The sequence below is a fragment of the Streptomyces sp. BL1 genome (genome assembly GCF_057628045.1).
The window spans coordinates 5,701,628-5,814,788 of sequence record NZ_JBXYWZ010000002.1 but is presented as its reverse complement, the minus strand read 5'-3'; the positions used below and the strand labels follow the sequence as shown (position 1 = coordinate 5,814,788).

Here is a 113,161-nt window from a genome sequence, read left to right as displayed (position 1 = left end):
GGTGCCGGGCTCCGGCTGGGGCGCCGGCACATGGTCGAAGTAGCCGTCGTTCTCGTCGTACATGAGCAGGAAGACGGTGTGCCGCCACACGTCCGGGTTGGCCATCACCGCCTGGAGGGCCCGGTTCACCCAGTGCGCCCCGTAGTTGGGCCCGGCGTCCGGGTGTTCGCAGTAGTTGTACGGCGCGACCAGCCAGGAGACCGTGGGCAGTGTGCCGTCCTGGCAGTCCTCGGCGAAGGCGTCCAGGTCGTGCTTCGTCATGGCGTTGACGTAACGCGGGTCGTCCTTCGCGAACTTGTGGAACTGGGCGAAGTAGGACAGCGCGTTGTCGTCGTAGTCGCCGTACTCCTCGTCGTCGCCGTCCGGGTTGTGGTAGACGCGCCAGCTGACGCCGGCGTCGTGCAGCCGTTCCGCGTACGTCGTCCAGTCGGCGACAGGGTTGTCGGTGACCGGTGTGTTGTCCGTCCAGGGGCCCGTCTTGCCGTCCTTGCCGGGGCCCGCGCAACCGGACCACAGGTAGAGCCGGTTGGGGTCGGTGGGCCCGGCCATCGACGAGAAGTAGTGGTCGCAGGTGGTGAAGGCGTCGGACAACGCGTACTGGAACGGGATGTCGTCGCGCGTGAAGTACCCCATGGTGTGCCGCCCCTTGGCGGGCACCCAGCGGTTCCAGGCGCCCTCGTTCGCGGCGACGTGCATGGTGTCGTAGTCGTGCGGGAGCCCGGCGGCGTTCTGCGCGTTGTACTTGGTGCTGTCCATGCGGAACGGCAGCAGCTCCTGGCCGTCCGGCCGGAAGACGGCCGGCTGGTGGAAGACGCTCTTGCCGCCGGGCAGCCGCAGGCCCCGCTTGTCGTCGAAGCCGCGGACGCCGCCCAGCGTGCCGAGGTAGTGGTCGAAGCTGCGGTTCTCCTGCATGAGGACGACCACGTGCTTGACCGTGTCCAGGCCCCCTTCCGGGCCGTCCTGGCCGGTGTGGTCCTGCGGCCGGTCGGCTGCCTGGGCGGCTTCGGCGTTGGCGGCCAGCACGCCGGCCGTGGCGGTGGCGGCGGTGGCACCGAGCAGCCGACGCCGGGAAAGGGGAGTCATACGGGGGGATCCTCCGAGGTGGTCAGGTCACAGAGATGCCGTCGGCAGACATGCCGTCAGCTTCGGCAGCATCTCCCCCGGAGTGCGCAGGTTCAACCTACACACGATGAACACCGGTGCGGCGCAGCCGTCTGACCTGACCCCAGGATGACCCGAAAACCCGCTGGTAGCAGCGTTGTTGAGATCTTCGGGCCATCAAACAAGCGACGGCGTGACCTTGGTCACGCCGCCCCACTTGTTCATACATGCGCGCCCGGAACGAGGGTGCCGGACACCCCCGCCGGGGCCGCGTTCAGAGCGCGGCCGTACCGATCAGCCCCTCCCGGGTCACGAGTCCGGCGAGCTCCTCCTCGGGCATCCCCTCGGTGCCCTCGGGCCGCCGGGGCAGCACCATGTAGCGGCTCTCCGCGCTGGAGTCCCACACGGTGATCCGTACGGAACCGGGCAGCGAGAGCCCGAACTCCTCCAGTACGGCCCGGGGTTCACGCACCACGCGGGAGCGGTAGGCCTCGCTCTTGTACCAGGAGGGGGAAGGACCGAGCAGGCCGATCGGATAGCAGGAGCACAGGGTGCACACCAGCACGTGGTGCTCGTCCGCCGTGTTGGCGACGACCTTGAGCCGCTGCTCCTGGATGCCGCCGGCCATGGAGAGGCCCACCTCCGGCAGCGCCGTGTTGGCGTCGGCCAGCAGCCGTTCGCGGAAGCCCCCGTCCGTCCAGGCGCGGGCCACGATGCGGGCCCCGTTCAGCGGCGAGGCGCCGTCCAGCAACGTGCCGAGCACCCGGTCCAGTTCGCCGTCCGTCACCGCGCCGGCCGACACGAGGCGCTCCTCCAGATGCCGGACCCGCGCCGCCACGGGCGCGCTCTCATGTGTACCGCTCATGCCTCACCCTTCCGCACCGGCTCCAGATACGACTGCCACAGATCGACCGTCACTTCGTCCCCGCGCGCCCCGGAATCCACGCGCTCCTCCGTATCGGCCCACAGTTCGGCCGCCGAGAAGGCCACCGTGTAGACCGGTTCGACGCGTGGCGCCGCACTGCGCGCCGCCACGTCGTCGGCCAGCGGCCAGCTTCCGGTGACCTCCACGACGCGCCCGGTGTGCCCGCGGACGTAGCGCGGCAGCCTGGTGTGCCCCACGGGGTCGGCCGCGCGCGTACGCACCAGATCGCCCGGTGCGAAGCGGGGGCCCGCTTCCGGCGTTCCGTCAGTCATCCGCGACGACCCCCTTCTCACGGGTCAGCCGCTCGATCGCGGACAGCCACCGCTCGTAGTACGAGGCCGCCAAGTAGTCCTGCGGGGGCATCCGTTCGACGGCGTCCCGGAACTCGTCGAGGGTGTACACGCCGCGCCGCACCAGCGCCGTGTTCAGCGCGTACACCCGCGCCTCCCAGTCGGCGTGGAACGCCGGCTCGTCCTTCTCCCGCTGAACGGGCCCGAAGCCCGTCTGCCCGCCCACATCGTTGACCCGGCTCATGGGACCGCAGCCTACGGACCGGCCAGGACACTCGCGACACCCCGTCCGAGTGGGCAGGTCCGGAGCGTTGACAGTCCTATTGTGCAAATGTCACTGTCCGCCTCGGTAGTCAGTGATGCCCTGGTAGTACCCGGAAGAGCGCGCCCTGACGGAAAGCGGTGTCTCATGCACTTCACTGAACGGTCCGGTGTGTCCCGCAGACAGGTCCTCGGTACGGCCGTCGCCGGCACGGCCCTCGCCCTCGGCGGCAGCGGAGCCCCCTCCGCTGCCGCCGATTCATTGCGGCAGCGGGCACGGAACATGGTCCGCGGCATGACGCTGGAACAGAAAGTGGGCCAGCTGTTCGTCGTCGAGGTGTACGGGCAGGAAGCCGACACCGTGCACGCCGGCAACCGCAAGCTGTACGGGGTGGACACCCCCGCGCAGGTGCTGGCCAAGTACCGGCCGGGCGGCGTCATCTACTTCGACGCGCGGCGCGGCCCGGACAATCTCCGCGAGCCCCGCCAGATCGCCCGGCTCTCCAACGGGCTGCAGCGCGGCTCCCCCGTTCCGCTGCTGGTCTCCGTCGACCAGGAGGGCGGCAGCGTGGTGTTCCGGCTGACCGCCCCGGTGACGGCGCTGCCCGGCAACATGGCGCTGGGTGCGGCCCGTTCGCCGCGGGACGCCCGCCGCTCCGCGGAGATCATCGGCCGGGAGCTGTCCTCCCTGGGCATCAACCAGAACTACGGCCCCGTCGCCGACGTGAACATCAACCCGGACAACCCGGTGATCGGGGTGCGCTCCTTCGGCTCGGACACCGCGCTGGTCTCCGAGCTCACGGCCGCCGCCGTACGGGGCTACCACCAGGGCGACGTCGCCTCCGCCGCCAAGCACTTCCCCGGCCACGGGGACACGGAGACCGACAGCCACTACGGGCTGCCCCAGATCAACCACACCCGTGCCGAACTGGACCGGATCGATCTGCCGCCGTTCCGCTCCGCGATCGCCCGCGGCGTCGACACCGTCATGACGGCGCACATCGTCGTGCCGGCCCTCGACGACAGCGGCGTACCGGCCACCATGTCGCACAAGATCGTGACGGGGCTGCTCCGCGAGGAGCTCGGCTTCGAGGGGCTGATCGTCACCGACGCGCTGGACATGCAGGGCGCGGCGGGCCAGTTCCCGCCGGACGTGGCCCCCGTACGGGCGCTGCAGGCCGGCGCCGACATGCTGGTGCTGGCGACGAAGATGGACACCGCGTTCCCCGCGGTGCTGGACGCCGTGCGCGGCGGGAAGGTGAGCGAGCGCCGGGTCGACGAGTCGGTGGTGCGCATCCTCGAACGCAAGCTGCGCCAGGGCCTGTTCAAGGACCGCTACGTGGACGAGAACCGGGCCGTCCGCGTCGTCGGCAGCGCCGGGCACACCGCGAAGGCGGCGGCCATCACGGACCGCACGGTCACCCTCATCAAGAACGCGAAGGCCGACAACGCGAAGGCCGGGAACGCGGAGGCCGAGAAGGCGGGCGGGCTGCTGCCCCTCTCCCCCGGCACCGCGCGCCGCGTCCTCGTCACCGGCTGGGACACCACGGCCACCGGCGCGCTGGCCCGCGCCGTCGGCACCCGTACGGGCCAGACGGCGACGGCGCTGGCGACCGGCAACGCGCCCACGCAGCAGCAGATCGACGAGGCGGTGTCCCGCGCGCGGGAGGCCGATCTGGTGCTGGTGAGCTCCAACGCGGCGGCGGCCGGCACCGAGAAGGGCGTGGCCCAGGCCAAGTTGGTGAAGGCGCTGCTGGAGGTGGGCAAGCCGGTCGTGGTGGCCGCGCTGCGCAACCCGTACGACATCAAACGCTTCCCCGGCGTACCGGCCTACCTCGCCACCTACTCGTACGGGGCGCCGTCCCTGGCCTCCCTCGTGAAGGTGCTGTACGGCGAGGTCTCTCCGGGCGGACGGCTGCCGGTGAGCATCACGGCGCTGGACGACCCGGACACCACGCTCTACCCGTTCGGGCACGGCCTCACGTACTGACGCACAGCTGCGGGCGGTTGACGGGCACGGGCCACGCGGCCCGTGCCGTCGCCGTCTCCCGCTGCGTCCCCGGCTACGGCTGCGTCACCAGCGCACCGGCAGTTCGCGTACGCCGCGGATCAGCAGTCCCGGGATCCGCGGCAGCGCGGCCTCGTCGGCGTCGGGCTCCATGCCCGGGCAGCGCTCCAGCAGCGTACGGAGGGCGATTCTGCCCTCCAGCCGGGCGAGCGGCGCACCGAGGCAGAAGTGCAGCCCGTGCCCGAAGGCGATGTGGCCGCGCGCGTCGCGGCGGATGTCGAACCGGTCCGGTTCGGCGAACCGGGCCGGGTCCCGGTCGGCGTCGGCCATGGTGATGAGTACGACGGAGCCGGCCGGGATCACCGTGCCGTCGTCGAACTCCACGTCCTCCAGGGCCACTCGGGGCGTGGACGTCTCGACGGGCCCGTCCCAGCGCAGCATCTCCTCGACCGCGCCGTCCACCAGCGAATGATCGCCGCGCAGCAGGTCGTACTGGTCGGGGTGGGCGAAGAGCGCCCGCATGCCGTTGCCGATCAGGTTGACCGTGGTCTCGTGGCCGGCGACGAGCAACAGCACGGACATGCCGATGAGTTCGTCGGGGGACAGCCGGTCGCCGCCCTCGTCCACCGTGTGGATCATCGCGCTGAGCAGGTCGTCGCCGGGGTCCGCGCGCTTGGCGGCGATGAGCCCGGTGAGATACGCGGTCATGTCGCGGTTCGCCGCGTACTCCGCTTCGGGGCTCGTGGGGGCGACCATCTCGTTGGACCAGGCCCGGAAGTCCTTCCGCTCCAGCCCCGGCACGCCGAGCAGTTCACAGATGACGGTGATGGGCAGCGGGAACGCGAGCGCGTCGATCAGGTCGGCGCGCCCGGCGCCGTCCGCGAGCATGGCGTCCAGCAGCCCGTCGGTGATCTCCTGGACGCGCGGGGCGAGTTCCTCGACGCGGCGGGGCGTGAAGCTGCGGGCGACGAGCCGGCGCAGCCGCGTGTGGTCGGGCGGGTCGCGCATCAGCATGTGCGCCAGGGCAGGGCTGTCCTGGTCGACGTTCCTGATCTGGCTGACTCCGCCCACCTTCCGCCAGTCGCGGCTGAGCCGCGGGTCGGTGTAGGCGGCCCGGCAGGCCTCGTACCCGACGACGATCCACAGTCCGTCGCCGTTGGCCGTACGGACGGGGTGGGCGGGACCCTGCTCGCGCAGTTTCGCGTAGACGGGATAGGGATCGCGGACGAAGTCGGCCCCGAGCTCTTCGAGATCGACGACGGGTACGGCGGTCATGTGTTCCCCCTAGCTGGACACCGCGGGCCACGCTAGGCCCCCACGACCCCCGACCGCCGCTGTTTTTCGGGCAGTTGAGGGTCGCGTGGAACGACGCACCACAAGGGGCGCGGGAAACAGCGCACCACAAGGGGCGCGGGGAACGGCGCGAAAAAGGGGCGCGGGGAACTGCGCAAACCCCAGCGAAACCGCACCCGCCCAACACACGCTCAGGTCACACGAAGCGGCGCACGCGAAGCGCCTACCGCACCGGCTGCCCCGCCTCCCGCAACGTGTCCTTGACCTCACCGATGCGAAGATCGCCGAAGTGGAAGACGGAGGCGGCAAGCACCGCGTCGGCCCCCGCCTCGACCGCGGGCGCGAAGTGCCCGAGCGACCCCGCGCCGCCGCTGGCGATGACGGGAATCCCGACCCTCCCCCGCACCGCCGCGATCATGGACGTGTCGTACCCGTCCTTCGTGCCGTCCGCATCCATGGAGTTGAGCAGGATCTCGCCCGCGCCCAGCTCCGCGGCGCGGTGCGCCCATTCGACGGCGTCGATGCCCGTGCCGCGCCGTCCGCCGTGCGTGGTCACCTCGTAGCCGGACTCCGTCTCCGTGCCCTCGGCGCAGCGCCGCGCGTCGACGGACAGCACCAGCACCTGGCTGCCGAACCGTTCGGCGATCTCGCGGATCAGCTCGGGGCGGTCGATGGCCGCGGTGTTCACACCGACCTTGTCGGCACCCGCGCGCAGCAGCTTGTCGACGTCCTCGGTGGAGCGCACGCCGCCGCCGACGGTGAGCGGGATGAACACCTGCTCGGCGGTGCGGCGCACCACGTCGTACGTCGTCTCGCGGTCGGAGGAGGACGCGGTGATGTCGAGGAAGGTCAGCTCGTCGGCGCCCTCCGCGTCGTACACCTTGGCCATCTCGACGGGGTCGCCCGCGTCGCGCAGGTTCTTGAAGTTGACGCCCTTGACGACGCGTCCGGCGTCCACGTCGAGGCAGGGGATGACTCGTACGGCCAGGGTCATGCGGATGCTCCTCGGTACGCCTCCACCTCGACCTCGACGGAGAGCGAGGGGTCGATGAAACCGGAGACGATGATCATGGCTGCGGCGGGACGGATGTCGTCGAACAGCTCCTTGTGGGCGCGTCCGACGTCCTCCACGTCCCGGGCGTGCGTGATGTACATGCGGGTGCGGACGACGTCCGCCGCGCCGAGCCCGAGCTCCTCCAGCGCCTCGACCGCCACCTGGAAGGCGCGGTGCGTCTGCTCGTACGGGGTGCCGGCCTCGATCGCGCCGTCCACCACCGAGGTGCAGCCGGCCACCAGGACCAGGCCGTTGGGCAGTTCCACGGCCCGGGAGTAGCCGTAGGCCTCTTCCCAGGGGGCTCCGGAGGAGACCCGGCGTATCTCGGTCATGACGTCACGGCCTCCAGTGCCTCTTCCAGGGTGAACGCCTTGGCGTAGAGGGCCTTTCCGACGATCGCGCCTTCGACGCCCTCGGGTACCAGCGTGGCGATGGCCTTCAGGTCGTCAAGGGAGGAGACGCCTCCCGAGGCGACGACGGGCCGGTCGGTGGCGGAGCAGACGTTGCGCAGCAGCTCCAGGTTGGGGCCCTGGAGGGTGCCGTCCTTGTTGATGTCGGTGACGACGTAGCGGGCGCAGCCTTCGGAGTTGAGCCGCTCCAGCGTCTCGTACAGGTCGCCGCCGTCGCGGGTCCAGCCGCGGCCGCGCAGTGTGGTGCCGCGGACGTCGAGCCCGACGGCGATCTTGTCGCCGTGCTCGGCGATGACCTTGGCGACCCAGTCGGGGCTCTCCAGCGCGGCGGTGCCGAGGTTGACGCGGCGGCAGCCGGTGGCGAGCGCTGCGGCGAGCGAGTCGTCGTCGCGGATGCCGCCGGACAGCTCGACCTTGATGTCCATCCGCTGCGCGACCTGGGCGATCTGCTCCCGGTTGTCGCCGGTGCCGAACGCCGCGTCCAGGTCGACGAGATGGAGCCATTCGGCACCCGACCGCTGCCAGGCGAGGGCCGCCTCCAGCGGGTCGCCGTAGGAGGTCTCGGAGCCGGACTCGCCGTGCACCAGGCGGACGGCCTGGCCGTCGCGGACGTCGACGGCGGGAAGGAGTTCGAGCTTGCTCATCGCGGGAGAGTTCCTCGGATCGGGGTGGTCGTCAACGTCGGAGGGTGTCGGTCCAGTTGGCCAGCAGCCTGGCGCCGGCGTCACCGGACTTCTCGGGGTGGAACTGCGTCGCCCACAGCGGGCCGTTCTCGACCGCGGCGACGAACGGCTCGCCGTGCTCGGCCCAGGTGACCTTGGGTGCGGTCATCGCCGGGTTGCCGGCCTCCAGCTCCCACTCGTGCACGGCGTAGGAGTGCACGAAGTAGTAGCGCTCGTCCTCGGACAGGCCGGCGAACAGCTGCGAGCCCTCGGCGGGCCGTACGGTGTTCCAGCCCATGTGCGGGACGACCTCGGCCTTCAACGGGCCGACGGTGCCGGGCCATTCGTCGAGGCCCTCGGCCTCGGTGCCGTGCTCGATGCCGCGGCTGAAGAGGATCTGCATGCCGACGCAGATCCCCAGCACGGGCCGCCCGCCGGCCAGCCGGCGGCCGATGATCCAGTCGCCGCGGGCCTCGCACAGTCCGTCGATGCAGGACGCGAACGCGCCCACACCCGGCACCAGCAGCCCGTCGGCGGCCATGGCCTTGTCGTAGTCGCGGGTGATCTCGACTGACGCGCCGGCCCTCTCCAGGGCGCGCTCGGCGGAACGGACGTTGCCGAAGCCGTAGTCGAAGACGACGACCGACGGCTTCGCCGGTTCTGCGCTCACTGCCATACCTCCAGTCGCAGCACGCCGGCCACCAGCGCCATCACGGCGGCGATGCCGAGTACGAGGGTCACGCCCTTCGGCAGCTTCTGCTTCCAGAAGGAGTAGGTGCCGGCGGCGAAGAACAGTCCCACAAAGATCAGCAAGGACGAGATGCCGTTCACAAGGCGCCCTTGGTGGAGGGCACACCGGTCTGCCGCGGGTCGAGCTCGGCGGCGTACCGCAGCGCCCGGGCCAGCGCCTTGAACTGGCACTCGACGATGTGGTGCGCGTTCCGCCCGTACGGGACGTGGACGTGCAGCGCGATCTGGGCCTGCGCGACGAAGGACTCCAGGATGTGCCGGGTCATCGTCGTGTCGTACTCGGGGCCGATCATCGGGGCCATGCCCTCGGGCTCGCTGTGCACGAGGTACGGGCGGCCCGACAGGTCGACGGTCACCTGGGCGAGGGACTCGTCCAGCGGCACCGAGGCGTTGGCGAACCGTACGATGCCGCGCTTGTCGCCGAGCGCCTGCTTGAAGGCGGCGCCGAGCGCGAGCGAGGTGTCCTCGATCGTGTGGTGGCTGTCGATGTGCAGATCGCCGTCGGTCTTGACCGTCAGGTCGAACAGGCCGTGCCGGCCGAGCTGATCGAGCATGTGGTCGTAGAAGCCGACCCCTGTCGACACATCGACCTGCCCGGTGCCGTCGAGGTCGATCTCGACGGTGACCGAGGTCTCCTTGGTGGTGCGCTCGGCGCGGCCCACGCGGGTCATCAGCTTCGCTCCTTCATCACTGCACGAACCGCGTCGAGGAACGCGTCGTTCTCTTCCGGGGTTCCGGTGGACACCCGCAGCCGGCCGGGCACGCCGTTGTCGCGGACCAGCACGCCGTGCTCCAGCAGCGCCTGCCAGACGGCGTGCGCATCGTCGAACTCGCCGAACTGTACGAAGTTGGCGTCGGATTCGGTCACGTCGCAGCCGGCGTCGCGCAGTTCGCGCACCACCCGGTCACGTTCGGACTTCAGCCGCTCGACGTACCCGAGCAGCGTATCGGTGTGCTCCAGCGCGGCGAGCGCGGTGGCCTGGGTGACGGCCGACAGGTGGTACGGCAGCCGTACGAGCTGCACCGCGTCGACCACGGCCGGGTCGGCGGCGAGGTAGCCGAGCCGCAGCCCGGCCGCGCCGAACGCCTTCGACATGGTGCGGCTGACGACCAGTTCGGGCCGGCCCTCGATCAGCGGCAGCAGCGACTCGCGGTGCGAGAACTCGCCGTACGCCTCGTCCACGACCACCATCGTGGGCCGCACGGCCTGCGCCGCCTCGTACAGCGCCAGCACCGTCTCGCGGTCGACTGCCGTACCGGTGGGGTTGTTGGGCGAGCAGATGAAGACCACGTGCGGCCGCTGCTCGGCGATCGCGGTCCTCGCGGCCTCGACGTCGATGGTGAAGTCGTCGTTCCGCGGCCCGGAGATCCAGCCGGTGCCGGTGCCGCGGGCGATGATGCCGTGCATCGAGTACGAGGGCTCGAAGCCGATCGCGGTACGGCCCGGGCCGCCGAAGGTCTGCAGCAGCTGCTGGAGCACCTCGTTGGAACCGTTCGCCGCCCACACCTGCTTCGGGCCGACCCGGTACCCCGTGGTCGTGGTCAGATACGCCGCCAGTTCGGTGCGCAGCGCGACCGCGTCCCGGTCCGGGTAGCGGTTGAGGGTGCGCGCCGCCTCGGAGACCCGCTCGGCGATCCGCTGGACCAGCGGCTCGGGCAGCGGGTACGGGTTCTCGTTCGTGTTCAGCCGTACGGGGACGTCCAACTGCGGGGCGCCGTACGGCGACTTGCCGCGCAGCTCGTCCCGGATCGGGAGATCGTCGATACCGGTCACTTGCCCTCGCTCCCGTTCCCCGCGTCGTGCTGCGGGACCTCCCAGCCGCTCGTGCCTTCGAGTTCGCCTCCGGCAAACCTTGCCTTCACGGCCGCGCCGTGCGCGGGCAGGTCCTCCGCCTCCGCCAGGGTCACCACGTGGTGCGCGACCTCCGCGAGCGCGTCCCGCGAGTAGTCGACGACGTGGATGCCGCGCAGGAAGGACTGCACGGACAGGCCGGAGGAGTGGCAGGCACAACCGCCGGTCGGCAGCACGTGGTTGGAGCCCGCGCAGTAGTCGCCGAGCGACACCGGGGCGTACGGGCCGACGAAGACGGCACCGGCGTTCCGTACCCGCGCGGCCCACTCGTGGGCGTTCGCGGTCTGGATCTCCAGGTGCTCCGCGCCGTACGCGTTGACCACCCGCAGACCCTCTTCGAGGCTGTCGACCAGCGCGATCGCGGACTGCTTGCCGGCCAGTGCCGGGGCGATCCGGTCCTCGACGTGCTTGGTCGCGGCGACCTGCGGCGCCAGCTCCTTCTCCACCGCGTCCGCCAGCCCGGCGGAGTCGGTGACCAGGACGGCGGCCGCGAGCGGGTCGTGCTCGGCCTGGCTGATCAGGTCGGAGGCGACGTGCGCCGGGTCGGCGGTGTCGTCGGCGAGGACCGCGATCTCGGTCGGGCCCGCCTCGGTGTCGATGCCGATCCGGCCGGTGAAGTAGCGCTTCGCCGCGGCGACCCAGACATTGCCGGGCCCGGTGACCATGTTCGCCGGCGCGCAGTCCTCGGTGCCGTACGCGAACATCGCGACGGCCTGCGCGCCGCCCACCGCGTACACCTCGTCGACGCCGAGCAGCGCGCACGCGGCGAGGATCGTCGGGTGCGGCAGTCCGTCGAACTCGGCCTGCGGCGGGGAGGCGAGGGCGATCGAGTCGACCCCGGCCTCCTGCGCGGGGACCGCGTTCATGATCACGGAGGAGGGGTAGACGGACCGGCCGCCCGGCGCGTACAGCCCGACGCGCTCGACCGGGACCCAGCGCTCGGTGACGGTGCCGCCCGGCACCACCTGCGTGGTGTGCTCGCCGCGCCGCTGCTCGCGGTGGACGAGGCGGGCGCGGTGGATCGACTCCTCCAGCGCGGCCCGCACCACCGGGTCCAGCGCCTCCAGCGCGTCGCGCAGCGCGGCCGCGGGGACCCGGACCTGCGTCTGACGTACGCCGTCGAACTTCTCCGCGTAGTCGATCAGGGCCGCGGTGCCGCGATGATGTACGTCCTCGCAGATGGGCCGCACCTTTTCCAGGGCGGCTTCCACGTCGAACTCGGCACGGGGCAGCAGCTCACGCAGGGCGCGCTCGGACGGAGCGGCGCCGCGCAGATCGATTCGGGAGATCACGTCTCCAGTCTCTCAGACCGCATACGCGCCCCCGTGGTCAGTCCGATGGCCGAGACGGACCGTTCCGGGCAGAACTTGTCGCGCACATTCAACAGCGATCACTACCGTATGGCGTTCGCGCCGTCACGGAGCGGGCAAAGGACGCGTACGACCAGGGGAGAAGAACGCCCGCGAGGGCGGAGAAGGGGGACGGACACCAGTGACCGAGGCACCGGGCTCGAGCGAGCCGCCACCCGGGCTGACCACCGCGGAATGGGGGCTGTGGCAGGCCTTCCGGAACGGCAGCGAACACGATCTGCGCAGCGGAGAGGCCGAGCTGGACGACCCGAACGGGGACCACGTGTGGGGGCCGGACCGCAGTGTCCGGGCCCGCGTCATCGCGCTGCTCCTGCTGCACGGCCCTCCCCCGCTGCTGGGGCGGGTCACGTCGCTGCACCTCATGGGCGCCCACATCACCGGCTCGCTCGACCTGTCCGGCGGCGTCGTCGAGTCGTACATCGAACTGCGGCACTGCCGCTTCGAGAAGGAGCTGCGGATGCCGGAGGCGCGGCTGCACACCGCGCGCCTCGTCGACTGCTATCTGCCCCGGCTGGAGGCGGCCCGGCTGGCCACCGAGGGAGATCTGCACCTGCCGCGCTGCTCGATACCCGGCGGCATCAAGCTCACCGACGCGACGATCGGCACCGACCTGCTGCTGAACGAGGCGACCGTCGGCTGCGGGCGCGACAACCGGGCGCTGGCGGCGGACGGCATCACCGTCTCCCAGGAGCTCAAGGCCAATCTGCTCGTCACCGACGGCGAAGTGAGCCTGCGCGGTGCGCACATCGGCAGTTCGCTGCAGATGTACGGGGCCACGCTGCGCAATCCGCGCGGCTACTTCGCGCTCCAGGCGCCGCAGATGACGGTCGGGCAGATCGCCAGCTTCGCCGACGCCACCCGCGAGCGGCGCCGGCAGATCCAGGGGGCGACCCCGCCGTCCGGCACCCCGTATCTGACGGACTCGTCGTTTCTGACGGACTCGTCGTTCGCCTCCGAGGGCGGCCGGCGGTGGCGGACCAAGCACTTCGAGAGCACCGGCGGTGTGGTGCTGGACGACAGCAGCTTCGGCACCTCGCTGATCATCGAGAACGCCCGCTTCGAGCTGCCCGGCGAGCAGGAGCTGTCGCTGCGCCGGATCACCACCCCGGAGCTGAACTTCACGCCGCAGGCCCCCGAACAGGGCCGGGTGGTGCTGTCCGGCGCCACCGTCGAGAAGCTGATGGACCGGGTCGGCAGCTGGCCCCGCGACCAGCGGCTGTGGATGGCCGGCTTCACATATCTGCAGGCCATCCCGAAAGAAGGGCACTTCAACGTCAAGGAGCGCCTCCAGTGGATCGCCGCCGCGACCCCCGAGTACTCGCCCGAGCCGTACGAGCAGCTCGCCACGATGTACCGGACCAGCGGCGAGGACACCAACGCCCGTGCCGTACTGCTGGAGAAGCAGCGCAGGCGGCGGGAGACGCTGCCGCTGCCGGGCAAGGTGTGGGGCTATCTCCAGGACTGGACGGTGGCGTACGGATACCGCCCCTCGCAGGCCGCGCTGTGGATGGTGCTGCTGTGGGCGTCCGGCAGCGTGCTCTTCGACCTGCATCCGCCGCCCGCGCTGAAGCCGCACGAATCCCCGCAGTGGAACGCGGTGTTGTACGTGCTGGACCTGCTGCTGCCGGTGATCTCGTTCGGCCAGGACACGGCGTGGAACCCCCGCGGCGGATACCAGTGGCTGTCGGCCGCGCTGATCATGCTCGGCTGGGTGCTGGCGACCACCGTCGCCACCGGCGCGACCCGGCTGCTGCGCCGCCAGTGAGGCCGCTTGCCGGGGCCCGCGCCCCGGCAAGCGCGCCCGGCACCACGCACACCGCACCACTGATACCGCTGAAGGCTTTAGGCTTACCGGTTGTGACCACCGCGCTTCCGCTCTTCCCGCTCAACTCGGTGCTGTTTCCCGGCCTCGTGCTGCCGCTGAACATCTTCGAGCAGCGGTACCGCGCACTGATGCGCGACCTGCTCGAGATCCCGGAGGACGAGCCACGCCGGTTCGGCGTCGTGGCCATCCGCGACGGCCGGGAGGTCGCCGCGACAGCCACCGGCATGCCCGACGCGGCGCCGGCCCGCGGCGCCGATCCGACGGCCGGCTTCGGCCCCGACCCGATCAAGTCCTTCTACACGGTGGGCTGTATCGCGGACGCCTCGACGATCCGCGAACGCGCCTCCGCCTCCGGTGCCGCGGCGCCCGGCGACGAGGAGGGCGCCGAGGATCCGGCACCGGAGACCGGCGACGCGCCCGAGGGCGACGCCGGGTACGAGGTGCTGGCCACCGGCACCTCCCGCTTCCGGCTGCACTCCGTCGACGCCACGGGCCCGTATCTCATGGGCGAGATCGAGGAGTTGCCGGAGGAGGAGGGGGACGGCGCGGGTGCGCTGGCCTCCGGAGTGCTGCGGGCCTTCCGCGCGTACCAGAAGCGGCTGGCGAGCGCCCGGGAGCGGACGCTCGCCGCGGGGCAGGAGCTGCCGGACGACCCGGCGGTCGTCTCGTATCTGGTCGCCGCGGCCACCGTCCTCGACACCCCCGCCAAGCAGCGGCTGCTCCAGGCCCCGGACACGGCGACGCGCCTCGCGGACGAGCTGAAAGTCCTTCGCCGCGAGGCGGCGATGATCGGTAAGCTGCCCTCCCTGCCCGCGGCGGACCTGACGCGGAACCCGACCAGTCCCAACTGAGGCGCGGTACCCACCGGATGGCGAAGAAGAAACAGAAGCAGCAGCCGGGCGGCACCCCCGCCACGGTCGCCGCGACGGACGCCGGCATCGCGTTCACGACGCACGCCTACGAGCACGATCCGGCAGCCGCGTCGTACGGCGAGGAGGCCGCCGAAGCGCTCGGCGTCTCCCCCGACCAGGTCTTCAAGACGCTGGTCGCCGACGTCGACGGGAAGCTCACCGTGGCGGTCGTCCCCGTCTCCGCCTCCCTCGACCTGAAGGCGCTCGCCTCGGCGGCCGGCGGCAAGCGCGCCACGATGGCGGACCCGGCCGCCGCCGAGCGCACCACCGGCTATGTGCGGGGCGGCATCTCCCCGCTGGGCCAGCGCAAGCGCCTGCCGACGGTGCTGGACGCCTCGGCCTCCGGGCACGCCACGATCTGCGTGTCCGCCGGCCGCCGCGGACTGGAGATCGAGCTCGCCCCGGACGCGCTGATCGGCCTGACGGACGCGACGTCGGCCCCCATCGCCCGCCGCTGAACGGCCTGTTCCGGAAGCGGAGATCGGAGTGACTCCGTACGCGCGGGGTTCACAGGGCGACGCGCAGCGGCTAAGCCCGTCCCATGTCGAAACGCACACGCAAGCGCCGATGGCGGCTCAAGAAGGGCCGCGCCAACCACGGACGCCGCCCCGCGTAACAGGGGGCCCGGGGGCGGTGGCTACCAGCCGCCGTCCCCGTACTCCGGTTCCGGATCGCGGATGCCGAAGAGTCCGAGCAGCGCCACGTTCGTCACCAGCGCAGCCACCGGCCACGCCAACAGGCCCACCTTCGCCTGGAGTTCGAGGGGGCTGTTGAAGGTCGAGCCCTCACCGGCCTGCTTCGCGGCCGCCACCACGTCGCTCGTCGGCCCCAGCCACATGCCGAGCCGCCAGGCCACCAGCGAGCCGAGCACCGCGCCGACCGTCAGCCCGATCACCACGCCGAGCCCGCCCCCGCGGTTGCGCAGGAACACCCCCGCGCCACAGACCGCGCCGAACGCGAGCGACAGCAGCACGAACGTGCCGTCCGCGCCGATCGCCTCCTCGCCCTCGGGGTCCTTCAGATAGACGGCCGTGCCGTCCGAGAACAGCGGTACGTGCGGCGCCAGCCACTCCCACATCGCCCCCAGCGCGACACCCAGCACGGTCACGACCAGCGCGCACAGCAGACCGTCGCGCAGCTCCTGCCGCACCTGGAACGCCGGGTACTGGCCGGCCCCGTCGCCGCCGGACTGCGGCTCCCCCCACGGGTCGTGGGCCGGAGAGCTGCCGGAGTGGTTGTGTGATGAAGGCATCGGTACGGTCACCACGCCATCGTGCCAGGCCCCGACCGTCAGTTCGGCCACGGGTCCGCCCGTACGGGGCACGGCCCCACAAGGGGCGCGGGGAACTGCGCAAGAAGGGGCGCGGGGAACTGCGCAAACCCCAGCGGAACCGCACCCGCCCAGCACAGCCGCGGGGCACACGAAGCGGCAAACCCGGCACACCGCAAGGCGGAACGCGTCAGCGAACGGCCGCCCGCCGGTAAGCCCACGTCGCCACCGCCAGCGAGGCCACGCCCACAACCGCACACACGCCGAGGTCGAGCAGCACCACGGCCCAGTCGGGCCGCGGCTCGAACGTCCGGGCCAGCGCCTCCACGCCGTACGTGGACGGCAGCAGGTCACGCGCCCAGCTCACCGGGACGGGCAGCCCACCGGCCGGCAGCACGCCCAGCAGCAGTGCGGCGGACATGCCCAGCTGGCCGCAGACGGTGGCCAGTTCGGGCTTCGGCGCGAGCAGCCCCAGCGCGGCGCCGAGCCCCGCGAGGGCCGCGCCGGCGAGCGGGATCACCGCGGCCAGCACCCACAGCCCGCTCAGCGGCAGCTGGAACAGCACACTGCCGAACACGGCGGTCACCACCACACCGGGCACGGTGAAGGAGGCGTACGCGCCGGCCGCGCCCAGCACCACCGCGGCGGCGGGCACCGGCAGCGTGGCGTAGTGGTCGAGGCCGCCGTTCGCCCTCAACTGGCCGAAGTACTGGGCCAGCAGGTTCAGCGCCACGAACGCGACGACCAGCACGCTCGACCCGGCGACGACCGCGCGCGCCTCGGCGGCGCCGTCCACGACGCCGCGCATCAGCACCATGATCCCCAGCGACTGGAAGGTCGCCACGAACAGCAGCGGCACGCGCGCCACCCGGGCGCGGGAGAGCTGCGCCCGGTAGACGGCGCCGAGCGCCGGCCACAGCCGCGCGCGCGGCGCGAGCGGCGCGGCGCCGGGCAGCGGCCCGGCGGGTGCCGCGGCCCCGCGTCCCGCGCCGGTACGGGCCTCGCTCCGCGGGTCGAGCCGGCGCCCCGCCGTACTCAGCGAACTCACACCTTCACCAAGCCTTCCCCGCACCCGCCCAGCGCGAGATACACGTCCTCCAGGCTCGGCGTCGCGAGCGAGAAGTCGTCGAGCGCCGCGAACGCCGGGCCGCCGGTGACGACCGCGACCGCCTCGCGCGCCGCGTCCGGACCCAGCCGCAGCGTCCAGCGCCGCCCGGACACCGTCGCGTCCGCGCCGAGCGCGGCGACCTCGGGAACCTCCAGCGGAGCCCGGTCCCGCCACACCAGTTCGAGCCGTACGTCGTCGCCGACCGTGGCCTTCAGCCCGCCCGGCGTGTCGCAGGCGATGACCCGCCCGCGGTCCATGACCGCGACCCGGTCGAGGACCGTCTCCGCCTCGATGACGTTGTGCGTCACCAGCAGCACGGTCGCGCCGTGCTCGGCGCGGCGGCGGTCCACGGCGGCCCACACGGCGCGCCGCGCCACCGGGTCCATGCCGGTCGTCGGCTCGTCCAGCACCAGCAGCGGACGCTCCCCGACCAGCGCGGCGGCCACACAGGCGAGCCGCCGCTGGCCGCCGGACAGCTTCTTCAGAGCACGGCCCGCGAGCGGCCCGAGACCCAGTTCGTCGAGGACGCGGTCGCGTTCGCGGCGCGCCGTCGCGGTGTCCATGCCGCGCAGCCGCCCGGTCGTCTCGGCGGCGAGGGACACCGTCAACTCGTCCAGCGCGCTGGACTCCTGGCCCAGATACGAGAGCAGCCGCGCGGCCCGCTCCGGATGCCGTACGAGGTCGTGCCCGAGCACCTCGACCGAGCCCGCGTCGGGCCGCAGCAGCCCGGTGAGCTGCCGTACGAGAGTGGATTTGCCGGCCCCGTTCGGACCGAGCAGCCCGAAGATCTCCCCGCGCCGTACGTCGAGGCTGACGTCGTCACTGGCCCGGACCGCGGGCACCGCGGGGGTGCCCCGCCGGCCCCTGCTCGCGGGATACGTTTTGACCAGGCCGGTTATACGCACAGCCGCCCCTGCCGGGGTTTCCGCGCTGTCCGTCGCCTGCCGAGTGACCGTTCCCACGAGCCACGACCTTACGCGGTCCCCGCCCCCGCCCGGGCGCCGGGACCGCTCCCCGTGCCGTGTTCAGTCCGTCCGCGCCGGTTCCGACGGAGTCAGCTGCGTGTCGACCTCGCGCCAGAACCCGGCGCGGATCGCGTACCGGTCGTGCTCGTCGATCTGGTCGTCCTTGTGCGCCAGCAGCCCGAAGCGGGCGGCGTACCGCAGCAGTTCGCCGTCGATGCGGTGCGGGATGCGCGGATACTCGCCGGACAGCGTCTGCAGATGCGTGCGCGTCGCCAGCCGAGCGATCCACCGCCGCGCGAAGACCTGGCCCACCTCGTACGGGTCGCCGCTGACCGCCGTGATGTCCTCCTCGCGGTCCGCCCAGCGCTGCTCCGCCGTGGTCAGCTGCGCGAGCGTGGGCAGCGCCGCCAGCTCGGCCGACTCGGCGGGCGCGCCGCGTTCGACCCAGCCCTTGTCGGAGGACCAGCGCAGGGTCGCGTTCGGCGGCGGCTGCTGCTGGGCGGCCGAGGGCGAGGGCCGGCCGAGCCCCGCCAGGTCCTTGGGGGTGGGCACCCCGCCGGGTTTGCCGGCGCCGGGCGCGGCCCCCGCGTTCTCCGCGCCCTCCGGCTGCTCCGCCTCCGCCCCGGTACCGCCGGAACCCGCGGTCTCGGGCTGCTCCGGGACGGCGGGGGCCGACGCCGGGGCCGAACCGTTCTTCGCGGACTCGGGCAGCGGCGCCGAGAGGATCGCCGCGATCTCCGGACGGGGCGTCTGGGGCGCGCACACCGGGGGCGCTTCCTTCGCGCGGACGGCGTGGGTGATCCAGCTGCGGTCCAGCACCCGCCGCTCGTCGGCCTCGGCGACCAGGTCCTCGGACTGGTTGTAGTCGCCGTCGGCGGCCTGCACGGCCCACAGGTGCACGGCGACACCGTGCTCCTTGGCGGACATCAGGCCGGGCAGCAGATCGCCGTCGCCGGTCACCAGCACGATGTCGGAGCAGGCGCGGTTGCGGGCCAGTTCCGTGAGCTCGGCGTGCATGGCCGCGTCCACGCCCTTCTGCGCCCAGCGGCCGTCGCTCCTGGTCAGAGCGCCCAGCCGGACTGTGACCCGGGGCATCACGCGGAGCCTGCGGTGTTCGGGCTGCGGCACCCGGTCGGGGGCGCCGTCGAACCAGTAGATCCTCAGCAGTGAGCGGCCGGTGTCCGCCTCCGCACGTTCGCGCAGGCCCTGGATCAGCGCGGCGTGGTCGACGCTGATCCGCGAACGCGTCGGCTCCCCCGCCAGCAGACTCGCGGCGGCGCCCAACAGGTATCCGGCGTCCACCAAAACGACGCAGCGGTCCACGCGTTCCACCCACTCTCGGTAAACAACAACAGCCGGGGCTGCGTTTCCTTCGAGTCTGCCCGACCCTACAGGCCGTTATCAGCTCGAACTCGATCATCGGCGTGGCGGATCGGCAACGCCCACGGCACCGGAGAAACGGCACGGGGAGAGAGGCACTCACTCACGGTAATGAGGCGAAATGCGGGGCTTCGAGGGGAATGCCAGGCTGTTGCGAGCCCATCATTCAGAGATCACCAGGAGGCGATCATGGGCAAGAACAAGAACCGCAACCGCCAGCAGGACCGCCAGGACCAGTCCCGGAGTGCCGCGGAGCAGGCCGAGGAGCGCATGAAGAGCTCGGTCGCCGAGCAGCCGGGATCGCAGAACGCCTCGGCGGACGTCCCCCGCAAGCGCGCGAAGCGGTTCGGCCACAATTGACCGTCTCCTGACCGCTCCCCGCGGAGCGTCTGAGGCGATACGAAGAGGGTGCCCCTCCATGGAGGGGCACCCTCTCTTTGTGCGCTGCTCCGAATTCCGGCCTGTGCTCCGGCGGTTCGGCTCCGGTGGCTCCGTTGTCCCGGGCGGGGTGTCAGTGGTTCAGGTCCCACGCTTCCTGCACGCAGCGGACGCGGTCGCCGAAGGCGAGTGCGGGGAAGTAGTCGCCGAGGGCCTTCACCGCCTCGTGCTGCGAGGTGTGCGCATGGCGGAGCAGAAATACGGCCTTGTCTATCGCCTGATCGTTCACGGCGGAGCAACCTCCGGATCACCGAGAATGCGTGTATTTAGCACGTACCACGGTAGGCCGCAGAGCTGCCCGATTCGGACAAACGAGGATGTGCAGGCGGCAAAGCATCGTAAAGCCCGGTAAAGCCCGAGGGGGCGCGAGGAACGGCGCAAGATCAGGGGCGCGGGACTGTGTTCAGCGGGGGCCGACCCCCGCACCCCCAGCCGGACAAGCAGCCCCGATAAGGGGCGCGGGGAACTGCGCGAACCACGGCGGGACCGCGGCCGCCCGGCACCCGCACAGGGCACCAAGGCGGCCGCGGCCCCACCGAGCGCTAGCTCGCAAGGCAGGCGGGGCCCAGCAACTCCTTCAGGTCTCCGAAGAGCGCCGGATCAGGCGTGACCCGGTGCTTGTCGAGGCGGAGCACCGTCGTCTTGCGGGCGCCCTGCAGCCTGACCCGGACCTCACTGCCGCCGCGGTGGTGCGTCAGCACCTCGCCGAGCTTCTCCACCAGCGGCGGCGTGATCTTCACCGTCGGGATGGTGATGGTGACCGGCGCGCTGGCCGAGGCCTCGCTCAGATCCGGGATCATCAGCTCCATGGCGACCAGCCGGGGCACGTCCTCGCGCTTGTCGAGGCGGCCCTTCACGAAGACGACCGCGTCCTCGACGAGCTGGGTGGAGACCAGCTGATAGGTGGCCGGGAAGAACATGCAGTCGATGGAGCCGGCCAGGTCCTCGACGGTGGCGATGGCCCAGGCGTTGCCCTGCTTGGTCATCTTCCGCTGGAGGCCGGAGATGATGCCGCCGATGGTGACGATCGAGCCGTCCGAATAGTCACCGCCGGTGAGCTGCGCGATCGCCGCGTCGGCCTTGTCGTTGAGCACGTGCTCCAGGCCGAAGAGCGGGTGGTCGGAGACGTACAGACCGAGCATCTCCCGCTCCTGGGCGAGGAGATACGTCTTGTCCCACTCGTCCTCGGAGAACTTCACGTCGAGCCCGAAGCCCGGCGTGTCGTCGCCGTCGTCGCCGCCCAGGTCGCCGAAGAGGTCGAACTGCCCCTCGGCCTCCTTCCGCTTGACCTGCACCACGTTGTCGATCATGGGCTCGAACTCGGCGGTGAGGCCCTTGCGGGTGTGCCCCATCTCGTCGAAGGCGCCCGCCTTGATCAGCGATTCGACGGTGCGCTTGTTGCAGACGACGGCCTCGACCTTGTCGAGGAAGTCGGGGAAGGAGGAGTACTTCCCCTTCGCCTTGCGGCACTTGACGATCGAGTCGACGACGTTCTGGCCGACGTTCCGCACGGCGGTGAGGCCGAAGACGATGGTGGTGTCGTCGCTGGAGGTGAAGTTGGCCTCGGACTCGTTGACGTTCGGCGGGAGCACCTGGATGCCCATCTTGCGGCACTCGTTGAGATACACCGCCGACTTGTCCTTGTCGTCGCGCACCGAGGTGAGCAGCGCGGACATGTACTCGGCGGGGTAGTTGGCCTTCAGATAGGCGGTCCAGTAGGTGACCAGTCCGTACGCCGAGGAGTGCGCCTTGTTGAACGCGTAGCCGGCGAAGGGCACCAGGACGTCCCAGACGGCCTGGATGGCGTCGTCCGAATAGCCGTTGTCCCGCATGCCCTTCTGGAAGTTCACGAACTCCTTGTCGAGAACCTCCTGCTTCTTCTTGCCCATCGCCCGGCGCAGCAGGTCGGCCTGGCCCAGCGAGTAGCCGGCGAGCACCTGCGCGGCCTTCTGCACCTGCTCCTGATAGACGATCAGGCCGTGGGTGATGTCGAGGACGTCCTTCAGCGGCTCCTCGAGCTCCGGGTGGATCGGCGTGATCTCCTGCTGGCCGTTCTTCCGGAGGGCGTAGTTGATGTGCGAGTTCATGCCCATCGGGCCCGGGCGGTAGAGCGCCGAGACGGCGGAGATGTCCTCGAAGTGGTCGGGCTTCATCATGCGCAGCAGGGAGCGCATGGGGCCGCCGTCGAACTGGAAGACGCCGAGGGTGTCGCCGCGGCAGAGCAGCTCGAAGGTCTTCGGATCGTCCAGCGGAAGGTCGAGCAGACTGAGGTCGACGTCCTTGTTCTTGCGGATCATCTTGACCGCGTCGTCCATGATCGTGAGGTTCCGCAGGCCGAGGAAGTCCATCTTCAGCAGGCCCAGGGACTCACAGCTCGGGTAGTCCCACTGCGTCACGACCGTGCCGTCGTTCTTCGGGGAGAACACCGGCGCGTGGTCGATGATCGGCTCACTGGACATGATCACGCCGGCGGCGTGCACGCCCATCTGCCGGACCAGGCCCTCGATGCCCTTGGCGGAGTCGATGACCTTCTTGACGTCCGGCTCGTTCTCGTACATCCCGCGGATCTCGCCGGCCTCGCTGTACCGCGGGTGTTCCGGGTTGGTGATGCCGTCCAGCGGGAGGCCCTTGCCGAGCACGTCGGCCGGCATGGCCTTGGTGATGCGGTCACCCATCGCGTACGGATAGCCCTGCACGCGGGAGGCGTCCTTGATGGCGGCCTTGGCCTTAATCGTGCCGTAGGTGCCGATCATGGCGACCTTGTCGGCGCCGTACTTCTCCGTGACGTACCGGATGACGTCACCGCGCCTGCGCTCGTCGAAGTCGATGTCGACATCGGGCATGGTGACGCGCTCGGGGTTGAGGAACCGCTCGAAGATCAGCCCGTGCACGACGGGGTCGAGGTCGGTGATGCCCATGGCGTACGACACGATCGAACCGGCCGCGGAGCCACGGCCCGGGCCGACCGCGATGCCGTTCTCCTTGGCCCACATGATGAAGTCGGCGACCACGAGGAAGTACCCGGGGAAGCCCATCGAGATGATGACGTCCATCTCGTAGTCCGCGAGCTCCTGGCGGTCCTGCGGGACCCCGCCGGGGAAGCGGCGGGCCATGCCGCGCCGCACCTCCTCCTTGAACCAGGACACCTCGTCGTACCCCTCGGGGACGGCGAAGCGGGGCATCAGGTTCTTCTCCTGGAACATGCCTGAAGTCTCGACCCGTTCGGCGATGAGCAGCTGCGTGTTGCGGCAGCCCTCCTGCCAGGCGTCGGAGGAGTCGATGGCGTACATCTCCGCGGCGGACTTCAGGTAGTAGCCGGCGCCGTCGAAGCTGAAGCGGTTCGGGTCGGAGAGATTGCTGCCGGTCTGGATGCACAGCAGGGTGTCGTGCGCCGCGGACTCGCGTTCGTAGGTGTAGTGCGAGTCGTTGGTGACGACGAACGGGGCGTTGATCTTCCGGGCGATCCGCTCCAGACCGTCCCGCGCCCGCTTGTCGATGTCGATGTTGTGGTCCATCAACTCGACAAAGAAGTTCTCCTTGCCGAAGATGTCCTGGTATTCACCGGCCGCCTTGAGGGCCTCGTCCTCCATGTCCAGGCGGATCTTGGTGCTCACCTCGCCGGAGGGGCAGCCGGTCGTGGCCATCATGCCCTCGGCGTACTCCGCGAGGAGCTCGCGGTCCATCCGCGGTTTGCGGAAGAAACCCTCCAGGCTGGCCCGGGACTGGGCGCGGAAGAGATTGTGCAGGCCGGTGGCGTTCCGCGCCCACATCGTCATGTGGGTGTACGCGCCGTTGCCGGAGACGTCGTCGCGCTTCTGGTGCGGCGTGCCCCACTTCACCGGGCGGGTGTTCCGCCGGTGGTCCGGGGCGAGATAGGCCTCGATGCCGACGATCGGCGTGACGCCCGCGGACTTCGCCGTGTGGAAGAAGTCGTAGGCGCCGTGCAGGTTTCCGTGGTCGGTCATCGCGATGTGCGACATGCCCATCTCGTTGCACGCGTTGAACATGTCCTTCAACCGCGCCGCGCCGTCCAGGAGCGAATACTGAGTGTGCACGTGCAGATGCGTGAACGGCTGCTCGGCCACGGCGAAGGACACCTCCGGACACGGAATTTCTGGGCGATTGAGGAGTCTACGGCCCGGCACCGACAATCCGGTGCGCCTCCGCCCTTCGCCCGTCCTTCGCCCCGTGGGCACTCCCCCGCCACCGCACTCGTTGAGCCGTGCGGGAAGATCGGTGCCCGCGGGACACCGTCCGCAGAGCCGAACGCAGGAGAGGCACACCATGGCAACGCAGCAGAGCGGCGTCGAAGAGCGCGGTGAGCGCATACTCGACGTCTTCGGCACCGCCTTCGGCGAGCTGCTGGCCGCCGACCCGTCGGCCTTCCAGGTGAAGTTCCGCAAGATGGCCGCCTCGGCCTTCGCGTTCTACCGCGGGACAGCCTGCCTCTTCTACGCGGACCTCGAGGACGAGTGGCAGCGCGGCCCGTTCCTGGACGAGCGCACCAGCCGGGTCTGGATCCACGGCGATCTGCACGCCGAGAACTTCGGCACGTACATGGACGCCAACGGCCGCCTCACGTTCAACGTCAACGACTTCGACGAGGCGTACGTCGGCCCGTTCACCTGGGACCTGAAGCGCTTCGCCGCCTCCGTCGCGCTGCTCGGCTACACCAAGGCGCTCAGCGACGAGCAGATCAGCGGCCTGGTGCGTACGTACGCGACCGCCTACCGGGAGCGCATCCGCGCCCTGGCCACCGGCGACAAGGGCGAGGAGATCCCCTCCCTCACCCTGGACACCGCCGACGGGCCGGTGCTGGGGGCGCTGCGCGCGGCCCGCGCCAACACCCGGTTCGGACTGCTGGCCGGGATGACCGAGATCCGTGACTGGGAGCGCCGGTTCACCCCGGGCGGCGGCGCCCTGGAGCTGGACTCCGCGACCCGGTACAAGGTGCTCGACGCCTTCGACGCGTACCTCGACACGCTGCCCGCCGCGACGCAGTTCCGGCCGGACGCCTACCGCGTGAAGGACGTCGTCGGCCGGCGCGGCATCGGGATCGGCAGCGCCGGTCTGCCCTCGTACAACATCCTGCTGGAGGGCCACAGCGACGCCCTGGAGAACGACCTCGTCATCTATATGAAGCAGGGTCAGACCCCGGCCGTCTCGCGGCACATCACCGACCCGGAGATCCGCGGCTACTTCCAGCACGAGGGCCAGCGCACCGTCATCTCGCAGCGCGCCCTCCAGGCGCACGCCGACCCGTGGCTGGGCTGGACGGAGCTGAGCGGTGCGGGCCAGCTCGTGGCGGAGGTCTCGCCGTACGCGCTGGATCTGGACTGGTCGGACCTGGACGAGCCGGCGGAGATCGAGCAGGTCGTCGGCGACCTGGGCCGCGCGACCGCGACGATGCACGCGGCGGCGGACGACGAGAGCGGCCACTCGCTGGTGCCGTTCTCCACGGAGCGCGCCATCGAGGCGGCCATCGCCGCCGACGAGGACGGCTTCCCGCAGATGCTCACCGACTTCGCGCACTCCTACGGGCACCGCACGCGGCGCGACCACCAGATCTTCGTGGACCTGTTCCGGAACGGCCGGATCCCGGGGCTGGCCTGACGGGCGGCCCCGATCCGGGGACTTTAGGGACCCCTTAAGGGCCGTCGTGGCAGACTCGTGCGGCACACGCGGACGCCCGGGTCCCACACGGCACGGACGCACACGCAGAACACGACCAAGGACGCGGACGAAGGACATGGGCGGGGCAGCACTCAGGACGACGCGCGCGGCGGTCTTCACCGCGCTGTGTCTCACGCTGTCCGCGGGCTCCCATGTGCTGCTGTCCGGCGCCCCGTTGCCCGCGGTGCCGCTGCTCGCGCTGGCCTGCGGGATCTTCCTCATCGCCTTCGCGCTCGCCGGCCGCGAGCGCTCGTACGCGCGGATCGCAGCCCTGCTGGTGCCGCTCGAACTGCTCGCCGACACGGTCTTCACGACGGGCCAGCACGCCTGTTACGGCACGGCGGGCGGCCCCGTCACCGGTCCGCTGCGCTCGCTCGGGCTGGACCTGCTGTGCGGCGGCGGCAGTCTCGGTACGCCGCTGGCGCAGTTCGCGGCGGGCCGGCAGGGCGCCGGGGCCGCCGAGCCGGTCGGCTTCGGCGGGGTCGGCGAGGCCGCGCTGCCGTGGCTGCTGCTCGCCGCGCACGTCGCCGTCGGCCTCACCGCCGCCGCCTGGCTGCGCCGCGGCGAGGCGGCGCTGGCCCGGCTGCTGCGCGCCGCCGCGGCCACCGCGTTCCGGCCGCTGCGGCTGGCGCTGGCCGCCTTCCGCGGCCCGGCCCCGGCCGGTCCCGTACAGAAGCCGCGCGCCCTGTCCGCGCCGGTGCCGCACGCGCTGCCGCTGCTCAGCCACTCCGTGCACCGGCGGGGTCCGCCCGTCTGCGCCGTCGCGGCCTGAGCCGCACCGCAGACAGCAGCGATCCGCCGGACGGACCGGCGTACGGACTTACGGAGAGACCCATGAGCAAGCGCAACACCCAGGAAGCCAAGCGCGCCGCCCGCGAGCGTCTGCGCGTCGAGCAGGAGAAGCAGAAGAAGAAGGAGAAGACGCGCCGTCAGATCATCGTCGGCGTCTCGGTCGTCGCGGTGCTCGCCGTCGCGGGCGGCATCGGCTACGGCGTCATGAAGATGAACGAGCCGAGCGGCTGGGAGGCCGCCAAGCAGGCGAAGCTCGTGAAGCCCGCCAACACGGAGGGCAAGGACGGCACGACCGTCACCATCGGCAGCGGCAAGAAGCACAAGGTCGACCTCTACGAGGACCTGCGCTGCCCGGCCTGTGCGCAGTTCGAGCAGGGCACGGGCCCGATCCTGGAAAAGGCGTCCGAGCAGGGCAAGTTCACGATGCAGTACCACATGGGCGATCTCATCGACCAGAACATGGGCGGCGAGGGCTCGAAGAAGGCCCTCAGCGCCCTGGGTGCCTCGCTGAACGTCAGCAAGGACGCCTTCAGCGACTACCACAAGGCGCTCTACTCGGCGAAGAACCACCCGGAGGAGACCTCCGACAAGTTCGCCGACAGCTCCTACCTGCTCAAGGTCGCGGACACCGTCCCGGCCCTGAAGAAGGACAGCGGCTTCAAGAAGGACGTCGAGGACGGCACCTTCGACAAGTGGGCGCTGGCCATGGTCGCCGACTTCAACAAGGGCCAGGTGCAGGGCACTCCCACCATGAAGGTCGACGGCAAGACCGTGGACATGCAGGACAAGAAGCAGCTGCCGGCCGCGCTGAAGAAGCTCGGCATCGACCTCGGCAGCATGACGAAGCAGTAGCCGGGCGGCAGGGCTCGGGAACGGGCCGTCCGGGCCGGCGCGCATCGGTGCGATAGCGCGTCCGGCCCTGTACCCGGCGACAATATCGGGTGACAGGCAGACGAACTTCACGGTGGCGTCGGCCTGTCACCCGGTCGTGGTACCTAGAGTCGGCGGCCGTGACTGACACACACGCCACCACCAGCACCAACGGCACTTCCGCAACAGGACCGGCCGGAACCTCCGCTCCGGCGCACGCTCCTGACGGCGGCTCACCCGCGGGGCCGCGGCGCCGGTCCGTGGTCACGGCCACCGCCGCCTCCGCCGCACTGCTCCCCCTCGCGGCCGGCGCACCCGCCGCGCAGGCGGCGGACCGTCCGCAATCCGCCGGGGACGGGGACGGCGGTGTCTTCGCGCACGGCGTCGCCTCCGGCGACCCGCTGCCCGACGGCGTCCTGCTGTGGACGCGCGTCACCCCCTCCCCCGACGCGCTGCCCGGCTCCGGCCGGGGCGCCTCCACCGAAGTGGCCTGGGAGGTCGCCGAGGACGCGGACTTCCGTACGGTCGTCGCGCACGGCAGCGCCACCGCCACGGCGGACTCCGACCACACCGTGAAGGCGGACGTACGCGGGCTGCGCCCGGGCACCGCGTACCACTTCCGGTTCACCGCCGCCGGGGACCGCTCCCCCGTGGGCCGCACCCGTACGGCGCCCGCCGACGACGGCGCAGTGCAATCGCTGCGCTTCGGCGTGGTCTCCTGCTCCAACTACGACGGCGGCTGGTTCGCCGCGTACCGGCACCTCGCGGCGCGCAAGGACCTGGACGCGGTGCTGCACCTCGGCGACTACATCTACGAGTACGGGCGCGGCTCGTTCCCCAAGGAGAACGAGGCGGTCCGGTTCAGCAAACCCGAGCACGAGATCGTCTCCCTCGCCGACTACCGGCTGCGGCACGCCACGTACAAGACCGACCCCGATCTGCAGGCCGTGCACGCGGCCCACCCGATGATCGCCGTCTGGGACGACCACGAGGTCGCCAACGACTCCTGGGCGCACGGCGCGGGCAACCACACGGAGGGCAAGGAGGGCAGCTACGCGGCGCGCGCCGCCGCGGCGAAGCAGGCGTACTTCGAGTGGATGCCCGTACGCGCCTCCGTGGCCGGCACCGTCTACCGCAGGCTGCGCTTCGGCAAGCTGGCCGATCTGCACCTGCTCGACCTGCGCTCGTTCCGGGACAAGCAGGCGGACAACTCCAGCGGCAAGGCCATCGACGACCCGGACCGCACGATGACCGGCCGCAAGCAGCTCGCCTGGCTGAAGTCCGGGCTGTCCGAGTCCAGTTCGACGTGGCGGATGGTGGGCACCTCCGTGATGCTCTCCCCCATCGCCTTCGGCGCCGTGCCGACACACCTGATGGGCCCGCTCTCCCGGCTGCTGAACGTCTCCGAGGACGGTCTCTCCGTCAACGTCGACCAGTGGGACGGCTACACGCGCGACCGCCGCGAACTCCTCACGCACCTGCGGGACAACAGCATCGACAACACCGTGTTCCTGGCCGGCGACATCCACATGCACTGGGCGACCGACGTGCCGGTCAAGGGCGCCACCTACTTCCAGGACGGCGCGGTCGCCACGGAGTTCGTCGTCTCCTCCGTCACCTCGGACAACGTCGACGACTATCTGAAGGCCCCGCCGCACACCGCGTCCGAGCCCATCGCCGCCGCCGTGCGCGGTGCGAACCGGCACGTGAAGTGGGTGGACATGGACTCGCACGGCTACGGCGTCCTCGAACTCACCCCGGAACACGCCCAGATGGACTTCTTCGTGCTGTCCGACCGGAAGGACAAGAACGCGACCACCTCGGTGGCGCGCTCCTACCGCACCCGTTCCGGCAGTCACCGGGTCGAGCGGACCGACCAGCCCGTACGCTGACCCCCATGACAGGGGGAGCGGCGGGCAGGACGGTCGGCGGGCGCTTCGAGCTGCTGGAGCGGCTCGGCAGCGGAGGCATGGGCACCGTGTGGCGGGCGCGCGACACGGCACTGCACCGCGAGGTCGCGCTGAAGGAAGTACGGCCCGCCGACCGGTCGTTGGACCCGGAGGGCCCGGAGGGCTCCGAGGCCTCGCGGCTGCTGCGCGAACGCGTGCTGCGCGAGGCCCGGGCCCTGGCCAGGATCAGCCATCCGCACGTCGTCACCATCCACCACATCGTCGACCCGCCGCCCGGCGAGAGCCCGTACCCGTGGCTCGTGATGGAACTGCTGCCCGGCGAGACGCTCCAGGACCTGCTGGACAGCGGTCCGCTCACCCCGCGCGAGACCGCCCGGCTGGGCCGCGAGGTGCTGGCGGCGCTGCGCACGGTGCACGCGGCGGGCGTACGGCACCGCGACATCAAACCGGCCAACGTGCTGCTGCGCGCGGACCGTTCGGCCGTCCTCACCGACTTCGGCATCGCCGCGCTGCAGGGCTCGGCCACCCTGACGGCGACCGGGGACTTCCTGGGCTCCCCCGAGTACATCGCGCCCGAACGCATCCGCGGCACCGACGACGATCCGGCGGGCGACCTGTGGTCGCTGGGCATGCTGCTGTACGTCTGCGTGGAGGGCCACAGCCCACTGCGCCGCGCCAACAACCTGGCGACGCTGGCCGCCGTCCTGGACGAGCCGCTGCCCCCGCCGGTACGCGGCGGCCCCCTCACTCCCGTACTGCAAGCGCTTCTGGTCCGGGACCCGGCGGCGCGCCCCGGCGCGGACGAGCTGGACCGCATGCTGGCGGAGGCCGAGCGGGACGAGGCGCCGACGGCCACGGCGTACGCGCCGCCGCAGCCTCCGCACCCGCCGACACAGCCCGCGACGTACGCCGAGGTGCCGCCCGGCACCGTGCCACCCGGTGCTGTGCCATCCGGTGCTGTGCCATCCGGTGCTGTGCCTTCCGGTGAGAGCGGCACAGCGCCCACGGGTGCGACCATGCCCGCGGTACGGCGCGGCGGCCGCGCGCGGTGGGCGCTGGCCGGCGTGGCGACGGTCGTGGCGGCGGCCCTGCTGGCGGGCGGCGGCTATCTGTTCGCCCAGCAGCAGGACGGAACGGAGCGCGTACGGGACGACGCGCGGGCCCCGAGCGAGGAGTCGCACCGGCAGCATCCCGGGAACGCCCGCGACCCCGGTGCGGCGGTCCCGTCGGCCACGGCGTCCGAGGCCGCACCGTCCCCCGGGACCGCGACAACGCCGCCGCCGAAGGCCTCCGCCTCGAAGGCGACGAAGGCACCGAAGCTCCCGGGGACGCGGCATCCCGTCGGCTCCTGGGTGGCCCAGCTCGCGTCCGTACCGAAGACGCAGGGCGTCGCGGCGCGCACCCGCCAGCAGGCGGCGCTGAAGGATGTCGGCGCGACGGTGCGCTATGTGGACAGCGACAAGTTCGCGTCGCTGCGGCCGGGTTACTGGATGTTCTACGCGGCCGGGCCCGCCGACGCCGCGCGCGCCCCGGACGAGAGCGCGTTCCCGAACGGCCGGGCCGCCGTCTCGTGGTGCCGGGGCGCGGATCTGGACACGTCAGGCAAGTGCGTCGGCCGGTACCTCAGCCGCAGCGCGGCCGACCGTCCGTACATCTGCGGCCCGGCGAAGAACGGCGGAGTCACAGGGCGCTGCACCCGTACTGCCTGACGGTCTCCAGGCTGCGGCTGCCCGTCACAGCGTCTCCAGACTGCCTGTCAGAGCGTCTCCAAGAAGGCCAGCGCCGTGTGCCAGGCCTGCTCCGCCGCCTCCGCGTCGTAGTCGTCGAGCCCGTCGTCCGTGAACAGGTGCCCCGCGCCCGCGTAGCGGTAGACCTCCACGTCCGCGCCGGCCCTGCGCATCTGCAGGTACCAGGTGTTCAGCCAGTCGTGCGACTCGAAGGGGTCGGGCTCCGCGACGTGCAGCTGGACCGGAAGGTCGTCGACCGCGGCGTCGTCGGCGATGTCGGACGTGCCGTGCATGAGCAGCAGTCCGCGCGCCTTGCTGTCGGCCAGCGCGAGGTTCTGCGCGACGGAGCCGCCCAGCGAGAAACCGGCGTACACGAGCCCCTGGTCGGACAGCGGGCCGGTGGCGGTGACGGCGCGCATCAGCAGCTCGTCCCGGCCGATCTCGTCCTTGAGGGCGACACCTTCCTCGGGTGTACGCGCCGTGCGACCGTTGAACAGGTCGGGCGTGTGCACCTCGTGTCCCGCCGCACGCAGCCGCTCGGCCGCCTGGTGCACGGCGGGGCGTTGCCCGTACATCGAGTGGAACAGCACGACGGTGGCCAAGGTGTCACTTCCCTCACAGATGAAACCCGCTCGTCCGGCTTGGAGAGCGGTCGACTCCATGCTGCCAGGTACCGTCGGGAGAGCTGTTCACCCCCGCGGGGCCGGGTCCGCTCCTCTCCGGTCCGCCCCGGCCCCTCAGCCACCCGTCCCGCTGCCCCTCCGACCCGATTGATCCCCCGAGGAGTCATCCGTCATGGAAGACGTGCTGCGTCCGGTCATCGTGTTCGCCGGCGCGATAGTGCTGGCGTACGTCATCGGCCTCGCCGTCGACCGCATCCTCCAGCGGATAGACGCGCGCCACCCCGAGACGCCCCTGTGGGGGCTGCTGCGGCGCTGCAAGGTGCCGCTGCAGGGTGTGCTGTTCGTCGCCCTCCTCGACGGCTTCTTCGAGTCCACCCATCTCGTCCGGGAGAACCGCGCGTCCGTCGAACTGTGGCTGCGGATCATACTGATCTGCGCCACGGCGTGGCTGATTCTGCGCGTGCTCGCCGCCACCGTGGAGGCGGTCACCACCCGCTACACGGGCAGCGCCCACGATCCGGCGCGGGCCCGCCGGGTGAAGACCCAACTGACCCTGATCCAGCGGCTGGTGACGGCCGTCGTCGCGGTGATCGCCTCGGCCTCGGTGCTGATGCAGTTCCCCGGCATGGAGACGATCGGCACGTCGATGCTGGCCTCCGCCGGTGTCCTCGGCATCGTCGCCGGTGTGGCCGCCCAGTCCACTCTCGGCAACCTCTTCGCCGGACTGTCGATCGCGTTCGGCGACATGGTGCGGATCGGGGACGAGGTCGTCGTCGACGGCGAGATGGGCACGGTCGACGAGATCACCGTCTCCTACCTCGTGGTGCGCACCTGGGACGAGCGCCGGGTCACCATGCCGGTCTCGTACTTCACCAGCAAGCCCTTCGAGAACTGGTCGCGCGGCGGCCCGCAGATGACGGGCACGGTCTTCCTGCAGCTCGACCACTCGGCGCCGGTGACGGACATCCGCAACAAGACCGAGGAGCTCGTCCGCGCGCACGACTGCTGGGACGGCCGCAGCTGGAGCCTGGTGGTGACGGACACGACGCCGTCCACCGTCGAACTGCGCGCCGCGATGACCGCGCGCACGTCGGACGACCTGTGGGACCTGCGCTGCGACGTACGCGAGCAGCTGCTCGGCTGGCTGCAGGAGAAGCACCCGTACGCGCTGCCGGGCATCCGCATCCTGTCGCCGGAGGGCGGCGACGGCGACCCCGGCGGCGTCGCCAAGTCCCTCTGAGGAAGCCCCTTCCCGGGCCGGCCGCAAGCGCCGCATGACGAGCGCCCCGTGACCGTCGGAGCACGACGGTCACGGGGCGCTCGTACGCGCGCGGGGCGCGGCTCAGCTGCCGCGGAAGCCGGCGAGGTCCAGCTGGTGCAGTACGCGGTCGCAGACCTCCGGGTCGGCGCCCGGCTCGCTGCGGGCCGCCAGCACCTCATGCCGTGCCGCGGACAGCATCTCGCCGTTCAGCCGGTGCACCTTCCGTATCCGGGTGACCCGCTTGGTGTGCGCCTCGCGCCGTTCCTCGTCCACGATGTCCGGGGAGATCCGCGCGCCCATGTCCCAGGCCCGCCGGCTCAGCGACTCGTACACCTCGTCGGGCAGGTCCTCGACCTCGCCGATCTCCTTCAGCCGCCGCTTCGCCGCCTTCGCGCAGCGCATCGCCAGCTGCTTCTCCGCCTCCCGCTCCGAGGCGCTGTCGGCCCGTACGCGCAGCCGCTTCACCAGCCACGGCAGGGTCAGGCCCTGGAAGACGAGGGTGGCCAGCACCACCGCGAAGGCGATGAACAGGATGGCCGTCCGTTCGGGGAACGGGCCGCCGCCCGCCGACTCGTCGAGCGTGAGCGGTACGGCGAGGGCCAGCGCGACCGAGGCCACGCCGCGCATTCCGGACCACCAGACGACCACCGTCTCCCGCCAGTTGACGGGGATGTCCTCGTCGAGGTCCTTGTGCCGGTGCAGCCGCTTCGCCAGCCAGGCCGCGGGCAGCAGCCACAGCAGCCGTACGACCACGACCACGCCGACCACCGCGAGCGCCGCGGGCAGCAGGTCGTCCCAGCGTCCCTGCATGGCCTTGAGCACCACGTGCAGCTCCAGGCCGATCAGCCCGAAGGCGATGCCGGTGACGAGGGTGTCGACCACCGCCCAGAAGGTGTGCCCGGCGAGCCGCCCCTGCACGTCGTCCGCGTCCACCGCGCGGCCCGAGGACAGATAGAGCGCGGTGACCAGAACGGCCAGCACTCCGGAACCGAGCAGCTCTTCGGCCAGTACGTAGGAGGCGAACGGCACCAGCAGCGACAGACCGGTCTGCAGTGTGGCGTCACCGAGATAGGCGGTCAGCTTGTTGGCCAGCCAGCCCAGCGCCAGCCCGACCAGGACGGCGACGACCGCCGAGAGCACCAGCTCTCCGGCGGCGCCCGCCCAGGTGAAGCTGCCGGTGACGGCCGCGGCGATGGCCACGTGGTACAGCGTGATCGCGGTGACGTCGTTGAAGAGCCCCTCGCCCTCCAGGATCGACACCAGCCGGCGCGGCAGCCCGAGCTTGCCCGCGACGGTGGTCGCGGCGACCGGGTCGGGCGGCGCCACCAGCGCGCCCAGCGCGACGGCCCCGGCGATGCCGAGGCCCGGCACGAGCGCGTTGGCGACGGCGGCGACCACGCCCGTGGTCACGAAGACCAGGGCCACCGCCAGCAGGAAGATGGGTCTCTTGTTGGCCGCGAACTGCCGCCAGGAGGTGCGCTGCACGGTCGCGTACAGCAGCGGCGGCAGCACCAGCGGCAGGATGAACTCCGGCGGCACGGACACGTTCGGCACCGAGGGGATCAGTGCGAGCGCGCCGCCGCAGAGCGTCATCAGCACCGGCGGTGGCAGACCGATCCGCTCACCGAGCGGAACCATGACGAGAGAAGCCAGCAGAAGCGCGAAGAGCAGTGCGAGCTGATCCACGCTCAGGAACTCTCGTCGCGCACGATGTCCAGCGCACCCTGCAGATCGTCCGGATAGCCGCTCTCGTACTCGACCCAGCGCCCGTCGGAGGGGTGCTCGAAGCCGAGCCGTACGGCGTGCAGCCACTGCCGTTCCAGCCGCAGCCGCTTGGCGAGCGTCGGGTCGGCGCCGTACGTCGGGTCACCCACGCAGGGGTGCCGGTGTGCCGCCATGTGCACCCGGATCTGGTGGGTACGGCCCGTCTCCAGCTTGATGTCCAGCAGGCTGGCCCGGCGGAACGCCTCGATCAGGTCGTAGTGCGTGACGGACGGCTTGCCCTCGGCGGTGACCGCCCACTTGTAGTCGTGCTGCGGGTGCCGGCCGATGGGTGCGTCGATGGTGCCGCTCAGCGGATCGGGGTGGCCCTGCACCAGCGCGTGGTACCGCTTGTCGACGGTGCGTTCCTTGAACTGCCGCTTCAGCCGCGTGTACGCGCGCTCCGACTTGGCGACCACCATCAGCCCCGACGTGCCGACGTCCAGCCGGTGCACGATGCCCTGCCGCTCGGCCGCGCCGGAGGTGGCGATGGTGTAACCGGCGGCGGCGAGACCGCCGATGACGGTCTGCCCCGTCCAGCCGGGGCTCGGGTGGGCCGCCACCCCGACCGGCTTCACGATGACCACGATGTCGTCGTCATCGTGCACGATCTCCATGCCCTCGACCGGTTCCGCGACGATCTGCACGGGCGCCGGCGGCGGTGGCAGCTCCACCTCGATCCAGGCACCGCCGTGCACCCGGTCCGACTTCATCGCCTCGGCGCCGTCGATCACGACCTTTCCCTCGGAGGCCAGTTCGGCCGCCTTCGTGCGGGAGAAGCCGAACATACGGGCCAGGGCGGCGTCGACGCGCTCGCCCTCCAGGCCGTCCGGTACGGGCAGGGTGCGTGTCTCGGGAAGCGTGCTCACCTGATCGAGTATGCCGGACGCACTGTGCCGCGCCGTCCGCCCCTCACTCGCGCGGACTGTCCGGGAGTGCGACGGTCCGGGCCCGTCGCGACGGTGTGGCCATGTCCCGCCCGACCGCGGCCGCCGACGGCCCTCCGATAGCCGGCGGACGGCGCCGTACCCGCCGCGCCGTCCTGCTCGCCGCGGCCGCCGCTCTCGCGACCAGCTCGCTCGCCGTTCCCCCGCTGGGCGAGGCGACCGGTACGCACATGCGGGGCCCCTGCGCGCTCCCGCCGGGGAGCGGCTTCGACGAGGGGCCGCAGGGCTCCGGGTTCGTCCGCCCGCACGGCACCAGGAAGGCCACCATGGTGATGGCCGACTTCCCCGAGCTGCCCGCCGTCTCCGCGGCCGGCGACCGTGCCCGCTTCTTCGCCGACTACGGCGACGACTACTTCCAGCGCGCCTCGTACGGCCGTTACCAGCTCTCCTTCGAGCCCACCGGCGACTGGGTCCGCATGCCGCGCCCCTGGTCCGCGTACGGCGTGGCCCGCGGCAACCCGAACCGGACGGCACGCGGCTACGTACAGGACGCCGTCGACGCGGCACGCCGGCAGGGCACCGACTTCTCCGGTACGGACCTCGTCCTCGTCGTCGCCGACGCCAACGTGCCGGCCCCGCCCACCGTCTCGCAGGCCAACCTGTTCACCGGTCTGCACGCGGGAGGGCGGAAACTGCCCGCCGCGGCGCTGGTGTTCGGCCGGCAGCAGGACTCGGCGCTCTGGCAGCGCGGCAACTTCGTCCACGAGGCGAACCATCTGTACGGCCTGCCCGACCTCTACAACGTCGCCGGCGGGGCCACCGTCGAGTACGCGGGCGGCTGGGACACGATGAGTATGGCCGGCCTGTCGGACCTGCTGGGCTGGCACAAATGGAAGCTCGGCTGGCTCGGCAGGAACGAGGTCGAGTGCGCGGGAAGCGGGACGAGCACCCACACGCTGCGCCCCGTCGGCTCCCCCGACGGCCCCCGCATCACCGCCGTCCGTACGGGCCCGCACAGCGCGACAGTCGCCGAGGCCCGCACCCGCAAGGGTCTGGACCGGCGGATATGCGGTGAAGGGGTGCTGCTCTACACGGTCGACTCGCGCACGCCCACGGGCCGGGGCCCCGTACGCGTCGTCGACTCCCGGCCGCACAGCGGCGGCGGCCCCGCCTGTGCGGGGCTGGCGCCGGCGGAGCTCGCGGAGCTGGCCGACGCCCCGTTCCGCCCGGGCGGGGCGCACACGTTCGCCGGTGGCACACGGATCGCCGTCACCGGCAGAACCGGTGACGGCGACTACCGGATACGGATCACCAACGGGCAGCGCCCGTACGGAGACTGACGGCCCCTCGGGCGACGCGGTCGGCGCTCAGTCCTTGTGGACCGTGCCGTCCGGGTCGAGACCGCGGAACGACAGCAGCACGATCAGGATGCCGCCGCACACGATCGCCGAGTCCGCCAGATTGAACACCGCGAAGTGCGAGGGGGCGATGAAGTCCACGACCGCGCCGCGGAAGACCCCCGGCGACCGGAAGATCCGGTCGGTGAGATTCCCGAAGGCGCCGCCCAGCAGCAGTCCGAGGGCGATGGCCCAGGGCGCGCTGTGGAGCTTCCGCGCGATCCGCACGATGACGACGATGACCACCACGGCGATCAGGGAGAGCACGATCGTCAGTGCCTCGCCGATGCCGAACGCGGCCCCCTTGTTGCGGATGACGTTCAGCTGGAGCAGGGTGCCGATCACCTCGACCGGCGCCCTGTGCTCCAGCTTGTCCACCACGATCAGCTTGCTGATCAAGTCGAGGACATAGGCGAGCGCGGCCACGGCGACGAGTACGCCGATCCGACGCGGCCCCCGCGGTGCGGGACGCTCACCGGACGCTTCGTCGACTGGCTCGTCCGTCGCCCCGTCCGGAGAGTCCGGAGTACCGATAGCCCGCTCCACCTCTGTCACCTGATGAGGGTACGACACGCCCGTACGGGCACTCAGCGGCGCTCCTGCTTCTGCTTGCACTCGACGCACAGGGTCGCGCTGGGGAACGCCTGCATCCGGGCCTTGCCGATGGGCTTCCCGCAGTGCTCGCAGAGCCCGTACGTGCCGGCGTCCAGCCGTTCCAGGGCGCGCTCGCTCTGGTAGAGCCGCTCGCGGGCGTTGGCGGCGAGCGACATCTCGTGTTCCCGGGTGATGTTCTTGGTGCCGGTGTCGGCGTCGTCGTCGCCCGCACCGTCACCGGAGTCCCGCATGAGCCCGGTCAGCGCCTCCTCGGAGGCGGCGATCTCGTTGCGCAGGCGCTCGATCTCGGCGTGCAGTCCTGTGCGCGCCTCCTCGACCTCCTCCGGGGTCCACGGGTCCTCGCCCGGGCGTACGGCGAGCTCGCCGGGCTGTGCGGGTGCCGATGCGGCTGTCCGTGCGGTCGGTACCTTCTCGACCTGCTCGTCCTTCGCCACCGGAGTCTTCTTCGCGGCCACGGTTTCGGCTCCTGTCGTCTCTGCGGCGTCCTCTGTCCCGGACGCCGCCTTCTTGGCGGGCTCATTCTCCGGCGCGGCCTTCTCGGCCGGTACGGCGGCCTGCTTCTTCGCCGCCGTCTTCTTCGCCGGAGTCCTCTTCTGCTGCGCGGTCTTCGCCGCCGGGGTCTTCTTCGCGGCGCTCTTCTTCTGCGCTGGTCTGTCCGCCGTCTTCGCTTCCGCCTTCTCCGTGGTGCTCTCGGCTGCCGGTTCCGTCTTCCCGGCCGCGGCCTTCCTGGCTGTCGTCTTCTTCGCGGTCGCCTTCTTCGCCGTCGCCTTCTTCGCCGCGGTCTTCCCGGCCGCGCCCTTCGCCGGCGCAGCCTTCTCCGGGGACTGCTGTTCAGCTGCCGTCTCCTCGTCGACAGCAGGCTTTCTCGCCACCATGACCGCGGCCCCTTCACATATTGTGATCTTGCTCGCGAAACGTGACCGGAACGATAAATCGACCGGAAGCTCGCGGCAACGGGGCACGCCGTGCTGCAAGCGTTGTGCCCCGCCCGGCCCCACGAAAACCGCTCCATACCCGCTCGCCGCGCCCCGTACACTGGGTGCGGCGACAAGGTGTTGATGGGGACGAGTAGCGTCCGTACGCAGCCGAGAGCGACCCGGGGACGGTGTGAGCCCGGGGGCGAGCGCGACGTGAAGATCACCCCGGAGCCGCCGGAAGAAAGCCGGGGAGGGAATGTTCCCCCGGGCGAGTAGAACCGGCAGCGCTGCCCCAATGAGGGGGCGGTGGGCACGGCCCGCCGCCAAGGAGGGTGGTACCGCGGGACAACGGCCGGTCCGGCCGCTGATCTCGTCCCTCCGACGGAGACGGAAATGCCATGTCCCGCCGGAGGAAGATCCGATGACGCAGTACCGCCAGGTGCCGGCCCAGGTCGACCTGCCAGCGCTCGAGCACGCCGTGCTCGACTTCTGGCAGCAGAACAAGGTCTTCGCACGCACCCTCGAGCAGTCCGAGGGCCGCCCCGAGTGGGTCTTCTACGAGGGCCCGCCCACCGCCAACGGCATGCCCGGCGCGCACCACATCGAGGCCCGCGTCTTCAAGGACGTCTTCCCCCGCTTCCGCACCATGCGCGGGTACCACGTCGCCCGCAAGGCCGGCTGGGACTGCCACGGCCTGCCCGTCGAGCTCGCCGTCGAGAAGGAGCTCGGCTTCAACGGCAAGCAGGACATCGAGGACTACGGCATCGCCGAGTTCAACGCGCGGTGCCGCGAGTCGGTGACGCGGCACACCGACGCGTTCGCCGAGCTCACGACGCGCATGGGCTACTGGACCGACATGGACGACCCGTACCGGACGATGGATCCGGAGTACATCGAGTCGGTGTGGTGGTCGCTGAAGGAGATCTTCAACAAGGGGCTGCTGAAGCAGGATCACCGGGTCGCGCCCTGGTGCCCGCGCTGCGGCACCGGCCTGTCCGACCACGAACTGGCGCAGGGGTACGAGACGGTCGTCGACCCCTCCGTCTTCGTCCGCTTCCCGTTCACCTCGGGCCCGCTGGCGGGCGAGGCCGCGATGCTCGTGTGGACGACGACCCCGTGGACTCTGGTGTCCAACACGGCCGTTGCCGCGCACCCCGACGTCACGTACGTCGTCGCCACGGACGGGAACGAGAAGCTCGTCGTCGCCGAGCCGCTGGTGGAGAAGGCCCTCGGCGAGGGCTGGGAGCTCACCGGCGAGCGGTTCACCGGCTCGGAGATGGAACGCTGGACGTACCGGCGGCCGTTCGACCTCGTCGACATCCCCGACGCGCACTTCGTCGTCAACGCCGACTACGTGACCACCGAGGACGGCACGGGTCTGGTCCACCAGTCCCCCGCCTTCGGTGAGGACGACATGCGCACCTGCCGTGCGTACGACCTGCCCGTGGTCAATCCGGTCCGCCCCGACGGCACCTTCGAGGAGGAACTCCCGCTGGTCGGCGGCCAGTTCTTCAAGAAGGCCGACGAGGACCTGGTCGCCGACCTGGACGCGCGCGGCGCGCTGTTCCGGCACGTTCCGTACGAGCACAGCTACCCGCACTGCTGGCGCTGCCACACGGCACTGCTCTACTACGCGCAGCCGTCCTGGTACATCCGCACCACGCAGATCAAGGACCAGCTGCTCCGGGAGAACGAGAACACCAACTGGTTCCCCGACTCGGTCAAGCACGGCCGGTACGGCGACTGGCTGGACAACAACATCGACTGGGCGCTCAGCCGGAACCGCTACTGGGGCACACCGCTGCCCATCTGGCGCTGCGCGGAAGACCACTTGACGTGTGTCGGCTCGCTCGCGGAGCTGACCGAGCTGACCGGCACCGACCAGTCCGGGCTCGACCCGCACCGGCCGTACATCGACGCGGTCACCTTCGACTGCCCGGACTGCGGCCAGGAGGCGGTCCGGGTGCCCGAGGTCATCGACGCCTGGTACGACTCCGGTTCGATGCCGTTCGCGCAGTGGGGCTACCCGTACAAGAACAAGGAACTGTTCGACAAGCGGTACCCGGCGCAGTTCATCTCCGAGGCCATCGACCAGACCCGTGGCTGGTTCTACACCCTGATGGCCATCGGCACCCTCGTCTTCGACAAGTCGAGTTACGAGAACGTGGTCTGTCTCGGCCACATCCTCGCCGAGGACGGCCGGAAGATGTCCAAGCACCTGGGCAACATCCTGGAGCCGATCCCGCTCATGGACCAGCACGGCGCGGACGCGGTGCGCTGGTTCATGGCCGCCGGCGGTTCGCCGTGGGCGGCGCGGCGCGTGGGGCACGGCACGATCCAGGAGGTCGTCCGCAAGACCCTGCTGACGTTCTGGAACACCGTCGCCTTCCAGGCGCTGTACGGCCGCACCTCCGAGTGGGCGCCCAGCGAGGCGGACCCGGCGCCCCACGACCGGCCGCTGCTGGACCGCTGGCTGCTGAGCGAACTCCACGCGCTCATCGACCAGGTGACGATCGCGATGGACGGCTACGACACACAGCGCGCGGGCAAGCTGCTCTCGACGTTCGTCGACGACCTGTCCAACTGGTACGTGCGCCGCTCCCGTCGGCGCTTCTGGCAGGGCGACCCGGCGGCGCTGCGTACGCTGCACGACGTCCTGGAGACGGTCACGCGGCTGATGTCCCCGATCGTCCCGTTCATCGCCGAACGGGTCTGGCAGGACCTGGTCGTTCCGGTGACGCCGGGCGTCGCCGACTCCGTGCACCTGGCCTCCTGGCCTGAGGCCGACCTGGGGCGGATCGACCCCGAACTCTCCCAGGACATGCTGCTGGTGCGGCGGCTCGTCGAGCTCGGCCGGGCCACGCGTGCGGAGTCCGGCGTCAAGACGCGGCAGCCGCTGTCGCGGGCGCTGGTCGCGGCCACCGGGTTCGAGACCCTCTCCCCCGACCTGCGCGCGCAGATCACGGAGGAGCTGAACGTGTACGAGCTGGCCTCCCTCTCCGAGGTCGGCGGCTCGCTGGTGGACACCTCGGCCAAGGCCAACTTCCGTGCGCTGGGCCGCCGTTTCGGCAAGGGCACGCAGGCCGTCGCCTCGGCGATCGCCGGGGCGGACGCGGCGGCGCTGTCCCTCGCCCTGCGCGAGGGCAACGCCACGGTGCAGGTCGAGGGCGAGACGGTGGCGCTCTCCCCCGAGGAGGTCATCATCACCGAGACCCCGCGCGAGGGCTGGTCCGTGGCCTCCGACTCGGGCGCCACGGTGGCGCTGGATCTGGAGATCTCGCCGGAGCTGCGGCGCGCGGGCCTCGCCCGGGACGCGATCCGGCTCATCCAGGAAGCGCGCAAGAACTCCGGCCTGGACGTGGCCGACCGGATCGCGCTCCGCTGGACGTCCACGGACGACGAGGTCGGCCAGGCGCTGGCGGACCACGCGGAGTTGATCTCGGAGGAGGTCCTCGCGGCGGACTTCGACCTCGGCGAGGGAGAGGGCGACGGGTACGGGGAGCCGTTCACGGACGAGTCCCTCGCGCTGACGTTCCGCCTCCGCAAGGTGTGACGGCCCGCGGCGCCCGCGCCGCGGACTGACAGGGGCGGCCCCCTCGTGAGGGGGCCGCCCCTTTCGCGTGCCCCGGACGTACACCCGGGGCGTACGCACGATCACCTTGCGCGCACAGCGCCGTTCAAGTGCTGCGCACACACGGCGCCGTTCATGTGCTGCGCACAAGGGCCGGGCCCGGAAGCTTTCGCTTCCGGGCCCGGCCCTTCGGACTGGCGTGACCTTCAGGTCAGTTGTCGTCCTCGTCGATGAGGAAGCCCCGCATCGGGGACGGCGCCTGCTGGGTCTGCTGCGGGCCGCCCTGGGGACGGACCGGAGCCATCGGCTGCGTCATCGCCGGGGACATCTGCTGCTGCCCGTTCCCGTACGACTGGCCACCGCCCTGCGTGTGCTGCTGTCCGCCGTTGCCGGACGGAGCACCGCTCGGGGCGCCCATGGAGGGGCTGCTGCCGCCCATGGTCTGGTGGCTGCCGGTGGCACCCGCGCTCGCGCCGGCACCGGTGGACGCACCCGCCGAAGCCATCGACGGGGACGGCGGCAGCGACGCGGTCGCCGGGGTCCGCGGCGGAGCGAGCGAGTCGTCGGCCTGGTTCTCCAGCTGGCGCAGCTGGCTCTCCAGGTACGACTTCAGACGCGTGCGGTACTCGCGCTCGAAGCCCCGCAGATCCTCGACCTTGCGCTCGAGGGTCGCCCGCGCGGACTCCAGGGAGCCCATCGCGACGCGGTGCTTCTCCTGCGCGTCCCGCTCCAGCGCGTCGGCCTTGGCGCGGGCGTCCCGCTCCAGACCCTCGGCGCGGCTGCGCGCCTCACCGACGATCTTGTTGGCCTCGGAACGGGCCTCCGCGATCGCCTGGTCGGCGGTCTGCTGGGCAAGCGACAGAACGCGCGCGGCGCTCTGGTCGTTCTGCCCGCCACCGCCGGCCTGCTGCATCTGCTGCTGCATCGCGGCCTGCTGCTGCAGGGCACCGCCCTGCTGCTGAAGACCGCCGCCCTGCTGCGGACCGCCCATCGGACCGCCCTGCTGCTGCGGACCGCCGGGACCGCCCTGCGGGCCGTGGCCCATCGGGCCGCCCTGCGGACCACCGGGGCCGCCGGGACCGGAAGGCAACTGCGGCTGGCCGCCGGGAAGCTGCGGAGGACCGCCCATCCCGCCCTGCTGCTGGCCCTGGCCGGGCTGACCCGGCTGGCCGCCGTGCTGGCCGGGCTGACCCGGCTGGCCGCCGTGCTGGCCGGGCTGACCAGGCTGGCCGTGCTGCCCGGGCGGCACCGGCTGCGGACCGGATATGGCGGCAGGAACAGGGGCTCCGCCCTGCTGCTGCTGTTGCTGTTGCTGCCGGTCCTGGGGCTCCGGCTTACGCATTCCGCCGCCCTGCTGCTGGTTCTGCGCGGCGGCACGGGTAGCTGCGGCGAGTTTGGCGCGCAGATCCTCGTTCTCGCGCAGCAGGCGCGTCAGTTCGGCTTCGACCTCATCGAGGAAGGCATCGACCTCGTCCTCGTCATAGCCTTCTCGGAGGCGGACGGTCGTGAACTGCTTGTTCCGCACGTCCTCGGGGGTCAGTGGCATCTCTTCACCTCAACGTAAGTCGTCGGCATACCGGCAAGACCATTTATTTCGTTCACAGCCTGGCCACGACGCTGATCAGGATGTAGACGATGATCATGAGCACGAAGAAGGACAGGTCGAGCGCCACGCCCCCGAAGCGCAGTGGCGGCAGAAACCGCCGCAGCAGCTTGAGTGGCGGATCAGTGACAGTGTAGGTGGCCTCAAGAACGACCACCATCGCCTTGCCGGGTTGCCATGAGCGGGCGAACTGGAAGACGTAGTCCATCACGAGCCGGAAGATGAGCACGAGCAGGAAGCAGTACAGCGCGATTTGGACCACGTCGAGTGCGGTTCTCATCTGCGCTTCCCTCTCCCCTTGCCTTCTCTTGGCTCTCTCGTGCGGCCTCGCGGCCCGTTGCCTGGTCCTGCGTCTCAGCTCTGGTTGAAGAACCCGCCCTCTGCGATGCGGGCCTTGTCCTCCGCCGTGACATCGACGTTAGCAGGAGACAGCAGGAACACCTTCTGTGTCACGCGCTCGATGCTTCCGTGCAAACCGAAGACTAGACCGGCCGCGAAGTCGACAAGTCGCTTCGCGTCTGTGTCATCCATCTCGGTCAAATTCATGATCACCGGAGTGCCCTCACGGAAGTGTTCCCCGATGGTACGGGCCTCGTTGTAGGTCCGTGGGTGAAGTGTGGTGATCCGGTACGGCTCCCGCTCGGACACGACCTTGGGCATGATCACCGGCGCGCTCTTCTCCTGGTTCTGGCGTTCAGGTGTGATTGATGACACGGGAGCAATTCGCCCCGCTCGTCCGCTTTCTGACGATGCGGGCGGAACTGTGGGCTGTTCCGGCTCCCGCTGGGCGGGCGGATGCATGACCCGCACCGGCTCCTCGGGCTCGGCCTTCTGCAGGGAGTGATGGGGCTCGTGGTGTTCGTGCCGACGCCGGTCCCTTTCGGGTTCCGGCTCGGGCTCGAAGTCGTCGTCGGGGTCGTACCCCGGGCCGTCGTACCCATCGTCCTCCACGAGGCCGAGGTAGACCGCCATCTTGCGCATAGCGCCGGCCATTCTCTGCGTCCTCCGCTCTGTGGTGGATCCCCTGTCCTGCGACGGGGAGGCACCGGGTCCGTCACCGGGCGCCAAGGATCCACGAGGCCTCTCCGCCCGCCCTCCTGCTGCGGAAATGACCATATTTTCGGCTGTGGTCCGACTTGCTTGGCGACGTTACCCGAGCCGGGGTCGGTCTCCGAGGACCGCGCTGCCGACGCGTACATGTGTCGCACCCGCCGCCACCGCTTCCTCCACGTCCGAGCTCATCCCTGCTGACACCATGTTCGCAGCAGGATGCGCCGCTCGCAGGCCGGTTGAGATTTCCATGAGGCGCTCGAACGCCGCGCCGGGCCGTCCCTCGTACGTGCCCGACAGCGGAGCCACCGTCATCAGCCCGGCCAGGCGCAGTCCTTGGGCGGCGGCCAGCTCGTCGGCCAGCGCCGGTACGTCCTCGGGGGCCGCACCGCCTCTGCTGCCGAGGGCTCCTGACCGGGCGTCAAGTGCCACCTGGATCAGGCAGCCCAGCTCGCGCCCGGCCCGCTCCGCCGCACCGGACAGTGCGCGGGCCAGCTTGGGCCGGTCGACCGCGTGCACGAAATCGGCATAACCTGCCACGGAACGTGTCTTGTTGGTCTGCAACTGACCGACGAAGTGCCAGGTCAGGCCCAGTCCGGAACATTCGGCCGCCTTGGGTGCCGCTTCCTGGTCGCGGTTCTCCGCGACGTGCCGGACCCCGAGCTCGGCCAACAGCCGTACGTCGGAGGCCGGGTAGGTCTTGGTGACCACGATGAGCGTGACGTCCTCGCGCTCCCGGCCCGCCGCGGAACAGGCGGTGCCGATGCGCTCCTCGACCCGGGCGAGGTTCTCCGCGAGTTCGGACTTGCGCGCTGTGAGATCAATCATGACGACCTGCCTCCAGCCAGACATAACTGGCAAGCCGCCCGGTTGTCGCGTCCCGCCGGTACGAGTAGTGGTCCCCGGACTCGAGCGTGCAGATCCCGGACTGTTCCAGGGTTGTGACACCGAGAGCGGCGAGCTGGGCCCGTACGCCTGCCGGGGTGTCGACCGCGGGCGTGCCCCAACTCGTGGTGGCGTACGCCTCCGGCACCGCGGCGGCGACCTCGTCCCGCATCCGCTCCGGCACTTCGTAGCAGCGTCCGCACACGGCGGGGCCGGTCCGCGCGACCATCCGTGCCGGTTCCGCGCCGAGTTCGGCCATCGCGCGCACCGTCGCCGGCACCACGCCGGCCACCAGACCGGGCCGGCCCGCGTGCGCGGCGCCGGCGATCCCGGCGACGGGGTCGGCCAGCAGAACGGGGGTGCAGTCGGCGGTGAGCACGGCGAGGGCGAGCCCCGCGCGGGTGGTCACCACGCCGTCCACGGCGGGGACTTCGGCGGCCTCGCCCTCGAAGGGGGCGTCCACCACGGCCACATCGCGGCCGTGCACCTGGTGCATCCAGACCACCAGGGCCGGGTCCAGACCGAGGGCCTTGGCGGCCAGTTCACGGTTGGTCCGTACGGCGGCGGGGTCGTCGCCGACCGCTCCGCCCAGATTCAGCTGCTCATACGGAACGGCGCTCACCCCGCCCCACCTGTCGGTGAAGGCGAAGTGCGCGCCGCCCGCGGAGTCGTGGTGCCCTATCACTTCAAGAAGTCCGGCACATCCAGTTCTTCGGCCTGGCTGTCCTGGTACGGGCGGGCCGGCGGAACCTGCGGCGAGTTGGCCGGAGGCGGCGGAACCTCGCCGACCGGGGCCGGCTCGGCCGGGGCCGCGGGCGCCGGGGCGGGCTCGTCCTCGCGCGGGGTCACGGTGCCCAGGCCGCCGAAGGCGGGGCGCTCGGGACGCTCGGGCTCCGGCTCGGCGGGCGCCGGCGCCGCGGCCTGCTCCTCCCTGCCGCCGCTCTGCGAGCCGAGTGCCTTCTCCCTGCCCTGCTGCTTGGCCGGCGGCTGGCCGCCGTCGAAGCCCGCGGCGATGACGGTGACCCGCACCTCGTCGCCGAGCGCGTCGTCGATGACGGCGCCGAAGATGATGTTCGCCTCGGGGTGTGCCGCCTCGCTCACCAGCTGGGCGGCCTCGTTGATCTCGAACAGGCCGAGGTCCGAGCCGCCCGAGATGGACAGCAGGACGCCCCGGGCGCCGTCGATGGACGCCTCCAGCAGTGGCGAGGAGATCGCCATCTCCGCCGCGGCGACCGCACGGTCGTCACCCCGTGCGGAGCCGATGCCCATGAGGGCCGAACCGGCTTCCGACATCACGGACTTGACGTCGGCGAAGTCGAGGTTGATCAGACCGGGGGTGGTGATCAGGTCGGTGATGCCCTGCACGCCGGACAGCAGCACCTGGTCCGCCGACTTGAACGCGTCGAGCACGCTCACCTGGCGGTCCGAGATGGACAGCAGCCGGTCGTTGGGGATCACGATGAGGGTGTCGACCTCGTCGCGCAGACCCGCGATGCCGTCCTCGGCCTGGTTGGCACGGCGCCGGCCCTCGAAGGTGAAGGGACGGGTGACGACTCCGATCGTCAGCGCGCCGAGCGAGCGGGCGATGTTCGCGACGACCGGGGCACCGCCGGTGCCGGTGCCGCCGCCCTCGCCCGCGGTCACGAAGACCATGTCGGCGCCCTTGAGTACTTCTTCGATCTCTTCGCGGTGATCCTCGGCGGCCTTGCGGCCGACGTCCGGGTTCGCACCCGCGCCGAGACCGCGCGTCAGTTCGCGGCCCACGTCGAGCTTGACATCGGCGTCGCTCATCAACAGGGCCTGCGCATCGGTGTTGATCGCGATGAACTCGACGCCCTTGAGACCGACCTCGATCATCCGATTGATGGCGTTCACGCCACCGCCGCCAATACCGACGACCTTGATGACTGCGAGGTAGTTCTGCGGTGCTGCCACGTCGAAGGCCTCTCGCCTCGAGTTACGTATCCCTGTGGGACGGTCCGAACGCCGACCCGACCCTAAGCGTGAAGTTTAGGGTTACCAGTGCCCGTCTTCCTTGGACTCTCCGGAACGGACACTAAGTCGACAAGTGCTGGGTGTTCAACGAACACGCCGAACCTCCCGTTTTTCTTTTCACCCTATGTGGTCACGCTGGGTTGTTCTGATCCAGGGTGCTGGCCTGCAACTATGCGCGTCAACTTACCGGCGCGACAGGCGTGGTGCCGGGATGTCAGAAAGACGTCGTGGCAGGGGCGCTGGGAACGGACACGTCGTAACGCCCCGCATCGGCCGATGCCTTCATCAGGGCGGTCAGGACACGGGACTTGGCGGCGCCCCGCTCGCTGCTCCCCCAGAGCACGGTGCGCCCGTCGGAGAGCTTCAGCGTGATGGCGTCGTACGACCGTACGCGCACTTCCTCCGTGACGGCGGCGACCTTCGGCGGCAGCGCCGCCGCCACCCGGACGGCTTCCCTGCGCAGTCTCGCGGGGCCGAAATGATCCACGCTCAGTGACTCCTCGGGTTCCATCACGAGCAGCGGAACGCCCTTCGGAGGCTGACCGGCTGTGGCGAATCGCACGCCGTGGGCATCCACTTCGGTGTACCCGCCGCCCGTACCGCCCTGTTTCAGGACAAGTTCGGGACGGCGCTCGGTCACCTTCAGCCCGATCCCGTGCGGCCAGGCCCGTACGGCATCGGCCTTCGCGATCCGCGGCAGCCGCTGTTCCAGCCGCCGCTCCACCGCCGCGCGGTCCACGGAGGCGACCGGTCCGCCCACCGGCACCGCGGCGGCCTGTTTGATCTGCTGCTCCGTCAGAACCCGTGCCCCGCTGACCGATACGCGCTCCACGAGCAGCCAGCTGGACCCGTAGACCGCCCACACCCCGAAGGCGCCGAGCATCAGGCTCAGGGCCAGTCCGATGACGACGGTGCGGCGGCGCGGCAGCCGCAGACCGGAGGGGCCTCTCAGCGGAAAGCGGAATCTGCGCCGGGCCCGCTGAACCGGCGGGGGCGCGCCGGCGTCCGACGGGACGCGGGCCCGCGGCGCGCTGTCGCGCCCGCCGCGGTCGGCGTCTGCGGTCTTCGTCGGTCCGGCCACGCTTCCCTGCCTTCTGTCACGCCCCCTGGCCGTGCTCCTCAGCCCTGGCGGCGCGCCGCGATCGCCTCGTTCACCATGCCGACCAACAGCTCGTCGGCGTCCGGACGGCCGAACTCGGCGGCTGCGCGCGCCATGTCGTGCAGCCGGTGCGGATCGGAGAGCACCGGGAGCACGTTGCCCTGGATCCACTCCGGCGTCAGGTCGGCGTCGTCGACGAGCAGTCCGCCGCCGGCCTTCACGACCGGCTGGGCGTTCAGCCGCTGTTCGCCGTTGCCGATCGGCAGCGGAACGTACGCGGCCGGCAGTCCGACGGCCGACAGTTCGGCGACGGTCATCGCGCCCGCACGGCAGAGCATCATGTCGGCCGCGGCGTACGCGAGGTCCATCCGGTCCACATACGGTACCGGGACATACGCCGGCATCCCGGGCATGTTGTCGATCTGCGGCAGTTCGTTCTTCGGGCCGACCGCGTGCAGCACCTGGATGCCGGCGCGCTGGAGATGCGGAACGGCCTGCTGCACCACCTCGTTGAGCCGGCGCGCGCCCTGCGAGCCGCCGGTGACGAGGAGGGTCGGCAGGTTCTGCGCGAGCCCGAAGGCCTCGCGTGCCCCGGGCCGGGCGGCGGCCCGGTCGAGGGTGGCGATGTTCCGGCGCAGCGGGATGCCGATGTAGCGCGCGTTGCGGAGCTTGCTGTCCGGTGTGGACACCGCGACCTGGTGCGCGTACCGCGAACCGATCTTGTTGGCCAGCCCGGGGCGGGCGTTCGCCTCGTGCACGATGATCGGCACACCCAGGCGCTTGGCCGCCAGGTAGGCGGGCAGCGCCACGTAGCCGCCGAAGCCGACGACGGCGTCCGCCTTGGTGCGCTCCAGGATCTGCTCGGTGGCCTTGATGGTGCCGCGCAGCCGGCCCGGCACGGTGATCAGTTCGGGGGTGGGCTTGCGCGGCAGCGGCACGGCCGGGATCAACTCCAGGTCGTAGCCGCGCTCCGGGACGAGCCGGGTCTCCAGCCCGCGCTCCGTACCGAGGGCCGTGATCCCCACGGTCGGGTCCTGCCTGCGCAGGGCATCCGCGAGGGCGAGCGCGGGCTCGATATGGCCGGCGGTCCCCCCACCGGCGAGTACGACGTGCACTCTGATTCACCGCTCTCCGGACGGGGCCGTTCGGCGCACCGTCTCATCGTTGTCCTTCTCACCCCTGCCGGCCTCTGCGCAACAGCTGCCGGAGGCCGGGCCCCCGCGCGTCCAGTGCCGCCCGTGCCGCCGGGTCGCTGCGCGCGAAGGCGATCAGCAGCCCGATGGCGAACATCGTCGGCAGCAGGGCGGACCCACCGTAGGAGAACAGCGGGAGCGGGACACCGGCGATCGGCAACAGGCCGAGCACCGCACCGATGTTGACCACGGCCTGGGCCGTGATCCAGGTGGTCACGCCTCCCGCGGCGTACCTCACGAAGGGGTCCTCCGTGCGTCCGGCCACGCGGATACCCGCATAGCCTAGAGCCGCGAACAGAGCGAGTACCGACAGCGTCCCCGCGAGGCCGAGTTCTTCCCCGGTCACGGCGAAGATGAAGTCGGTGTGCGGTTCGGGGAGTTGGCCCCATTTTTCCACACTCGCCCCGAGGCCCGAACCGAACCATCCCCCCGAGGCCAGCGCGTAGATGCCGTGGACGGCCTGCCAGCACTGGTCGTTGGGGCCCGGGTCGGTGGCGCCGATACAGGCGAGCCGGGCCATCCGGTTGGGGCTGGTCTTGATGAGCAGCGCGCCGACGGCGAGTGCCGCCACCAGTACGCCGGTGAACAGCCGGGTGGGCGCACCCGCCAGCCACAGCAGCCCGAAGAGCACGGCGGTGAGAATGATCGCGGTGCCCATGTCGCCGCCCAGCATGATGAGTCCGAGCAGCAGGAAGGTCACGGGGACGAGCGGCACCAGCATGTGCTTCCACTGGCCGAGCAGCCGCTTCTCGCCCTTCCTGGCGAGCAGGTCGGCGCCCCACAGCACCAGGGCCAGCTTGGCGAACTCGCTGGGCTGCAACTGGAACGGGCCGCCCAGCGAGATCCAGTTCTGGTTGCCGTTCACCGAGAGCCCTATGCCCGGCACCTGCACCAGCGCCATCAGGAAGACGGAGACGGCCAGCAGCGGGTAGGACAGCGCCCGGTGGAGCCGCAGCGGCATCCGGGAGGCGGCGAACAGCAGCCCCATGCCGAGCACCGCGGCGACCAGTTGCTTGCTGAAGAAGTACGTGGAGGAGAGCCCGGACTGCAGCGCCTGGATCTGGGAGGCCGAGAAGACCATCACCAGCCCGAGCGCGGTGAGCAGGAGGCTGCCGCCCAGGATGACGTAGTACGCCGTGAGCGGGCGGTCCCAGGCGCGCCGGGCCCGTCCGTACAGCGACTGCACGGCGCGCAGCGCGTCGCCGCGCGGTGCCCCGGGCCCGTCGTTCCCCGGGCCGCCCCCGGAGCCCCGGGGTCTGCGCTGGGGCGCGCGCGGCGCCGGTGCGGGTACGGCCTTGCCACCGCGTGCGGGGCGGCCCTTGGCGGCTGCCTGTTTGGGGGCCGTCATCTCCGTATCCCCTCCTGGGCCCCGCCGTCGGTGGGACCGGCGGGCTACTTTTCGTGTTGCCGTGTCCGAGGCGCGTCACCGGCGGCGAGTTCGCGTACGGCGTCGGCGAACGCGTCGCCGCGCGCCTTGTAGTTGACGAACATGTCCATCGAGGCGCAGGCCGGGGCCAGCAGCACGGTATCGCCGGTGTGCGCCAGGCGGGCCGCTTCCGAGACGGCCGCCGCCATCGCCCCAGTGTCGGTCCGGTCGAGGTCGACCACGGGAACATCGGGGGCGTGTCGCGCCAGGGCTCCCCGGATGAGCTCCCGGTCCGCGCCGATCAGCACGGCGGCCCTGAGCCGTTTCGCGGAGGCCTGTACGAGCTCGTCGAAGGTGGCGCCCTTGGCGAGTCCGCCGGCGATCCACACGATGGGCTCGTACGCCGCCAACGAGGCTTCGGTGGCGTGGGTGTTGGTGGCCTTGGAGTCGTTCACGTAGGCGACGCCGTCGACGTCGGCGACGTGCGCGATGCGGTGCGCGTCGGGCCGGAAGGCGCGCAGGCCCTCCCGTACGGCCGCGGCCGGCACGCCGTACGCGCGGGCGAGCCCGGCGGCCGCCAGCGCGTTGGCGACGTTGTGCGGGGCCGGCGGGTGGACGTCGGCGACCTCGGCGAGCTCCTGCGCGTTCTCTTTGCGGTCCTCGACGAAGGCGCGGTCGACCAGGATGCCGTCCACGACGCCGAGTTCGGAGGGTGCCGGGCTGGCGAGGGTGAAGCCGATCGCGCGGCAGCCCTCGACGACGTCGGCGTCCCGTACGAGCTGTTCCGTGGCGGGGTCCGCGGTGTTGTAGACGCAGGCGACCCGGTTGCCCTCGTAGATGCGGCCCTTGTCGGCGGCGTACGCCTCCATGGAGCCGTGCCAGTCGAGGTGGTCCGGCGCGAGGTTGAGGACGGTGGCGGAGTGCGGGCGGACGCTGGGGGCCCAGTGCAGCTGGTAGCTGGAGAGCTCCACGGCGAGCACGTCGTACGCGGCGCCGCCGTTCCCGGACTCCCCGGCGTCCTGCTCGACGGCCTCCACCAGCGAGACGCCGATGTTGCCGACGGCTGCGGTGCGCAGTCCGGCCGCCGCCAGGATGGAGGCGAGCATCTGCACGGTCGTCGTCTTGCCGTTGGTGCCGGTGACCGCCAGCCACGGGGCGCTGTCGGGGCCGCGCATGCGCCAGGCCAGCTCCACGTCGCCCCACACGGGTGCGCCGACGGCGTCCGCCGCGGTGAACAGCGCGCTGCCGGGCGGGAATCCGGGCGTGGTGACGACGAGCCGGGTGTCCTCGGGCAGGGTGCGGTCGTCGCCCAGCCGTACGGTGGCGCCGAGCGCCTCCAGGTCGGCGGCCTGCTGCCGGGCGCCCTCGTTGTCACCGCCGTTGACAACGGTGACTCGGGCGCCGTACCGCAGCAGGGCCTTGGCGGCCGGTACGCCGCTGACGCCGAGCCCGGCGACGGTGACCCGGCCCGCGGGGTGCTCCCCCGTGACGCCGAAGCCGGCCAGTTCCTCCGCGAGTGTCCGCCCGGTCAATTGGAGGCCGCCCAGCCTGCGAAGAAGATGCCGACACCGACGATGGCGCAGATGCCCTGGATGATCCAGAAGCGGACCACGACAAGGACTTCGGACCACCCCTGCAGCTCGAAGTGGTGCTGCAGGGGCGCCATTTTGAGCACACGCTTGCCAGTGAGCCGGAAGGAACCGACCTGCACGACGACGGACAGGGTGATGAGGACGAACAGTCCGCCGAGAACGGCCAGCAGCAGTTCCGTACGGGAGCAGATCGCGAGGCCGGCGAGCGCGCCGCCGAGCGCGAGCGAACCGGTGTCGCCCATGAAGACCTTGGCGGGCGAGGTGTTCCACCACAGGAAGCCGAAGCAGGCGCCCATCAGCGCGGCGGCGACCACCGCCAGGTCGAGCGGGTCTCTGACTTCGTAACAGCCCGACCCCGCGGTCACCGCGTTGGCGCAGGACTCCGAGTACTCCCAGACGCAGATGAACACGTACGCGCCGAAGACCATCACGGAGGCGCCGGTGGCGAGGCCGTCGAGGCCGTCGGTGAGGTTCACGCCGTTGGACATCGCGAGGATCATGAAGATCGCCCACACGACGAACAGCACGGGCCCGATGGACCAGCCGAAGTCCTGGGTGAAGGAGAGCTTCGTGGAGGCCGGTGTCTGGCCGCGTACGTCCGCGAAGTTGAGCGCGAGCACCGCGAAGGTGACACCGACGATCAGCTGGCCGGCCATCTTCGCCTTGGCCCGCAGGCCGAGGCTGCGCTGTTTGACGATTTTGATGTAGTCGTCGAGGAAGCCGACCAGGCCCATGCCGGCGAACAGGAACAGCACCAGCACGCCGGAGAACGTCGGCTGATTGCCCGTCAGCAGCTTGGTCAGCCCGTACGCCAGCAGGGTGGCGAGTATGAACGCGATACCGCCCATCGTCGGCGTACCGCGCTTGCTGTGGTGTTCGCGCGGGCCGTCGTCCCGGATGAACTGCCCGTAGCCCTTGGACGCCAGGAACTTGATCAGCAGCGGGGTCCCGACCAGGGACAGGAAGAGTCCGATGACTCCGGAGAAGAGGATTTGCCTCATCGGGCGGCGACCTCGCCCTCGTCTGCTGCCGTGTCCAGCAGCGCGTTCGCGACGCGCTCCAGACCTGCCGAACGGGAAGCCTTCACCAGGACGACATCTCCTGGCCGCAGCTCATCGCGCAGCAGCTCGATCGCCGCTTCCGCGTCGGACACGTGCACCGACTCCTCACCCCACGAACCCTCGTTGTACGCGCCCATCTGCAGCCAGCCGGCCTCCCGGCCGCCCACGGCGACGAGCTTGCTGACGTTGAGCCGGACGGCCAGCCGTCCGACCGCGTCGTGCTCCGCGAGCGCCTCGTCGCCGAGCTCGGCCATCTCGCCGAGCACCGCCCAGGTACGCCGGCCGCGGCCCATCGCGGCCAGCGCGCGGAGCGCTGCCCGGGTGGAGTCCGGGTTGGCGTTGTAGGCGTCGTTGACGACCGTGACGCCGTCGGCGCGCTCGGTGACCTCCATGCGCCAGCGGGAGAGCGTGCCCGCGGCGGAGAGCGCTTCGGCGATGTCCCCCGCGGGCATGCCCAGTTCGTGGGCGACGGCCGCCGCGGCGAGCGCGTTCGACACGTGGTGCTCACCGTACAGCCGCAGGGTCACGGCTCCGCACCCGGTCGGTGTGTGCAGCGTGAAGGAGGGGCGGCCGTCCTCGGTGAGCTGGACATCCCCGGCACGTACGTCGGCCTCGGCGTTCTCGCCGAAGAAGAGCACGCGGGCCTTCGTCCGCGAGGCCATGGCACGTACGAGGGGGTCGTCGGCGTTCAGCACGGCCGTGCCGTCCTCGGGGAGAACCTCGACCAGTTCGCCCTTGGCCTGGGCGATCTGCTCGCGTCCGCCGAACTCGCCGATGTGCGCGGTGCCGACGTTCAGTACGACGCCGATCCGCGGCGGGGTCAGCGAGGCCAGATAGCGGATGTGGCCGATGCCGCGGGCGCCCATCTCCAGGACGAGATGGCGGGTTTCGCGGTCGGCTCGCAGCGCGGTGAGCGGCAGTCCGATCTCGTTGTTGAACGAGCCGGGCGGCCAGACAGTGGGTCCGATCCGCTCCAGCAGCTGGGCGATCAGGTCCTTGGTGCTGGTCTTGCCCGCGGACCCGGTGAGCGCGACGGTGCAGGTGCCCAGCTCCGTCGTGAGGTGGCGGGCGAGTGCGCCGAGGGCCCTGGTCACGTCGTCGACGACGATCGCGGGGACCCCGACGGGTCGGGTGGCGAGTACGGCGACGGCGCCGGCCTCGACAGCGGTGAGCGCGTAGTCGTGGCCGTCGACGTGTTCACCGTTGAAGGCGGCGAACAGGCCGCCGGGGACGGCCTGTCGGGAATCGATCACAACGGGCCCGGTGACCTGCGCGTCCGGGTCCGGTATGTCGTGCGGCTGCCCGGAGACGACAGCGGCGATGTCGGAGAGGGTGAGGGGGATCATCGGTCTCAGGCGTCTGTCCGGTGGTCAGGGATTCTGGAGGCGCGCTCGATGGCGGCGCGCAGTACCTGCTTGTCGTCGAAGGGCCGGAGCACTCCGGCGATGTCCTGGCCCTGCTCGTGTCCCTTGCCGAGGACGAGGACGGCGTCCCCGGGCTCGGCGCGGGCGACCGCCGCGGCGATGGCCGCGGCCCTGTCCTCTTCCAGGAGCACGGTGCCGCGTTCGTGGGCGGGCACCTCGGCGGCGCCGCCGAGCATGCTGGCGAGGATGGCCAGGGGGTCCTCGGTGCGGGGGTTGTCCGAGGTGAGTACGGCGGTGTCGGCGAGGCGTGCGAGGGCGGCGCCCATCGCGGTGCGCTTGTGCGGGTCGCGGTCGCCGCCGCAGCCGAGCACGGCGTGCAGATTGCCGTCGGTGACCTTGCGTACCGCGTACAGCACGGACTCGACGGCGTCGGGTTTGTGCGCGTAGTCGACGGCGGCGAGGAAGTCCTGCCCCGCGTCGACCCGTTCGAGCCTGCCGGGTACGCCGGGCACGGCGGCGACGCCGTCGGCGGCGGTCTGCGGGTCGATGCCGGCGACGGCCAGCGCGGTGATGGCGGCCAGCGCGTTGGCGACGTTGAACGGTCCGGGCAGCGGCGCCGCGGCCCGTACGGTCTCGCCGTCCGGTCCTGTGACGGTGAACGTCGAGCCGAGCGGGCCCACTTCGACGTCGGAGGCGCGCCAGTCGGCGTCCGGGTGGCCCTCGGCGGAGAACGTGGTGACGGGCACCTCGGACTCGGTGATCAGCCGCTGGCCCCACTCGTCGTCGGCGTTGACCACGCCGGCACGCGAGCGGGCCTTGGTGAACAGCTGCTTCTTGGCCCGGAAGTAGTCCTCCATGTCCGGGTGGAAGTCGAGGTGTTCGGGGCTGAGGTTGTTGAAGACGCCGATGTCGAAGACACAGCCGTCGACCCGGCCCAGCACCAGCGCGTGGCTGGAGACCTCCATGGTCACGGCGGTCACGCCGCGTTCCCGCATCACCGCGAACAGGCCCTGCAGCTCGGTGGCTTCGGGCGTGGTCCGCTCGGACTTCACGCGCTCGTCGCCGATCCGGGACTCGACGGTGCCGATCAGCCCGGTGAGGCTGCCTTCCTTCTCCGCGGCCTGCCGCAGCCCGCCGTCCACCAGGTAGGCGGTGGTGGTCTTGCCGGAGGTGCCGGTGATGCCGATCTGCAGCAGGTCCCGGCCGGGCTCGCCGTAGATGGCCGCGGCCAGCGCGCCCATCCGGCCGCGCGGGTCCGGTACGGCCAGCACCGGCAGCCCGGTCGCGGCCGCGCGCTCGGCACCCGCCGGGTCGGTCAGTACGGCGACCGCGCCCAGGCCCGCCGCCTGCGTGGCGAAATCGGCGCCGTGGAAACGGGCGCCGGGCAGCGCGGCGTAGACGTCTCCGGGCCGTACGGCGCGCGAGTCGTGGGTGATGCCGGTCGCGGCGGCGTCACCCTCGGGCGCCTCGGCGCCGAGCTGCCGGGCCAGTTCCGCCAGGGGAACCGGTTCGACATGCGTGGGGCGCGGCGGTCCGGGGTAGATCTGATCAGCTTGTGGCACGGCGGTGAGCGTACCGGGCGGACCGGGCGTGCCGCGAAGTGAGGGGCTTCCCGGGCCCGGAGGCTCCGGTGGGTTGTACCCGTTTTCGGTGATCGTTCTCACGCGCTGTACTCTCCGTCATCCGCCGGACTCGTCCGTTTTCGGTTGGGGCTGGCCGGCCATCACCGGGAGCCGTGCCGGGCCCTCCCCGGTGGGCGGGACCTGCAGGGACTTCAGGGAGAACTTCATGACCTGCTTGTAGACGGGTCCGCAGACGTCGCTGCCGAAGTAGCTGCCCTTCTTGGGGTTCTGGACGGCGCAGTAGACGGTGATGCGCGGCTTGTCGGCCGGCGCGAAGCCCGCGAAGGACGCCGTGTAGCCCTTGTATCCGCCGGTCTCGGGGTCCACCCGGTTGGCCGTGCCGGTCTTTCCCGCCACCCGGTAGCCGGGGATCTTCGCCGTGGTGCCGGTGCCCTCCATGTCGTCCACGACGGACTCCAGCATCCGCGAGAGGGTTTTCGCCGTCTTCTCGCTGACCACGCGCTCCTTCTCCGGCTTCGGCTCGGCCGTGTACTGCCCGTCGGGCCCGCGCGTGCCGCGGACGAGGCTGGGCTCCGTCCGTACGCCGCCGTTGGCGATCGTGGAGTAGATGGACGCGGCCTGGACCGCGTTGAGCGAGAGGCCCTGGCCGAACGGGATCGTGTACTGCTGCGAGGCGCTCCACTTGTCCGGCGGTGCCAGCAGGCCGTCCGTCTCGCCCGGCATGCCCAGTCCGGTCGGCTGTCCGATGCCGAACTTCCGCATGTAGCCGTGCAGCACCTTGTTGGCCTGTTTCTGCGTCTTGCCGAGCTGTTCGCTGGCCAGAATGGTGCCGATGTTGCTGGACTTGGCCAGTACGCCGTTGAGCGTGAGGTGCCAGGTCGGGTGGTCCACGTCGTCGGCGAAGGCGCGGTCGGCGCGCTTCAGCCGGTTGGGCACGGTCACGGCGGTGCCGGGCGTGGCCTTGTGCTCCTGCAGGACGGCGGCCATCGCCATCAGCTTGCTGGTGGAGCCCGGTTCGTACGCGTCCTGGAGCGCGGCGTTGCCGAGGGCGTCGGCGTCCGCCTTGGCGATGTTGTTCGGGTCGAAGTCCGGCGCGTTGGCCATGGCGAGCAGTTCGCCGGTCTTGGTGTCCTGGACGATGACGTAACCGCGGTCGGCGCCGGACTGTTTGACCTGTTCGGAGATGGCCTGCTGCGCGGACCACTGGATGTCGCGGTCCAGCGTGAGGTCCACGTCGGAGCCGGGGCGCGCGGGCCGTTCCTGCACGCCGGCCGTGGGGACCTGGCGGCCGCCGGACTGGGCGTACGTGATCTTGCCGTCCTTGCCCGCCAGCTTCTTGTCCAGCTGGGCCTCCAGGCCGGCGCCGCCCTGCCCCTGGGAGTTGACGAAGCCGAGCACGGAGGACGCCAGCTGTTTGTTGGGATACACGCGCTTGGCGTGCTCCTCCTGGTAGATGCCGGCCAGGACGTCGGCGTCCTTGCCGCTCGACGCCTTCTCCGCGAGTTCCGCCTTCAGCTTCTTGATCTTCTGCCAGGTCTGCGGGGTCTGCTGCCGGGCGAGCAGCACATAGCGGGTGTTCTTCGTGGACAGCTTGTCCGCCAGCTCCTGTTCGCCCTCGCCGAGCAGCGGGGCGAGCAGCGCCGCCGCACGGGCGGGCGCGTCGGCGACGCCGGTCTGCTTCGGGGAGAGCAGATACGGGTCAGCCGTGATGTCGTACGCGTCGACCGTGGTGGCCAGCGCCGTGCCGTCGCGGGAGGAGACGGTGCCGCGCTCGGCCGGCTTGGACGTGGTGATGTAGCGGTTCAGCGCCGCCTTGTCGGCGAACGTCCCGGCGTCGACGGCCTGCACCTGCAGCAGCCTGATGCCGAACGCCAGCACCACGAGGCTCAGTCCGAGCGCGACCAGCCGCAGCCGCGCCTTGGGGTTGGCGAGCCGGATCGGACCGCCGCCGCCTCCCTGGCCGCCCTGCCCCCGCCGGCCGCCGGGCCCCGCGGAGCCTCCCGGGCCGCCGGACCCGCGGCCCTGCTGCGGTCTGCGCTGCGCGGGCCGGCTCTGCTGCGACCGGTTCTCCTGCTGCGCACGGGGTCGCCGGGACCCCTGCGGCGTGCTCCGCCGCTCCCGGTCCTGCGGCGACCTGCCCTGCGCCGTGCCGCCCTGTGCTGTGCCGCCCTGTGAGGGCCTGCCCTCTGCGGACCTGCCCTGCCGTGCACCGCCCTGCGGGCGCGGTACGCGTCGCCGGTCCGGGTCGTCCGGGGAACGCCCGCTCACTGTTCCTCCTGTGCCGGGTCGCCGCTCGCGGGCTGCGGACTGCCCTTGACCTTGCCGTCGGGGCCCAGGAAGGCGGGGTTGCCGCCGGGGACCAGGCCCAGTTCGCGGGCGCGCTGTTCGAGCGTGCCGGGCGCCGAGTAGGAGTCGACCTCCTGCTCCAGCGCCTGCTGTTCGTCGGTGAGCTCCCCGGTCTGCTTCTCCAGCTTCGCCAGCTTGAACGACCCCTGGTTGAGCGAGGCGTTGAGCAGCAGCAGCATCAGCAGGCCGGAGCCCAGCAGCAGGACGACCAGCAGGACGAAAGGCGCCCGCGCCGCATGCGAGGTGCCCGCGGGCACCAGCCGGGCGAGTCTGGTCAGCCGCTGCTGAGCGGTCACGTGGCCTCCCTGATGCGCTCGGCCCCGCGCAGCCTTGCCGGCGCCGCGCGGCGGTTCTCGGCGATCTCTTCTTCAGTGGGAAGTTCGGCGCCGCGGGTCAGCAGCTTGAGCCGCGGCTGGTACTGCTCGGGTACGACGGGCAGCCCCGCGGGTGCCGTGCTGGCCGCGCCGGCGGCGAGCACCCGCTTCACGAGCCGGTCCTCCAGCGAGTGGTAGGACAGCACGGCGATGCGGCCGTTGACGGCGAGCGCCTCCACGGCGTCCGGAACTGCCCGTTCCAGCACCGGGAGTTCGCCGTTGACCTCGATCCGCAGGGCCTGGAAGGTGCGCTTGGCGGGGTTGCCGCCGTGCCGCTTGGCGGCCTGCGGCAGCGCGTCCCTGATGACCTCGACGAGCCGGGCGCTGCGGCTGAAGGGCTCCTTCACCCGCTCCTTCACCACGGCCTCGACGATCCGCTTGGCCTGCTTCTCCTCGCCGTACTGGCGCAGGATGCGCACCAGTTCACCCGGCGCGTACGTGTTGAGGACCTCGGCGGCGCTGATGCCGGTCGACTGGTCCATCCGCATGTCGAGCGGCGCGTCCTGCGCGTACGCGAAACCGCGGTCCGCCTCGTCGAGCTGCATGGACGACACCCCGAGGTCGAACAGCACGCCCTGGACACGCGGGGTGTCCAACCGCTCCAGCACGTCGGTCAGTTCGTCGTAGACGGCGTGTACGAGGGTGGCGCGGCCGGCGTACGGGGCGAGCCGTTCGCCCGCGAGCCGCAGCGCCTCCTTGTCCCGGTCCAGGCCGATCAGCCGCACCGAGGGGAAGGTGGACAGCAGGGCCTCACTGTGGCCGCCGAGGCCGAGGGTGCAGTCGACGACGGTCGCTCCGGGCTCGGCGAGGGCGGGCGCCAGCATGTCCAGACAGCGCCGCAGCATCACCGGCCGGTGCCGCTCCCCCGCGTGCTGGTCATCGGCGGACTGCTCGTTGCTGGTCATGTGCCCTCTCACGTCAGGCGGGCACGCACGCACATGCTCCGGATTCCCCGCCCGCTCGTCCACTTCGCGTCACTTTAGTCCACGCCTCCCCCCGGTCAACCAACTGGTCAGGCGCGTCCCCGACAGCGTGGACACGGCTCTGTGTACTGCCTCACATACCGCTCTGCTGACCGTTTCGCCCCTTCTCACAGCAGGCCCGGCAACGGTGTGCGCCGTAACGTCTTACGCATGGCCATATCCACACACCGCCCGCAGCCCGAGGACGGCACCGTCACCGACCGGCTCGTCGAGGCGAACCAGCAGTACGCAGCCCACTTCACCGACCCCGGCATGGACGCCAGACCCGTGCTCAAGGTCGCCGTCGTGTCCTGTATGGACGCCCGGATCGACCTGCACGAGGCGCTCGGACTCGAACTCGGCGACTGCCACACCATCCGGAACGCCGGCGGCGTGGTCACCGAGGACATCGTCCGTTCTCTCACCATCAGTCAGCGCGCCCTGGGCACCCGCTCCGTGGTGCTCATCCACCACACCGGATGCGGACTGCTGAATCTGACGGAGGACTTCCGGCACGAGCTGGCCGAAGAGGTCGGGCAGCGTCCGGCGTGGGCGGTGGAGGCCTTCAAGGACCTCGACCAGGACGTACGCCAGTCCATGGAACGCGTGCGGACCTCGCCGTTTCTGCTCCATACGGACGATGTGCGCGGCTTCGTCTTCGACGTGACGACGGGCCTGCTGCGCGAGATCGACCCGGCATAGAGCCTCCGCGCGGCGCACGGTTCCGGCCGGAGATCACCCCGGACCGGTGACGCGGGGCCCGGTCGGCGTGAAGAATGCGTGTGATGGCACCAGTTGCGCGATCGCATGCACCACGACGGGACGACGGGGACGGGACGAGGAGGGCCGGGTGACGACCTATGAGGAGCGGGCGGACCTCACCGATCTGAGCAGTACGGCGGACCGGATCCGCCGCTCGGTGGAGTCGGTGATCGAGGGCAAGCCGGAGGTCGTACGGCTCTCGCTGACCGTGCTGCTCGCCGAGGGGCACCTCCTGATCGAGGACGTGCCCGGCGTCGGCAAGACGATGCTCGCGAAGGCGCTGGCCAGATCCATCGACTGTTCGGTGCGGCGGATCCAGTTCACCCCGGATCTGCTGCCCTCCGACATCACCGGGGTCAGCGTCTTCGACCAGCAGCGGCAGGACTTCGAATTCAAGCCGGGCGCGGTCTTCGCACAGATCGTGATCGGCGACGAGATCAACCGCGCCTCCCCCAAGACCCAGTCGGCACTGCTGGAGTCGATGGAGGAGCGGCAGGTCACCATCGACGGCAGGACGTACGGACTGCCCGACCCGTTCATGGTGGTCGCCACGCAGAACCCGGTCGAGATGGAGGGCACCTACCCGCTGCCCGAGGCCCAGCGCGACCGGTTCATGGCCCGGGTCTCCATCGGCTATCCGAGCCCGGCGGCCGAACTGGAGATGCTCGATGTGCACGGGGGCGCCGACCCGCTGAACGACCTGCAGCCCGTCGCGCACGCGCAGGAGATCACCAAGCTGATCGACGCGGTGCGGCGCGTCCACGTGGCCGACCCGGTGCGGCGGTACGCGATCGAGCTGAGCGCGGCCACCCGCTCGCACCCCGACCTGCGGCTCGGCGCCTCGCCCCGCGCGACGCTGCACCTGCTGCGCGCTGCCAGGGCCTCGGCGGCGCTGGCCGGCCGGGAGTACGCGCTGCCGGACGACGTACAGGAGCTGGCCCGGCCGGTGCTGGCGCACCGTCTGCTGCCCACCGCACAGGCCCAGTTGAACCGGCGCTCCGCCGAGCAGGTCGTCACGGAGATCGTGCAGCAGGTGCCGGTGCCCTCGGCGGGCGCCCCGCCCAGCCGCCCGTCCACAGCGCAGCCCTCACCCGACGGTCATCACCGGCAGCCCCGCCAGGGATTCTGAGATGTCCGGCGCGGGGGCGGCCCGGACGGCGGGCGACGCGGAGGCCGGCCGTACGACGAGCGGCGCGCCCGGCACCCCGGAAGACGGCGGGGACGGCCGGCGGGGCCCGCTGCGCACGGCGTTCGGCGGGCTCACCACGCGCGGCCGGTCCTTCCTCGCCGCGGGCATCGCCGCCGTCGTGTGCGCGTACGTGCTCGGCCAGGGCGACCTGCTGCGCGTGGGGATCCTGCTGGGGGCCCTGCCGCTGGTGTGCGTGCTGGTGCTGTACCGCACGCGCTACCGCGTCGCCGGGTCCCGCAGGCTGGACCCGGCGCGGGTGTCCGCCCGTACGGAGGCGCGCGTCCATCTGCGCGTCGACAACGTGTCCCGGCTGCCGACCGGTGCGCTCATGCTGCAGGACCGCGTGCCGTACGTACTGGGCCCGCGGCCCCGCTTCGTACTGGACCGGGTCGAGCCCGGCGGCCGGCGCGAGGTGTCCTACAAGGTGCGCTCCGACCTGCGCGGCCGGTACGAGCTCGGCCCGCTCCAGCTGCGGCTGTCCGACCCGTTCGGCATGTGCGAACTGACGCGCTCCTTCAGCACGTTCGACACGCTGACCGTCATCCCGCAGGCCGAGACGCTCCCCCCGGCGCAGCTGGCGGGCGAGACCACCGGCTACGGGGACGGCAGACAGCGCTCCCTCGCGCTGGCCGGCGAGGACGACGTGATCCCCCGCGGCTACCGGTACGGCGACGATCTCCGCCGCGTCCACTGGCGCTCCACCGCGCGGTACGGCGAGCTGATGGTGCGCCGCGAGGAGCAGCCCCAGAAGGCGCGCTGCACCGTCCTGCTGGACACCCGCCGCGGCACGTACGCGGGCTCCGGCCCCGACTCGCCCTTCGAGTGGGCGGTGTCCGGCGCCGCCTCGGTCTGCCTGCACCTGCTGGAACGGGGCTACGCCGTACGGCTGCTCACCGACACCGGCGCGATGGCCCCGGGCCCCGAGGGCGCCGCCTTCACCGGCGACGCCTCCGACACCGCGGGGCTGCTGCTGGACACCCTCGCCGTGCTCGGCCAGTCGGACAGCCCGAGCCTCGCCCAGGCGTACGACGCGCTGCGCGGCGGTACGGGCGGCCAGGAGGGACTGCTGGTGGCGTTCCTCGGCGACCTGGACGAGGAGGAGGCCGTCACGGTCGCCCGTATGCGGCAGCGCACGAACCGCGCGGTCGCCTTCGTCTCCCGCCCGGGCCCCGCCGTACGGGAAGCGGACGGCGAACCGTACGGCGCCCGGAACGCCAACGGGACCGACGGGAACGGCGGGAACGGGAACGGGACCGGCGGGGGCAGCGGCGCGGAGGACGGACCGCTGCGCGTCCTGCGCGAGTCGGGCTGGAGCGCGCTGGCCGGCGGCCCCGGCATCCCGCTGGCCGGGCTGTGGCAGGAGGCGGACAAGGCGACGCTGAAGGGGCTGGACCGATGAGTGGACGCGGACGGCTCGCGGTCTGCGCGGCGTTGGCCACCCTCGCCGCGGCGAGCGCCCTGCTGCCCCTGGTCTCCCCGGCGACATGGCTGCTGCAGGCCGCCGTGCTGCTCGGGGTGCAGAGCGCCGTGGGAGCGGCGGCCCGCAGGGTGCCGCTGGCCCGCCCGCTGACCGTGGCGCTCCAGGCGCTGGTGTCGCTGCTGATGCTCACGGTCTTCTTCGCGCACGAGGTGGCGCCCGGCGGGGTGCTGCCCTCTCCCGAGGTCTTCGCCCACCTCGGTGACCTGCTGAACTCCGGCGGCCAGGACGTCGGCCGGTACGCCATCCCGGCACCGGTCACCGCGGGTATCCGGCTGCTGCTCGTCGGCGGGGTCGTGGTGATCGGGCTGCTGGTGGACGCCATAGCGGTCACCTTCCGCAGCGCGGCGCCCGCCGGGCTGCCGCTGCTCGCCCTGTACTCGGTGGCCGCGGGCCTGGGCCAGGGCGGCGCGAGCTGGCTGTGGTTCCTGTGCGCGGCCGGCGGCTATCTGCTGCTCCTCCTCGCCGAGGGCCGGGAGCGGCTGTCCCAGTGGGGCCGCGCCTTCACCGGGCGCGGCACCGGCGACCGGACCAGACCGGGGACGGCCGCGGCGCAGCCGGGCGCCGCCCAGGGACCGGCGGCCCCGGTCCGTACGGGCCGCCGTATCGGCGCGCTCACCCTCGGCGTGGCCCTGCTCGTCCCGGCCGCGCTGCCGTCGCTGAGCGGCGGACTCCTGGACGCGGCCCGCTCCGGCGCCGGGTCCGCGAACGGCTCCGGCGGTACGGTCTCCGCGGTGAACCCGCTGGTCGCGCTGCAGGACAGCCTCAACCAGCCGGAGGACCGCACCGCCCTGTCGTACTCCACCAGCACCGACAGCACACAGGACATGTATCTGCGGATCGTCGCGCTCGACAGGTTCGACGGTTCCTCGTGGAAGCCCTCGGAGCGGCGGATCAACGAGGTGCCCGACCAGCTGCCGCAGCCGCCGGGCCTCTCCCCCGGTGTCCGTACCGAGCGCGTGCGCACCTCTGTCACGGCGGCCGACTGGTACGGGCAGAACTGGCTGCCCATGCCGTACCCCGCGGACAAGGTGAGCATCGACGGCCGCTGGCGCTTCGAACCGGAGGGCCGGACCCTCGTCGGCGACCGCGGCCAGACCACCCGCGGCAGCCGGTACGACGTGGAGAGCCTGCTGGTCCGGCCCACGGCACGGCAGCTCGCCGACGCCCCTCCGCCGCCCCGGGACCTGGCCGAGGAGTACACCCGGGTGCCCGAGTCCCTGCCGTCCCTCGTGCACCGCAAGGCGGTCCAGGTGACCCGCGGCTCGTCGAACGACTACGAGCGCGCGGTGAAACTCCAGGACTGGTTCGCGCTGGACGGCGGCTTCACCTACGACACGGAGGTACGGGCCGGCAGCGGCTCGGCCGCGATCGTCAACTTCCTGGAGCAGAAAGAGGGCTTCTGCGTCCACTTCGCCTTCTCGATGGCGGCGATGGCCCGCACCCTCGGCATCCCCGCCCGCGTCGCGGTCGGCTTCACCCCGGGTACCGCCCAGGGCAACGACCGGATGGCGGTCGGCCTCAAAGATGCGCACGCCTGGCCGGAGTTGTACTTCGAGGGCGTCGGGTGGACCCGCTTCGAACCGACCCCCACGCGCGGCACAGCGCCCGACTACGCCCAGTCCGACGTCCCCGACCCGAGCCGGAACCCGGGCGAGACCCTCCCGGACCGCGGCCAGACCACCCAGCCGTCCCCCGCGCCCTCGCAGTCCGACACCTGCACGGCCCAGGAGAAGCGGCTCGACCCGCAGTGCGGCCAGGCGGCGGCGCCGTCCTCCGGAGGCCGGTCGGGCGGCGGCTTCCCCACCGGCACGGTGACGGTGGCGGCCGCGGCCCTGCTGGTGCTGGGCATCCCCCTGCTGCCGCTGCTGTGGCGGGTGCGGATCCGGCGACGACGGCTCGGCCCGCACCCCGCACCGGACGCCGCGGTACTGGCGGCCTGGCGTGAACTCACCGACTCCGCCTGGGACTACGGGGTGGTGCCGGACGGCTCGGCCACCCCGCGGCAGACCGCCGCCCGGATCGCCCGGATCGGTGAGCTGGACGCGGAGTCCGCGGCCGCGGCCCAGCGGCTCGCCCTCTCGGTGGAGCAGGTGCTCTACGCGCCCAGCCCCCGCCCGGAGGAGGGACCGGCCGACGCCGTACGGCGGGTCCGGGCCGGCCTGCGGGAAGCGGCACCGCGCGGGCTGCGGATCCGGGCCCTGCTGCTGCCCCGTTCCGCTGTCCGGGCCACGCAGGGGATCACCGGCCGCTGGTCGGCGCTGCACCGGCGCTGGACGGGCGCGCTCCGCACCCGCTTCGCACGCTGACCGCGTACGGCACCCTGCCCGCCCGCGGCTGACGGCGCACGGCCGGCCGACCGCACACGACTGTGGGGCCGCAGAAGAACTGCGGCCCCACACAAGATCTTTTTCGGTTCCTCAGGGTCGGCCGACGGGAGGAGACAGCGCCACCAGGAGCGTTACCGGCTCGCCAGGGGTGTCACTGACTGTCCTCGCCTCGCCGGCGCTGCCAGCGCTCCTCGATGCGGTGCATCATCGAACGCCGCTGCCGTGGCTGCTGCCTGCGGGATTGCTGGCCGGTGCCACCGCTCCCGCCCTGGGCCTGAGCCTGCTGGCCCGTACCCTGCTGCTCGCCGTTCCGGGGAGCCTTGCGCCAGCCGGTGACCGCAAGCACGGCGCATCCGAGCATGACGAGGAACCCCACGACGCTGATCCAGATCTGCTGCGCGACCATCCCGGCCATGAGCAGGGCGATACCCACAAGAAAGCCTGCGACCGCCTGGTAGACCCGTTTGCGGGTGTAGCGGCGCAGCTCACTTCCCTCGAGCGCTGTCGCGAACTTGGGATCTTCGGCATACAGCGCTCGCTCCATCTGCTCGAGCATCCGCTGCTCGTGCTCAGAGAGCGGCACGGAGTCCTCCTACTCGTCGGTCGCGGGGGCGACCGGATGCGACCCTTCAAGGATAGGCAGGGAATCGCCCCCGTGAAACCCGCCCCTCTACGCCAATTCCTCCCACCAGCACCGAAATGCCGAACGCCGACGGTCGGCTGTGCACTGCTGCATTCCCGTGCCGTCTGTCCGCCATGCCGGACGGTGTGCCTCGATCATACGGCGCCGGGCCGCTGATCGGGCGCGGCTACCGGGCCTCGGCCAGAACGTGCAGCTGGCTCGCCACCGAGTGGAAGGCGGGCAGTTCGGCGGCGGCGGCCTCCAGGCGGGAGAGGGCCTCCTGTGCGTCGGGCTCCGCGTCGACCAGGGCGCCGGGCACGAGATCGGCGAAAACCCGCACTCCGTGCACCGCTTCGACCTCCAGGCCGGTCGCGGTGACCAGCTCGGTCAGCTGCTCCGCAGTGAAGCGGCGGGGCATCGGGTCGCTCTCGCCCCAGCGGCCGTCCGTGGCGGTCAGGGCCTGCCGGGCCTCGGTGAAATGCCCGGCCAGGGCGCGGCCGAGAACCGCCCCTCCGAGCCCGGCGGCGAGCAGGCTGAGAGTGCCGCCGTCGTGGCGCAGCGCGGCTACGGCATTGCGCAGGCCCTCCGCCGGGTCGTCGACGTACTCCAGGACACCGTGGCAGAGGACGGCGTCATAGCCGTCCCGCTCTACGACGTCGAACAGGCCGTGTGCGTCGCCCTGTACGCCCCGCACCTGATCGGCGACGCCCGCCTCGGCGGCCCGGCGCTCCAGCGCGAAAAGGGCGTCGGGGCTCGGGTCCACCACGGTGACGCGGTGGCCCAGGCGGGCGACGGGGACCGCGAAGTTGCCCGTGCCGCCGCCGGTGTCGAGGACGTCGAGGCTCTCCCGGGCCGCGGCCTTCACCCGCCGGTCGAGGGCTCCTCGCAGCACCTCCCAGACCACGGCGGTACGGAGTGTTGCGCTGGGGCGGGACATGGCGGGTGCTCCTCGGCTCAGGTGCGGGCAGGGCCCACCTTATTGCCTACGGGCCGTCATCCGGCACGAGGGCGGCGGCGCTCTTCGGAGGCCGCTTCGGGTGCCGGAGCGGCCGGGCGTATCCGGGAGGGCTCGGGCAGGTCCTCGTCGGCCGGAGCCACCCGCGGCCGGGGCAGCGCGGGCTGCGGGACCAGCATCCGCTCGACCAGCCTGAGGAAGACGCCGGTGTCCCGGATCAGGTCGTCGGCGTCCCGCCGGGTCGCGGCCCCGTGGATGCCGGCCTCCGCCCTGGCCCGGCGCTGTGCGCCGGAAGCGAACAGCACGCTCCACTCGGCCAGTTCGGGAGCGGCCTCCGGGAGGACCTCCCAGGCGCTGCGGATCTGGCGGCGGCGCCGGGCCGTGGGCTCGGGCCGGCCGCGCACGGCGAGCACCGCCGCCGCGGTGCGCAGCGCCGCCAGATGTGCGATGGCATACCGCTCGTTGGGCGTCTCCATCGCGGCGGCCTCGTCCAGCCCGTGCTGTGCCTGCGCCAGCAGGTCGAGCGCCGCCGGTGGTGCGGACGCGCGGCGGAGGACGGGGTGGACATCGCTGGAGCTGGAGGGGCTGTGCATCGCGGTCACCTCGCAGAGTCGTTCCGCTTGCGCCTTGCGGGCCACGGAATCGTCCGTATGTGCACATCGTGGCCCATGCCACTGACAATCCTCCTGACCTGCGCAAACACGACCCTCCGCGGCGGTGCGGGGCGGGGCGGTGACGGCGGCGGATCAGGGGTGCGGCATACTTTGAACTGACCGGTCAGTTCAAAAGACATGGGAGGGGCCATGGCCGAGGAGGAGGCGGACGCCGGCGGCGGCGTGACCGCCCTCGGGGTCCGCGTACACGCAGAGGACCTGGGGCTCAAGGGGCCGCGGGGCCCGGTGTTCCAGGGCGTCGGGATCGACGCGGAGCCCGGGTCGCTGATCGCGGTGGAAGGGCCCTCCGGTTCGGGCCGCACCTGCCTGCTGCTGGCTCTCACCGGGCGGATGAAGACCACCTCGGGACACGCGACGGTCGGCAGGAACCGGCTGCCCAAGCAGCTCGCGGCGGTGCGCCGGATCAGCGCGCTCGGCCCCGTACCGGGGATCACCGACCTCGATCCCGCGCTGACGGTGACCGAGCACCTGCGCGAACGGGTGCTGTTGCAGCGGCGGTTCGGCGCCTCGCTGCGCGCCCTGTTCCGGCCGCGCAAGGAGCGGGCCGCCGCCTCGCGCGCGCGGCTGGAGGCGGCGCTGGACGCGGCGGGCCTCGACCTGGACACGCTGCCGAAGGGGCCGCGCACCCACGTACGGCACCTGGAGCGCCTTGAAGCGCTGCGGCTGTCGGTGGCCCTCGCGCTGATCGGCGGTCCGCGGCTGCTCGCCGTCGACGACGTCGATCTGAAGCTCTCCGACAAGGAGCGCGACGAGGCCTGGGCGATGCTGCGGTCCCTCGCGCGGTCGGGCGTCACCGTGCTCGCCGTGTGCAGTGAGGCACCGGACGACGCGGTGACCGTCCGGCTGGAGAGCCGAAGCAGCGGCCGTACGGCGGACGCGGCGGACGAGGGCGCGACGGACCCGTCGGAAAAGAAGAAGACGGACACACCGGAGACGAAGAAGGGGGAGGCGGCTGATGCGCTCGCCGAGGCTGGCCGCGCTTGAGCTCAGGCGGTTCGGGAGGGGGAAGCTGCCGCGCGCCGCGATGGCCGCGATGCTGCTGCTCCCGCTGCTGTACGGGGCGTTGTACCTGTGGTCCTTCTGGGACCCGTACGACCGGCTGGACAAGATACCCGTGGCGCTCGTCAACGAGGACCAGGGCGCGAAGGCCGGCGGGCAGCAGCTCAAGGCCGGCGACGACGTCACGGAGGGGCTGAAGGACAGCAACACGTTCGACTGGCACCCGACCGACGCGGACGACGCGCGCAAGGGTGTCGAGGACGGGCGCTACTACCTGTCGCTGACCGTCCCCTCGGACTTCAGCAAGCGGGTGGCCTCCAGTTCGGGCGACAACCCGGAGACGGGTGCGCTGAAGGTCCGTACGAACGACTCCAGCAACTACATCGTCGGGCAGATCTCCCGCACGGTGTTCTCCGAGGTGCGGGCCGCGGCGTCCAGCAAGGCGTCCCGCAACTTCTACGACAAGATCTTCGTGTCCTTCTCCACCATCCACGGCGAGACCAAGAAGGCCGCCAAGGGCGCCGACGATCTCGGCGACGGGATCGGTGAGGCCAAGGAGGGCGCGGGCAAGCTGAAGAACGGCATCGGCGACGCCAAGTCGGGCAGCGGTGAGCTGAAGAGCGGCACCGAGCAACTGCACACGGGCGCCGGCAAGTTGGACAAGGGCGCCGGGCAGGTCGCCGACGGCACCTCGACCCTGGCGGAGAAGGTCAACGGGGTGGCGGGCAAGGTGCGCCCGTTCCTCAAGGACAACGGGGACGAGATCGGCACCGCCGCCAGTGACGTGGCGCGTACGAGCAAGACGCTCAAGCAGAACCTCGACAAGCTGCCGGAGACGGCGCAGAAGGCCGAGGACGACTCGCGCACCGCGTCCGAGACGCTCTCCACGCTGTACAGAACGCGCTGCGAGGGGAAGGTCAAGCTCGACCTGGACACCGATCTGGGCCCGTCCTGCGCGGACATGAAGAAGGCCGCGGACGCCGCGGCGACGACGGCCAAGGTGTCCAAGGACGTCAACGGCATCGTCAAACAGCAGAAGAACCTGGACGAGCTGGGCGCCGGACTGGACGACGTGCAGTCGAAGGCGAACGCCCTCGCGCAGCGCGCGCCGCATCTCTACCAGGACGTGGACACCGCCGTCGCGCAGATCAACAAGCTCAACAAGGGCGCGCACCAGGTGTCCAAGGGCGCGTCCGAACTGCACACCGGGCTGGGCTCGGCGAAGGACGGCGCGTCTCAACTCGACACCGGGCTGGGCAAGCTGGACAAGGGCGCCGGCACGCTGAACGGCGGGATGTACAAACTGGCCGACGGTTCCGGCAAGCTGGCCGGCGGTCTGCACGACGGGGTGAAGAAGATCCCCGACTACGACAAGCAGGAGCGCGACGACCGTTCGGGAGTGATGTCCGACCCGGTCGACCTGGCCTCGGGCAAGGCGCACTCGGCGCCCAACTACGGGACGGGCTTCGCGCCGTACTTCATCCCGCTCGCCCTGTGGGTCGGCGCGATGATCGCGTACATGCTGCTGCAGCCGCTGAACAAGCGGGCCCTGGCGTCCGGTGCGCCGGCCTGGCGGATCACGCTCGCCGGATGGCTGCCCGTGGCGGCCATCGGCGTCGCGCAGGTGGGCGCTCTGATGTCCGTACTGCACTGGGGGCTCGGGCTCGAACCGGTGCGCGGCGCGGGCACGTTGGGCTTCCTGGTGCTGGTGACGGTCTGCTTCACGTCCATCGTGCAGTTCCTCAACGCCAGATTCGGTCCGGCGGGGCGGATCCTGGTGCTGGCGATGCTGATGCTCCAGCTGACGTCGGCGGGCGGTACCTATCCGATCCAGACCAGTCCGGGCTTCTTCAACGCCCTGCACCCGTTCCTGCCGATGAGTTACGTCGTCGAGGGGCTGCGGCACCTCATCACCGGCGGTGAACTGTGGCCGGTGTGGCGGGCCTGCCTGGTGCTGCTGGCGTTCACCGTGGGGGCGCTCGCCCTGACGGCGGTCACCGCGCGGCGCAAGCAGGTGTGGTCGCTGGACCGGCTGCACCCGGAGATCTCGCTGTGACAATGGGTGCCATGCAGACCGGTAGCGGGACCCGCGCCCGCCGCAGCAACAGCAGGGACGCGACTCGGCAGAAGCTCTTCCAGGCCGCCGTCACCCTCATCGCCGAACAGGGCTTCTCCTCCACCACGGTGGAGGAGATCGCCGAGCGCGCCGGGGTGGCCAAGGGCACGGTCTACTACAACTTCGCCAGCAAGACGGAGCTGTTCGAAGAGCTGCTGCGGCACGGCGTGGAGCTGCTCACCGCCGACCTGCGGCAGGCCGCGGACTCCGTGGCCGCCGCGGGCGGCAGCCGGGTGGACTCGCTGGACGCGATGGTCAGGTCCGGGCTGGAGTTCATCGACCGCTATCCGGCGTTCACGCAGCTGTACGTCGCGGAGCTGTGGCGCACCAACCGGGCGTGGAACTCCACGCTGATGGTGGTGCGCAAGGACGCCGTCGCCGTCGTCGAGTCCGTGCTGCGCAGCGGCGTCGACGAGGGGGAGTTCAGCGCCGAGATCGACATCCCGCTGACGGCCGCGGCCCTGGTGGGGATGGTCCTGGTGGCGGCGCTGGACTGGAAGGCGTTCCAGCCGGAGCGCTCGCTGGACGATGTGCACGGGGCGCTGTCCCTGCTGCTGCAGGGGAGGGTGGGGGGCTGTGCGCGGCCCGAGTAGCCCGTAGGCCACCGGTCGCGGGCCGCGCACCCCCGTTCCCCCGTTCCCCGTTTTCCCCGTGGTCCGGGCCCCCGTTCCCGGATCCCCGTTGTTCCCCGGTGTCCCTGCCCCCGGCTTCCCCCCGGGACAGAAGCTCTCCTGGGGAAGAGCATCGGCGCCGGTTCCGCCGCCCCGTGCCGGCGGTGCCGGCGCCGTGCCCTTGCCGTGTCCATCACTCTGCCGTCTTTCCAGGTCGGGGCCTACCCGCTCGGCTACTCAACCGGCGATCTAGGTAGCCGTACTCAGTCCTGGGCAGCGGTACGCAGAGGAGCCGGGGCGGCACGCCGGCGCCGCGCGCGCTTCAGTAAGGTCGCTTCCCATGGCACGGATTGCGGTGATCGGCGCCGGGCTGGGCGCCATGGCGGCGGCGGCACGGCTCGCCGTGGCGGGACATCAGGTGGCGGTGTACGAGCGGACCGGCACGTACGGCGGTGCGGTGCGCCGCTTCGAGCGGGACGGTTTCGCCTTCGACACCGGCCCCGGGCTGCTCCATCTGCCCGCCGTCTACCGCGACTTGTTCGTCAAGACGGGCCGCGAACCGCTCGAAAAGTGCGTGGAGACGGCGCAGGTCGATCCGGCCGTACGGCACGTCTTCGCGGACGGCAGCGCGGTCTCCCTGCCGAACGCGTCCCGCGCGGGTGTCATCGACGCATTGGACGCCGCCCTCGGGCACGGCACCGGTGAGCGCTGGGCCGAACTGCTCGGCCGCGCGCGGGAGGTGTGGGACGCCACCCGCCGGCCGCTGCTGGAGGAGCCGTACGACGGCAGCGCGGCGGCGCGCGAGGCCGTGGCCCGTGACCCCTATCCGGCGCTGCGCGGAAAGGGCCTGCTGCGGCGCCGTACCCCCACGCTCGCCGAGGTCGCCAGGGACGAACTGCGCGATCCGCGGCTGGTGTCCCTGCTGGAGAGCCACGCGCACGCCTACGGCATCGACCCGTCCCGGGCACCGGCGAGCGCGACGGTGCTGGCGTACATGGAGCACACCTTCGGCAGTTGGTATGTGCGCGGCGGCATGCGTGCGCTCGCCGAGGCACTGTACGAACGCTGTCTGGCGCGCAGAGTGGAGTTCCATTTCGACGCCGAAGTGGTGCGCGTCCTGGAGAAGGACGGCCGGGCGGCGGGGCTGGAACTGGCCGGACAGCGCGAGGTGGAGGCCGACGCCGTCGTCCAGGCCGGCAGGCTGGAGGACGCGGACGCCGTGCACTCCGGCGTACAGACCGCCGGTGCCCGGCTGACCGTCCTGCTCGCGCTGCGGGGCGCCCGCCCCGAGGGCACCGCGCACCGTACGGTCGTGCACCCGGCACGCACTCCGGACCGGCCGGCGGCAGACCGGCCGCTGACAGGCCGGCCGGTGACCGTACTGCGGCCCGACGACCCGGCGTTGCGCCCTGACGGAGAGCACGAGTCCGCTGTCCTGACGGTGACCGTACGGCCGGAGGACGTGCCGGACGACAGTGCGGCCGGGCAGCTCGCCGACCGGATGGTGGCCGCCGCGGACGCGGCGGGACTGGGCCTGGGCGACCGTGTGCTGTGGCGCGAGGTGCGCACCCCGCGCGACAACGAGGCCGAGACACATGTGCCGGGCGGACTGGTGCCCGCGCCTGTGCTGGCCGGTGCGAAGGGCGTGTTCACGCAGGCACCCAACCGGCAGGACAGTGTGAAGGGCCTCTACCGGGCGGGCGGTTGGGCCCACCCCGGCGGCGGACTGGCACACGCCGGCATGTCGGGCGCGATGGTGGCGGGACTGCTCGTGGAGGGCGACGACTGGCGCGGCTCACAGTGAAGTGCCGGGCACCCCGCGGGGTGCCCGGCACTCGGTGGTCTGTGGACGGCGGCCTGCGTACGGAAGCCGGCAGCGCCGGCTGTCAGTAGCCGCCGCGCTGTTCGTCGTAGTAGTAGCCGTCGTAGCCGTTCTGGTACGGCGCGTACGGCTGTTGCGCCTGGGTGAGCGGGTCCGTCAGCGGGTCGGCGGGCGCGTCCGGGTCGCGCTGCTGCGGGACCCAGGCACCGTCCTGCGGGTAGTAGGCCTGCTGGCCGAACTGGCCGTCCGCGCCGTACGGAACGCCGTATCCGTCGGATCCGTATCCGTCCGGGCCGTAGCCGGTGCCGTACCCGTCGGTGCCGTAAGCGCCGGGGACGCCGTACTGCTGCTGCGCGGCGATGTTCCCCTGCGGGTCGAAGCTGACACCGCCCCCGTACGTGTCGTAAGCGGGGGCGTATTGGTCGTACTGGGCGCCGGGCGCGTACTGCTGGCTGCCGTCGAAGCCGATGTAGGGGTCGGAGTACGCGGCGTACTGCTGCGCGCCGTCGTAACCGGGAGCGCCGTCGAAACCGCCGGGCGCGTAGCCCTGGCCGTACGGCTGCTCCGCGTACATGCCCGGCGCGGCCGCGGAGTTGGCGCCGGTCTCGGCGCTGAGGGCGTATATCCCGTACGGGGACGTCTCGTCGGGCATCGGACCCGGCTGGTAGACCGGCGGGTCCTGAGTCTGCGACAGCGGCTGGAACACGGAGGTCTCGGCCAGGTCGCCGTCGTATCCGGGCAGGCCCTGGGCGCTGAAGCCGAGGGTGTCGGGGCCCTGCGCGCCGTATCCCTCGGGGCCGTCGGGGGCGAACCCCGCCTGCCCCTCGGGGGCGTGCGCCTCCAGGCCCGAGACGTGCAGCGCCGGCTCCGCCTCGGGGGGCGCTCCCGCGCCGCGGCGCCGCCGGCTGGCGCTCGGGATGCCCCCGAGTGCCCAGCCGGTCGAGAAGCCGCGGCGGTAGGAGAGCGTCACAAATGTCTGGCCGGTCGCGAAGGCGGCGATGCCCAGTCCGATCACTACGACGGACGGGATCACCGCCCCCGCGACCACACCCATGAAGCCGCCGAAGGCCAGCAGCCGCCAGCGCAGCCGCGCCTTGTACTGCAGCAGCACCTCGCCGAGCAGCCACAAAGCGACCACGCCGAACGCGATATAGAGGACCGCCCAGCCCATGTACGCCCCTCTCCCGCTGCCTTCGCCGGCCAGCTCACATCAGGACCGTTGCTTCAGTCCCAGATTGTCGTAGATTTCCAGTGACACCGGGGCCTGATTGAGAGTGATGAAGTGGAGTCCCGGGGCGTCCTCCGCCATCAGCTTCTCGCACATCTCGGTGGCCCAGTCGATCCCGACCGAGCGTACAGCCGACGGGTCCTCTTCGGCGGCCGTCAGCCGGTCCCGCAGATCCTTGGGGATCCGCGCGTTGCTGAGCTGGGCGAACTTCTCGATCTGCGCCAGGCTCGTGACGGGCATGATCTCGGGGATGATCGGCGTTTCGCAACCGGCTGCCTGGACGCTGTCACGCATCCGGAAGTAGTCGTCGACGCTGAAGAACATCTGCGTGATCGCGTAATCGGCGCCCGCCTTGCACTTGTTGACGAAGTGCTTGATGTCCGTGTCCCAGTCCTCGGACCGCGGGTGCATCTCGGGGAAGGCCGCCACGCCGACGGAGAAGTCCGCCGACTCCTTGAGGAGCTCGACGAGTTCGGCGGCGTAGAGGATTCCGTCGGGGTGCTTGACCCACTCGCCCATCGGGTCTCCGGGAGGATCACCCCGGATCGCGAGGACATTGCGGATGCCCGCCTCGGCGTACTGCCCGATGACGTTGCGGAGCTCTGCCCGCGAGTGGTTGACGGCGGTCAGGTGGGCTACGGGGGTCAGTGTGGTCTCGCTGCTGATGCGTTCCGTGTTGCGGACGGTGCCCTCGCGTGAGGACCCGCCCGCGCCGTACGTCACGGAGACGAACGTCGGCGAGACCGCTTCGATCTGCCGCAGCGAGCTCCACAGGGTGCGTTCCCCCTTCTCGGTCTTCGGAGCGAAGAACTCGAAGGAGTAGGACTTCTCGCCGGACGCGAGCATCTCGCTCACTGTCGGCGGTCGGTCAGTCCTGGTAGCTGAGATACCAAAGGCCATGTGTGCAGGCTAACGGCTGGAAGCCGATCGGGGGTGAGGCCGGGGCGTTACGTACCATCCGTCCGCCTTCGCACGCCCCCCACTGTCCACGGACTGGGACAGGAACCCCGTGCGCAGCAGATTTTCAGCGCGCGGGGCGCTCCCTCAGCCGCTTCGCGAATCCGGCCGCGGCGGCACCCGGATCGGCCGCCGCTGTGATCGCCCGGACCACGACGGCACGGCGCGCTCCGGCGTCCAGCACCTCGTCGAGATTGCCGGCGTCGATGCCGCCGATGGCGAACCAGGGGCGCTCGGGGGCGCGCGACGCGGCGTACCGCACCAGGGAGAGGCCCGGGGCGTGCCGGCCGGGCTTGGTGGGGGTGGGCCAGCAGGGGCCGGTGCAGAAGTAGTCGACGCCCGGCTCCGTGAGCGCGGCGTCGACCTCCGCCTCGGCGTGCGTGGAGCGGCCGATCAGCGGGCCGTCCCCGAGAACGGCGCGGGCCGCGGGCACCGGCAGGTCGCCCTGGCCCAGGTGCAGCACGTCGGAGCCGATGGCGTGGGCGACGTCGGCACGGTCGTTGACCGCGAGGAGCTTGCCGTGCCGGCGGCAGGCGTCGGCGAAGACCGCGAGGTGCTCCAGCTCCTCCCCGGCCTCCATCCCCTTGTCGCGCAGCTGCACGATGTCGACGCCGCCGGCGAGCACGGCGTCCAGGAACTGCGGCAGATCGCCCTGTTCCCTGCGCGCGTCGGTGCACAGATAGAGCCTCGCGTCGGCGAGCCGCTCGCGCGCGGAGTCAGTCATGCGAAGGGTCCCCCCATGCGGGGGCGTACGGTCCGGAGCTCGCGCTCCGGGCCGTACGCCCGGTGGATGTCAGATCTGGGTCTGCGGAGGTGCCGACGGCCGTCAGACGGCGAGAGCCTGTGCCCGGCGCTTCACTTCCGTCCCGCGATTCTCCCGCAAGGCGGTCACCGGGGCGCCGGGCAGGCTCTCGTCCTCGGTGAACAGCCACTCCAGCATCTCTTCGTCACTGAACCCGTCGTCCTGCAGCACCGTGATGGTGCCGACGAGGCCCTTCACGATCTTTCCTTCGCCGATGAAGGCGTCGGGCACCATCAGCACCCGGTTCTCTCCTCGGCGCACCGCGATCAGCTGGCCCTCCTTGACCATCTGGCGGACGCGGGTCACTTCCACGCCGAGCCGCTCGGCGGCGTCGGGGAGGTTGAGCCACGCAGGGACGAGAGCATCGGTCTTCGCGTCAATCTCGGTCACGCCCCAAGCCTGCCATCCCGGACTGACAGCCACTACCGGGTGTGCGGCGGCCGGGGCCTCCGGACCGCTCAGACGCGTACGGCCTTCTTCAGCGGGACGGAGGCGTCGGCCGCCAACTCCCGGTCCAGCGGGGCCTGCTGCTGGATCAGCTTCCTGCCCTGCGCCAGATCGCGCGGCCTGCCGACCGCCAGCACGGCGGCCAGCGCGCCGTCGCGCAGCCAGCACACCGACCAGGCCGGGTCGGACGGATCGCCGCGCCACAGCAGTTCGTCACTGGCCGAATGGTGCCCCGCGTACTGCACGAAACGGTCGAACTGTTCGGACCAGAAGTAGGGCACCGGGTCGTAGACCACGCCCTCCGCCCCGACGCCGGCCGTTTCCCCTCCGGCCGTGCTGCCGGTGTGCCCGTCGGTCTCCGCCAGCAGGTTCGCGGCGACGGCCCGCGGGCCCTGCAGCGCGTTGTCCCAGTGGTGCACGAGCAGCCGTTCGCCGTAGCGCGCGGAGGGGAAGGAGGCGCAGTCGCCGACCGCGTAGACGCCGGGTGCGGAGGTGCGCAGCCGGTCGTCCGCGCGGACCGCGCCGTTCTCGTCGAGTACGAGGCCGGAGTCCCTGAGCCAGCGCGTCGCCGGGCGTGCGCCGATGCCGATCACCACGGCGTCGGCGGGCAGCCGGGTGCCGTCGGCCAGGATCACGGTGCCCTGTTCGACGGCGGACACGGCCACGCCGGTGCGCAGTTCGGCGCCGGCCTCCTCGTACCAGCCGCGCATCGGCTCCGTGACCTCCGCGGGGAGCGCGCCGGGCAGCGGCCCGCCGGCCGCCTCGACGACGGTGACCTCGCAGCCCGCCGCGCGTGCCGCGGTCACGAACTCCGCGCCGATCCAGCCCGCGCCGACGACCACTATCGGGCTGCGCTCCTCCAGTACGGGCCGCAGCCGTGCCGCGTCGTCCAGCGTGCGCAGCAGGTGCACGCCGGGCACGCCCTCGCTGCCGGGCAGCGTGACGGGTTCGGCACCGGTGGCGATGACCAGCCTGTCGTACGCGACGTCGCCGGCCTCCGTCTCGACCAGGCGCTCCCGCGGGCGCAGTCCGGTCACGTCCCTGCCGAGCTCCAGGTCGACGTCGAGCTCGTCGAAGTCGATGTCGAACGCGGCCCCTTCGGCTTTGCCGAGCAGCACGGCCTTGGACAGCGGGGGCCGGTCGTACGGCTGGTGGGGTTCGGCGCCGATCAGCCGGACCGGTCCGGTCCAGCCCTGTTCGCGCAGTTGTACGGCGGTCTGCACGCCCGCCATGCCGGCACCGACGATGACGATCCGCTGCGGGGAGGGTTCAAGGCTCACGCGATCACTGTAGGACGGACGTCTTTACGGGCCCATGGCCGTGCACCGGCCGTGCACCGGCCGTGCTCCGGCCGTGCTCCGCCGGCAGGCGCCTCTTACAGGCGCCGAGGGACGCGCAGTAAGGTGGGCGGCGGCAACAGGCCACAAGCAGACATGCGCGGGAGCCCGGACGCACCGGGCTGAGAGGGAGGCTGGCGGCCTCCGACCGTATGAACCTGATCCGGGTCATGCCGGCGAAGGGAGGAGCGGTATCCCGATGCGCACCACCACGGCGCCCCGTACAGGGGCCGCACCGGACGTGCTCGTCATCGGCGGCGGGATCATCGGCCTGGTCACCGCCTGGCGCGCCGCACAGCGCGGACTGCGCACCACTGTCGCGGACCCGGCACCGGGCGGCGGCGCCGCCCGGGTGGCGGCCGGCATGCTGGCCGCGGTCACCGAACTGCACTACGGCGAGGAGACCCTGCTCTCCCTCAACGTCGCCTCCGCACAGCGCTATCCGTCCTTCGTGGCGGAGCTGGAGGAGGCCAGCGGACAGCAGACGGGCTACCGGGCGTGCGGCACGCTGTCCGTCGCGCTGGACGCCGACGACCGGGCCTTCCTGAAGGAACTGCACGCCCTGCAGCAGCGTTGCGGGCTGGAGTCCGAGTGGCTGACGGGCCGTGAGTGCCGCCGTCTGGAGCCGATGCTGGCACCGTCCGTACGGGGCGGGCTGCGCGTCGACGGCGACCATCAGGCCGATCCGCGCCGTCTGGTGGCGGCCCTGCTGATCGCCTGTGAGCGGGCAGGCGTGGACTTCCGGTACGCCGCGGCGCAGCGCGTCACCGTGTCCGGCGACAGGGCCACGGGGGCCGTACTGGACGACGGCACCGAACTGACGGCGGGCCAGACCGTCCTGGCGACCGGCTCGTACACCGGGCAGGTCGGCGGGCTGCCGCCGGGGCTGCTCCCTCCCCTGCGCCCCGTGAAGGGGCAGGTGCTGCGGCTGCGCGTGCCGGACGCGTACGCGCCGTTCCTGTCGCGCACCGTGCGCGCCGTGGTGCGCGGCGGGCACATCTACCTCGTGCCGCGTGCCGACGGCGAGTTCGTCATCGGCGCCACCAGCGAGGAGATGGGCTGGGACACCACCGTCACGGCGGGCGGCGTGTACGAACTGCTGCGCGACGCCCACGAGCTGGTGCCCGGTCTCACCGAACTGCCGCTCACCGAGACCTCGGCCGGGCTCCGTCCGGCCTCCCCCGACAACGCCCCGCTGCTGGGCCCCACCGCGCTGCCGGGCCTGCACGTGGCCGCGGGCCACTACCGGCACGGCATCCTGCTGACCGCCGTCACCGGCGACGTCATGGGCGAACTGCTCACGTCGGGCGAACTGCCCGAAGAGGCCCGACCCTTCACGCCGCAACGCTTCTCGGATCAGCACAGTACGCCGCAGCGCTTCACAGAACAGCACAGCACGCCGCAGCGCTTCCCGGATCAGCACGACGGCCCGCAGCACAGCGCCTCCCCGCACAGCGCAGCCCCGCACGGTGCACAGCAGCCACAGGAGCAGCCGGTATGACAGTCACCGCACCGCAGACAGAGCAGCCCGTCACCGTCTCCGTGAACGGCGAACCCCGCGAGGTCCCCGCGCAGTTCACCCTGGACCGGCTCGTCGCCGAGTTCACGAGCGCGCCCTCCGGGGTGGCCGCGGCCGTCAACGAGACCGTGGTCCCGCGTGGCCAGTGGCCGGGCCTGCGGCTGAACGAGGGCGACCGCGTCGAGATACTCACCGCAGTCCAGGGAGGCTGACAGACATGGCCGACACGGCGACTCTCCAGGAGAAGGCCCCCGCGGCCGGCGACCTGCTGACGATCGGCGACACCACGTTCACCTCCCGTCTGATCATGGGGACGGGGGGCGCGCCGAGCCTCGACGTCATGGAGCGCTCGCTGCTCGCCTCGGGCACCGAGCTGACGACGGTGGCGATGCGCAGGCTGGACCCGACGGTGCAGGGCTCGGTGCTGTCCGTACTGCAGAAGCACGGCATCCGCGTACTGCCGAACACCGCCGGCTGCTACACGGCGGGCGAGGCGGTGCTCACCGCGCGCCTCGCGCGCGAGGCGCTGGGTACGGACTGGGTGAAGCTGGAGGTCATCGCCGACGAGCGCACCCTGCTGCCCGATCCGGTCGAACTGCTGGACGCGGCCGAGACGCTCGTCGACGACGGTTTCACCGTTCTCCCCTATACCAACGACGATCCGGTGCTGGCCCGGAAGCTGGAGGACGCCGGCTGTGCGGCGATCATGCCGCTCGGCTCCCCCATCGGCTCGGGGCTCGGCATCCGCAATCCGCACAACTTCCAGCTGATCACCGAGCGGGCCGGGGTGCCCGTGGTGCTCGACGCGGGTGCCGGTACGGCCTCCGACGTCGCCTTCGCGATGGAACTGGGCTGCGAGGCCGTGATGCTGGCGTCCGCCGTGACCCGGGCGCAGGAGCCGGTGCTGATGGCGGAGGCGATGCGGCACGCGGCCGAGGCGGGGCGGCTCGCGTTCCGTGCGGGCCGTATTCCGCGCCGGCACTTCGCCGAGGCGTCCTCGCCCGTGGACGGCGTGGCCGCGCTCGACCCGGAACGCCCGGCCTTCTGACCCGCGAGGCGCCGCCCGCCTGTGTCACGGCCGATGTCACCGTTCGGCTGCAGTTCGGCGGCGCGTCCCGCACCTCCGATTCCCGTGTCCTGACTGCCTCGTAGACTCGTCGCGATGGACACGACCCTTCAGGACCCGATGCTGGGTCAGGTGCTCGACGGCCGGTACCGCATCGAGGCGCGGATCGCCGTCGGCGGTATGGCCACGGTGTACCGCGCGGTGGACACGCGCCTCGACCGTGTGCTGGCCCTGAAGGTGATGCACCCCTCGCTGGCGACGGACGGCGCGTTCGTCGACCGCTTCATCCGCGAGGCCAAGTCCGTCGCCCGGCTCTCGCACCACAATGTGGTGGCGGTGTTCGACCAGGGCACGGACGGCACGTATGTCTATCTGGCGATGGAGTACGTCGCCGGCTGCAATCTGCGCGACGTCCTGCGGGACCGGGGCGCGCTGCAGCCGCGGGCAGCGCTCGACATCCTCGACCCGGTGCTGGCCGCGCTGGGCGCCGCGCACCGCGCGGGTCTGGTGCACCGCGACATGAAGCCGGAGAACGTCCTGATCGGGGACGACGGCCGGGTCAAGGTCGCGGACTTCGGCCTGGTGCGGGCCGTGGACGGGAACACCTCCGGCACCACCGACACCCTGCTGGGCACCGTCTCCTATCTCGCCCCCGAACAGATCGAGCACGGTGTCGCCGACACCCGCTCCGATCTGTACGCGTGCGGCGTGATGCTGTACGAGATGCTGACGGGCGCCAAGCCGCACGACGGCGCGAGCCCGGCCCAGGTGCTGTATCTGCATCTGCACGAGTCGGTGCCGGCGCCCTCCGCGGCCGTTCCCGGTCTCGCGGCCCCACTGGACGCGCTGGTCGCGCGCTCCACGATGCGCGACCCCGGCGGGCGTCCGGAGGACGCGGTGGCCATGCTGTCGGAGGCCCGCGCCGTCCGCGGCGAGCTCACCGAGCAGCAGCTGGACGCGGTGCCCCCGCAGGCCGCCTCCGGTACGGGCACCGGCACGGGCGGCGAGGCCCGTACGAGCGTGCTGCCGCGTACCGCGGCGGGACCCATGCCCGCCGCGGGCGACGGGGTCAGCCGTACGGCCCGGTTCAGCTCCCCTCCCCCGCCGCCCGCGGGTGGCGGCCACCCGGGACGGCGGCGCGGGCCGCGCTGGGTGATCGTGCTGCTGGGCGGACTGCTGCTGGCGCTGGTCGGCACCGGCGTCTGGTACATCAACTCCGGCCAGTTCACACAGTCCCCCGCCGTGCTCGACAAGACGCAGGCGGCGGCGGTCAAGGACGTACGGGAGGCCGGGCTCGACGTGCGCGTCACCCGGGAGTACAGCGAGAGCGTCGAGCGCGGGCACGTCATCGAGACCGACCCGAAGCCGGGCGACCGTATCCGCAACACAGGCAGTGTGACGCTGACCGTCTCGCGGGGCCCGCACATCGTGAAGGTGCCGGACGTGACGGGCACCCCGCTCACCGACGCCAAGGCGAAGCTCAAGAACGCGGGCCTGGAACCGGGCACCGTCCAGCGGAAGTTCGACGAGGAGACCGCGCAGGGCTCCGTCATCACCTCCCGGCCCGGCAAGGGCGCGGACCGGCGGCCGGGCAGCGCCGTGGCGCTGACCGTGTCCAAGGGGGCGCCCGTCGAGGTGCCGGACATCGTCGGCGACGACCCCTCCGACGCGCGCCGGGAACTGCGTGAGGCGGGGCTGAAGGTGCGGCTCGCGCCCCAGAAGGTGTTCTCCGAGGAGGACGAGGGCAGCGTCGCGCGCCAGTCCCCCGCCGACGGCGGGCAGGCCGCCAAGGGCGACACGGTCACGCTGACCGTGTCGAAGGGCCAGGACATGGTCGAGATCCCGGATGTCGAGGACAAGCCGCAGGACGAGGCGACGAAGACGCTGAAGGACGCGGGCTTCACCGTGAAGGTGCGCAAGCTGTTCGTCGGCGACACCGTCTTCAGCCAGTCCCCCGGCGCGGGCGAGGAGTCCCCGCGCGGCTCGTCGGTCACCCTCTGGGTCCGCTGACCGGCTCCGTCTGTCCCGCTCCGCCCGCTCTCATCCCCCGATTTCCGGTACACCACGTGTGCACGCGCATGCGAACCGTGTCTAAACCCCCGGAAAACTGTGACGCCGCGCATAGGACGCACGTCACTTACGAACGACGTTAGTGGCACCTTTTTTCCGCGCCGCGGCCCCGAGCCGCAGAATGCGCACACCATAGGGCTGCCCTCGACTCCCCCACTGCCACCGGATAACCACTACGGGGGATAGTACGTCACACTTTTGATTTGCGATTTTCGGTCCCTTAACAATTGCTCGCGTCGCACGGCGCCGGGGAAAAGGAACTCGGCGTGCATCGCCTCCGGCCTCTGCGACGCAAGCAATGGAAAGGTCCGCTCCCGCATGCTTCGCTCCACCGGCTACACCCGCCTGACCAAGGCACAGCGCTTCTCCGCTGCCGGAGTCGCCGCGGCAGGTGCCGCGGCGCTCACGCTGACGCTCGTCCCCGGCGCGTCCGGCGAGGACCACACCCAGTCCGCCGCCAAGACCGTGCAGGCCCAGCCCGTCTCCTTCAGCCAGGACAGCCTCGTCCCGCAGCAGCGGCAGAACATCGACCAGCAGCACGATGTGGCCCAGCAGCGCGCCAAGGACGAGGCCGCCGCGGCCAAGAAGAAGGCCGAGGAGGCCCGCAAGAAGGCCGAGGCCGCCCAGCAGAAGGCCGCCGCCGAGAAGAAGGCCCAGCAGGAGCGCGCCGCGAAGGCCGCCGCCGCGCGGAAGGCCCAGCGCGCCGAGATCAAGAGCTACCCGAACAACCTGGACGGATGGATCCGCGAGGCGCAGTCCATCATGAAGAAGGAGGGCATCCCCGGTTCGTACGACGGCATCAAGCGCAACATCATGCGCGAGTCCGGCGGCGACCCGAATGCCCAGAACAACACGGACGTCAACGCGCAGAACGGCACCCCGTCGAAGGGTCTGCTGCAGACCATTCCGGCGACGTTCGCCTCGTACCACGTCAAGGGCACGGCCAACAGCGTCACCGACCCGGTCGCGAACATCGTCGCCGCCTGCAACTACGCGGCGGACAACTACGGTTCGATCGACAACGTCGACTCGGCGTACTGAGTCCATACTGGGTGACGTGACAACGCACCGACAGCGCAATCCCATTGGCGGCCATGTCCCCGTAGCCGGGGGCCTGGCCGCCACTGGCATTTCCTACGCAGAAGAAATCGCGGCGGAGACTCTCCAGGTCTTCGTCGCCAATCCGCGGGGCTGGGCCACACCGCCCGGTTCCCCGCAGCAGGACGAGGAATTCAGGTCCGCCTGTGCGGAATTCGGGCTGCCCGCCTATATCCATGCGCCCTATCTGATCAATTTCGGTTCGCACAACGAGGAGACGGTCACCAAGTCCGTTTCCTCGATGCGGCATTCACTCCGCCGCGGCCGGGACATCGGCGCGCTGGGCGTGGTGGTGCACACCGGTTCGGCGACCGGCGGGCGCAGCCGCGGGACGGCCCTGGCGCAGATCCGCGAGAAGATGCTCCCGCTGCTGGACGAGCTGACCGAGGACGGCGATCCGTGGCTGCTGCTGGAGCCGACCGCGGGGCAGGGCGCCTCGGTCTGCTCCCAAGTCCGCGACCTGGAGCCGTACTTCGAGGTGCTCGACCGCCATCCCCGGCTGGGCGTCTGCCTGGACACCTGCCATGTGTACGCGGCGGGGCACGATCTGGCGGCGCCCGGCGGCGTGAAGGACACCCTGGACGAGCTGGCGGAGGTGACCGGGCCCGGCCGGCTGAAGCTGATCCACGCCAACGACTCGAAGGACGTCGCCGGGGCGCACAAGGACCGGCACGCGAACATCGGTTCCGGGCACATCGGCAGTGAACCGTTCGGGGAGCTGCTGGCCCACCCGTTGACCGAGGGGGTGCCGCTGGTGATCGAGACGCCGGGCGGCAAGGAGGGGCACGCGGCGGATGTGGCGCGGCTGAAGGAGCTTCGCGTGGGATGAGGGCTGCGGGGGGGGGATGCGTGCGCCTCGTGTGCGCAGTCCCCCCCCGCGTCCCTGACCTCTAGAGTTCGGGGCCGTCGCCCGGTTCTTCCTGGTAGGAGTAGCGCTGTTCCTGCCAGGGGTCGCCGATGTTGTGGTAGCCGCGCTCTTCCCAGAAGCCGCGGCGGTCGGCCCTCATGTACTCGACGCCGCGCACCCACTTGGGGCCCTTCCAGGCGTACAGGTGCGGCACGATCAGGCGGAGGGGGAACCCGTGCTCCGCGGTGAGCAGTTCACCGTCGCGGTGGGTCGCGAGAAGAGTCTTCTCATCCGTGAAGTCGACGAGCCGCAGGTTCGAACTGAAGCCGTACTCCGCCCAGACCATCACGTGCGTGACGTCCTCGGCGGGCGGCGCCAGCCGCAGCAGGCTGCGCGCACTGATTCCGCCCCATTCGGCGCCCAGCATGCTGAACTTGGTGACGCAGTGCAGATCGGCGACCACGGTCTCGTACGGCAGCGCCGAGAACTCCTCGTGGTTCCAGCAGTGCTTGTCGCCGTCGGCGGTGGCTCCGAAAACGCGGAACTCCCAGCGGTCCGGCTTGAACTTCGGCACCGGGCCGTAGTGCGTGACCGGCCAGCCGCGCTGCAGACGCTGCCCGGGCGGAAGCTCGGAGTGCTCCCCTTCGCGGACTGTCGACTGAGCCATGTCTCCATGGTGACAGACCCCGGCGGGTGCTCCGGACCACGCCCCCGGCGGCCCCACCAGCACCCTCTCCCCCACCGGGCGCGCCACGCTTCCGGAGGGCGCAGGCCGCACGCCCCGAACCGTAAACCCGGGCAAACTTCGGCAAATTCGGTAAGCCTGCACTTACTGGACTGGACTATCACGGCAGTGCAAGGATGCCGCTGCGCGCGCACCCCACCTGCCATTTCCCTGTCCGGAAGGAGCCTGTCTCATGCAGGGCGACAACGAGGTCATCGAGTTCCTGAACGAGCAGCTCACAGCGGAGCTGACGGCTATCAACCAGTACTTCCTGCACGCCAAGATGCAGGAGAACTTCGGCTGGCCGAAGCTCGCGAAGTACACCCGTTCCGAGTCCTTCGACGAGATGAAGCACGCGGAGAAGATCACCGACCGGATCCTGTTCCTGGAAGGGCTTCCCAACTACCAGCGGCTGTTCCACGTCCGGGTGGGCCAGACCGTCACGGAGATGTTCCAGGCGGACCGGCAGATCGAGGTCGAGGCCATCGACCGGCTGCGGCGCGGGATCGACGTCATGCGCAACAAGGGCGACGTCACCTCGGCGAACCTTTTCGAGGACATCCTGGAGGACGAGGAGCACCACATCGACTACCTCGACACACAGCTGGAACTGATCGAGAAGCTCGGGGAGCCGCTGTACATCGCCCAGTTGGTGGAGCAGCCGGACAGCTGAGCCGGCGTCGTACGGTTCAGCCGGTTACAGACATCCCGGCCGGTGACACGATGCGCGCGGGACCGCGGCGTCAGGCCGCTTCCGCGACCTCTTCCTGCGTTTCGGCCAGCAGGGCGGGCACTCCCTCGTCCAGCAGCCGGCTCTTCGGGCAGGCGCCGCGGCCGAGCAGGCCCTGGATGCGGCGGACACACGAGCCGCAGTCGGTGCCGGCCTTGGTCTCGGAGGCTATCTGGCGCGGGGTGCAGGCCCCGGCCTCCGCGTGCTCACGCACCTGTTCTTCGGTGATACCGAAGCAAGAGCAGGCGTACACGCGGACCACCTCCGTTCGTCAGCTGCGGCGACCGCCCCTCGCGGCCGCTGAGGTTAACCTAACCTTACCCCGCTCACGGTGTCCACAAAAGACCATGGGGCCCGGATCTCTGTGATCCGGGCCCCATGCTCATGCGCTGTTCAGCTCGCCGGCGCGGTCACTGGTCGCGGTACATCTCCGCGACCAGGAAGGCCAGGTCGAGCGACTGGCTGCGGTTCAGCCGGGGGTCGCACGCCGTCTCGTAGCGCTGGTGCAGATCGTCCACGAAGATCTCGTCGCCGCCGCCCACGCACTCCGTGACGTCGTCGCCGGTCAGCTCCATGTGGATGCCGCCGGGGTGGGTGCCCAGGCTCTTGTGCACCTCGAAGAAGCCCTTGACCTCGTCCAGCACGTCGTCGAACCGGCGGGTCTTGTGGCCGCTGGCCGCCTCGAAGGTGTTGCCGTGCATCGGGTCGCACACCCACACGACCTGTGCCCCGGAGGCAGTGACCTTCTCGACCAGCTCGGGAAGCCGGTCGCGGATCTTGTCGGCTCCCATCCGGGTGATGAACGTGAGCCGGCCGGGCTCGCGGTCCGGGTCGAGCCGGTCGATGAGGGTGAGCGCCTCTTCGGGCGTCGTGGTCGGGCCGAGCTTCACACCGATCGGGTTGCGCACCTTGGACGCGAACTCGATGTGCGCGCCGTCGAGCTGACGGGTGCGCTCGCCGATCCAGACCATGTGCCCGGACACGTCGTACAGTTCGCCGCTGCGCGAGTCGACCCGGGTCATCGCCGACTCGTAGTCGAGCAGCAGCGCCTCGTGCGACGCGTAGAACTCGACGGTCTTCAGCTCTTCCGGGTCCGTGCCGCAGGCGTGCATGAACTTCAGCGCCTGGTCGATCTCGCGGGCCAGTGCCTCGTACCGCTGCCCCGAGGGGGAGTTCTTCACGAAGTCCTGGTTCCAGGCGTGCACCTGGCGCAGGTCGGCGTAGCCGCCGGTGGTGAAGGCGCGCACCAGGTTCAGCGTGGAGGCGGACGCGTGGTACATCCGCTTCAGCCGCTCCGGGTCGGGGCGGCGGGCCTCCTCGGTGAACTCGAAGCCGTTCACCGAGTCGCCGCGGTACGTCGGCAGGGTCACGCCGTCGCGGGTCTCGGTGGGCTTGGAGCGGGGCTTGCTGTACTGCCCGGCGATCCGGCCGACCTTCACGACCGGGACGGACCCGGCGTAGGTGAGCACGGCGCCCATCTGCAGAAGCGTCTTCAGCTTGTTCCGGATGTGCTCGGCGCTGACGGCGTCGAAGGCCTCGGCGCAGTCCCCGCCCTGGAGCAGGAACGCCTCCCCGCGGGCGACCGCACCCAGGCGGGCACGCAGCTGGTCGCACTCGCCCGCGAAGACGAGCGGCGGATAGGACTCGAGCTCCGCGAGAGCGTCGCGCAGAGCCTCGTGGTCCGGCCAGTCGGGCTGCTGTGCCGCGGGAAGGTCTTGCCAGGTGCGCGCACCGGCGTCGGAGTTGGCGTTCACAGTCACGCACTCCAGGTTACGGGTTCATGTCCAGCTATTTTTACGGGTGCCCGTACTGTGAGACGGCTGAGACGGCCCTCACACGGGTCCTCACACGGCCGTGGTGTCCGCTCGTTCCCTGAGCCACCGCCGGTGGCGCGCGGGAGGGGGACGGCATGACGGACATGGCCATCGACTTCGAGGCGGTCAAGAAGGCGCAGCGGGCGGGCTGGGAGACCGGCGACTATCCGCGCGTCGGCAACACCCTGCAGATCATCGCCGAACTGCTGGTGGAGGCCGCCGACATCCGGGCCGGGCAGCGGGTGCTGGACGTGGCCTGCGGGCAGGGCAACGCGGCCCTCGCGGCGGCGCGGCGGTTCGCCGAGGCCACCGGTGTCGACTACGCCGCGGGGCTGCTGGAGCAGGGCAGGGCCCGCGCCGCTGCGGAACAGCTGCCGGTGACGTTCACCGAGGGCGACGCCGAGCAACTGCCGTTCCCCGACGGGTCCTTCGATCTGACGCTGAGCACCGTGGGCGTGATGTTCGCGCCGGACCACCAGCGGGCCGCCGACGAACTGGTGCGGGTCACGGCGCCGGGCGGCACGATCGCGCTGGCGTCCTGGACGCCGCAGAGCATGGTGGGCCGGATGTTCAAGACGGTGTCCGGGTGGGTGCCGCCGCCCGCCGGGGTACGGTCCCCGGTGCTGTGGGGCACTCCGGAGCACCTGGCCGAGCTGTTCGGGGAGCGGGTGGAGTGGACCCGCGTCACCAGGCGCGAGTACGTGTTCCGGTATCTGTCGTCCACGCACTTCGCGCAGTGGTTCCGGCAGTTCTACGGCCCGGTCACCAGGCTGGCCGACGGCCTGTCGGCCCCGGACCAGGAACGGTTCACGGACGATCTCGCGGCAGTGGCCCGGGAGTTCGACCGGGCCGGTGACGGTACGGTCGCCGCCCCCAGCGAGTACCTCGAAGTGGTGGGCGTCCGGCACGGATAATCGGCTCCTCGTCGCACGCGCCGCCCGTACGCCGGCCGGCCCGGCCCGGCGAGGGGGTGGGGCCCATGCTGACGATCCGCCTGCTGGGGCCGCCGGCCGTCGAGCGGGACGGCCGGCCGGTCCGTCCGCCGCGCGGCCGCAAGGCGTGGGCGCTGCTCGGGTACGTGCTGCTGGCGGAGCGTCCGCCGGGCCGCAAACGCCTGGCGGAGCTGCTGTTCGGGGACGCCGAGGATCCGCTGGGGGCGCTGCGCTGGACCCTCGCCGAACTGCGCAGAGCGCTCGGCCTGCCCGGCGTGCTCGGCGGCGACCCGCTCCGACGGCGCTCGGGGACGGTGTCCGTGTCGACGTCGACCTGCTCACGTACGAGCCGGACGATCCGGCCGCGCTGCTGGGGCTGGGCGGTGACCTGCTGGAAGGGCTGCATCTGACGGCCTGTCTGGAGTTCGAGTCGTGGCTGCTGGTGGAGCGGCACCGTGTGTCGGCCGCCGTGGAGGCGCGGCTGCGGCAGGCGGCGGTCGCGCTGCTCGCCGCCGGTCAGGCCGGCGAGGCGATCGCGTACGCGTCGCGGGCCGTGGCCCGCAATCCGCTGGAGGAGGGCCACCACGAACTGCTGGTCCGCAGCCTCGCCGTACGGGGCGACAGGACCGCGGCGCTGCGGCAGGTCGCGGTGTGCAAGGACCTGCTGCGCCGCGAACTCGGCGTGGAGCCCTCGGCCGCGCTCCTGGAGGCGGCGGGACCGGGTACGGCGGGCACGCAGGTCTCGAACGGCGCGCACCCGTCACGGGGCGGGCCCGCGGCGGAGCGGCCGGTCATGGTGCTGCCGCTGAGCGGCAGGGCGGCGGCCGCGGGGCAGCTCGAAGCGGGCCGGGCCGCCATCGTGGCCGGGGCCGTCGAGGCGGGCCTGGAGTGTCTGCGGCGGGCGGTGGCCGGGGCGGCGCACTGCCGGGACACCGCGCTGCAGGGCCGGGCCCTGGCGGCACTGGGCGGAGCACTGGTCCGCGGGGCGCGGGGGCGAGACGAGGAGGGGGCGGTGGTGCTGCACGAGGCGGTGCTGCTGGCCGCCCGCGCCGGCGACCGCGCCACGTCGGTGACGGCCCACAGGGAGCTGGGCTTCGTCGAGGTGCAGGCGGGCCGCCGCAGGACGGCCGGCGCGTGGCTGGCGAAGGCGCAGGAACTGGCCGAGACGGACGAGGAGTTCGCCGCCGTGCTCGGTGTGCGGGGCATGAACGCCTCGGACCTCGCCGACTATCCGGCGGCCTTCGCGTACCTCGGGGAGTCGGCCGAACGGGCCGGCCGCTGCGCCGACCGCCGGCAGCAGGCGTGGTCGCTGTCCCTGCTCGCCCGCGCCCATCTGCTGCGGGCCGAACACAGCCAGGCGGCGGCAGCCCTGGAGCACTCCCTGGAGCTCGTGCACGAGCAGCGCTGGATGGCGTTCCTGCCCTGGCCGCAGACGCTGCGGGCCGAACTCGACCTGTACGCGGGCGACATGGACGCCGCGGCCGACGGTCTGGAGCGCGCGTGGGTGCTCGCCTGCCAGTTGGGCGACCCCTGCTGGGAGGGCATGGCGGCGCGCGGCCTCGGCCTGCTCAACGCCCGCCTCGGCAACCGGGACGCGGCCCGCGACTGGCTCACGGAGGCGGCGGTGCGGTGCAACAGGGTGCCCGACCGCTATCAGTGGGTGCACGCCTGCGTACTGGACTCGATGATCACCGCGGCGCTGGACCGCGGGGACCGGGAACTGGCCGTACCGCTCGTGGAGACGCTGTCCTCGCTGGCCGCGCGCTGCGAGATGCGGGAGCTCGTGGTCCGCGCGCACCTGCACCGGTACCGACTCGGCGACGGTCCGGCGCTCGCCTCGGCGCGACTGCTCGGCGCCGGTATCGACAACCCTGTGCTCACGCGCCTGCCGGCCGGTGTCGTGTAGGGTTCCCGGCATGTACGCACAGGCCTTGACCGGCAACTGGTGGTGGACCGCTCATCCGGCGGCCCACTGACTGCGCGTACCCACGACAACGCGAAGGCCGCCCGAGGGGCGGCCTTCAGTGCGTTCAGGGCCGTTCCTCCCCCTCGTCACCACAGCCCCGTCCCGCCCAGGGACCGTGACCGGAAGGAACCCGATGGACACCCGGACCGTCCTCGCCCGACTGCTCTCCGACGACGCCCCGCCCTTCGCGCTGCTGCGCAGGCGGACGCCCGGCAGGGACGAGTCCGTCGTCGAAGTGCTGACCGGGCCCGTCGGGGAGGTGGACCGGCTGGACGCCGTTCCGGACGGCGAACTGGGCGCCCTCGCGCTGGTCCCCTTCCGGCAGATCCGCGAGCGGGGCTTCGACGTACGGGACGACGGCACGCCGCTGTCCGTCCTGCTGCCCGACGAGCGGCACGAACTCCCCCTGGACGAGGTGCTGGAGGAGCTGCCGGGGCACCATGTCGACGTGCGGGACGGCGGATTCGACGTGGACGACGCCGCGTACGAGGACATCGTGCGACGGGTCGTCGAGGACGAGATCAGCGCGGGCGAGGGCGCCAACTTCGTCATCCGGCGCACCTTCCAGGGCGAGATCCCCGGCTTCTCCCGGGCCGACGCGCTCGCGCTGTTCGGCCGGCTGCTGAGCGGCGAGCAGGGCGCGTACTGGACGTTCGTGGTGCACACCGGTGACCGGGTGCTGGTGGGCGCCAGCCCGGAGGTGCACGTACGGATGTCCGGCGGCACCGTCGTGATGAACCCGATCAGCGGCACCTACCGCTATCCGGCCGAAGGGCCGGACGTCGAGGGCCTGTTGGAGTTCCTCGATGACCGCAAGGAGAGCGAGGAGCTCTCCATGGTCGTCGACGAGGAGCTGAAGATGATGTGCACCGTCGGCGACATGGGCGGCGTCGTCGTCGGCCCGCGGCTCAAGGAGATGGCGCACCTGGCACACACCGAGTACGAGCTACGCGGGCGCAGCACGCTCGATGTGCGGGACGTGCTGCGGGAGACGATGTTCGCGGCGACGGTGACCGGCTCGCCCGTGCAGAACGCCTGCCGGGTGATCGAGCGGTACGAGCCGGCCGGTGAGGACGGCACCGGCGGCCGCGGCTACTACGCGGGCGCGCTGGCGCTGATCGGGCGGGACGCCGGCGGCGCGCAGACCCTGGACTCGCCGATCCTCATCCGTACGGCCGACATCGACGCGGGCAGCGGCGCGCTGCGGGTGCCGGTCGGGGCGACGCTGGTGCGGGCCTCGGACCCGGCGAGCGAGGTCGCCGAGACCCACGCCAAGGCCGCCGGGGTGCTCACGGCGCTCGGGGTGCGCGAGGCGCCGGCCCGGCGGGGCGCGGCCGGTGCGGTGAAGCTGGCCGAAGACCCCCGTGTCCAGGCCGCGTTGGAGTCGCGGCGCTCGGGCCTGGCGCCCTTCTGGCTGCGGATGCAGACCGGCGGGCCGCGCGAGGAGGGGCAGTTGAGCGGCGAGGTGCTGGTCGTCGACGGGGAGGACACCTTCACGTCGATGCTGGCGCACCTGCTGCGCTCCACCGGACTCGACGTGACGGTGCTGCCGTACGACGAGCCGGGGCTGCGCGAGACGGCGCTCGGCCACGAGGGGCCCGTGGTGCTCGGCCCGGGGCCCGGTGACCCGCGCGATCTGTCCGACCCGAAGATGCGAACGCTGCGCGCGCTGACCGCCGAACTCGTACGGGAGCACAAGCGCGGCCTGCTCGGGGTGTGCCTCGGCCACGAACTCCTCGCCGCCGAACTGGGCCTGGAGATCGTGCGCAAGGAACAGCCGTACCAGGGGGCGCAGGAGCGCATCGAGCTGTTCGGACGGCAGGAGACCGTCGGCTTCTACAACTCCTACACGGCGCGCTGCGAGGAGGAGGCCGTGGCCGAACTGGCGCTGCACCGCGTCGAGGTGAGCCGCGACCCGCGCTCGGGGGACGTGCACGCGCTGCGCGGGCCGGACTTCGCGAGCCTGCAGTTCCACCCGGAGTCGGTGCTCACGCTGGACGGGCCGGCGATCGTCGCGCAGCTGCTGGCCGCCGTCGCGGTGGGCTGACGCCCTGCGCGGGGATGTGCCGCGGGCGGGTCGGGAGCGGGCCGGTTCAGGGCCGGGCCGCTCAACCGCCGTCGCCGTCCGGCCGCACCAGGACGTTCTCGCTGGTGCGGCCGGACAGATAGTCGGTGACGTTGTCGACCGTGGTGTCGATGATCTGCCCGACGGCGTCCTCCGTGTAGTACGCCTGGTGCGAGGTGACCAGCACGTTGTTGAAGGTCATCAGCCGGGCCAGGGTGTCGTCGGTGACCACGTCGAGGGAGCGGTCCAGGAAGAAGAGGCCGGCCTCCGCCTCGTACACGTCGAGACCCACGCCGGAGAGCCGGCCCTTGCGCAGCTCCCCGACCAGCGCCTCGGTGTCGACGAGGCCGCCGCGGCTGGAGTTGACCAGCAGCGCGTCGTCCTTCATGCGGCGCAGCGCCTCGGCGTTGATGAGGTGGTGGGTGTCCGGCAGCAGCGGCACGTGCAGGCTGATCAGATCGGCCTCGTCGAACAGCGTGGGCAGGTCGGTGTACTCCATGCCGAGGGCGCTGCACTCCGGGTTCTCCCTCACGTCCCAGCCGAGCAGCCGCATGCCGAAGCCGTGCGCGATGCGGGTGAACGCCTCGCCGATCTTGCCGGTGCCGATGACGCCCACGGTCCTGCCGTGCCAGTCCCGGCCCAGCAGCCCGTCCAGCCGGAAGTCGAAGTCGCGGGTACGGCGTACGGCGCGGGAGATCCGCCGGTTGACCGCGGTGGCGAGGGTCCACGCGAACTCGGCGACGGAGTACGGCGAGTAGTACGAGACGCGCGCGACGGTCAGGCCGAGGTCGGCGGCCGTGTCCAGGGCGATGTTGTTGAAGCCGGTGGCCCGCTGGGCGATCATCCGGGTGCCGCCGGACGCGAGGGTGCGGAGCACCTCGGCGTCGAGTACGGCGTTGACGCTGACGCTGATCACCTCGTGCCCTGCGGCCAGGGGGGCGGTGTCCCGGTTCATGAAGACGGAGAGGCAGCGGACGTTCACTCCGCGGGCCGCGCAGGCCTTCTCCAGGATCGGCTTTTCGTCGGCCTGGACGCCGAATGCGAGCATCTCCATGTGGGGCTCCCTCCGGGGGAAATCCGGACATCAAGGACAACTTGACTATACGGGAGGGCGTTGTGGGAGTGCCGTCGGTGGGTGCGGTCCCGCTGGGGTTTGCGCAGTTCCCCGCGCCCCTTTCGGGGCGCGGGTTTTCGGCGCTGCGGGAGATCTCAGCCGAAGAAGACGTCGGCTTCTGCGTAGAGTTCCGGGTTTACCGTTTTCAGTTTGGCCGTGGCCTCGGCGAGCGGTACGCGGATGATGTCCGTGCCGCGGAGCGCGACCATCATGCCCCAGTCCCCGTCCCGTACCGCGTCGATGGCGTGCAGTCCGAAACGGGTGGCGAGCCAGCGGTCGAAGGGCGAGGGGGTGCCGCCGCGCTGGGTGTGGCCGAGCACCGTCGTACGGGCCTCCTTGCCGGTGCGCGACTCGATCTCCTTGGCCAGCCACTCGCCGACGCCGGACAGCCGGACGTGGCCGAAGGAGTCCTGCGTGGCGTCCTTGAGCACCTCTTCCCCGCCCTTGGGTACCGCGCCCTCCGCAATGACGACGATCGGCGCGTAACTCGACTTGAACCGGGACTCCACCCAGCCGCACACCTGCTCCACGTCGAAGCGCTGCTCGGGGATGAGAATGCAGTTGGCGCCGCCCGCGAGCCCGGAGTGCAGGGCGATCCAGCCGGCGTGACGGCCCATCACCTCGCAGACGAGGACCCGCATATGGGACTCGGCCGTGGTGTGCAGCCGGTCGATGGCCTCCGTCGCGACGGTGACGGCGGTGTCGAAACCGAAGGTGTAGTCGGTGGCGGACAGATCGTTGTCGATGGTCTTGGGCACGCCGACGCAGTGCACGCCGTACTCGCCCGACAGCTCGGACGCGACCCCCAGGGTGTCCTCGCCGCCGATCGCGATCAGCGCGTCGACCTCGTACTTGGCGAGGTTCTCCCGGATGCGCCGGACGCCGTTCTCCTCCTTGAAAGGGTTCGTACGGGAAGAGCCGAGGATGGTGCCGCCGCGCGGCAGCGTGCCGCGCACCGCCGGGATGTCGAGCTGCGTGGTGTCCCCGTCGAGGACACCCCGCCAGCCGTCCCGGAACCCGAGGAACTCGTACTCGTACCGCTGGACTCCCTTACGGACGACAGCTCGCATGACCGCATTGAGACCGGGGCAGTCACCGCCGCCGGTCAGCACTCCGACCCGCATGGGATCTCCCTTCTGGCGTGGCGCGCAGGGCGCTGTGGACGCAACTGGCGCCACGCTAACGGTGATCCAGGTCACAGGGGGACGGGTCGGCGGGCCGATTCCGGTGCGCGCGGGGCGTGTTGACCGTCCCGGCCTCACCCGTACGAAGGACGGGCCGCGTCACGGCGTGCTGCCGCGGCGTCAGTCCTCGTCCAGGCCTCGCTCTATCGCGTACCGCACGAGCTCGACGCGGTTGTGCAGCTGGAGCTTGCCGAGGGTGTTCTGCACGTGGTTCTGCACGGTGCGGTGCGAGATGACGAGGCGCTCGGCGATCTGCTTGTAGCTCAGGCCCTTCGCCACCAGGCGCAGCACCTCCGTCTCCCGCTCGGTCAGCTGCGGGACACCCGGCTCGTCCTCCGCGGCGGGCGCCGGGTCGGACGCCAGCCTGCGGTACTCCCCCAGGACCAGGCCCGCCAGGCCGGGCGTGAACACCGGATCCCCCAGGGCCGTACGGCGCACGGCCTCCAGCAGCTCCTCGGTGCTGGCGGACTTCACCAGATAGCCGGTGGCGCCGGACTTGACCGCCTCCAGCACATCGGCGTGCTCGCCGCTCGCGGAGAGGACGAGCACCCGCAACGACGAGTCGGGGCCGACCAGTTCACGGCAGACCTCGACGCCGGGCAGCTCGGGCAGATTGAGGTCCAGCACCAGCACGTCCGGCCCGGCGGCGCGGGCTCTGCGGACGGCCTGCTTGCCGTCGCCCGCGGTGGCCACCACGTCGAAGCCGGCACCGGCCAGGTCGCGCGCGACGGCGTCCCGCCACATCGGATGGTCGTCGACGACCATCACCTTCACCGGCTGCCCGGCGTCCCCCTCCCCGTCCGGCTGCTCCTGCTGTCCGTGCTGTCCCTGCTGCTCAGTCATGCTTCGGCACCCTCAATTCCACTTCCGTCCCCTGCCCCGGCACAGACACCCACGCGGCGCTGCCGCCGAGCTCGCGCAGCCGCCCCCGGATGGACAGCGCCACCCCGAGCCGGCCCTCGGCCTCGGCGTCCGCGAGCCGGCCCTCGGCGATGCCCGGACCGTCGTCCCGCACGGTCACCAGCACCGCGTCCGGCTCCTCCTCCAGCAGGATCCACGCCGAGGCCGGCGTCCCCTCCGGAGAGATCGCGTGCTTCCGCACATTGTCCAGTGCGGCACTGACAGCGGCGGCCAACTCCCGTGCGGCGTCCGCCGGAAGGGACACCGGCGCGCCCGGTTCGGAGAAGGTGACCTGCGCGCCGGCCTGCGGTGCGAGCAACGGCCGCAGATCGCACACAGCGTCGCCGTCCGCCTCCCCGGCGCCGCCGGAGCCGGACCCGGATCCGGCTGTACGGTCGCCGGCGCGGGCCGCCGCGCCCGCCGTCCTCGGCACCCGCCAGGTGGACTTCGGCGCCTGCTGCGCTGGCACCACGTCCCGGGAGACCAGGGTGCGCAGCGCCACCTCCTGCTCCCCCGCTAGCCGGCCCAGCTCCTCCGCCTCGCCGCCGAGCGCGGTGCCTCGGCGCTGCACCATGGCCAGCACCTGGAGCACGCTGTCGTGGATGTCCCGGGCCAGCCGCTCCCGTTCACGGGTGGCCGCCTCGATCTGGAGGGCCCGGGCGAGGGTCCGCTCACTGGCCCGGGCCACCTCGACGACGTAGCCGATGGCGATGGCGGCGATGCACACCAGCAGCGCGTTGTGCAGCGTGGAGCGGGTCAGCGGCTGGCTCTCGACGATGTTGGCGACGGCCACCAGCACCGAACTCCCCGCGCCCCAGCGCCAGCCGCCCTTGATGGCGAAGGCGAGCACCGGGCTGGCGACCCAGATGGTCGGCAGCGTCGGCGCGACCAGATCGCGCGGGTCCAGCAGCGGCGACACCAGAATGCCGGTCAGCGCCAGCACCATGTCGGCGGCGAGGAACCGTTTGGTGCACCGGCGGGCCGTGGACACCCACGGCAGGGTGGCGAACGTCCACACCGCGAGCACCGCCATGTAGAGCGCGGCGGGCAGCCGGTGCGCGTAGTGCTGGTACTCCCAGCCGAAAATGACGAGCGCGTATACGAGGGTCAGTACCCGGTATCCGGTCAGCGCGCGCCACAGCGGCTGCTCGACCGACGTCTTGGCGGCCATCTCTGCTGCCTCGCCCTCCCCTGAAGTTCCCCGTTCCCGCGCGGGGTTACGCGGCCCTCTTCCCCTCGTTCCCGTCCCCCGGCGTCCCCCTGCCGGGGTCCGGCTCCTGCCCGTCGGGCTGCCCGCCGGTGTGCTGCCCGTCCGCGGCGCGCTTCTCGTCCTCCGCGCGCTTCTTGGCCGCCTCCGCGATCTGCCGCTTGGCGGCGGTCGCGTAGATGTCCACGTACTCCTGGCCGGACAGCTTCATGATCTCGTACATGACCTCGTCGGTCACCGAGCGCTGGATGAACCGGTCGTGGTCCATGCCCTGGTAGCGGGTGAAGTCGAGCGGCTCGCCGATCCGGATGCCGGGACGCATCAGCTTCGGCATCACCTGGCCCGGCGGCTGGATCTTCTCGGTGTCGATCATCGCGACGGGGAGGACCGGCGCGCCCGAGCGCATCGCGACCCGCGCGAGCCCGCCCGGTTTGCCCCGGTACAGCCGGCCGTCCGGCGAGCGGGTGCCCTCCGGGTAGATGCCGAACAGCTCGCCGCGCTCCAGCACTTGGAGCCCGCTGAGCACAGCGGCCTCACCCGCACCGCGCCCGCCCGAACGGTCCACCGGCAGCTGTCCGACGCCCTTGAAGAAGGCGGCGGTCAGCTTTCCCTTGACGCCGGGCGAGGTGAAGTACTCCGCTTTCGCGATGAAGGTGACCTTCCGGTCGAGCACCGCGGGCAGGAAGAACGAATCGGAGAACGAGAGATGGTTGCTGGCCAGGATCGCGGGGCCCTCGGCGGGGACGTTCTCGAGTCCCTCCACCCAGGGCCGGAAAGCGAGCTTGAGCCCGCCTCCGATCGACAGCTTCATCGCGCCGTACAACAACCGGGAACCTCCTGTATCCGACCTCCCGAGCCTATCCCGTTCCGCGGGCCCGCTCCCTCCGCCGCTGCTCACGCCCCGCGCGCGGGGCGTTTCGGCCCGCCGGAACCGCTACCCGCCGGGGCGCCCCGCGCGTAGGGTGTCAGCCACCCCCCGTCACCCTGCGACTCCCCCTCGGAGGCCCCAAGTGCCCCTCCTTTCCGGAGCCGAGCCCATGCGACACGAAGGGTCGGACACCGGAGTCCTGCTGTGCCACGGCTTCACGGGTACGCCGCAGTCGCTGCGCCCGTGGGCCGAACACCTGGCGGCGCAGGGCCTGACGGTGTCACTGCCGCTGCTGCCCGGACACGGCACGCGCTGGCAGGACCTCGCCCTCACCGGATGGCCCGACTGGTACGCGACAGTCGAGCGCGAACTGCGGCAGCTGACCGAGCGCTGCTCCCAGGTCTTCGTCTGCGGCCTGTCCATGGGCGGCGCGCTGGCGCTGCGGCTGGCCGCGCGCAACGGCGACGCGGTGAGCGGCGTGTGCGTCGTCAACCCCGCGGCGACCTTCCCCCGCCTGGAGGGGTACGTACTGCCCGTCGGCCGCTTCCTGGTGCGCTCCGCCAAGGGCATCGCGAGCGACATCGCCAAGGAGGGCTCACAGGAGGTCGGTTACGAGCGGGTGCCGACGCAGGCGGCGTACTCCCTGCGGGACTTCTTCCGCGTGACCCGCGGCGAGCTGGCACAGGTGACGCAGCCGCTGATGGTGCTGCACAGCCGGGCCGACCACGTGGTGCCGCCGTCCGACTCCGCGCTGATCCTGGGGCGGGTTTCGTCCACCGATGTGACGGAGACCGTACTGGAGCGCAGCTATCACGTGGCCACACTGGACCACGACGCGGAGCGCATATTCGCGGACTCGTACGGATTCATCACCCGGCTCGCAGCGAGGAAGACGGCAAGTGACGGAACGTAACCCAGGTTCGCTGCCGCCCGAGGAGGAAGCGGCATGGGCCCGGATCGTCGCCGGCTACGGCGAGGAGGCGGAACGTCCACGTCCGGGCGACGGCGCGGACGGCTCCGCGGCGGACGGCTCCGCGGCGGGGGGCCCGGCGGCGGGCGGCCCCGTGGCGGGCGGCCCGGTGGCGGGGGGTGACCCCGGTGACCCCGGTACGGGCAGTGACTCCGGTACGGGCGGGTCCGGTACGGGCCGGCTGGTCAAGGGCGGCGAGGACGGCGGGAGTTCGGGCTCCTCCGGAGACGCGACGGGGGCGGAGGGCGCGGACGAGGTGCGGAGCTTCACCGTGTACGCGGCCGGGTCCGGCCCGCGGGACTGGGTGGCGCCGGACGCGCAGGACGCCGGAGACGACGGCGAGGACGACGGCGAAGGGCACTACGTACCGCCGGAACCGCCGCCGCTGCCCGAGACCGACGTCACGACGAAATTCGCGTGGATCGCCGTGCTGGGCGGGCCGCTCCTGATGCTCTTCACGGTGCTCCTGCAACAGCCCCTGCGGTGGTGGATCGTCACCCTGGGAGTGGGCGGATTCCTCGGCGGCTTCGGCACGTTGGTGACGCGGATGCGGGATGACGAGGACGACGACGATGACCCTGGGCGGGGGGCGGTCGTCTGAGCGTCCCGCCCGTGGCGGGGCGGCTACGGGGCGAAGCCCCGGTCTTTTCGCGCGTAGCGCGTGGGGTGCAGGGGCGGAGCCCCGCGGGGCCTGGGGCGTAGCCCCGGTTTCTCTCCCGCCCCCGGCGGGCTGGGGTCCGGGGCGGCAGCCCCGTTCTTTCCGCGCGGAGCGCGGCTGGGGGCCGGGGCGGAGCCCCGGAAGAAACGGGTAGGGGCGGGTCTGGGGCTCAGCCCCTCACGGCGGCGCGTGCGTTGCGTGCGCGGGGGACGTGACCTCGCGGGTGCGGTCCGGCGTGCCCACCCGTTCCGCCCCTTGGCGGACCGCGTGCCCACACCTCGGCGGGGCGCGTGCCCACACCGGGGCGGGACGCCGGCCCCGCACTGGGCGCAGCCCTCCCGCGGACCGCCCGCCCACACCGGGCGTCAGCGCGGGAGGTGGAGGGCTGTTAGGAGGGGGAGGTGGTCTGTGGCTGTTTTCAGGTCCTGCTGGGTTACACCGGGGAGGCCCGTGGGGACGCCGCAGCCCAGGACTTCTACAGCCGGCGAAGCCAGCACCGCGTCGATCCGCTGGTGCGGGTCCCGCGGGGTGGAGGTGAACTCGCCGCCCCACGGCGCCGCCACCCAGCCGTCCCGGAGCCCGCCCTCCCCGGTGAGGCGGGCGAAACTCCGGCCGCCGGGGCGCTCGTTGAGGTCGCCGGCCGCCACCGCGTACGGCGTGCCGAGCGCCGCGAGCCGGTGCAGCAGCGCCCCGGCCTGGACGTACCGCTCGTCCTTCTGGAGGCTCAGGTGGCAGCTCAGCACCCCGAGCCGGGCCGTCGACCCGAACCGCAGCACCGCCGTGGCGAAGCCCCTCCGGTGCAGGCCGGGGGTGCGGGGCAGCAGCACGTCCTCGGTGCGTTCGACGGTGGCCCGCATATTGGCGAGGATCATCGGCCCGGACGCGGTCGCCCCGCCCGTCACGTAGAACAGGTCCGTCGCGCGGGCCAGCCGCGCGGCGTACTTGCGCCAGCGGAAGAACCGCGGGGCCTCCTGCACGCAGACGACATCGGGGGCGCACGCCCGGATGACCCGGGCGAGCGCCGCCGTGTCGTCACGCATGGAGCGGATGTTGTAGCTGAGCAGACGGACCACGGCGGAGCCGTCCGGCTCGGTCACCGAGGCGGGAAGGTCCGCGAGCGTGGCCACGTCGCCGCTCCTCCGGAGGTCCGCTCAGCCCTGCCGGGCGAGGTCGGCGACGCCGACCATGCCGGCCTTGCCGCCCAGTTGGGCCGCGAGGACCTCGGCGTGCGGCCGCCAGCGGCTGCCGACCAGCCAGCGCTTGTACGACTTGCGGATCGGGTCGAGCACCAGGTCGCCCTCGTCGGAGACACCGCCGCCGACGATGAAAGCGCCCGGGTCGAACAGCGAGGCCAGGTCGGCGAGGCCCGCGCCGGCCCAGCGGGCCAGCTCGCGGAACGCGTCGATGGCGACCGGGTCGCCCTTCCGCGCCGCCTCGCTGATGTGCTTGCCCTCGACGCCCTCGGGCGTGCCGTCACCGAGGCCGAGCAGCAGTTCCGCGTTCTCCGGCGTGGCGGTGGCGCGCTGCCGGGCGTACCGCACGAGGGCGCTGCCGGAGGCGTACTGCTCCCAGCAGCCCTGGTTGCCGCAGCCGCACAGCAGGCCGTCGGGGACCATCCGGATGTGGCCGAACTCCGAGGCGACGCCGAAGCGTCCGCGGTGCAGCCGGCCGCCGATGATCGTGCCGCCGCCGAGGCCGGTGCCGATGGTGATGCAGACGACGTCCTGGTGTCCGGTGCCGACGCCGAACTTGTACTCGCCCCAGGCGGCGGCGTTCGCGTCGTTCTCGATGACGACGGGTACGTCGATGCGCTGCTCGACCTTGTCCTTGAGCGCCTCGTGGCGCCAGCTGAGATTCGGGGTGAACAGCACGGTGGCGCGCTTGTCGTCGACGTAGCCGGGGGCGCCGATGCCGACGGCCTCCACCTCGAACTCGGCGCTGGCCTTGCGCACCGCCTCGGCGATCGCGTCGATGACCGCGTCCGGGGTCGGCGGGGTCGGCACCTGGCTGGTTTCGAGGATGTTGCCTTCCTCGTCGACCACGCCGGCCGCGATCTTGGTGCCGCCGATGTCGACGCCGATGGTGAGTCCCATGTGTCCCTCAGTATTCCGTCGATCCCCGCTGGGGACACCGTACCGGAGGGGGGTTGGTCACCGTGTGTCCGCGCCGCGGGGCTCAGCTCCGGCCGGGGCCCTCGCCGGGGTTGGTGCCCGGGTCGTGTCCGGGGTCCTCGCCGGTGTCCTTGTCGAGGTCGATGCGCTCGATGTCGATGCGGTCGGCGGAGGGCGGGCCGGACTCGCCGCGGTCCCGGTCGCCGGGGGACGGACCGGACGCGCGCGGGTCGCCGGACTCGCGCGAGCCGTCGTCCGTACGGGATCCGTCGTCCGTACGCGGTTCGGCGTGGGTGCGGGAGGAGCCGCCGGAGGTCCAGCGGTTCTCCGAATCGCGGACCGCGGACTGGTAGGCGGCGAGCAGTTCGTTCCCGGCGGCGGCGAGGTGGCCGAAGAAGTCGGGGTTGCGCTCGACGACGGGCTCGATGGCCGACTTCGCCTGCGCGAGGAACTGCTGCGCCACGCCCTGCGCGGCGGCCGTTCCGGCGGAGCCCGCGAAGGGCTTGCCGATCTCGGAGATCTTCTCGGAGACGGTGTCGGCGAGCCGGCGCAGCTCCTCGGCGGCGCTGACGGGCTGCGAGCCGTACTGCTCACGGCGGCGGGCCTGCTCGGCCGCGAGGTCCTCTTCACACGCCGTGGCCCACGCGTCGGAGTCGGTCCGTTCCCCGGTGGGGCGCTCGGCTGCATCGCTCATGGCGAACTCCTACGGCGAAAGGGTGGGCAACGGTTCCGACGTTACCCGAACGGGGGCGTTCCGGAGGAGGGCCACAGCGCCGGATCGGGCGTGAACCGTACCCGCAGTTCGCCCTCTTCCAGTGCCGCGCCCGTGACGTGGCAGCGGCGCAGCGCGGACGGCAGGGAGAGGGCGCGGCGGAACGGGCCTGTGGTGACGAGGAGTTCGTCGCCCCGGCGCACCAGCGACAGCGCTTCCTTGCGGGCGCCGGGCAGCGGCAGCCGCCACACCAGCAGCCCGTCCTCGGAGAGCCGGTCCACGACCCGGCCGATAGCCGGCTGCCGTCCGGGGATGTCCGGCGTGTGCCGCGGGGCCCGGGACTCCTCGGCCTCGGGTGCGGTACGCGGGGCGGGGACGGCGACGGGCGCGGTGAGCGCGGCCAGGTCCTCGGCGCCGAGCGGTTCGCGGCCCAGGTGCGGGAGTTCGTACACGGGAGTGCCGTCCGCGGCGCAGTCGTCGCGCAGTTCCTTCAGCGCGGTCTGCTGCTGCGCGGACAGCGCGGCCAGCCACGCGTCCGGACTGCCGGTGGGCAGCAGCCGGTTGGCGACGACCGCCGTCAGTCGCAGTCCGTACAGGGCGAGGCCCGCGCGGGCCTCGGCGAGCTGCCGTACGGCCTGGGGTCCGGGTTCCGCGACGAGCCGCACCTCGGTGCGTATGGACTCCACCGCCTCCTGTACGCCGAGGAGTTCGTCCTCCCAGTGCGCGGCCGTCGAGTACAGCCACTGGGCCGGCATGGGCACTCCGGCGAGCTGCGCGAGCATCGGGCGCAGGGCGCGGGCCGCCTGCCGTTCGGGCGGCAGCAGCCTGCGCAGATAGCGGCGGCCCTGTTCGGGGAGCGCCAGCAGGCTCAACGCCCGTACGGCGGGCGGGAGATCGACGACGACGGTGTCCCAGTCGCCGCCGCGGTGCGCCTCGCCCACGGCGCGCAGCAGGGCGTACGCCTCGCTGCCGGGCAGCTCCGTCAGCTCGTCCTCGTCGAGCGGGTCGGCGCCCAGCATGTCGAGGGCCTGCTTGGCCTGATCCTGGAGGGCCACGGCGCGGCCGCGGAACTCCTCGCCGCTGTCGACGGGGGTGACGGTCAGTCCGTCGTGCACCGTCCCCGTGCCGAGCAGCGGCTCCAGCACGTGCCGGGGTTCGGGGCTCAACAGCAGGGTGCGCGCGCCCTGTCGGGCCGCGGCGACCGCCGTGGCGGCGGCCACCGTCGTACGGCCCGCGCCTCCGGCGCCGGTCACCAGGACGGTGCGCGGCGCGGAGGCGGACGGTGCCGCTCCGTCAGTTCTTGGTGGCATCGGCGTCCGCGCCAGTGGCGCCGCCACCGGACTCGACGCGCTTCTTCAGCCCGTCCAGTGCCCGGTCGATGATGACCTTCTCCGCCTTGCGCTTGATCATCCCGAGCATCGGGATCTTCACGTCGACGGTCAGCTGGTACGTCACCTCGGTGCGCGCGCCGCCGTCGGCAGGCCGCAGGCTGTACACGCCGTCCAGGGCGCGCAGCATCTGCGACTTGACGAGGGACCAGCGGACCTCGTGCTCGCCGACCCACTCGTACGCGAGGGTGTGCTCGTCCTTGATGGCGCCGGCGTCGAGCAGCAGGCGCACCTGTTCGGCGCGGCCCTGCGCGTCGTGGGAGAGCACCTCGGCCTCCTTCACCTCACCCGTCCACTCCGGGTAGCGGGGGAAGTCGGAGATCACGCCCATCACAGCGGCGGGTGCCGCCTCGATGGTGATGCTCGAGCTGGTGTGTTCCGCCATCGCCGTAGCTCCTCCGTATGCCTCGCCGGGCCCCGTCTGCCGTGACCGGCAGGCTACCGCGCGGGCGGCTCCACAAATCGCCCGCTTCGCCCTCATGCCTCGCACATGATCGACATCACAGTGGCCCGGGACGGACCGGACAGCCGGTACGGACCGACCGGACCGGCGGCGCGGGGACCGGGCGACCGCCGCGGCGCTGCCGGGCGTTCACCACTCCAGCACCCACGGCGCTCCGGTGGCGTTGAAGTGGCCCACGTTCACGCACTCGGTTCCCGCGATCCGCATGCGCTGCTGCAGCGGCTGGTGCACGTGGCCGAAGAGGTGGTAGCGCGGCCGGACCGTGTGCACGGCCTCCAGCAGGGCGGCGCTGCCGCGTTCGAAACGGCGGGCCACCGTGTCGTAGCACAACTCCGGCACATCGGGCGGAATATGCGAACACAGGACATCAACCTCGCCCAGTGCGGCGATCTTCTCCGCGTACGTCTCGTCGTCGATCTCGTACGGGGTGCGCATCGGGGTGCGCAGGCCGCCGCCGACGAAACCGAAGCGCAGTCCGCCGATCTCGACCACCTCGCCGTCCAGCACGGTGGTGCCCTCCCCCGCGTACTCCGGCCACAGGGGCGGCATGTCGACGTTCCCGTAGGTGGCGTACGTCGGCGTGGGGAAGGCCGCGAACATCTCCGCATACTGCTTGCGGACCGCCTTCTCCGTGGCCGCCTTGCGGTCCACGCCCGCCCACAGCCGCGCCGACAGCTCGCGGGCCTCCGCGAACCGGCGCGCGGTGCGCAACTCGACGATCCTGTCGGCGTTCTCCACACCGAACAAATCGGGAAAAATGCCGCGCGAGTGATCGGCGTAGTCGAGGAAGAGGATGAGGTCGCCCAGGCAGACCAGCGCGTCGGCCCCGTCGCCCGCCGCGGCGAGGTCCCGGCTGTTGCCGTGTACGTCGCTGACTACGTGAACTCTCATGGCTTCACCCTAGGTCGGCCCGGATTCCGTGCATGCTCCAGGAGTTACTTCCCCGTCACCGAACGCTTGGACTAGGCTGCTGTGAAGAGTCCTGGCATGTGACGCACCTGACATCTGGCGTCACCCCCTACCCCGACAGCTGTACCCATGGGTAACGTCCGGGCCGTCAACACCCGAGATCACATGGGGTCTTGGGACCGAGCCAATGAGGGCCGCACGGCGACGGCCCCCATGTCCGGCGCCGACGAGGAGCAGCAGTCTTGCGCGAGTTCAGCCTTCCGGCCCTCTACGAGGTCCCCGCGGACGGAAATCTCACGGATCTCATCCGCCGTAACGCTACTCAGCATCCCGACGTTCCCGTCGTCGCGCGGAAGCGGAACGGCAGCTGGGAGGACGTCACGGCCACCGCGTTCCTCGACGAGGTGCGGACGGCTGCGAAGGGCCTGATCGCCGCAGGCGTGCAGCCGGGCGACCGGGTCGGCCTGATGTCCCGTACGCGGTACGAGTGGACACTCTTCGACTTCGCCGTCTGGGCGGCCGGCGCGGTCACCGTGCCGGTGTACGAGACCAGTTCGCCGGAACAGATCGCCTGGATTCTGGGCGATTCGGGCGCCGTGGGCTGTCTGGTGGAGTCCGCGGACCACGCCAAGTCCGTGGAGTCCGTCCGCGACAGCCTGGGCGCGCTCGCGCACGTCTGGCAGATCGAGCCGGGCCCCGGCCACGAGGGCGCCGTCGCCGAACTCGCCGTCGCCGGCGCGCAGATCACCGACGCCACGGTCGACGAGCGCGGCTCCCTGGCCAACGCCGACTCGCCCGCCACCATCGTCTACACCTCCGGCACCACCGGCCGCCCCAAGGGCTGCGTGCTCACACACCGCAGCTTCTTCGCCGAGTGCGGCAACGTGGTCGAGCGGCTGAAGCCGATGTTCCGCACCGGCGAGTCCTCGGTGCTGCTCTTCCTCCCGGTCGCGCACGTCTTCGGCCGGCTCGTCCAGGTCGCGTCCATGATGGCGCCGATCAAGCTGGGCCACGTGTCCGACGTGTCCGCGCTCACCGACGAACTCGGCGCGTACCGGCCGACGATGGTGCTCGGTGTGCCGCGCGTCTTCGAGAAGGTCTTCAACTCCGCACGGGCGAAGGCCCAGGCCGACGGCAAGGGCAAGATCTTCGACAAGGCGGCCGACACCGCGATCGCCTACAGCCGCGCCATGGACGCGCCGGGCGGCCCGTCCCTCAAGCTGAAGTTCCAGCACAAGGTGTTCGACCGGCTGGTGTTCAGCAAGCTGCGCGCCGTGCTGGGCGGCCGTGCCACGCACGCCATCTCCGGCGGCGCGCCGCTCGGCGAGCGGCTCGGGCACTTCTACCGCGGCATCGGCTTCACCGTGCTGGAGGGCTACGGCCTGACCGAGTCCTGCGCGGCCACCGCCTTCAACCCGTACGACCGGCAGAAGATCGGCACCGTCGGGCAGCCGCTGCCCGGCTCCGTCGTCCGCATCGCCGACGACGGCGAGGTGCTGCTGCACGGCGAGCACCTGTTCTCCGGCTACTGGAACAACGAGCCGGCCAGCAAGGAAGCGCTGGCCGACGGCTGGTTCCACACCGGTGACCTCGGCACGCTGGACGCCGACGGCTACCTCGCCATCACCGGGCGGAAGAAGGAGATCCTGGTGACCGCGGCCGGCAAGAACGTCGCGCCGGCCGTCATCGAGGACCGCATCCGCGGGCACGCGCTGGTCGCCGAGTGCATGGTCGTCGGCGACGGGCGGCCGTTCGTCGGCGCGCTCCTCACCGTGGACGAGGAGTTCCTGCCGCGCTGGGCCGAGGACAACGGCAAGGCGCAGCTGTCGCACGCGCAACTGCTGGCCGACCCCGAGCTGCGGGCGGAGCTGCAGCGCGCGATCGACGAGGGCAACGAGGCGGTGTCGCGGGCGGAGTCCGTGCGGAAGTTCCGCGTCCTGGACACGCAGTTCACAGAGGACTCGGGCCACATCACACCGTCCCTCAAGCTCAAGCGCGGCGTGGTCGCCAAGGACTTCGCCGGGGAGATCGAGGCGCTGTACACGGGCTGACGAGCCCGGCGTGGGCCCCGGTGTGGGCAGCTGGTCCGCCCAAGGGGCGGAACGGGTGGGCACACCGGACCGCAAGCCGCGAGGCCTGTCCCCACGCACCCAACGCACGCGCCCCGGTGAGGGGTTGAGCCCCGGACCCGCCCCTACCCGTTTCTTCCGGGCTCCCGCCCCGGACCCCAGCCCTGCCCTACGGGCAGGGAAAAGGGGGAACCGGGGCTCCGCCCCTGCACCCGCCGCGCTGCGCGCGGAGAGAGCGGGGGCTGCGGCCCCGCGCCCCGTAGGGGCAGGGCGCTCAAGTGCCGGGGCTACAAGAGCGTGTGGAGTTTTTTTGCGAGGAGGTCCCAGCGCCAGTGGTCTTCGACCCAGGCGCGGCCCCGCTCGCCCATGCGGGCCCGGAGGGCCCCGTCGCGGAGGAGTTCCGTGACGCGGTCGGCGGCCTCCTCGGGGTGGCCGCCCCGTACGACCCAGCCCGTCTCGCCGTCCAGGACGGCGTCCGGCGCGCCGCCGGAGTCGCCCGCGACGACGGGGAGGCCCGTGGCCGAGGCCTCCAGGTAGACGATGCCGAGGCCCTCCACGTCGAGCCCGCGCCGCCGCGTACGGCACGGCATGGCGAAGACGTCGCCCGCGCCGTAGTGCGCGGGCAGTTCCTCCCACGGCACGGGCCCCGTGAAGTGCACCGAGGCGGACACCCCGAGGGACGCGGCGAGCTTCTCCAGCTCCTCCCCGTACGGGCCGCCGCCGACGATGAGCAGGACCGCGTCCGGCACCTCGGAGAGGATCCGCGGCATGGCCCGGATCAGCGTGTCCTGGCCCTTGCGCCGCACCAGGCGGGACACGCAGACGATGACGGGGCGGTCGGTGAGGCCGAGCCGTTCCCGTACGGCGTTGCCGCCGGAGTCCGGGTGGAAGGTCTTCTCGTCGACGCCGGGCGGCAGTTGCACCATGCGCGCCGCCGCCTCCGGCGTGAGCGCGCGGGCGATGCGGGACCGCGTGTACTCGCCGAGGTAGGTGATCGTGTCCGTGGACTCCCCGATCCGGCGCAGCAGCTGCCGCGCCGCGGGCAGCTGCGCCCAGCCGGCCTCGTGTCCGTGGGTCGTCGCCACGATCCGCTCCGCGCCGGCCTTCCGCAGCGCGGGCGCCATCAGCCCGAGCGGCGCGGCAGCGCCGAACCACACGGAGCGGCAGCCGTGTTCGCGCAGCAGCCCGGTGGCGCGCCGGGTGACGGCGGGGGTGGGCAGCAGCATGGTCGTACGGTCGCGCACGACGGTGAACGGCTGTTCCGCGTCGAAGCGCGCCGTCGCCTCGACGCCTTCCCTGCCGCGCTTCCAGGTGGACGCGTAGACGACGACCTGCTCCGGGTCGAGCCGCTGCGCCATGCTGTGCAGGAACGCCTGGATGCCGCCGGGCCGGGGCGGGAAGTCGTTGGTGACGATCAGGGTCTTGTCCATCGCCGCCGACAGTACCGTCTCGCCCCGGCGCCTCTCGTTCCGGCGGCCCGGTCCCCCGCCCCGGCGACCCCCGTGTGCGCTGCGGCGAGATGGCCGTCCGTCAGTGCGAGACGGCATGATGGCGCCGGTGAGGGAACAGACGAGCGGTGAGGCGGGCATGGCGGAGGGCGAGTCGGGGGGCGCGTCGCACGGGAGACGCGGTTCCGTGGCCGCTCCGCTCGCCGTCTGGTGCGCGACGCGCGCCGTACTGCTGCTGCTCGTGTTCAAGGTGTTCACGCTGCCGGGCCCGGACGTCACCAGCGATGTCCTGATCATCTATCAGGGCTGGTTCGAGGCGCTGAAGACCGGCATCTTCCCGCCGCACGACGTGACCTGGCAGTATCCGCCCGCCGCGGCGCTCGCGATCCTCTCCCCCGGGCTGCTGCCCTTTCTGCACTACCACTTCGCGTTCTTCGTGCTGGCCTGTGCGGCGGACGCCGCGGTCTTCGCCCTGCTGCTGTACGCGGGCGGCCGCCCCGGCCGGCGCCGTACGGGGGCGTGGGTGTGGGTGGCCGGTGTGGCGCTGCTGGGCCCGACGGCGTACGCGCGCTACGACCTGATGGTCACGGCCGTCGCCGTGGCCGCGCTGTTCGCCGCCGCACGGCACCCCCGTACGGCCGGACTGCTGGCCGGTTTCGGGGCGATGGTCAAGGTGTGGCCGGCGCTGGTGCTGCTCGGCATGCGGCCGGGCCGGGCGACCCGCAGGAGCTGGACTGCCGCGCTGCTGACGGGCGTTGTGATCACGGCGGGCTTCGCGCTCACCATGCCGGGCGCGCTGGCGTTCCTCACGTACCAGACGGACCGGGGTACGGAGGTCGAGTCGCTGGGTGCGCTGGTCTTCCATGTGGCCCGGCGCTTCGGCTGGGACGGTCAAGTGCTGCTGAACTACGGGTCGGTGGAGTTCCTCGGCCCGTACGTGAACGTGGTCAGCGATGCCGCGCTCACGCTGAACGCGCTGGCGATCGGCTGGCTGCTGCTGTGGTGGCTGCGGGCGAGGCGCACGGCCTCCGCGAGCGTCGGGCACGACGGGGGTGCCGGACAGCCGGGAGGCTGGGCGGCGAGCACGCCGGCGGACGCGGCGTTCACGGCTGTGCTGCTGTTCACCGCGACCAGCCGGGTCATCTCCCCGCAGTACATGATCTGGCTGGTAGGTCTCGCGGCGGTCTGTATGACGCTGCGCGGCAGCCGTCAGACGCTGCCCGCCGTACTGGTGCTGGCGGCCACCGGGGTGACGCTGCTGGAGTTCCCGGTGTGGTTCGCGCACGTGGTCGCGAGCGACTGGCTGGGCATTCTCGTGCTGGCCGTGCGGAACGGGCTGCTGGCGGCCGCCGCACTCATCTCCTGCGTACGGCTGTGGCGTTCGACTGTCCGGCCGCGCAGACGTGCGCGGCACTCCGCGCGCGCGGACGGCGGCGAGGTCACGAGAGCTGCCGCTCCAGATAGCCGCGCCACTGCTTGACCAGCGTGTCGTGTCCCATGCCGAGCACGTCCCGCAGGACGCGGTCCAGCCGCGCCGGGTCGGCCTCGCGGCCCTCGCCGACCTTCTTGTAGAGCGCGGTGAGCCGGTCCTCGCCCCAGCGGTCCGCGATCATCCGGCAGGCCAGCCAGCTGCCCTCGTAGGCGCGGCCCATCGCCTGCTGGTCGCCGCCGAAGCGGAAATCGCGGTCGGTCGGCAGCCGGCGCGGCGCCTTGCCCTCCCGTACGGCGCGGGCCAGTTCGGGTGCCGCCTGCCGCGGGGTGCGGTCGGCGCCCCGGTAGCCGATGTAGTCGGCGAGGCCCTCGGACAGCCACAGCGGGGTGGCCTCTGAGGTGTGCGTGCGGGTGGCGACGTGCACCGTCTCGTGGCTCATCACGACCTGCCGGCCCTCGGCGCTGAGCGTCCCGTACGCCTCGGGGTTGACGACGATCCGGTCGGCGGGTGCCTTCGAGGAGGCGCCCGCCTCGCCCGTGGTGACCGCGGCGATGCCCTCGTACGAGCTGGTGGGCGCGTCCAGCAGCTGTGCCATCCGGCTCAGGGAGCCGGGCACTTCGAGCACCACCCGGCGCGGCCACGCGTCGTGCCACTCGCGGCTGACGGCGGGCACGGCACGGTCGGCGGTGCGGGCCAGCGACCGCAGTTCGGCGGGCTTCCGTCCGACACCGAGCACCATGCTGTGCTCGCCGCGCACCACGCGGACGGGCCCCTGGTCCCACAGCTGCCGTGCGCTGCCCGGCAGTTCGGAGGTGAGGCGCCAGTGGCCGTGGTGCTGTTCGGCGGAGAGCCGTTCGACGGTGGTGACCGGTGCGCGGTCGTAGTCGCGCAGCCGGTAGCTCAGCTGCACCTCGGCGGTGACCCCGCCGCCCTTGCGGTCGCGCACCTGGCCGACCCGGTACGACCACTGGGCGAGCGGCAGCCGCTCCAGGTTCCGGAAGACGCGGCGCTGGTCCGCGCGGTATCCGCGGGCCCGCGTCGAGGAGGACACCGCCGCCAGGTAGCCGCGCTCGTCCCTGTCGTGCACGGCGGTGGCCTGCCGGTCCAGTACCCGCTGGAGTCCCGCCCGTTCCGCGGCGTGCCCGTCGGTGGCGGGGCCGCCGCACGCGGCAGCGCCGGCCAGCAGCACAGCGGCCACCCCTGCGCGCAGCGCGCTCCGCCCGGACCTGTGATCACCCACATCAGCGATCGTACGGGGACGCGGGCGCCCGGCGCAGACGTGCCCGGCCCGGCCGGCGCCGGCCGGGTCAGGACCGGGTCAGGGCCGGGTCAGGGCCGGGTCAGGGCCGGGTCACCGAGGAGACCGGCATCATGCCGACGGGGTCGTAGCGCACGGGAGCGCCGGGGTAAGGGGCGTGCACCACTTGCCCGTTGCCCATGTACATCCCGATATGACTGGCATCGCTGCGGTATGCCACCAGATCACCGGGGCGGGCCTGCGACAGGGGCACCTGCCGCCCCGCGGCCGCCTGCGCCTGCGAGGTGCGCGGCAGCGCGACGCCCGCGCGGGAGTACGCCCACTGCGTCAGGCCCGAACAGTCGAAGGACGAGGGCCCGGCGGCGCCCCACGCGTACGGGGAGCCGACCGCCGACTGTGCCGCGGCGACGGCGGCCGCGGCCCTCCCGGAGGACGCGGCGGTGCCGGCCAGGCCCGGCTCGCCCCTGCCGCCGCCCCGCGAGGAGCGCTCGCGTGCGGAGCGTTCCCCGGGCGACATCCGGTGCAGCAGTTCGCGTGCCGCGCGGAGCTTGTGCTGTACGGACTTCTTGTGCCGCTGTACGGCGCGCTGTTCGTCCTCCAGCCGGCCGAGCTCGGCCCTGGCCTCGGCGCGCTGGGTGCCCAGGGAGCGCTGCGCGGAGCGGAGTTGGCGCAGCTGTGCGCTCTCCCTGCTGCCGATCCGGTCGAGGGTGGCGGCCCGTTCGAGGTAGCCGTCGGGGTCGGAGGAGAGCATCAGCTCGACCGACGGGTCCACTCCCCCGGCGCGGTACTGGGCGCCCGCGAGGGCCCCCAGGGCCGTGCGCATCCTGTTCACCTCGGCCTGTCCGCGGGCGAGCCGGTCCTGCGCGTGCTCGGTCGTCTCCCGCAGCCGGGAGGCGCGTTCGGCCGCGCCGTTGTACCGCTCGGTGGCGGTCTCGGCCTGCTCGTACAGCTTGTCCACGCG

Annotated in this window: 103 protein-coding genes and 1 riboswitch (2 of these 104 cut by a window edge); of the genes, 38 read left to right on the top strand and 65 right to left on the bottom strand. The window is 71.7% G+C overall.

The features are described from left to right. From AC3AGO_RS25545 to AC3AGO_RS25530, 4 genes are all read right to left on the bottom strand, one after another. Positions 1-1,083 carry the 5' portion of a phosphocholine-specific phospholipase C gene (locus AC3AGO_RS25545; protein WP_487822574.1) on the bottom strand. 900 nt of this gene lie to the left of the window's left edge, so 1,083 of the gene's 1,983 nt are visible here — the first part of the coding sequence; its start codon is at positions 1,081-1,083; its stop codon lies off the left edge, out of view. A 292-nt stretch (positions 1,084-1,375) separates the two neighbouring features. Next, complete coding sequence (locus tag AC3AGO_RS25540; protein ID WP_487822573.1) at positions 1,376-1,966, bottom strand: nitrile hydratase subunit alpha; 591 nt, start codon at positions 1,964-1,966, stop codon at positions 1,376-1,378. After that, positions 1,963-2,298 (bottom strand): SH3-like domain-containing protein, encoded by a 336-nt coding sequence (locus tag AC3AGO_RS25535; RefSeq protein WP_487822572.1) that lies wholly within the window; start codon positions 2,296-2,298, stop codon positions 1,963-1,965. Before AC3AGO_RS25535 ends, AC3AGO_RS25540 begins: the two co-directional genes overlap by 4 nt. Beyond that, on the bottom strand, positions 2,291-2,560 hold the full coding sequence (locus AC3AGO_RS25530; protein WP_487822571.1) for a hypothetical protein: 270 nt from the start codon (positions 2,558-2,560) through the stop codon (positions 2,291-2,293). The genes AC3AGO_RS25535 and AC3AGO_RS25530 overlap by 8 nt, the downstream gene beginning before the upstream one ends. Before the next feature lie 165 nt (positions 2,561-2,725). On the opposite strand from AC3AGO_RS25530, the gene AC3AGO_RS25525 reads away from it, so the two are divergent. Beyond that, positions 2,726-4,567, top strand: a complete 1,842-nt coding sequence (locus AC3AGO_RS25525; protein ID WP_487822570.1) for a glycoside hydrolase family 3 protein — start codon at positions 2,726-2,728, stop codon at positions 4,565-4,567. Positions 4,568-4,651: 84 nt separating this feature from the next. Here the strand turns inward: AC3AGO_RS25525 and AC3AGO_RS25520 are convergent, their stop codons facing one another. The 9 genes from AC3AGO_RS25520 to hisD form a co-directional block, all read right to left on the bottom strand. Continuing rightward, the gene (locus AC3AGO_RS25520) at positions 4,652-5,860 is read right to left on the bottom strand and encodes a cytochrome P450 family protein (protein WP_487822569.1); all 1,209 of its coding nucleotides are present in this window, start codon (positions 5,858-5,860) and stop codon (positions 4,652-4,654) included. 241 nt (positions 5,861-6,101) lie between these two features. Beyond that, entirely contained in the window at positions 6,102-6,872 is a 771-nt protein-coding gene (gene hisF, locus AC3AGO_RS25515) for an imidazole glycerol phosphate synthase subunit HisF (RefSeq protein WP_487822568.1), read from the bottom strand. After that, a complete protein-coding gene (locus AC3AGO_RS25510) occupies positions 6,869-7,264 on the bottom strand; it encodes a RidA family protein (protein WP_487822567.1) in 396 nt (131 codons plus the stop codon). The genes hisF and AC3AGO_RS25510 overlap by 4 nt, the downstream gene beginning before the upstream one ends. Continuing rightward, the gene (gene priA / locus AC3AGO_RS25505) at positions 7,261-7,986 is read right to left on the bottom strand and encodes a bifunctional 1-(5-phosphoribosyl)-5-((5-phosphoribosylamino)methylideneamino)imidazole-4-carboxamide isomerase/phosphoribosylanthranilate isomerase PriA (RefSeq protein WP_487822566.1); all 726 of its coding nucleotides are present in this window, start codon (positions 7,984-7,986) and stop codon (positions 7,261-7,263) included. The genes AC3AGO_RS25510 and priA overlap by 4 nt, the downstream gene beginning before the upstream one ends. A gap of 31 nt (positions 7,987-8,017) precedes the next feature. Further along, a complete protein-coding gene (hisH, locus tag AC3AGO_RS25500; RefSeq protein WP_487822565.1) occupies positions 8,018-8,674 on the bottom strand; it encodes an imidazole glycerol phosphate synthase subunit HisH in 657 nt (218 codons plus the stop codon). Beyond that, positions 8,671-8,817: a hypothetical protein gene (locus AC3AGO_RS25495; protein ID WP_487822564.1), complete on the bottom strand. Its 147-nt coding sequence runs from the start codon at positions 8,815-8,817 to the stop codon at positions 8,671-8,673. The genes hisH and AC3AGO_RS25495 overlap by 4 nt, the downstream gene beginning before the upstream one ends. A gap of 14 nt (positions 8,818-8,831) precedes the next feature. Next, on the bottom strand, positions 8,832-9,425 hold the full coding sequence (hisB, locus tag AC3AGO_RS25490) for an imidazoleglycerol-phosphate dehydratase HisB (RefSeq protein WP_487822563.1): 594 nt from the start codon (positions 9,423-9,425) through the stop codon (positions 8,832-8,834). Beyond that, on the bottom strand, positions 9,425-10,528 hold the full coding sequence (locus tag AC3AGO_RS25485) for a histidinol-phosphate transaminase (protein ID WP_487822562.1): 1,104 nt from the start codon (positions 10,526-10,528) through the stop codon (positions 9,425-9,427). The genes hisB and AC3AGO_RS25485 overlap by 1 nt, the downstream gene beginning before the upstream one ends. Continuing rightward, a complete protein-coding gene (gene hisD / locus AC3AGO_RS25480) occupies positions 10,525-11,898 on the bottom strand; it encodes a histidinol dehydrogenase (RefSeq protein ID WP_487822561.1) in 1,374 nt (457 codons plus the stop codon). Before hisD ends, AC3AGO_RS25485 begins: the two co-directional genes overlap by 4 nt. A gap of 199 nt (positions 11,899-12,097) precedes the next feature. Here hisD and AC3AGO_RS25475 point away from each other — a divergent pair, with 199 nt between their 5' ends. From AC3AGO_RS25475 to AC3AGO_RS25460, 4 genes are all read left to right on the top strand, one after another. Further along, on the top strand, positions 12,098-13,741 hold the full coding sequence (locus tag AC3AGO_RS25475; protein WP_487822560.1) for an oxidoreductase: 1,644 nt from the start codon (positions 12,098-12,100) through the stop codon (positions 13,739-13,741). A 92-nt stretch (positions 13,742-13,833) separates the two neighbouring features. Beyond that, complete coding sequence (locus AC3AGO_RS25470; protein WP_487822559.1) at positions 13,834-14,652, top strand: LON peptidase substrate-binding domain-containing protein; 819 nt, start codon at positions 13,834-13,836, stop codon at positions 14,650-14,652. Positions 14,653-14,669: 17 nt separating this feature from the next. Continuing rightward, positions 14,670-15,170: a Cys-tRNA(Pro) deacylase gene (ybaK, locus tag AC3AGO_RS25465; RefSeq protein ID WP_487822558.1), complete on the top strand. Its 501-nt coding sequence runs from the start codon at positions 14,670-14,672 to the stop codon at positions 15,168-15,170. Positions 15,171-15,253: 83 nt separating this feature from the next. Next, on the top strand, positions 15,254-15,328 hold the full coding sequence (locus tag AC3AGO_RS25460; protein WP_466319588.1) for a 50S ribosomal protein bL37: 75 nt from the start codon (positions 15,254-15,256) through the stop codon (positions 15,326-15,328). A gap of 21 nt (positions 15,329-15,349) precedes the next feature. On the opposite strand, the gene AC3AGO_RS25455 is transcribed toward AC3AGO_RS25460, so the two are convergent. The 4 genes from AC3AGO_RS25455 to AC3AGO_RS25440 all read right to left on the bottom strand — a co-directional run bounded on the left by AC3AGO_RS25455 (position 15,350) and on the right by AC3AGO_RS25440 (position 19,378). Next, entirely contained in the window at positions 15,350-15,964 is a 615-nt protein-coding gene (locus tag AC3AGO_RS25455; protein ID WP_487822557.1) for an ABC transporter permease, read from the bottom strand. Between the two features lie 208 nt (positions 15,965-16,172). Next, the gene (locus tag AC3AGO_RS25450; RefSeq protein WP_487824811.1) at positions 16,173-17,021 is read right to left on the bottom strand and encodes an ABC transporter permease; all 849 of its coding nucleotides are present in this window, start codon (positions 17,019-17,021) and stop codon (positions 16,173-16,175) included. A 5-nt stretch (positions 17,022-17,026) separates the two neighbouring features. Beyond that, positions 17,027-17,995: an ABC transporter ATP-binding protein gene (locus AC3AGO_RS25445; RefSeq protein ID WP_487822556.1), complete on the bottom strand. Its 969-nt coding sequence runs from the start codon at positions 17,993-17,995 to the stop codon at positions 17,027-17,029. Between the two features lie 120 nt (positions 17,996-18,115). Then, entirely contained in the window at positions 18,116-19,378 is a 1,263-nt protein-coding gene (locus AC3AGO_RS25440) for an NYN domain-containing protein (protein ID WP_487824810.1), read from the bottom strand. Between the two features lie 246 nt (positions 19,379-19,624). On the opposite strand from AC3AGO_RS25440, the gene AC3AGO_RS25435 reads away from it, so the two are divergent. Continuing rightward, complete coding sequence (locus tag AC3AGO_RS25435) at positions 19,625-19,795, top strand: hypothetical protein (protein ID WP_487822555.1); 171 nt, start codon at positions 19,625-19,627, stop codon at positions 19,793-19,795. Between the two features lie 151 nt (positions 19,796-19,946). Here the strand turns inward: AC3AGO_RS25435 and AC3AGO_RS25430 are convergent, their stop codons facing one another. Together AC3AGO_RS25430 and dnaE are read right to left on the bottom strand one after the other, a co-directional pair. Further along, complete coding sequence (locus tag AC3AGO_RS25430; protein WP_487822554.1) at positions 19,947-20,102, bottom strand: hypothetical protein; 156 nt, start codon at positions 20,100-20,102, stop codon at positions 19,947-19,949. A gap of 313 nt (positions 20,103-20,415) precedes the next feature. Then, positions 20,416-23,958, bottom strand: a complete 3,543-nt coding sequence (gene dnaE, locus AC3AGO_RS25425; RefSeq protein ID WP_487822553.1) for a DNA polymerase III subunit alpha — start codon at positions 23,956-23,958, stop codon at positions 20,416-20,418. A 199-nt stretch (positions 23,959-24,157) separates the two neighbouring features. Between dnaE and AC3AGO_RS25420 the strand changes: the two genes are divergently transcribed. The 5 genes from AC3AGO_RS25420 (at position 24,158) to AC3AGO_RS25400 (ending at position 30,827) form a co-directional block, all read left to right on the top strand. After that, positions 24,158-25,486 carry a DUF2252 domain-containing protein gene (locus AC3AGO_RS25420; RefSeq protein WP_487822552.1) on the top strand — a complete coding sequence of 443 codons (1,329 nt, stop codon included), beginning with the start codon at positions 24,158-24,160 and terminating at the stop codon, positions 25,484-25,486. A 136-nt stretch (positions 25,487-25,622) separates the two neighbouring features. Then, complete coding sequence (locus AC3AGO_RS25415) at positions 25,623-26,318, top strand: hypothetical protein (protein ID WP_487822551.1); 696 nt, start codon at positions 25,623-25,625, stop codon at positions 26,316-26,318. Between the two features lie 62 nt (positions 26,319-26,380). Then, positions 26,381-27,190, top strand: coding sequence for a thioredoxin domain-containing protein (locus tag AC3AGO_RS25410; protein ID WP_487822550.1), 810 nt, complete (start codon positions 26,381-26,383; stop codon positions 27,188-27,190). Between the two features lie 278 nt (positions 27,191-27,468). Then, positions 27,469-29,100 (top strand): alkaline phosphatase D family protein, encoded by a 1,632-nt coding sequence (locus tag AC3AGO_RS25405; protein WP_487824809.1) that lies wholly within the window; start codon positions 27,469-27,471, stop codon positions 29,098-29,100. 5 nt (positions 29,101-29,105) lie between these two features. After that, a complete protein-coding gene (locus AC3AGO_RS25400) occupies positions 29,106-30,827 on the top strand; it encodes a serine/threonine-protein kinase (protein ID WP_487822549.1) in 1,722 nt (573 codons plus the stop codon). A gap of 47 nt (positions 30,828-30,874) precedes the next feature. Here AC3AGO_RS25400 and AC3AGO_RS25395 read toward each other — a convergent pair whose 3' ends face one another. Beyond that, positions 30,875-31,447: a dienelactone hydrolase family protein gene (locus AC3AGO_RS25395; protein WP_487822548.1), complete on the bottom strand. Its 573-nt coding sequence runs from the start codon at positions 31,445-31,447 to the stop codon at positions 30,875-30,877. A 193-nt stretch (positions 31,448-31,640) separates the two neighbouring features. On the opposite strand from AC3AGO_RS25395, the gene AC3AGO_RS25390 reads away from it, so the two are divergent. Next, entirely contained in the window at positions 31,641-32,708 is a 1,068-nt protein-coding gene (locus AC3AGO_RS25390; protein ID WP_487822547.1) for a mechanosensitive ion channel family protein, read from the top strand. 102 nt (positions 32,709-32,810) lie between these two features. On the opposite strand, the gene AC3AGO_RS25385 is transcribed toward AC3AGO_RS25390, so the two are convergent. Both AC3AGO_RS25385 and AC3AGO_RS25380 read right to left on the bottom strand, forming a co-directional pair. After that, a complete protein-coding gene (locus AC3AGO_RS25385; protein WP_487822546.1) occupies positions 32,811-34,415 on the bottom strand; it encodes a Na+/H+ antiporter in 1,605 nt (534 codons plus the stop codon). A 2-nt stretch (positions 34,416-34,417) separates the two neighbouring features. Further along, the gene (locus AC3AGO_RS25380) at positions 34,418-35,359 is read right to left on the bottom strand and encodes an RluA family pseudouridine synthase (protein ID WP_487822545.1); all 942 of its coding nucleotides are present in this window, start codon (positions 35,357-35,359) and stop codon (positions 34,418-34,420) included. A gap of 101 nt (positions 35,360-35,460) precedes the next feature. Here AC3AGO_RS25380 and AC3AGO_RS25375 point away from each other — a divergent pair, with 101 nt between their 5' ends. Next, the gene (locus tag AC3AGO_RS25375; RefSeq protein ID WP_487822544.1) at positions 35,461-36,717 is read left to right on the top strand and encodes a metallopeptidase domain-containing protein; all 1,257 of its coding nucleotides are present in this window, start codon (positions 35,461-35,463) and stop codon (positions 36,715-36,717) included. Positions 36,718-36,744: 27 nt separating this feature from the next. On the opposite strand, the gene lspA is transcribed toward AC3AGO_RS25375, so the two are convergent. Together lspA and AC3AGO_RS25365 are read right to left on the bottom strand one after the other, a co-directional pair. Beyond that, positions 36,745-37,329, bottom strand: a complete 585-nt coding sequence (lspA, locus tag AC3AGO_RS25370; RefSeq protein ID WP_487822543.1) for a signal peptidase II — start codon at positions 37,327-37,329, stop codon at positions 36,745-36,747. Between the two features lie 32 nt (positions 37,330-37,361). Further along, positions 37,362-38,264: a TraR/DksA family transcriptional regulator gene (locus tag AC3AGO_RS25365; protein WP_487822542.1), complete on the bottom strand. Its 903-nt coding sequence runs from the start codon at positions 38,262-38,264 to the stop codon at positions 37,362-37,364. Between the two features lie 463 nt (positions 38,265-38,727). Between AC3AGO_RS25365 and ileS the strand changes: the two genes are divergently transcribed. Beyond that, positions 38,728-41,859: an isoleucine--tRNA ligase gene (gene ileS / locus AC3AGO_RS25360; protein ID WP_487822541.1), complete on the top strand. Its 3,132-nt coding sequence runs from the start codon at positions 38,728-38,730 to the stop codon at positions 41,857-41,859. A 229-nt stretch (positions 41,860-42,088) separates the two neighbouring features. Here ileS and AC3AGO_RS25355 read toward each other — a convergent pair whose 3' ends face one another. From AC3AGO_RS25355 to rsmH, 16 genes are all read right to left on the bottom strand, one after another. Next, positions 42,089-43,423, bottom strand: coding sequence for a DivIVA domain-containing protein (locus AC3AGO_RS25355; protein ID WP_487822540.1), 1,335 nt, complete (start codon positions 43,421-43,423; stop codon positions 42,089-42,091). Between the two features lie 52 nt (positions 43,424-43,475). Then, positions 43,476-43,760 (bottom strand): YggT family protein, encoded by a 285-nt coding sequence (locus AC3AGO_RS25350; RefSeq protein WP_487822539.1) that lies wholly within the window; start codon positions 43,758-43,760, stop codon positions 43,476-43,478. Positions 43,761-43,834: 74 nt separating this feature from the next. Continuing rightward, a complete protein-coding gene (locus AC3AGO_RS25345; protein ID WP_487822538.1) occupies positions 43,835-44,473 on the bottom strand; it encodes a cell division protein SepF in 639 nt (212 codons plus the stop codon). A gap of 156 nt (positions 44,474-44,629) precedes the next feature. Beyond that, positions 44,630-45,358 (bottom strand): YggS family pyridoxal phosphate-dependent enzyme, encoded by a 729-nt coding sequence (locus AC3AGO_RS25340; protein ID WP_487822537.1) that lies wholly within the window; start codon positions 45,356-45,358, stop codon positions 44,630-44,632. Next, positions 45,351-46,100: a peptidoglycan editing factor PgeF gene (pgeF, locus tag AC3AGO_RS25335; protein WP_487822536.1), complete on the bottom strand. Its 750-nt coding sequence runs from the start codon at positions 46,098-46,100 to the stop codon at positions 45,351-45,353. The genes AC3AGO_RS25340 and pgeF overlap by 8 nt, the downstream gene beginning before the upstream one ends. Then, complete coding sequence (gene ftsZ, locus AC3AGO_RS25330) at positions 46,097-47,350, bottom strand: cell division protein FtsZ (RefSeq protein ID WP_487822535.1); 1,254 nt, start codon at positions 47,348-47,350, stop codon at positions 46,097-46,099. The genes pgeF and ftsZ overlap by 4 nt, the downstream gene beginning before the upstream one ends. A gap of 274 nt (positions 47,351-47,624) precedes the next feature. After that, positions 47,625-48,491, bottom strand: a complete 867-nt coding sequence (locus AC3AGO_RS25325) for a cell division protein FtsQ/DivIB (RefSeq protein ID WP_487822534.1) — start codon at positions 48,489-48,491, stop codon at positions 47,625-47,627. A 38-nt stretch (positions 48,492-48,529) separates the two neighbouring features. Beyond that, complete coding sequence (gene murG / locus AC3AGO_RS25320) at positions 48,530-49,624, bottom strand: undecaprenyldiphospho-muramoylpentapeptide beta-N-acetylglucosaminyltransferase (protein WP_487822533.1); 1,095 nt, start codon at positions 49,622-49,624, stop codon at positions 48,530-48,532. A 58-nt stretch (positions 49,625-49,682) separates the two neighbouring features. Beyond that, positions 49,683-51,050 carry a putative lipid II flippase FtsW gene (gene ftsW / locus AC3AGO_RS25315; RefSeq protein WP_487822532.1) on the bottom strand — a complete coding sequence of 456 codons (1,368 nt, stop codon included), beginning with the start codon at positions 51,048-51,050 and terminating at the stop codon, positions 49,683-49,685. Between the two features lie 44 nt (positions 51,051-51,094). Next, the gene (gene murD / locus AC3AGO_RS25310) at positions 51,095-52,573 is read right to left on the bottom strand and encodes a UDP-N-acetylmuramoyl-L-alanine--D-glutamate ligase (protein WP_487824808.1); all 1,479 of its coding nucleotides are present in this window, start codon (positions 52,571-52,573) and stop codon (positions 51,095-51,097) included. Positions 52,574-52,596: 23 nt separating this feature from the next. Then, positions 52,597-53,661, bottom strand: coding sequence for a phospho-N-acetylmuramoyl-pentapeptide-transferase (gene mraY / locus AC3AGO_RS25305; protein ID WP_487822531.1), 1,065 nt, complete (start codon positions 53,659-53,661; stop codon positions 52,597-52,599). Next, positions 53,658-55,067, bottom strand: a complete 1,410-nt coding sequence (locus AC3AGO_RS25300; protein WP_487822530.1) for a UDP-N-acetylmuramoyl-tripeptide--D-alanyl-D-alanine ligase — start codon at positions 55,065-55,067, stop codon at positions 53,658-53,660. The genes mraY and AC3AGO_RS25300 overlap by 4 nt, the downstream gene beginning before the upstream one ends. A 5-nt stretch (positions 55,068-55,072) precedes the next feature. Next, complete coding sequence (locus AC3AGO_RS25295) at positions 55,073-56,749, bottom strand: UDP-N-acetylmuramoyl-L-alanyl-D-glutamate--2,6-diaminopimelate ligase (RefSeq protein ID WP_487822529.1); 1,677 nt, start codon at positions 56,747-56,749, stop codon at positions 55,073-55,075. Positions 56,750-56,764: 15 nt separating this feature from the next. After that, positions 56,765-58,936 (bottom strand): peptidoglycan D,D-transpeptidase FtsI family protein, encoded by a 2,172-nt coding sequence (locus AC3AGO_RS25290; RefSeq protein ID WP_487822528.1) that lies wholly within the window; start codon positions 58,934-58,936, stop codon positions 56,765-56,767. After that, positions 58,933-59,310 (bottom strand): cell division protein FtsL, encoded by a 378-nt coding sequence (gene ftsL, locus AC3AGO_RS25285; RefSeq protein ID WP_487822527.1) that lies wholly within the window; start codon positions 59,308-59,310, stop codon positions 58,933-58,935. Before ftsL ends, AC3AGO_RS25290 begins: the two co-directional genes overlap by 4 nt. Next, entirely contained in the window at positions 59,307-60,236 is a 930-nt protein-coding gene (gene rsmH, locus AC3AGO_RS25280) for a 16S rRNA (cytosine(1402)-N(4))-methyltransferase RsmH (RefSeq protein ID WP_487824807.1), read from the bottom strand. Before rsmH ends, ftsL begins: the two co-directional genes overlap by 4 nt. A 285-nt stretch (positions 60,237-60,521) precedes the next feature. Here rsmH and AC3AGO_RS25275 point away from each other — a divergent pair, with 285 nt between their 5' ends. From AC3AGO_RS25275 to AC3AGO_RS25260, 4 genes are all read left to right on the top strand, one after another. Continuing rightward, positions 60,522-61,052 carry a beta-class carbonic anhydrase gene (locus tag AC3AGO_RS25275; protein ID WP_487822526.1) on the top strand — a complete coding sequence of 177 codons (531 nt, stop codon included), beginning with the start codon at positions 60,522-60,524 and terminating at the stop codon, positions 61,050-61,052. 148 nt (positions 61,053-61,200) lie between these two features. Beyond that, complete coding sequence (locus AC3AGO_RS25270) at positions 61,201-62,241, top strand: AAA family ATPase (RefSeq protein ID WP_487822525.1); 1,041 nt, start codon at positions 61,201-61,203, stop codon at positions 62,239-62,241. A 1-nt stretch (position 62,242) separates the two neighbouring features. Continuing rightward, the gene (locus AC3AGO_RS25265) at positions 62,243-63,700 is read left to right on the top strand and encodes a DUF58 domain-containing protein (RefSeq protein ID WP_487822524.1); all 1,458 of its coding nucleotides are present in this window, start codon (positions 62,243-62,245) and stop codon (positions 63,698-63,700) included. Further along, positions 63,697-66,087 carry a transglutaminase TgpA family protein gene (locus AC3AGO_RS25260; protein WP_487822523.1) on the top strand — a complete coding sequence of 797 codons (2,391 nt, stop codon included), beginning with the start codon at positions 63,697-63,699 and terminating at the stop codon, positions 66,085-66,087. Before AC3AGO_RS25265 ends, AC3AGO_RS25260 begins: the two co-directional genes overlap by 4 nt. Before the next feature lie 172 nt (positions 66,088-66,259). Here the strand turns inward: AC3AGO_RS25260 and AC3AGO_RS25255 are convergent, their stop codons facing one another. The 3 genes from AC3AGO_RS25255 to AC3AGO_RS25245 form a co-directional block, all read right to left on the bottom strand. Then, complete coding sequence (locus AC3AGO_RS25255) at positions 66,260-66,691, bottom strand: DUF3040 domain-containing protein (RefSeq protein WP_487822522.1); 432 nt, start codon at positions 66,689-66,691, stop codon at positions 66,260-66,262. A gap of 226 nt (positions 66,692-66,917) precedes the next feature. Further along, positions 66,918-67,667 carry a methyltransferase gene (locus tag AC3AGO_RS25250; protein ID WP_487822521.1) on the bottom strand — a complete coding sequence of 250 codons (750 nt, stop codon included), beginning with the start codon at positions 67,665-67,667 and terminating at the stop codon, positions 66,918-66,920. A gap of 56 nt (positions 67,668-67,723) precedes the next feature. Further along, entirely contained in the window at positions 67,724-68,278 is a 555-nt protein-coding gene (locus AC3AGO_RS25245; protein WP_487822520.1) for an SAV_6107 family HEPN domain-containing protein, read from the bottom strand. Between the two features lie 210 nt (positions 68,279-68,488). On the opposite strand from AC3AGO_RS25245, the gene AC3AGO_RS25240 reads away from it, so the two are divergent. The 4 genes from AC3AGO_RS25240 to AC3AGO_RS25225 all read left to right on the top strand — a co-directional run bounded on the left by AC3AGO_RS25240 (position 68,489) and on the right by AC3AGO_RS25225 (position 73,889). After that, complete coding sequence (locus tag AC3AGO_RS25240; protein ID WP_487822519.1) at positions 68,489-69,343, top strand: ATP-binding cassette domain-containing protein; 855 nt, start codon at positions 68,489-68,491, stop codon at positions 69,341-69,343. Next, entirely contained in the window at positions 69,315-71,414 is a 2,100-nt protein-coding gene (locus AC3AGO_RS25235) for a YhgE/Pip family protein (protein ID WP_487822518.1), read from the top strand. Before AC3AGO_RS25240 ends, AC3AGO_RS25235 begins: the two co-directional genes overlap by 29 nt. Before the next feature lie 11 nt (positions 71,415-71,425). Beyond that, positions 71,426-72,067 (top strand): TetR/AcrR family transcriptional regulator, encoded by a 642-nt coding sequence (locus AC3AGO_RS25230; protein ID WP_487822517.1) that lies wholly within the window; start codon positions 71,426-71,428, stop codon positions 72,065-72,067. 358 nt (positions 72,068-72,425) lie between these two features. Beyond that, positions 72,426-73,889, top strand: a complete 1,464-nt coding sequence (locus AC3AGO_RS25225; protein WP_487822516.1) for a phytoene desaturase family protein — start codon at positions 72,426-72,428, stop codon at positions 73,887-73,889. A gap of 82 nt (positions 73,890-73,971) precedes the next feature. On the opposite strand, the gene AC3AGO_RS25220 is transcribed toward AC3AGO_RS25225, so the two are convergent. From AC3AGO_RS25220 to AC3AGO_RS25200, 5 genes are all read right to left on the bottom strand, one after another. Next, entirely contained in the window at positions 73,972-75,078 is a 1,107-nt protein-coding gene (locus AC3AGO_RS25220; RefSeq protein ID WP_487822515.1) for a hypothetical protein, read from the bottom strand. Between the two features lie 39 nt (positions 75,079-75,117). Next, positions 75,118-76,035, bottom strand: a complete 918-nt coding sequence (metF, locus tag AC3AGO_RS25215) for a methylenetetrahydrofolate reductase [NAD(P)H] (RefSeq protein WP_487822514.1) — start codon at positions 76,033-76,035, stop codon at positions 75,118-75,120. A gap of 124 nt (positions 76,036-76,159) precedes the next feature. Further along, positions 76,160-76,816, bottom strand: a complete 657-nt coding sequence (thiE, locus tag AC3AGO_RS25210) for a thiamine phosphate synthase (protein WP_487822513.1) — start codon at positions 76,814-76,816, stop codon at positions 76,160-76,162. 102 nt (positions 76,817-76,918) lie between these two features. Next, entirely contained in the window at positions 76,919-77,284 is a 366-nt protein-coding gene (locus tag AC3AGO_RS25205) for an Rv2175c family DNA-binding protein (protein ID WP_487822512.1), read from the bottom strand. 68 nt (positions 77,285-77,352) lie between these two features. Next, complete coding sequence (locus tag AC3AGO_RS25200; protein WP_487824806.1) at positions 77,353-78,573, bottom strand: NAD(P)/FAD-dependent oxidoreductase; 1,221 nt, start codon at positions 78,571-78,573, stop codon at positions 77,353-77,355. 195 nt (positions 78,574-78,768) lie between these two features. Next, positions 78,769-78,880, top strand: a riboswitch (TPP riboswitch). Here AC3AGO_RS25200 and thiO point away from each other — a divergent pair. From thiO to AC3AGO_RS25170, 6 genes are all read left to right on the top strand, one after another. After that, positions 78,878-80,179, top strand: a complete 1,302-nt coding sequence (gene thiO, locus AC3AGO_RS25195; protein WP_487822511.1) for a glycine oxidase ThiO — start codon at positions 78,878-78,880, stop codon at positions 80,177-80,179. It overlaps the preceding riboswitch by 3 nt. Then, a complete protein-coding gene (gene thiS, locus AC3AGO_RS25190) occupies positions 80,176-80,409 on the top strand; it encodes a sulfur carrier protein ThiS (RefSeq protein ID WP_487822510.1) in 234 nt (77 codons plus the stop codon). The genes thiO and thiS overlap by 4 nt, the downstream gene beginning before the upstream one ends. Positions 80,410-80,414: 5 nt before the next feature. Continuing rightward, positions 80,415-81,245: a thiazole synthase gene (locus tag AC3AGO_RS25185; protein WP_487822509.1), complete on the top strand. Its 831-nt coding sequence runs from the start codon at positions 80,415-80,417 to the stop codon at positions 81,243-81,245. 114 nt (positions 81,246-81,359) lie between these two features. Beyond that, positions 81,360-83,273, top strand: coding sequence for a Stk1 family PASTA domain-containing Ser/Thr kinase (gene pknB / locus AC3AGO_RS25180; RefSeq protein WP_487822508.1), 1,914 nt, complete (start codon positions 81,360-81,362; stop codon positions 83,271-83,273). 378 nt (positions 83,274-83,651) lie between these two features. Beyond that, positions 83,652-84,374, top strand: a complete 723-nt coding sequence (locus tag AC3AGO_RS25175) for a transglycosylase SLT domain-containing protein (protein ID WP_487822507.1) — start codon at positions 83,652-83,654, stop codon at positions 84,372-84,374. A 16-nt stretch (positions 84,375-84,390) separates the two neighbouring features. Then, positions 84,391-85,260, top strand: coding sequence for a deoxyribonuclease IV (locus AC3AGO_RS25170; RefSeq protein ID WP_487822506.1), 870 nt, complete (start codon positions 84,391-84,393; stop codon positions 85,258-85,260). A 61-nt stretch (positions 85,261-85,321) separates the two neighbouring features. Here the strand turns inward: AC3AGO_RS25170 and AC3AGO_RS25165 are convergent, their stop codons facing one another. Next, a complete protein-coding gene (locus tag AC3AGO_RS25165; RefSeq protein ID WP_487822505.1) occupies positions 85,322-85,945 on the bottom strand; it encodes a sulfite oxidase-like oxidoreductase in 624 nt (207 codons plus the stop codon). Between the two features lie 250 nt (positions 85,946-86,195). Between AC3AGO_RS25165 and bfr the strand changes: the two genes are divergently transcribed. Beyond that, the gene (bfr, locus tag AC3AGO_RS25160) at positions 86,196-86,675 is read left to right on the top strand and encodes a bacterioferritin (RefSeq protein ID WP_487822504.1); all 480 of its coding nucleotides are present in this window, start codon (positions 86,196-86,198) and stop codon (positions 86,673-86,675) included. Positions 86,676-86,745: 70 nt separating this feature from the next. Here the strand turns inward: bfr and AC3AGO_RS25155 are convergent, their stop codons facing one another. Continuing rightward, positions 86,746-86,994: a (2Fe-2S)-binding protein gene (locus tag AC3AGO_RS25155; RefSeq protein WP_487822503.1), complete on the bottom strand. Its 249-nt coding sequence runs from the start codon at positions 86,992-86,994 to the stop codon at positions 86,746-86,748. A 148-nt stretch (positions 86,995-87,142) separates the two neighbouring features. After that, positions 87,143-88,492: a class II 3-deoxy-7-phosphoheptulonate synthase gene (locus AC3AGO_RS25150; RefSeq protein WP_487822502.1), complete on the bottom strand. Its 1,350-nt coding sequence runs from the start codon at positions 88,490-88,492 to the stop codon at positions 87,143-87,145. 149 nt (positions 88,493-88,641) lie between these two features. Between AC3AGO_RS25150 and AC3AGO_RS25145 the strand changes: the two genes are divergently transcribed. From AC3AGO_RS25145 to AC3AGO_RS25125, 5 genes are all read left to right on the top strand, one after another. After that, a complete protein-coding gene (locus tag AC3AGO_RS25145; RefSeq protein WP_487822501.1) occupies positions 88,642-89,460 on the top strand; it encodes a class I SAM-dependent methyltransferase in 819 nt (272 codons plus the stop codon). 65 nt (positions 89,461-89,525) lie between these two features. Continuing rightward, positions 89,526-89,888, top strand: coding sequence for an AfsR/SARP family transcriptional regulator (locus AC3AGO_RS25140; protein WP_487824927.1), 363 nt, complete (start codon positions 89,526-89,528; stop codon positions 89,886-89,888). Further along, positions 89,813-91,384: an AfsR/SARP family transcriptional regulator gene (locus AC3AGO_RS25135; protein ID WP_487824805.1), complete on the top strand. Its 1,572-nt coding sequence runs from the start codon at positions 89,813-89,815 to the stop codon at positions 91,382-91,384. The genes AC3AGO_RS25140 and AC3AGO_RS25135 overlap by 76 nt, the downstream gene beginning before the upstream one ends. A gap of 10 nt (positions 91,385-91,394) precedes the next feature. Further along, positions 91,395-91,454, top strand: a complete 60-nt coding sequence (locus tag AC3AGO_RS25130) for a trp operon leader peptide (protein WP_487824804.1) — start codon at positions 91,395-91,397, stop codon at positions 91,452-91,454. 123 nt (positions 91,455-91,577) lie between these two features. Beyond that, positions 91,578-93,491, top strand: a complete 1,914-nt coding sequence (locus AC3AGO_RS25125; RefSeq protein ID WP_487822500.1) for an anthranilate synthase family protein — start codon at positions 91,578-91,580, stop codon at positions 93,489-93,491. Between the two features lie 61 nt (positions 93,492-93,552). Here the strand turns inward: AC3AGO_RS25125 and AC3AGO_RS25120 are convergent, their stop codons facing one another. The 5 genes from AC3AGO_RS25120 to AC3AGO_RS25100 all read right to left on the bottom strand — a co-directional run bounded on the left by AC3AGO_RS25120 (position 93,553) and on the right by AC3AGO_RS25100 (position 98,725). Beyond that, positions 93,553-94,563: a 2-hydroxyacid dehydrogenase gene (locus AC3AGO_RS25120; RefSeq protein ID WP_487822499.1), complete on the bottom strand. Its 1,011-nt coding sequence runs from the start codon at positions 94,561-94,563 to the stop codon at positions 93,553-93,555. A gap of 155 nt (positions 94,564-94,718) precedes the next feature. Then, complete coding sequence (locus AC3AGO_RS25115; RefSeq protein WP_487822498.1) at positions 94,719-95,747, bottom strand: 6-phosphofructokinase; 1,029 nt, start codon at positions 95,745-95,747, stop codon at positions 94,719-94,721. A gap of 180 nt (positions 95,748-95,927) precedes the next feature. Beyond that, positions 95,928-96,572 carry a response regulator gene (locus AC3AGO_RS25110; protein WP_487824803.1) on the bottom strand — a complete coding sequence of 215 codons (645 nt, stop codon included), beginning with the start codon at positions 96,570-96,572 and terminating at the stop codon, positions 95,928-95,930. Between the two features lie 70 nt (positions 96,573-96,642). After that, positions 96,643-97,878, bottom strand: a complete 1,236-nt coding sequence (gene macS / locus AC3AGO_RS25105; RefSeq protein ID WP_487822497.1) for a MacS family sensor histidine kinase — start codon at positions 97,876-97,878, stop codon at positions 96,643-96,645. A gap of 46 nt (positions 97,879-97,924) precedes the next feature. Further along, positions 97,925-98,725, bottom strand: coding sequence for a lysophospholipid acyltransferase family protein (locus tag AC3AGO_RS25100; protein WP_487822496.1), 801 nt, complete (start codon positions 98,723-98,725; stop codon positions 97,925-97,927). A gap of 199 nt (positions 98,726-98,924) precedes the next feature. On the opposite strand from AC3AGO_RS25100, the gene AC3AGO_RS25095 reads away from it, so the two are divergent. After that, entirely contained in the window at positions 98,925-99,695 is a 771-nt protein-coding gene (locus tag AC3AGO_RS25095; RefSeq protein ID WP_487822495.1) for an alpha/beta hydrolase, read from the top strand. Further along, positions 99,682-100,353 (top strand): hypothetical protein, encoded by a 672-nt coding sequence (locus AC3AGO_RS25090; RefSeq protein WP_487822494.1) that lies wholly within the window; start codon positions 99,682-99,684, stop codon positions 100,351-100,353. The genes AC3AGO_RS25095 and AC3AGO_RS25090 overlap by 14 nt, the downstream gene beginning before the upstream one ends. 422 nt (positions 100,354-100,775) lie before the next feature. Here the strand turns inward: AC3AGO_RS25090 and AC3AGO_RS25085 are convergent, their stop codons facing one another. The 6 genes from AC3AGO_RS25085 to AC3AGO_RS25060 all read right to left on the bottom strand — a co-directional run bounded on the left by AC3AGO_RS25085 (position 100,776) and on the right by AC3AGO_RS25060 (position 105,975). Beyond that, positions 100,776-101,537, bottom strand: coding sequence for an endonuclease/exonuclease/phosphatase family protein (locus tag AC3AGO_RS25085; RefSeq protein ID WP_487822493.1), 762 nt, complete (start codon positions 101,535-101,537; stop codon positions 100,776-100,778). Positions 101,538-101,561: 24 nt separating this feature from the next. After that, a complete protein-coding gene (locus AC3AGO_RS25080; RefSeq protein WP_487822492.1) occupies positions 101,562-102,503 on the bottom strand; it encodes an ROK family glucokinase in 942 nt (313 codons plus the stop codon). 82 nt (positions 102,504-102,585) lie between these two features. Further along, positions 102,586-103,215 (bottom strand): DUF5304 domain-containing protein, encoded by a 630-nt coding sequence (locus AC3AGO_RS25075; protein WP_487822491.1) that lies wholly within the window; start codon positions 103,213-103,215, stop codon positions 102,586-102,588. A gap of 41 nt (positions 103,216-103,256) precedes the next feature. After that, positions 103,257-104,543, bottom strand: coding sequence for an ArsA family ATPase (locus AC3AGO_RS25070; protein WP_487822490.1), 1,287 nt, complete (start codon positions 104,541-104,543; stop codon positions 103,257-103,259). Then, entirely contained in the window at positions 104,527-105,006 is a 480-nt protein-coding gene (locus AC3AGO_RS25065) for an SRPBCC family protein (RefSeq protein WP_487822489.1), read from the bottom strand. The genes AC3AGO_RS25070 and AC3AGO_RS25065 overlap by 17 nt, the downstream gene beginning before the upstream one ends. Before the next feature lie 207 nt (positions 105,007-105,213). Further along, the gene (locus AC3AGO_RS25060; protein WP_487822488.1) at positions 105,214-105,975 is read right to left on the bottom strand and encodes a metallophosphoesterase family protein; all 762 of its coding nucleotides are present in this window, start codon (positions 105,973-105,975) and stop codon (positions 105,214-105,216) included. A gap of 260 nt (positions 105,976-106,235) precedes the next feature. On the opposite strand from AC3AGO_RS25060, the gene AC3AGO_RS25055 reads away from it, so the two are divergent. Then, positions 106,236-108,044, top strand: a complete 1,809-nt coding sequence (locus AC3AGO_RS25055; RefSeq protein WP_487822487.1) for an AMP-dependent synthetase/ligase — start codon at positions 106,236-106,238, stop codon at positions 108,042-108,044. Between the two features lie 305 nt (positions 108,045-108,349). Here the strand turns inward: AC3AGO_RS25055 and AC3AGO_RS25050 are convergent, their stop codons facing one another. After that, complete coding sequence (locus tag AC3AGO_RS25050; RefSeq protein WP_487822486.1) at positions 108,350-109,492, bottom strand: glycosyltransferase family 4 protein; 1,143 nt, start codon at positions 109,490-109,492, stop codon at positions 108,350-108,352. A 157-nt stretch (positions 109,493-109,649) separates the two neighbouring features. Between AC3AGO_RS25050 and AC3AGO_RS25045 the strand changes: the two genes are divergently transcribed. After that, complete coding sequence (locus AC3AGO_RS25045) at positions 109,650-110,990, top strand: glycosyltransferase 87 family protein (protein WP_487824802.1); 1,341 nt, start codon at positions 109,650-109,652, stop codon at positions 110,988-110,990. Here the strand turns inward: AC3AGO_RS25045 and AC3AGO_RS25040 are convergent. Together AC3AGO_RS25040 and AC3AGO_RS25035 are read right to left on the bottom strand one after the other, a co-directional pair. Then, positions 110,950-112,182: a hypothetical protein gene (locus AC3AGO_RS25040; RefSeq protein ID WP_487822485.1), complete on the bottom strand. Its 1,233-nt coding sequence runs from the start codon at positions 112,180-112,182 to the stop codon at positions 110,950-110,952. The genes AC3AGO_RS25045 and AC3AGO_RS25040 overlap by 41 nt on opposite strands. Before the next feature lie 100 nt (positions 112,183-112,282). Beyond that, on the bottom strand, positions 112,283-113,161 hold the 3' portion of the coding sequence (locus tag AC3AGO_RS25035) for a C40 family peptidase (RefSeq protein WP_487822484.1). 141 nt of this gene lie beyond the right edge of the window; the window shows 879 of its 1,020 coding nt (coding positions 142-1,020); its start codon lies off the right edge, out of view; its stop codon occupies positions 112,283-112,285.

What these genes read in the sequence shown, in the direction of transcription:
- AC3AGO_RS25300 (WP_487822530.1), bottom strand. Translation starts at nt 55,067, where the DNA reads ATGATCCCCCTCACCCTCTCCGACATCGCCGCTGTCGTCTCCGGGCAG.
- AC3AGO_RS25535 (WP_487822572.1), bottom strand. Translation starts at nt 2,298, where the DNA reads ATGACTGACGGAACGCCGGAAGCGGGCCCCCGCTTCGCACCGGGCGAT.
- AC3AGO_RS25525 (WP_487822570.1), top strand. Translation starts at nt 2,726, where the DNA reads ATGCACTTCACTGAACGGTCCGGTGTGTCCCGCAGACAGGTCCTCGGT.
- metF (WP_487822514.1), bottom strand. Translation starts at nt 76,035, where the DNA reads ATGGCCTTTGGTATCTCAGCTACCAGGACTGACCGACCGCCGACAGTG.
- hisB (WP_487822563.1), bottom strand. Translation starts at nt 9,425, where the DNA reads ATGACCCGCGTGGGCCGCGCCGAGCGCACCACCAAGGAGACCTCGGTC.
- AC3AGO_RS25540 (WP_487822573.1), bottom strand. Translation starts at nt 1,966, where the DNA reads ATGAGCGGTACACATGAGAGCGCGCCCGTGGCGGCGCGGGTCCGGCAT.
- AC3AGO_RS25050 (WP_487822486.1), bottom strand. Translation starts at nt 109,492, where the DNA reads ATGGACAAGACCCTGATCGTCACCAACGACTTCCCGCCCCGGCCCGGC.
- AC3AGO_RS25110 (WP_487824803.1), bottom strand. Translation starts at nt 96,572, where the DNA reads ATGGTCGTCGACGACCATCCGATGTGGCGGGACGCCGTCGCGCGCGAC.
- AC3AGO_RS25455 (WP_487822557.1), bottom strand. Translation starts at nt 15,964, where the DNA reads ATGCCTTCATCACACAACCACTCCGGCAGCTCTCCGGCCCACGACCCG.
- AC3AGO_RS25145 (WP_487822501.1), top strand. Translation starts at nt 88,642, where the DNA reads ATGACGGACATGGCCATCGACTTCGAGGCGGTCAAGAAGGCGCAGCGG.
- AC3AGO_RS25225 (WP_487822516.1), top strand. Translation starts at nt 72,426, where the DNA reads ATGGCACGGATTGCGGTGATCGGCGCCGGGCTGGGCGCCATGGCGGCG.
- AC3AGO_RS25060 (WP_487822488.1), bottom strand. Translation starts at nt 105,975, where the DNA reads ATGAGAGTTCACGTAGTCAGCGACGTACACGGCAACAGCCGGGACCTC.
- AC3AGO_RS25240 (WP_487822519.1), top strand. Translation starts at nt 68,489, where the DNA reads ATGGCCGAGGAGGAGGCGGACGCCGGCGGCGGCGTGACCGCCCTCGGG.
- AC3AGO_RS25125 (WP_487822500.1), top strand. Translation starts at nt 91,578, where the DNA reads ATGGACACCCGGACCGTCCTCGCCCGACTGCTCTCCGACGACGCCCCG.
- AC3AGO_RS25080 (WP_487822492.1), bottom strand. Translation starts at nt 102,503, where the DNA reads ATGGGACTCACCATCGGCGTCGACATCGGCGGCACCAAGATCGCGGCC.
- AC3AGO_RS25340 (WP_487822537.1), bottom strand. Translation starts at nt 45,358, where the DNA reads ATGATTGATCTCACAGCGCGCAAGTCCGAACTCGCGGAGAACCTCGCC.
- macS (WP_487822497.1), bottom strand. Translation starts at nt 97,878, where the DNA reads ATGGCCGCCAAGACGTCGGTCGAGCAGCCGCTGTGGCGCGCGCTGACC.
- AC3AGO_RS25400 (WP_487822549.1), top strand. Translation starts at nt 29,106, where the DNA reads ATGACAGGGGGAGCGGCGGGCAGGACGGTCGGCGGGCGCTTCGAGCTG.
- AC3AGO_RS25420 (WP_487822552.1), top strand. Translation starts at nt 24,158, where the DNA reads ATGGCAACGCAGCAGAGCGGCGTCGAAGAGCGCGGTGAGCGCATACTC.
- thiO (WP_487822511.1), top strand. Translation starts at nt 78,878, where the DNA reads ATGCGCACCACCACGGCGCCCCGTACAGGGGCCGCACCGGACGTGCTC.
- AC3AGO_RS25410 (WP_487822550.1), top strand. Translation starts at nt 26,381, where the DNA reads ATGAGCAAGCGCAACACCCAGGAAGCCAAGCGCGCCGCCCGCGAGCGT.
- AC3AGO_RS25230 (WP_487822517.1), top strand. Translation starts at nt 71,426, where the DNA reads ATGCAGACCGGTAGCGGGACCCGCGCCCGCCGCAGCAACAGCAGGGAC.
- AC3AGO_RS25100 (WP_487822496.1), bottom strand. Translation starts at nt 98,725, where the DNA reads ATGAAGCTGTCGATCGGAGGCGGGCTCAAGCTCGCTTTCCGGCCCTGG.
- priA (WP_487822566.1), bottom strand. Translation starts at nt 7,986, where the DNA reads ATGAGCAAGCTCGAACTCCTTCCCGCCGTCGACGTCCGCGACGGCCAG.
- ileS (WP_487822541.1), top strand. Translation starts at nt 38,728, where the DNA reads ATGACGCAGTACCGCCAGGTGCCGGCCCAGGTCGACCTGCCAGCGCTC.
- pknB (WP_487822508.1), top strand. Translation starts at nt 81,360, where the DNA reads ATGGACACGACCCTTCAGGACCCGATGCTGGGTCAGGTGCTCGACGGC.
- ybaK (WP_487822558.1), top strand. Translation starts at nt 14,670, where the DNA reads ATGGCGAAGAAGAAACAGAAGCAGCAGCCGGGCGGCACCCCCGCCACG.
- AC3AGO_RS25510 (WP_487822567.1), bottom strand. Translation starts at nt 7,264, where the DNA reads ATGACCGAGATACGCCGGGTCTCCTCCGGAGCCCCCTGGGAAGAGGCC.
- AC3AGO_RS25530 (WP_487822571.1), bottom strand. Translation starts at nt 2,560, where the DNA reads ATGAGCCGGGTCAACGATGTGGGCGGGCAGACGGGCTTCGGGCCCGTT.
- AC3AGO_RS25185 (WP_487822509.1), top strand. Translation starts at nt 80,415, where the DNA reads ATGGCCGACACGGCGACTCTCCAGGAGAAGGCCCCCGCGGCCGGCGAC.
- AC3AGO_RS25520 (WP_487822569.1), bottom strand. Translation starts at nt 5,860, where the DNA reads ATGACCGCCGTACCCGTCGTCGATCTCGAAGAGCTCGGGGCCGACTTC.
- AC3AGO_RS25435 (WP_487822555.1), top strand. Translation starts at nt 19,625, where the DNA reads ATGGGCAAGAACAAGAACCGCAACCGCCAGCAGGACCGCCAGGACCAG.
- AC3AGO_RS25045 (WP_487824802.1), top strand. Translation starts at nt 109,650, where the DNA reads ATGGCGGAGGGCGAGTCGGGGGGCGCGTCGCACGGGAGACGCGGTTCC.
- AC3AGO_RS25265 (WP_487822524.1), top strand. Translation starts at nt 62,243, where the DNA reads ATGTCCGGCGCGGGGGCGGCCCGGACGGCGGGCGACGCGGAGGCCGGC.
- AC3AGO_RS25235 (WP_487822518.1), top strand. Translation starts at nt 69,315, where the DNA reads ATGCGCTCGCCGAGGCTGGCCGCGCTTGAGCTCAGGCGGTTCGGGAGG.
- bfr (WP_487822504.1), top strand. Translation starts at nt 86,196, where the DNA reads ATGCAGGGCGACAACGAGGTCATCGAGTTCCTGAACGAGCAGCTCACA.
- AC3AGO_RS25140 (WP_487824927.1), top strand. Translation starts at nt 89,526, where the DNA reads ATGCTGACGATCCGCCTGCTGGGGCCGCCGGCCGTCGAGCGGGACGGC.
- AC3AGO_RS25070 (WP_487822490.1), bottom strand. Translation starts at nt 104,543, where the DNA reads ATGCCACCAAGAACTGACGGAGCGGCACCGTCCGCCTCCGCGCCGCGC.
- mraY (WP_487822531.1), bottom strand. Translation starts at nt 53,661, where the DNA reads ATGAGGCAAATCCTCTTCTCCGGAGTCATCGGACTCTTCCTGTCCCTG.
- hisF (WP_487822568.1), bottom strand. Translation starts at nt 6,872, where the DNA reads ATGACCCTGGCCGTACGAGTCATCCCCTGCCTCGACGTGGACGCCGGA.
- AC3AGO_RS25390 (WP_487822547.1), top strand. Translation starts at nt 31,641, where the DNA reads ATGGAAGACGTGCTGCGTCCGGTCATCGTGTTCGCCGGCGCGATAGTG.
- thiS (WP_487822510.1), top strand. Translation starts at nt 80,176, where the DNA reads ATGACAGTCACCGCACCGCAGACAGAGCAGCCCGTCACCGTCTCCGTG.
- AC3AGO_RS25260 (WP_487822523.1), top strand. Translation starts at nt 63,697, where the DNA reads ATGAGTGGACGCGGACGGCTCGCGGTCTGCGCGGCGTTGGCCACCCTC.
- AC3AGO_RS25275 (WP_487822526.1), top strand. Translation starts at nt 60,522, where the DNA reads ATGGCCATATCCACACACCGCCCGCAGCCCGAGGACGGCACCGTCACC.
- AC3AGO_RS25200 (WP_487824806.1), bottom strand. Translation starts at nt 78,573, where the DNA reads ATGGCGGGCGTGCAGACCGCCGTACAACTGCGCGAACAGGGCTGGACC.
- AC3AGO_RS25115 (WP_487822498.1), bottom strand. Translation starts at nt 95,747, where the DNA reads ATGCGGGTCGGAGTGCTGACCGGCGGCGGTGACTGCCCCGGTCTCAAT.
- AC3AGO_RS25120 (WP_487822499.1), bottom strand. Translation starts at nt 94,563, where the DNA reads ATGGAGATGCTCGCATTCGGCGTCCAGGCCGACGAAAAGCCGATCCTG.
- AC3AGO_RS25350 (WP_487822539.1), bottom strand. Translation starts at nt 43,760, where the DNA reads ATGAGAACCGCACTCGACGTGGTCCAAATCGCGCTGTACTGCTTCCTG.
- AC3AGO_RS25220 (WP_487822515.1), bottom strand. Translation starts at nt 75,078, where the DNA reads ATGGGCTGGGCGGTCCTCTATATCGCGTTCGGCGTGGTCGCTTTGTGG.
- AC3AGO_RS25415 (WP_487822551.1), top strand. Translation starts at nt 25,623, where the DNA reads ATGGGCGGGGCAGCACTCAGGACGACGCGCGCGGCGGTCTTCACCGCG.
- AC3AGO_RS25065 (WP_487822489.1), bottom strand. Translation starts at nt 105,006, where the DNA reads ATGGCGGAACACACCAGCTCGAGCATCACCATCGAGGCGGCACCCGCC.
- AC3AGO_RS25365 (WP_487822542.1), bottom strand. Translation starts at nt 38,264, where the DNA reads ATGGTGGCGAGAAAGCCTGCTGTCGACGAGGAGACGGCAGCTGAACAG.
- ftsW (WP_487822532.1), bottom strand. Translation starts at nt 51,050, where the DNA reads ATGACGGCCCCCAAACAGGCAGCCGCCAAGGGCCGCCCCGCACGCGGT.
- thiE (WP_487822513.1), bottom strand. Translation starts at nt 76,816, where the DNA reads ATGACTGACTCCGCGCGCGAGCGGCTCGCCGACGCGAGGCTCTATCTG.
- AC3AGO_RS25075 (WP_487822491.1), bottom strand. Translation starts at nt 103,215, where the DNA reads ATGAGCGATGCAGCCGAGCGCCCCACCGGGGAACGGACCGACTCCGAC.
- AC3AGO_RS25245 (WP_487822520.1), bottom strand. Translation starts at nt 68,278, where the DNA reads ATGCACAGCCCCTCCAGCTCCAGCGATGTCCACCCCGTCCTCCGCCGC.
- AC3AGO_RS25165 (WP_487822505.1), bottom strand. Translation starts at nt 85,945, where the DNA reads ATGGCTCAGTCGACAGTCCGCGAAGGGGAGCACTCCGAGCTTCCGCCC.
- AC3AGO_RS25355 (WP_487822540.1), bottom strand. Translation starts at nt 43,423, where the DNA reads ATGCCACTGACCCCCGAGGACGTGCGGAACAAGCAGTTCACGACCGTC.
- AC3AGO_RS25250 (WP_487822521.1), bottom strand. Translation starts at nt 67,667, where the DNA reads ATGTCCCGCCCCAGCGCAACACTCCGTACCGCCGTGGTCTGGGAGGTG.
- AC3AGO_RS25375 (WP_487822544.1), top strand. Translation starts at nt 35,461, where the DNA reads ATGTCCCGCCCGACCGCGGCCGCCGACGGCCCTCCGATAGCCGGCGGA.
- AC3AGO_RS25345 (WP_487822538.1), bottom strand. Translation starts at nt 44,473, where the DNA reads ATGGCCGGCGCTATGCGCAAGATGGCGGTCTACCTCGGCCTCGTGGAG.
- AC3AGO_RS25175 (WP_487822507.1), top strand. Translation starts at nt 83,652, where the DNA reads ATGCTTCGCTCCACCGGCTACACCCGCCTGACCAAGGCACAGCGCTTC.